The sequence below is a fragment of the Streptomyces sp. NPDC093544 genome (genome assembly GCF_040683495.1).
Classification (GTDB): Bacteria; Actinomycetota; Actinomycetes; order Streptomycetales; family Streptomycetaceae; genus Streptomyces.
The window spans coordinates 1-115,343 of record NZ_JBFBEA010000025.1 but is presented as its reverse complement, the minus strand read 5'-3'; the positions used below and the strand labels follow the sequence as shown (position 1 = coordinate 115,343).

The window sequence follows — 115,343 nt, the reverse complement described above, 5'->3', positions numbered from 1 at the left end:
AGTACCTGGAGGGCATCGACGACCTTCCCGCGATCGTCGCCGACTTCGCCCCGGGCCCGGACGCCCGCCTCGGCGTCCTCGTCGACCACCTGGTCCCCGGCACCAAGGAATCCCGCATCGCCGACTCGGTCACCAGCGACCACGCCCTGGTCGTCGGCCACCCGTACATCGACATCTGGGAGGCCGTGAAGCCGTCCTCCGTGGGCATCAAGTCCTGGCCCCGCGTCCCCCACGGCCAGGACTGGAAAACAGGCGTCTGCCGCGCCCTGGGCTGGCCCGAGAACACGGGCGCGGCCTGGCAGCACATCCTGTCCCACGTACGCTCCTACAAGGACCTGGAGCCGGAACTCCTGGGCAGGGTGGAGGAGTTGATCGACTTCGTGACGGCACAAGAGGCTTCGTAGCCCGTCCGGTGCAGGAGGTCTTTCAGCCCGTCCGGCGTTTGAGGACGAGCGCGTTCAGCGCGATACGGGGGCCTGGGGGCGGAGCCCCCAGATACGGGACGGGCAGGGGCGGAGGGGGCGAACCCCCCCACCTCAGTCCACCAGATCCCGCACCACCGCATCCGCCAGCAACCGCCCCCGCAGCGTAAGAACGGCCCGCCCGTCGTCATACGGCCCGTTCTCCAGCAGCCCCTCGGACAACGCCCGCCGCGAGGCGGACAGCCCCTCCGGCCGGAGCAGCGACAACGGACACCCCTCCCGCAACCGCAGCTCAAGAAGAATCCGCTCCACCCGCCGATCCTCCCCGGAGAGCAGCTCACGCCCCGCCCCGGGCGACCTCCCCGCCGCCAGAGCCCCGGCATACGCCCCCGGATGCTTCACGTTCCACCACCGCACCCCGCCCACGTGACTGTGGGCACCAGGCCCGGCACCCCACCAGTCGGCGCCACGCCAGTACAGCTCGTTGTGGAGACAGCGCCCGGCCTCGGAGGTGGCCCAGTTGGACACCTCGTACCAGTCGAAGCCCGCCCCCGCGAGCACCTCGTCGGCGATCAGATACCGGTCCGCGTGGACATCGTCGTCCGTCATGGGCACCTCCCCACGCCGGATCCGCCGCGCGAGCTGCGTGCCCTCCTCGACGATGAGCGCGTACGCGGAGATGTGATCGGGCCCGGCCCCGAGGGCCGCTTCCAGCGAGGCGCGCCAGTCGTCATCGGACTCCCCCGGCGTGCCGTAGATCAGGTCGAGGTTCACATGGTCGAAGCCCGCCGCGCGGGCCTCGGCGACACAGGCCTCGGGCCGCCCGGGGGTGTGCGTGCGGTCGAGCACCTTCAGCACGTGCTGCCGGGCGCTCTGCATACCGAAGGAGATCCGGTTGAAGCCGCCGGCCCGCAGGGTCGCCAGGTACGCCGGGTCCACGGACTCCGGGTTCGCCTCGGTCGTGATCTCCGCGTCGTCCGCGAGCCCGAACTCGTCACGGATCGAGGCGAGCATCCGTACGAGATCGTCGGCGGGCAGGAGAGTCGGCGTACCGCCGCCGACGAACACCGTACGGACGGGACGCGGGTCGTCGCCGAGCACCTTGCGGGCGAGGCGGACCTCGTCGATCAGCGTCTCCGCGTAGCTGTCACGGGAGGCCAGCACGCCTCCGGTGCCCCGCAGCTCGGTCGCCGTGTAGGTGTTGAAGTCGCAGTAGCCGCAGCGCGTCGCGCAGTACGGCACGTGGAGATAGAACCCGAGGGGGCGGTCGGCGGCCCCGGCCAGGGCGTGCGCGGGCAGCGCCCCGTCGTCGGGGACGGGCTCACCGTCGGGGAGTGCGGAAGGCATACCTTCCATTGTCCCGTACGCCCGCGGGAACTCCTTACGGCCCGCTGTTCCGCCTATTCCGCCTATTCCGCCTGGAGGACCAGCAGCGCCATGTCGTCCTCCGGCGCCTTGGCGCCGAACTCGTGGACCAGCCTGCGGATCCGTTCCGCGACGAGTTCGGCGCTCAGGCCGGTGCAGCTGGTCAGGGCCGCGGCGAGGCCGTCGTCGTCGTCGAACTGGCGGGGCCCGCTGCGGCGCTCGGTCACGCCGTCCGTGACGCACAGCAGGGTGTCGCCGGCGTACAGCTCGAAGGTCTCGGAGACGTAGGTCGCGTCCTCGAAGACGCCGAGGAGGGTCTGCGGACAGGCCACCTCGCGTACGTCGCCGTCGGGGCCGAGGAGCAGCGGCAGCGGATGCCCGGCGGAGGCGACGGTGCAGTGCACTCCGCCGTCGAAGGGCACCAATTCGCCGTACAGCATGGACAGGAAGCGCGTCTGCGGTCCTGGGTCGGTGCCGAGCCCGGGCCCGCCCGCCGCCACGAGCGAGCGGGCCGCCGCGTCCGCCGCCTCCGTCGCGTCGTCGAGCAGGAGCCTGTTGAGGCGGTCGAGGACGTCGGCGACCTCGTACCCCTCGCGGGCCAGCAGCCGCAGCCAGGGCCGGGCCAGTCCGATCACGACGGCGGCCTCGGGCCCCTTGCCCTGCACGTCGCCCACGACGAAGCACCAGCGCCCGTCACCGGCCGGGAACAGGTCGTAGAAGTCTCCGCTGGGCCCGCCCTTGTCGAGCGGCTCGTAGACGAGGGCGCTGCGCACCCCGGGGATCTCGGCGACGGCGCCGGGCAGCAGGCCGCGCTGGAGGACTCTGCTGATGGTGGCCTGACGCGCGTACTGGCGGGCCGCGCCGATGGCGAGGGCGATCCGCCGGCTGAGGTCCTCGACGAGTCCCGTGATCTCGTCGGGGAAACCGGCCGGCCCGGCCCGCCCGATGACGAGCGTCCCCAGCGGCCGCCCACCCGCGACCAGCCGATACGCGAGTGCCGCTCCACTCACGCCGGGCCCACCCACCACACTCCCGAGGCCGACCTCACTCCCACCCGCCTCACTCGCCTCATGCCCCCCACCTGAAGCCAGCGCCTCCCCAGGCCATGGCACAGGCACGGCCCGGGAGCGCACCGAATCAGGCAACCGGGGCGGGTCCTTCTCCAGGGCGCGGCGCAGGTCCTCGATGCGGTTCTCGCTGCCGTGCCAGACGCGGGCCAGACGGGGCCCCAGGGCGAGGCCGAGACCGCCGGCCCGGTCGGTGGCCTCGTCCTCCAGCCACACCGCGCACCAGTCGGCGAGGCGCGGCACGATCAGCTGTCCGGCGAGCGCGGCGACGAGGTCCTCGTCGAGCTGCCCGGCGAGGAGTTCGGAGGCCTCGGCGAGGAAGGAGAGGGCGCCGCGGTCGAGCCAGTCGTGGTCCTGCCGGGTGCTGCGCCTCAGCTCGGGGGCGAGTATCTCGGCCACCCGGACCCCGCGTTCCAGGGCCTGTTCACCGGCGTACACCTCTGCCCTCTCGCCGGCTTCCACGATCCTGTCGACGCCCGAGATCACCTCGCCGCCCACGCCCAGGCCGCTTCCACCCACGGGCAGCCGCGCCCAGACGGTCTTGACTCCGGTGCGGTACGTGATCCCCCAGGCGTCGGAGAGCGCCGAGACGAGCCGCAGGCCACGCCCGTACTCCGGTATGCCGTAAGGCCGTTCGACGTTGTCGTCGCGTATCGGGCGCGAGGCGTGGTGGTCGGACACCTCGATGACCAGCGGGCCCGGCGAGCCCTCGTCCGTGCTCTCGATGCCGCATGCCAGCTCAACGTCGGTGCCCGCGTGCACAACGGCGTTGGTGACGAGTTCGCTGACGACCACGACGGCGTCGTCGACGAGCCGGTCGTCGATCATCTCGGCGCCGTTCGGGGCGAGTTCGACCCACTCGGCGAGTGCGGCGCGCACGAAGTCGCGGGCAGCTCCGGGCGCGAGCGGGGTGCCGGGCAGTGAGGTGCGGACAACCGTTTCGTGACCGGCGCGGTGGTGCGCGGGCGCATCGGGCGCACGCGCCTTGGACTCCCGTTGCGTCGGAATGGCCCCCACGGTGCGGCTCCCTGAGCAGTTCGGACAATTGGCCTCAGCCGATGCGGACACAGTGACAGACTGACTGTGCCCATAAGCGCCGAGTTACCGAAGTGGGCCGCCATGGCTGAGAACAGTGGTATGCGTGTGCTCGAAGACGGTCGGATCGACGGTGAGATCGACGGTCGGATTCGGGCATCGGATCTGCGCCCGCTGCTCGCCGCGATGACCGCCGCACGCGATGGTGACTTCGGCAAGCTGCCGGAGACCGGCGACGGCGTGGTGGCCGATCTCGGCACGGTGTTCAACCAGATCATGGACCGCAGCTCCCACTTCAACTCCGAGGTGCAGCGCGTCCGCCGGGACCTGGTGCGGCACGGCCGCCTCGACGAACGCCTCTCGGCGAGCCCGGGCCAGGGCAACTGGACGACGCGGGTCAACGATGTGAACCAGTTGCTCGACGCCCTGGTCGCACCCGCCGCGAACGCGACACGCGTCCTCGACGCGGTGGCCGGCGGCGATCTGACCCAGCGGGTCGACCTGCACGACGGCAACCGTCAACTCCGGGGAGACTTGCGACGCTTGGGGCGGGCCGTCAACAAGATGGTGGACCAGCTGTCCCTGTTCACCGGCGAGGTGACCCGCGTCGCGCGCGAGGTCGGCACGGAGGGACGGCTCGGTGGCCGCGCCAAGGTGACCGGTCTGTCCGGCAGTTGGCGGGACGTGACCGAGGCGGTCAACACCATGGCGTCCCGGCTGACCGCCCAGGTCCGGGACATCGCCCTGGTGACGACGGCGGTGGCCCGCGGCGACCTGACCCGCACGGTGACCGTCGAGGCGACCGGCGAGCTGCTCGAACTGAAGCTCACCGTGAACACCATGGTCGACCAGCTCTCCGCCTTCGCCGACGAAGTGACGCGCGTCGCCCGCGAGGTCGGCACGGAAGGGCAGTTGGGCGGTCGGGCGCAGGTGCGCGGCGCGTCCGGGGTCTGGAAAGACCTCACCGACAACGTCAACTTCATGGCCTCGAACCTGACCTCGCAGGTCCGCAACATCGCTCAGGTCACCACGGCCGTGGCCAACGGCGACCTGAGCCAGAAGATCACCGTCGACGCGCAGGGCGAGATCCTCGAACTGAAGTCGACGATCAACACGATGGTCGACCAGCTCTCCGCCTTCGCCGACGAAGTGACGCGCGTCGCCCGCGAGGTCGGCACCGAGGGCAACCTCGGCGGCCGGGCGCAGGTCCGCGGGGTTTCCGGGGTCTGGAAAGACCTCACCGACAACGTCAACTTCATGGCGGACAACCTGACTTCGCAGGTCCGCAACATCGCCCTGGTGTCCACGGCGGTGGCCCAGGGCGACCTCGGCAAAAAGATCACCGTCGAGGCGAAGGGCGAGATCCTGGAGCTCAAGTCGACCATCAACACCATGGTCGACCAGCTCTCCGCCTTCGCCGACGAAGTGACGCGCGTCGCCCGCGAGGTCGGCACCGAAGGAAACCTCGGCGGCCAGGCTCAGGTGCGCGGCGTGTCCGGGGTCTGGAAAGACCTCACCGACAACGTCAACTTCATGGCCCTGAACCTGACCTCCCAGGTCCGCAACATCGCTCAGGTCACCACGGCCGTCGCGAACGGCGACCTCTCCAAGAAGATCACGGTCGACGCCCGAGGCGAGATCCTGGAGCTGAAGGACACCGTCAACACGATGGTGGAGCAGCTGCGCGCCTTCGCCGACGAGGTGACCCGGGTGGCCCGCGAGGTCGGCACGGACGGACGTCTCGGCGGTCGCGCCCAGGTCCTCGGCGTCTCCGGCGTCTGGCGCGATCTGACCGACAACGTCAACTACATGGCCGACAACCTCACTTCACAGGTCCGGAACATCGCGCAGGTCGCCACCGCCGTCGCCCAGGGCGACCTCTCCAAGAAGATCGACGTGGACGCGCGCGGCGAGATCCTGGAGCTGAAGACGACGATCAACACGATGGTCGACACCCTCTCCTCCTTCTCCTCCGAGGTCACCCGCGTCGCCCGCGAGGTCGGCTCCGAGGGCCAACTCGGCGGCCAGGCAAGGGTCGAGGGCGTGTACGGCACCTGGAAGCGCCTGACGACGAACGTGAACGAGCTGGCACTGAACCTGACCACCCAGGTCCGCGCCATCGCCGAAGTGGCCTCCGCGGTGGCCCAGGGCGACATGTCCCGCGCCATCACGGTGGAGACCAAGGGCGAGGTCACCGAGCTCAAGAAAAACATCAACCTGATGGTGGCCAACCTCCGTGAGACCACCCGCGCCAAGGACTGGCTGGAGTCGAACCTCGCCCGCCTCGCCGCGCTGATGCAGGGCCACCGCGACCTGATGGAGGTCGCCGACCTGATCCTGCGCGAGCTGACCCCACTGGTGAACGCTCAGTACGGCGCCTTCTTCCTGGCCGACCCGGAGGAGGAGACCCTGCGGACCGCCATCCCCGCCAAGGGGCTCGCCTTCATCGCCGGGTACGGCTCGGCGCAGGGCGCGACCGTCGACACGGGCGGCATGCCGGTGCACGGGCTGGTCCGGCAGGCCGCGCGAGAGAAGAAGCGGATCCTGGTCGAGGAGGCCCCGCCGGACTACATCAAGATCAACAGCGGTCTGGGCGAGGCCGCCCCCGCGAGCGTCGTCATCATCCCGATCCTCTTCGAGGACAAGCTCCTCGGCGTGATCGAACTCGCCTCGTTCTCCCGCTTCTCCGACGTCCACCTGGCCTTCTTCGACCAGTTCGTGAACACCATCGGCGTCGCGATCAACACCATCATCGCCAACTCCCGCACGGAGTCCCTGCTCGGCGAGTCCCAGCGCCTCGCCGTCCAGCTCCAGGACCGCTCCGACGAACTCCAGTCGCAACAGGCCGAGTTGCAGCGCTCGAACGCCGAACTGGAGGAGAAAGCAGCCCTGTTGGCCACCAGCTCCCGGTACAAGTCGGAGTTCCTGGCGAACATGTCGCACGAACTGCGCACCCCGCTGAACTCACTGCTGATCCTCGCCCGCCTGTTGTCGGACAACCCGGACGGCCATCTCTCCGACCAGGAAGTGCAGTTCGCGACCACGATCCACCGATCGGGCTCCGACCTGCTCCAGCTCATCAACGACATCCTCGACCTCTCGAAGATCGAGGCCGGCCGGATGGACGTACGCCCCAAGAAACTCCCCCTCATCAAACTGCTCGACTACGTCCACGCCACGTTCCGCCCGCTCACCCTCGATAGGGGGCTCGCCTTCGAGGTGGCCGTCCGCGAGGACGTACCGCGGGAGATGTGGTCGGACGAGCAGCGGCTCCAGCAGATCCTGCGCAATCTGCTCTCCAACGCGATCAAGTTCACCGCGACCGGCCGGGTCGAACTGCGCGTCGAGCGCCTCAAGGACCCGGACCACGTCCACACCCGCGAGAACAGCGACGACGTGATCGCCTTCGCCGTATCCGACACCGGCATCGGCATCGCCCCGGAGAAGCTCCCGGTGATCTTCGAGGCGTTCCAGCAGGCCGACGGCACCACCAACCGCAAGTACGGCGGCACGGGCCTCGGCCTGTCCATCAGCCGGGAGATCGCCGGACTGCTCGGCGGCCGGATCGTCGCCGAGAGCACGCCCGGCAGGGGGTCCACCTTCACGCTGTACGTCCCCGTCATCAGCCCCGGGCACGAGGCGACCGGACCCACCCACGAGGACCACGACCCGCCCGTACCCGAGCTGTCCACCGAGCCGTACGCCGCCTACGACACGGACGACACCTGGCCCACGCCCACCAAACTGGAGGCGTGGAAGTCCGGCCGGGCGGGACAAGTTCTGCCGGGGCGGCGGGTGTTGATCGTGGACGACGACATCCGCAACGTCTTCGCACTCACCCATGTACTGGGCCGCGTCGGCATGCCCGTCCTGTACGCGGAGAACGGCCGCGAGGGCATCGAGACACTGGAGCGCAACCCCGACGTCGAACTCGTCCTGATGGACATCATGATGCCGGAGATGGACGGCTACGAAACGATCTCCGCCATCCGCCGCACCCCCCGCTGGACGGACCTGCCCATCGTCGCGCTCACCGCGAAGGCGATGCCGGGAGACCGCGACAAGTCCATCGCGCAGGGCGCCGACGACTACGTACCCAAGCCGGTGGACGTAGACCAACTGCTCACCGTCGTCTGCGCACTCCTCGACCCGCGGACCAGGGCGAGCACCGGATCCACGGGCATCCCGGTTGCGCCGGAGAACCTGGGGAACCCGGAGCGCGCGAACGAGGACCGGCGGCCGGACGCCGCCACAGAGACCGCTGGACCCGTTGTACCGGGACCGAGCACATCAGGGGAGCCCGCGATCCCGCCGACGACTGAGTGAGGCACAGTCACCATGAGCGCTGAGGAAACCGACGAGCGCGCCAGCATCCTCCTGGTGGACGACATGGAGGACAATCTGATCGCCCTTGAGGCCGTCCTGGGATCCCTCAACGAGCCTCTGGTGCGCGCGCGTTCGGGCGAGGAGGCGATGAAGGCCCTGCTGCGGCAGCGGTTCGCCGTCATCCTGCTCGACATCCGGATGCCGGGCATGGACGGCTTCGAGACCGCCGCGAACATCAAGCGGCTCGACCAGACCAAGGACGTCCCCATCATCTTCCTGACCGGCACCGACGCGGACGCGGGCTACGCCTTCCGCGGGTACGCGACCGGAGCCGCCGACTATCTGACGAAACCTTTCGACCCCTGGGTACTGCGCGCCAAGGTCACCGTCTTCCTCGAACTCCACCGCAAGAACCAGCAGTTGGAACGCATGCTCGCCCGCGAACAGGAACTGTTCGCCGAACTCGCGGGCCGCCTCAAGAAGATCGAGACGTACATGTCGGCCGACAGCCCGCAGAATGTGTCCGAACTGCGCCACCAGGTACGGCGGATGGACGAGCTGCTCCGGGAGATGCGGAGGGGGCGCGGCCTGTAACTCCCCGCCCCCTCGGGTGACTTATGCCTCGCGCGACCCCGCGTACATCTCGTCGATCAGGTGCTTGTACTCGCGCTCGACAACCGGCCGCTTCAGCTTCAGGCTCGGCGTGACCTCGCCGTGCTCGACGTCGAGGTCGCGGGGCAGGAGCCGGAACTTCTTGATGGTCTGCCAGCGCTGGAGACCCTCGTTGAGCTCCTTGACGTACCCCTCGATGAGGCTGACCGTGGCGGGCGCGGCGACGACATCGGCGTACGACTTGCCCTCCAGCCCGTTCTCCTTGGCCCAGTCGAGAATTGACGGCTCGTCAAGTGCGATCAGCGCGGTGCAGAAGTTCCGGTCGGCGCCGTGGACGAGGATGTTGGAGACGTACGGGCAGACGGCCTTGAACTGGCCCTCGACCTCCGCGGGCGAGATGTACTTGCCGCCCGAGGTCTTGATGAGGTCCTTCTTGCGGTCGGTGATGCTGAGGTAGCCGTCCGGGGACAGCTCGCCGATGTCACCGGTGTGGAACCAGCCGTCGGGCTCAAGCACCTCGGCGGTCTTCTCGGGCAGCCCGTGGTAGCCCTCCATGATGCCGGGGCCGCGCAGCAGGACCTCGCCGTCGTCCGCGATGCGCACCTCGGTGCCGGGCAGCGGCTTGCCGACGGTGCCGGTGCGGTAGGCCTCACCGGGGTTCACGAAGGAGGCGGCGGAGGACTCCGTGAGGCCGTACCCCTCCAGGATGTGGATCCCGGCGCCGGCGAAGAAGTAGCCGATCTCGGGCGCGAGGGCCGCACTGCCCGACACACAGGCGCGCAGCTTGCCGCCGAAGGCCTCGCGGATCTTGGCGTAGACGAGCGCGTCGGCGACCTTGTGCTTGGCGCCGAGCGCGAAGGGGACGGAGGCGGTTCCGGTGCGGCGGAAGTTGTCCTGGCTGGCCTTCGCGTACTCGCGCGAGACCTGGGCCGCCCACTGGAAGATCTTGTACTTGGCGCCGCCACCGGCCCGCGCCTTGGCCGCGACCCCGTTGTAGACCTTCTCGAAGATGCGGGGCACGGCCGCCATGTATGTCGGCTGCACCACCGGAAGATTCTCGATGATCTTGTCCACGCGGCCGTCGACGGCGGTGACGTGCCCGATCTCGATATGACCGGACGTGAGCACCTTGCCGAAGACGTGTGCGAGCGGCAGCCACAGGTACTGCACGTCATCGGGGCCCAGCAGTCCGGTCGCGGCGATGGCCTTCGCCATGTACGACCAGTTGTCCTGCGGCAGGCGGACACCCTTGGGGCGGCCGGTGGTGCCGGAGGTGTAGATGAGCGTCGCGAGCTGGTCGGAGGTGATCGCGCCGACCTTCTCCTCGATCAGGTCGGGGTTCTTCTCCAGGTAGGCGGCGCCGCGGGTCTCCAGCTCGGCGAGGGTGAGAACCCAGTCGCTGCTCTCGACGCCCGCGGGGTCGATCACCACGACATGCGTCAGGTCGGGAAGGTCGGCGCGCTTCTCCACCACCTTGGCGAGCTGCGCCGCGTCCTCCGCGATCAGGATCTTGCTCCCGGAGTCCGAGAGGATGAACGCCGACTCCTCGGCGTTCGTCTGCGGGTACACCGTCGTCGTGGCGGCCCCCGCGCACAGGATGCCGAGGTCGGCGAGGATCCACTCGACCCGGGTGGAGGAGGCGAGCGCGACGCGCTGCTCGGGCTGCACGCCCAGTTCGATCAGACCGGCCGCCACGGCGAAGACCCGCTCGGCGGCTTGGGCCCAGTTCAGCGACTTCCACTCGTCCGGGCCCTCGCCCGAGGCGGCGGGCACCGGGTAGCGATAGGCCTCGGCGTCCGGCGTGGCCGCCACACGCTCCAGGAAGAGCGCCGCCACGGACGGCGGACGGTTCTCGATCAGGGTCTGTGTGTCGCTCACGACATCCTCCGGAGCCCGCGACAGCGCGGCTGGCTCAATGGTGCGGCTGTTGTTTAACTCGCGAGTAACTATCGAGCAGTGATCAGAGTAAAGCCCGTCCGGCCACTGCGTAAGAGTCGGCGGCCTGTCACTTCCTACAGAGCGCGACCGGGCGCATGCGCAGGGGCCCGCCGCACCGGAGTGCAACGGGCCCTTGAAAGCAACCGAAACAACGGCGTACCGCGCGGCTACTTCTTCCCCTTGCCCGAGCCGCTGTCCTCGTCACTGGAGAGCACGGCGATGAAGGCCTCTTGCGGAACCTCCACAGAGCCCACCATCTTCATCCGCTTCTTGCCTTCCTTCTGCTTCTCCAGCAGCTTCCGCTTACGGGAGATGTCACCGCCGTAGCACTTGGCGAGGACGTCCTTGCGGATGGCGCGGATGGTCTCGCGGGAGATGACCCGCGACCCGATGGCCGCCTGGATCGGCACCTCGAAGGCCTGCCGCGGGATCAGCTCGCGCAGCTTGGCGACGAGCCGCACCCCGTACGCGTACGCCGCGTCCTTGTGGGTGACCGCCGAGAAGGCGTCGACCTTGTCGCCGTGCAGCAGGATGTCGACCTTGACCAGGCTGGAGGCCTGCTCACCGGTGGGCTCGTAGTCGAGCGAGGCGTATCCGCGGGTCTTGGACTTCAACTGGTCGAAGAAGTCGAAGACGATCTCCGCGAGCGGCAGCGTGTAACGGATCTCGACCCGGTCCTCGGAGAGGTAGTCCATGCCGAGCAGGGTGCCGCGCCGGGTCTGGCACAGCTCCATGATCGAGCCGATGAACTCGGAGGGCGCGAGGATCGTCGCCCGCACGACCGGCTCGAAGACCTTGTCGATCTTCCCCTCGGGGAACTCGCTCGGATTGGTGACGACGTGCTCGCTGCCGTCCTCCATGTCGACGCGGTACACCACGTTCGGCGCCGTCGCGATGAGATCGAGCCCGAACTCGCGCTCGAGCCGCTCCCGGACCACGTCGAGGTGCAGCAGCCCGAGGAACCCGACACGGAACCCGAAGCCGAGGGCGGCGGAGGTCTCCGGCTCGTAGACGAGCGCGGCGTCGTTCAGCTGCAGCTTGTCGAGGGCCTCGCGCAGCTCGGGGTAGTCGGACCCGTCGAGCGGATACAGCCCGGAGAAGACCATGGGCTTGGGGTCCTTGTACCCGCCGAGCGCCTCGGTCGCCCCCTTGTGCAGGGTGGTGATGGTGTCACCGACCTTGGACTGCCGGACGTCCTTCACTCCGGTGATGATGTAGCCCACCTCACCGACGCCCAGCCCGTCGGCCGCGGTCATCTCGGGGGACGAGACGCCGATCTCCAACAGCTCGTGAGTCGCTCCGGTGGACATCATCCGGATCCGCTCACGCTTGTTGAGCTGCCCGTCGATGACACGCACATACGTCACGACACCGCGGTAGGAGTCATAGACGGAGTCGAAGATCATCGCGCGAGCGGGGGCGTCCACGACACCGATCGGGGCGGGGATCTCGGCGACCACCTTGTCCAGCAGCGCCTCGACGCCCAGCCCGGTCTTCGCGGAGACCCTCAGCACGTCCTCGGGGTCGCAGCCGATGAGGTTGGCGAGCTCCTCGCCGAACTTCTCCGGCTGCGCGGCCGGCAGGTCGATCTTGTTGAGTACGGGGATGATCTTGAGGTCGTTCTCCATCGCCAGGTAGAGGTTGGCGAGAGTCTGCGCCTCGATGCCCTGGGCCGCGTCGACGAGGAGCACGGTCCCCTCGCACGCGGCAAGCGACCGTGACACCTCGTACGTGAAGTCCACGTGCCCGGGGGTGTCGATCATATTGAGGATGTGGGTCTTGCCCGGGTCCTCGGACGATGCCCAGGGCAGCCGGACCGCCTGGGACTTGATCGTGATGCCACGCTCGCGCTCGATGTCCATACGGTCGAGGTACTGGGCGCGCATCTGCCGCTGGTCCACCACCCCGGTCAGCTGGAGCATGCGGTCGGCGAGCGTGGACTTGCCGTGGTCGATGTGCGCGATGATGCAGAAATTGCGGAGCAGCGCCGGGGCGGTACGGCTCGGCTCGGGCACATTGTTAGGGGTCGCGGGCACGCAGGGTCCTGTCTCTTGAGGCGCCTGTCGCCTCGGGTCGGATCGATACGTAGGCTCCATGGTCCCACGGGCGGGGAGCTGCGACCGGTTTGGGCCGGTCGCACGAGCACTGGTAGCCTGGGTAGCTGTGTCTCATGCCCTCTCTGCACGAGGCACACCCAAGGAAATCAAACGGCGTGTGAGATGTGCTGTCTCGCGTGCCTGAACCTGTAGAGGCTCATTCGTGGCGAACATCAAGTCCCAGATCAAGCGGATCAAGACCAACGAGAAGGCTCGGCTGCGCAACAAGGCCACCAAGTCTTCCCTGAAGACCGCGATCCGCAAGGCCCGCGAGGCCGCTGCCGCCGGTGACGTCGAGAAGGCCACCGAGTACACGCGCGATGCGTCGCGCGCGCTCGACAAGGCCGTCTCGAAGGGCGTCATCCACAAGAACCAGGCCGCCAACAAGAAGTCGGCGCTTGCTTCCAAGGTCGCTGCCCTCAAGGGCTGATCCAACCCGACTTAACCGCCGGAAAGGACCCAGCGGGCCCTCTCTTCCGCTCCTGCCCGGCACCCCGGACCCACGCACGACCTGCGTTCGCCACGCGGGCGTGGTTCCAACAACGTGAACCAAAGCCTCGCTTTCCCTCCCTTCCCCGGGAGGGGAGGCGGGGTTTTTGGTCTTTCCGCGCCGGGGTTCATTTTTCAGCCCGTCCGGCGCTTGAGGACGAGCCCTTCGGGCGAACGGGGGTCTGGGGGCGGAGCCCCCAGATACGGGTCGGGTAGGGGCGGAGGGGGCGAAAAACCCCAGGTCCGACACCAGCTCCGGAGCTACTACCCCTGCCGGGACCTCGCAGCCCGAGCAATCACAACAACAGCCTTCTCCAGGGCGTACTCAGGGTCATCCCCACCACCCTTGACCCCGGCGTCAGCCTCAGCAATCGCCCGCAGGGCAACAGAAACCCCATCCGGAGTCCACCCCCGCATCTGCTGCCGAACCCGGTCGATCTTCCACGGCGGCATACCGAGCTCACGAGCAAGATCAGCCGGCCGCCCACCTCGCGCGGACGACAACTTCCCGATCGCCCGCACCCCTTGCGCCAACGCGCTGGTGATCAGCACCGGCGCAACCCCGGTCGACAGCGACCACCGCAACGCCTCCAACGCCTCCGCGGCCCGCCCCTCCACGGCCCGATCGGCCACGGTGAAACTCGACGCCTCGGCTCGCCCGGTGTAGTACCGCCCGACAACGGCCTCGTCGATCGTCCCCTCAACGTCCGCGGTCAACTGCGACACCGCGGAAGCCAACTCCCGCAGATCACTCCCGATGGAGTCCACGAGCGCCTGACAGGCCTCAGGCGTGGCGGACCTCCCCAACGCCCGGAACTCGCTCCGCACGAACGCCAGCCGATCCGCCGGCTTCGTCATCTTGGGGCACGCCACCTCCCGCGCCCCCACCTTGCGCGCGGCATCGAGCAGCCCCTTGCCCTTGGCCCCACCCGCGTGCAACAGCACCAGGGTGATCTCCTCGGCGGGCGCCCCCAGATACGCCTTCACGTCCTTGACGGTGTCGGCCGACAGATCCTGCGCATTGCGTACGACCACGACCTTCCGCTCGGAGAAGAGCGACGGACTCGTCAGCTCGGCAAGCGTGCCTGGCTGCAACTGGTCCGGGCTGAGATCCCGTACATCCGTGTCGGCGTCGGCGGCCTTGGCAGCGGCCACCACCTCCTGCACGGCACGGTCGAGCAGGAGATCCTCCTGGCCCACCGCAAGCGTGACGGGGGCGAGAGGGTCGTCATTAGCAGTCTTCCTGGCCATCCCGACAAGCATCCCACGCGCCACTGACAACGCGGCGCGAATAACCGCCGGGGAGGTCGCCCTGCCAGGTGACCCCACCCCATGGCAGGACGTCCCCTGGGCGAGCGACCGCCGACCGGCCGGGGAGCCGGGGGGCCCACGGCCAGCTGGGCGGCTGGGCAGCCCCTGGGCGAGCGACCGCCGGGTGGCGGGGAGCCGGGTGGCGGGGAGCCGGGTGGCGGGGAGCCGGGTGGCGGGGAGCCGGGTGGCGGGGAGCCGGGTGGCGGGGAGCCGGGTGGCACCCCCGGTTCCCCGCCGTCCGGCGGGCGAGCGACCACCGGACGGCGGGGAACCGGGGGTGCCACGGCCGACCGTGCGCCAGGCCAACGGCCGCCGGACAGGGGTAGCCGTGGGCCCCACGACCGGGTGGCTGCCGGGCGAGCAACCACCGGACGGCGGGAAGCTGGGGGCCCCACGGCTCGGCGGCTGGCGGCTGGCGGCTGGCGGCTGGCGCAGTCTTGACGGCCCTATGGCCTGCGGCCCCATGGGCACGGGCCACCAGCCCACGTGCCCATCAGCCCATCAGCCCATCCTTGAGCAACCTGCGGCTCACGAACACCCGCAGCACCCGCAGCACCCCGGCACCCCGGCGCTCCGGCGCTCCGGCGACCCGGCGACCCGGCGACCCGGGACCACGGCACCCCGGGACCACGGCACCACGGCACCCCGGCACCCCGGCACCCCGGGCGACTCAGCACCCCGCGCCCCAGCGGAGCGCTACGGCTCCTCGCGCCACCCGTCCCACTCCGCCGCGAACTCGTCCAGTTCCTTCGGGTCGAGCCGCTCCTCGGTGTCCCGCAACACCACCAGCCACTGCGCGTCCTCGGCGTCATCCTCACCGGCCAGCGCGTCCCGCACGAGCTGCGGTTCCTCATCCAGCCTGAACCTGTCACCGAGTGCCTGCGCGGCCTCTTCGGCGGCGTCACGGTCGGGCAGTACCAGCACATGTCTCACATCACTCACGCAGACATTTTCCGCTACGTCGGACCCGATCGACGCCCGAAGCAACCGACGCCGGGGTCGGCCACCGCCCACGACGAAGCCGTCACGGCACGCCACCGCCCGCGCCCCACCCTGCGCCGACACCGCACACGAGTGCCCCTATGGGGACCGACCTGGCGAAGCGTCCTCACCCAGCGCCCGGGTGCGCTCAGCCCGTCTCCCCCGCCTCGCTCGCCTCCCCCACCTCGCTCACCTTCCGTACCTCCGGCACCTGCCCCAACTCGATCCCGAATTGGTCGCGATAGGTCGCCAACACCTCCTCGTCCGTGGCCAGTTCCGACACCTCCTTCGCCCCGTCGGCCGCCGTCGCCGTGAAGCTGCGACCGCTGAGCGTGTTCCTGCCGCCGTCCTCGGTGACCCGCGAACAGACCAGTGACCGCGCGAAATGCGACGTCGGCGAGGTGCTGTGCCACCAGACCCCGCTCACGAAGTCCTTGAGCACCCGCGGCCGTACCTCCAAGCGGTACTGCACCTTTCCGTTCCGGATGACATCGAGATCCTCCCTTTCACGCGACCCTCCGGCACCGCGCACCCCCGCGGCGTCCGGCCCCGCCTCAACGACCCGGAACGTGCCCCCGGGCTCCTCCTGCTCCCCTCGCTCCCCAAATGCCAGCGGGTAGAGGCTGAGCGCCCCGAACCCGACGTCGGTCAGCCAGTCACCCCCATCCACCGTCCGCACACGCAGCGCGAGATGGTCGTACGGGATCCCGAGCCGCCCCTCGTCGTCGTACACCCTCCCGGCCAGCAGCGTCACGTCGAAGCCCAGCGCCCCCAGCAACGCCCCGAACGCTCCGTTCAGTTCGTAGCAGAAACCACCTCTGCGTGCCCCCACCAGCTTGTCCAGCAGCCACTTCTCCTCCAGCACGATCTCCTCACCGAGGTGAATCGACAGGTTCTCGAACGGCACCGTCTCCAGATGGCGGCGATGCAGCTCACGCAGCGCATCGGAGGTGGGCCACGCGGGGTACTGAGCCCCGATCCTGCGGAGGTAGGCGTCGGCCTGTGCGGAATTCATGGATTCAGTGTCTCGCCACGCTCAGCCCTCCGCCCGCACCTACGACCGCCAGCGCCCCGTCCTCGTCGGTCCGCAGCACCACCGCACCGCCGGCCCGCAGCGCCGCGACCGTGCTGGGCGCTGGATGCCCGTACGGGTTGTCCTCGCCGCACGAGATGAGCGCGAGCCGCGGAGCCACCCTGCGTATGAGGTCCGGGTCCTGGTAGGCCGAGCCATGATGGGCAACCTTGAGTACGTCCACGGCTCCCAGCTCAGCGGCCGCGGGTGATCTCAACAGCTCTTGCTGAGCCGGGGGTTCGAGATCGCCGAGCAGCAGCATCCTCAGTCCCGCCGACCGTACGAGCAGGGTGACACTGGCATCGTTCGGGCCGTCGGGCGTGGGTGCCGAGCTCGGCGGCGGCCACAACACCTGCCAGTCAAGACCGCCCGTGCGCCGCCGCTCTCCCGACACGGCCCGTGTCACCGGGATGTGCCGTGCCGCGGCCTCCCGTCTCACGAACTCGGCCTGGTCCGGTGGCTCTTCGAGACCGGTCGTCTCGATGGCACCCACCGAACGCCCGCGCAGCACGCCCGTCAGCCCCGCCACATGATCGGCATGGAAGTGCGTGAGTACGACGAGCGGAATCCGGGTGATGCCGAGCGCGCCCAGACAGCGGTCGACCAGCACCGGGTCGGGCCCGGCGTCCACCACCACAGCGGTGCCGTCACCCGCAGCGAGCACCGTGGCGTCTCCCTGCCCCACGTCGCACACCGCCATCCGCCAGCCGGGCGGTGGCCACCCCGTGATCACCCTGGTGAGTGGCGGCGGCTGCACCACGACCAACAGGAACAGCACCCCGCAGACACCGGTCAGCCACGGATACCGCAGGAGCCGCCGGCCGACGAACACCACGGCCACAGCCACAAGGGCAAGCAGCAGCGCCCCCGTCCAACTGCCCGGCCAGTCCACTCCCCCGCCGGGCAGCGCCGCCCCGGTACGAGCGATGTCCGCGATCCACTGGACGGGCCAACTCGCGCACCACGCCAAGGCCTTGGCGACGGGCAGCGCCACCGAGGCCGTCGCCAGCGTCGCGAATCCCAGCACCGTGGCCGGCGCGACCGCGAGCTCCGCGAGCAGATTGCACGGCACCGCCACCAGACTCACCCGAGCCGACAGGACCGCGACAACCGGCGCGCACACGGCCTGTGCCGCGCCGGCGGCAGCGAGCGCCTCGGCCAGACGCGGCGGCACACGACGTCTCTGGAGCGCGGCGCTCCACCGTGGGGCCAGGGTGAGCAGCGCACCGGTCGCCAGGACGGAGAGCACAAAGCCGTAACTGCGGGACAGCCAGGGGTCGTACAGCACCAGTAGCAGGACCGCCGTGGCCAGCGCGGGGATCAGCGATCTGCGGCGCCCGGTCGCGATGGCGAGCAGCGCGATCGATCCGCAGGCCGCGGCCCGCAGCACACTCGGGTCCGGTCGGCACACGATCACGAACCCGAGCGTGAGCGCGCCGCCGAACAGCGCGGTGGCCCGTAGCGGTACACCGAGCCGTGGCGCGAGACCACGCCGCTCGGCACGCTGGGCGATGCCGGGTGGTCCGATGAACAGGGCCAGCATGATCACGAGGTTGCCCCCGCTCACAGCAAGCAAATGCGTGAGATCCGTCGCCTTGAACGCGTCGTCCAACTCCGGTGTGACCCGTGACGTGTCCCCCACGACCAGCCCCGGAAGCAGCGCCCGCGCGTCCGCATCCAGCCCGTCGGTCGCCTCCCGCAAGCCCTCGCGCAGCCCACCCGCGAACCGCTGCGGTCCGGACGGCTCCCCGACTACCTCCGGCGGCGCACTCCCCCGAACCCGCAACACCGCCGCGATCTCGTCCCCACCCGACAGGGCGGGCGCGAGCCGCGCGGCCACCCGCAACCGCGTGGACGGCAGCAGCGACAGCCAGGGCGAACGCCCAACGGACAGCCGAGGCGAGCCCCTTGCCGAGCCGGCGTCGACGATCATCAGCACCGGTGTACGCGTCACCACGTCGGTTCCGTCCGCCCTCGTCAGTCGCCGAACCTCCGCGTCGAGCAGAACTGCCGTCGGAGCCGCGTGATCTCCCCTGACGCGAGGCCGGGTGAGTCGGGGATCGGAGGTGACCTCGACCTCGACGGTCACCTGCGCGTACTGCCGTGCCAGTGCGGGAACAGGCCCCCGCCGCAGATCCGCCCCGTGCAACCCCGCGGAAGCAGCGGCCGCGGCGACACAGAGCAGCACGGCGGCAACAGACGCCCGGGGCCACATACGCGGCCCCTCTCCCCGGCGCCCGTCGGCGAACGAGCGCCCCTCTCGCCGTTCACCGAGCCGACGTACCTCCGGCCCGTTCCGGAATCGGCCTCCCTCCGGCCCCTCCCGGAACGGACCACCATCCAGCCCCTCCCGGCTTCGGTGTCTCTCCAGCCCTTCCCGGAGTCGACGTCCGTGTTGCCCGTCGCCGAACCGTCGTCCCGCGCGCCCTTCCTCGCTGTCGCTGTGCGCCCCCCTTCGTCCCGCAATCAGCAGCGCCCCACCCACGACCAGGCAGACCACCGCCACGCCCGCGACCCACCCGGCCGGTCCCCCAAGTGTCACCGCCGCCGTAACCCAGGACGCCAGCGCGGGTGGCACGAGCCGTAAGTCCGTCGGCCCTTCCTCCCGGGGATTCGAGGCTCCCAGCCGCTTGCCCGAGGCAGCATGCACGGCCCGCCGGTTCGCGGCGCCGACCTCGGGCTCACCGACACCGGCACCACCCTCAGACCCCGCACCCGCAAAGCGCACGACCCTCCGCCCCTTCACGGCCGCACCAGATTCCGCAGGTCGGCAAACCGGCGGTCCCCGATTCCGTTCACCTCACGAAGCTCGTCGACCGAGCGGAAGCCTCCGTTCTGGGTGCGGTAGTCGACGATGTGCTGGGCCAGGACGGGGCCAACGCCCGGGAGGCCGTCGAGCTGCTCCACGGTGGCGGTGTTGAGTGGGACGGGAGCGGCGGGAGCGGCACCGCCGGCGGATGCAGCGGTGCCGGCCGCGCCGGAGCCGGATCCACCCGCGAGGGCGGGCACACCGACCGCGACCTGTTCGCCGTCCACGAGGAGGCGGGCGCGGTTGAGCCCTTCGGTATTCGTGCCCGGACGCACTCCGCCCGCGGCTCGCAGCGCGTCCTCCACGCGAGAGCCGGCCGACAGGCGTTGGAGTCCAGGGCTGCGCACCTTGCCGCTGACGTCCACCACGATCACGGTCCCAGCCGCACCGACCGGGCCGGGTGACCCGGCCGAGGCGTCCGCCGCCAACTCCTGCTGCTTCGCCTGTCCGGCCGTTTCGCCGAACGGAGCCGCCGCTCGTACCACCTCTGGAGCCCGCACCGACTGGGTCCGGCCGGCCCAGAAGTGCTGCCCGGCGAAGACCGCAGCGACGACGAGCAGCACGGTGAGAGCAACCACACTCCTGCGTTCAAGCCCGCACCTCGACTGCAACCACAGCGGCATCCGCTCCCGCACAGCGGGCCCGACCCGATCCCGCCACGCCCCCGCCGCCCCATCGGAAGCGCCATCGCCACGCACGCCCGCGTCAACAGCCACACCCTCGCTTGAAGCAGCGTGGTCGTCCGCCCACCTCACACGGGAGGAATCACGACCCCCCGCCTCTCCCTCCTGGAAAGCGTCACGGTCAACCGTCCACCTCACGCGGGAAGGATCGCGATTCCCCGCTCCGCTCCCCGGAAAACCATCAGGGTCGGCTGCCCCGCTCCCCCGGAAACCATCGCGGTCACCCACCCCACCTCTCCGGAAACCACCCTCGCCCCCAACCTCCCGTACCCCGGACTCACCCCCACCCCGGTCCAGAACCCCGCTGCCGCGCCCCTCAATCCCCCACACGTCAGCGACACCCACCCCCACCGAAGTTCTCGCCCTCGGGCTGTCCCCCACATCCCGATCCGCCGCCCCCGGAGGCGCGCTCCCGTTCGCGCTCCCGTTCCCGAACTCCCGCCGCTCCCCAGCCCTTTCGGCAAAGAGCGCCTCCGCGCGCAGGCGGAGTGCCTCGGCCGAGGCCTCGCGGCGCCCGGCACGGCTTTGGGGATGGTGACGGCCATGGTGACGGCGATGACGGATGCGGCCGTCGGAGACGGGCCCGCGGCCCGGGCCGCTGGTCGGAGTGGCTGCGTGTGAACGTGATCGAAGTGCCATGCGGCGAGGATCCAGCACCTCGGCAGCTCCGCGATGATCTTGCTCAATTCCCGGGGACTACCGCCCAGTTGTGGATAACTCCATCACCCACACGAGTCACACTCGCCACAGAACACCCCACACGAGCCACACGAAGCACAAAGCACAAAGCACAAAGCACCCCACACGCACCTCTGGCCTCACCGAGGCGAGACAACCGCCCCCAGCAGCCCAGGCCCCGTGTGCGCACCGATCACCGCACCGACCTCGCTGACATGCAGATCGACGAGGCCGGGCACCCGCGCCCGTAGCCGGTCCGCGAGAGCCGAGGCCCGGTCGGGAGTGGCGAGGTGGTGGACGGCGATGTCGACCTGGGCGCTGCCCGCGCGGTCGGCGACGATCTCCTCCAGGCGGGCGATCGCCTTGGACGCCGTCCGTACCTTCTCCAGGAGTTCGATACGACCGCCGTCCAACTGCAACAGCGGCTTGACCGCGAGCGCGGAACCAAGCAGCGCCTGCGCGGCTCCGATCCGGCCGCCGCGGCGCAGATAGTCGAGGGTGTCGACGTAGAAATAAGCGGAGGTACCCGCGGCTCGCTTCTCCGCGGCCGTGACCGCCTCGTCGATCGTGCCCCCCGCCTCCGCGCACTCCGCCGCGGCCAGCGCGCAGAAGCCGAGCGCCATCGCGACCATCCCGGTGTCCACCACACGCACGGGCACCGGAGCCTCCCGCGCGGCGAGGACCGCGGCGTCGTACGTGCCCGAGAACTCGGACGCCAGATGGAGGGAGACAATGCCGGTGGCGCCCGACTCGGCGACCTTGCGGTAGGTCGCGGCGAAGACTTCGGGGCTGGGCCGTGACGTGGTGACGGAGCGCCGTTTCTGCAGTGCCTGGGCCAGGGAGCGGGCCGAGATCTCGGTGCCCTCTTCAAGGGCCCGGTCGCCGAGGACTACGGTCAAGGGCACCGCTGTGATGCCGTGGCGCTCCATCGTCCGCGGCGGCAGGTAGGCCGTTGAATCGGTGACGATCGCGACATGGCGGGACATGAGCTGGAGGTTACCTGCCGGGGCACGCGGTCGGCAGCCCGGCCCCTCCCACCTGCGGCTGGTGCGGCCGGATCAAGTCGTGCTCTCGGGGCGGGGCTTCTTCTGCCAGGGGTAGACGGGCCGCTGTCCGGGCGGGGTGATGGCAGAACGTGTCGGCTCCTCGGCCGTACGGGACTCCGGGCTGTCGGGCCAGGTCTGTCGGTCGGAGGAGGCCGCGTCCGGAGCCGGTGCCTCGGGCCAGGAAGCCGCGGGCTCCGGCTCCGTGGTCCAGTGCCGCAGTGCGCCGGCCTCGACGTCTATCTGCGCGCTCAGCGAGTCCAGATCGTCGTCCGCGAACCGGTGGGCCCGGTCGCGCGCGGCCCAGCGCAGCGAGTCCGCCGAGTGTGTGATGCGCCCGGTGCGCTCGCGCAGTCGGGGCAGCAGCGTGATGAGCGTGCGCCGGTCGGGCTCGGTCTCCAGGCGCTTGAGGTCGGCGTCCAGTTCGTGCCCGTGGACGCTGAGCCGCTCGAAGAGGCTCAGGGACTCCTTCAGGGACTCGTCCTCCGTCACGCCCGCGTGCAGCGCGTCCTGCGTGGCCCGCATCGAGGTGCGCAGCTTCAGGCGGAGCTGGGCCAGCTCGCCCAGCGGGCCCGGCTGCGCGAGGGTCTTGGCGCGCAGGGTGGTGTCCTCCACGGTTCGGCGAGCCTGCGCGATCGTGCGGTCCACACCTCGCTTGGCGGCGCCGACCACTTTCACCGTGGCATACGCGCCCAGCACCACGAACAACAGGAAGAGCAGGGCGATTACTGTGATCACGGCTTCCACCACGCTCCTCCTCCGGACAAGTCGCGGCAGCCGCCGCGGCACTCTTCAACGGTAAACGCTACGGGCAGGTTCGGAGTTCCAGAAGAACCCCGAACCTGCCCGTAGGGGACTACCCCGACAGCGGCACCCGAAGGCGTGCGGCTGCCGGGTTCCGGGCTACGCCGGAACGATGTTCACCAGCTTCGGCGCCCGCACGATCACCTTGCGGATCCCCGCGCCACCCAGCGCGGCGACGACCTTCTCGTCGGCCAGCGCCACCTTCTCCAGCTCCTCGTCGGAGATCGAAGGGGAGACCTCCAGGCGGGCCTTGACCTTGCCCTTGATCTGCACGACGCAGGTCACGGCCTCGTCCACGACGTACGCCGGGTCGGCCACGGGGAAGTCCTGGTGGACGACCGAGTCGGTGTGGCCCAGCTTGCGCCACAGTTCCTCGGCGATGTGCGGTGCCAGCGGCGCGATCAGCAGCACCAGGGGCTCGGCAACGTCGCGCGGCACGGGGCCGCCCGCCTTGGTCAGGTGGTTGTTCAGCTCGGTGACCTTGGCGATGGCGGTGTTGAAGCGCATGCCCGCCAGGTCCTGACGTACGCCGTCGATGGCCTTGTGCAGAGCGCGCAGGGTGTCCTCGTCGGCCTCGGAGTCGACGACGGTGACCTCGCCGGAGACCTCGTCCACGACGTTGCGCCACAGCCGCTGCAGCAGCCGGTACTGGCCCACCACCGCGCGCGTGTCCCACGGCCGCGACACGTCCAGCGGGCCCATCGCCATCTCGTACAGGCGCAGCGTGTCCGCCCCGTACTCGGCGCAGATCTCGTCCGGAGTGACCGCGTTCTTCAGGGACTTGCCCATCTTGCCCAGCAGTCGGGAGACCTTCTCGCCCTGGTAGAAGTACGCGCCGTCGCGCTCCTCCACCTCGGCGGCGGGCACCGCGATGCCCCTGCTGTCGCGGTACACGTAGGCCTGGATCATGCCCTGGTTGAACAGCTTGTGGAACGGTTCGGCCGAGGAGATGTGGCCCAGGTCGAACAGCACCTTCGACCAGAAGCGCGCGTACAGCAGGTGCAGTACGGCGTGTTCGGCGCCGCCCACATACAGGTCGACGCCGCCGGTCGGCTGTCCCTCGCGCGGGCCCATCCAGTACTGCTCGATGGCCGGATCGACCAGCTTCTGGTCGTTGTGCGGGTCCAGGTAGCGCAGCTCGTACCAGCAGGAACCGGCCCAGTTGGGCATGGTGTTGGTCTCGCGGCGGTAGCGCTGCGGACCACGGCCATCGCCCAGGTCCAGCGTGACGTTCACCCAGTCCTGGTTGCGCGACAGCGGGGTCTCCGGGGACGTGTTCGCGTCGTCCGGGTCGAAGGTGCGCGGCGAGTAGTCCTCGACCTCCGGCAGCTCCAGCGGCAGCATCGACTCGGGCAGCGGGTGGGCGATGCCGTCCTCGTCGTAGACGATCGGGAAGGGCTCCCCCCAGTAGCGCTGGCGGCTGAACAGCCAGTCACGCAGCCGGAAGTTGACGGTGCCCTCGCCGATGTCCCGGCGCGCCAGCCACTCGGTGATGCGCGCCTTGGCCTCGACGACGCCCAGGCCGTCCAGGGAGATCTCGTCGTTGGCGGAGTTGATGACCTTCGCGTCGTAGGACCCGAAGGCGTTCTCCCACGACGACGTGTCCGTGCCACGGCCGTCGGTCGGCTCCACGACACAGCGGATCGGCAGCTCGAAGGCGCGCGCGAACTCGAAGTCGCGCTGGTCGCCGGCCGGCACGGCCATGATCGCGCCGGTGCCGTAACCCATCAGGACATAGTCGGCGACGAAGACCGGGACCTGCTCGCCGTTGACCGGGTTGGTCGCGTACGCGCCGATGAAGACGCCGGTCTTGTCCTTGGCCTCGGCCTGCCGCTCGACGTCCGACTTGGAGGCGGCCTGCGCGCGGTACGCGGCGACGGCCTCGGCCGGGCTCGCGTGACCGCCGGTCCACACCTCGTGCGTGCCCTGGGGCCACACGTCCGGGGTGAACTTCTCGACCAGCGGGTGCTCGGGCGCCAGCACCATGTAGGTCGCGCCGAACAGGGTGTCCGGGCGCGTGGTGAAGACGGTGATGCGCTCGCCGTCGATCGGGAAGTGGACACGGGCGCCCTCGGAGCGGCCGATCCAGTTGCGCTGCTGCAGCTTGATGGCCTCGGGCCAGTCCAGTGCGTCCAGGTCGGCCAGCAGCCGGTCGGCGTACGCGGTGATGCGCATGTTCCACTGGCGCAGCTTGGCCTTGAAGACGGGGAAGTTGCCCCGCTCGGAGCGACCGTCGGCGGTGACTTCCTCGTTGGCCAGTACGGTGCCCAGGCCGGGAGACCAGTTGACGGGCGCGTCGGAGGCGTACGCCAGGCGGTACTCGCTCAGGATGTCGGCACGCTCGGCGGCAGTCAGCTCGCGCCACGCGCGCGTGGCGCCGTCAGTTGCGGGTACGGCACGCTCGCCGCTCTCGAACTGGGCGACCAGTTCGGCGATCGGGCGGGCCTTGTCCGCCTCCTCGTCGTACCAGGAGTTGAAGATCTGCAGGAAGATCCACTGGGTCCACTTGTAGTAGTCCGGGTCGATCGTGGCGAACGACCGGCGCTTGTCGTGGCCCAGGCCCAGCGCGCGCAGTTGGGACTTCATGTTGTTGATGGCAGCCTCGGTGGTGATCCGAGGGTGCTCGCCCGTCGACACGGCGTGCTGCTCCGCGGGCAGTCCGAAGGCGTCGAAGCCCAGAGTGTGCAGGACGTTGTGGCCCGTCATGCGCTGGTACCGGGCGGATACATCGGTGGCGATGTATCCCAGCGGGTGGCCGACATGCAGGCCCGTACCGGAGGGGTACGGGAACATGTCCATGATGAACTTCTTGGGCTTGGCGACCAGCTCGGGGTCGCCCGCCAGGTCACCGCTCGGGTTCGGAGCCTCGTACGTACCCTCGGCGTCCCAGAAGTCCTGCCAGCGTGCCTCGATCTCAGCGGCCAGCGCGGCCGTGTAGCGGTGCGGCGCGGTCACCTCGGAGGCGGCAGCGGTATTCGTCTCGCTCATGATCCTCAAAGCTCCATCGATCGTCTCTGCCAGCGGCTCAGGAAATGAAAAAACCCCTCGCACAGGAGGGGACGCCGCGCCGATGCCGACCACGATTCGTCAGTGGCCGGGACTGGTCAGCGCGGCTCGCTAAGCAGAAGGCGTACGGCACGCATGGCGTCAGGGTACCGCAGCCCCCACGCGGGACGCGACGAGCTTCCCAGGACCGGCTGACACTCCGTGCCACCGCACAGAATCGTCACAAAAAATTGAACCACGTTCAAATGTTACTTCGCGTAACGGAATCTAAGGGACAACACAAGGGCCTCACGACCCTTAGATAACAACGCAATAACTCAAACGTCGCACTCATAGGTATGGCTCGACTTAGAGTGCGGCTTCGGGACCGCTTCCCCGAACTGTTTGGGAGTAACCCCCATGACCCCTCGTCGCAAGAACAGCTCGCTCCCTCAACCGGGCCGATCGGCTTACGGGGCGATGACGGCTGCCGCGCTGTTGCTCATACCCATGGTCGTGCTGGTCGGAGGTGACGGCCTGCGCGACTTCCTCAACTTCGGCGCCGGCGTGCTGTCGCTGGTCGCCCTCACCTGCTCCGTGGTGTGGGGAATCGTCGCCACCGACCGGCTGTTCCTCAACGCGCGCCAGCGGCTGATCGCGCAGGCCGTGCACCGGACGACCGCGGTGTCCTCGGTCGCCTTCCTGCTGTTGCACGTCTCGGTCAAACTGGTGCTGGACCACACCACGCTGGTCGCCGCGGTGGTCCCCTTCGGGCTCGGCATCACGGGCACCAACGGACTCATCGGCTTCGGCTCCCTGGCCGGACTGCTCATGATCTTCACGGCCATCACCGGCGCGATGCGCAGCGCCTTCGCGTCCCCCGCGCCGGTCGCCGCACGCTGGCGAGCCGTGCACATGCTGGCGTACCCGGCCTGGTGCTCGGCCCTGGTACACGGCCTGTACGCGGGGCGTCCCGCGGCGACCTACGTCACCGTGCTGTACAGCCTCTGCCTGATCTTCGTGGCGGTCGCCCTGGCGTTGCGTTCGTCCTCCGGCCCCTTCAAGCGCGCCGTCGCCGAGCGGATCCTCGCGATCCTCGGAGAGAACAACCGCACCGGCACCCGGCTCGCCCGCGAGGACCTGGAGGCATCCCGTGCCGCCGCCGCGGGCTCCTCGATGCCGGGCTTCGCCCCGCGGCCGCGGCAGTCCCCGGAGGACGCGTACGCGCCCCCACAGCGCATGACGTCCCCCGCGCAGTCGTACGAAGCCCCGTACGACCCGAACACGACCACCGGAGGGAACGGCTTCGCGGCCGCCTACCGCGCCGTGCAGGGGGGCGGCACGCCCGGTGGAAACACCCCGGGCCCCGACCAGACCGGGCGCTTCCAGACGCCCATGGACATGCAGCCCACGGAGACGTTCCAGCGCGCCGACAACGGGAGCACGTCGGGCAGTTGGCCCATCCCCTCCCCGCCGCCCGTCGGTGCGGCGCCCCCCTCCGCCTACGACCCGCTCAACGACACGGGTTACAACATCCCCGTCTATGACAATTCGGCCGCAAACGTGTACGACACAAGTGATGTGTACGACACCGGTGAGTCGAACCAGGCCTACGGCACGTACAACGCCAACGACACGTACGACAGCGGTCCCACGACTGAAGTACTGCCGGGCGCCTTCGACGCTCCTGGCTCCGGTGAATCATGGAACGCCCCTTCCGGAGGCTTTAAGTGAACGAGGCCCTGCCCGACGTCCCGGAAGTCCGCGTCGTCGGACTTCCGCAGCTCACGTCGGGTTTCGACCTGGTTGAACGCCTGGACCTCCCGATGCACCTCAAAGTGCACGGGCCGCTCGAACCCATGGGCGGCGAGCAACTCGCGGGCCTCGCCGAAGCGATCTCCCTGAAGGGCCGCGGCGGCGCGGGCTTCCCCTTCGCCAAGAAACTGCGCTCCGTCGCGGAATCGGCCATCAAGAAGGGCGTCCGCCCGGTGGTCGTCGTCAACGGAAGTGAGGACGAACCCGCCTGCCGCAAGGACACGGTGCTCATCAACCGTGCCCCGCACCTCATCCTGGACGGCGCGCTGCTGGCCGCGGAGGCCATGGGCGCCCGAACCCTTGTGATCGGCGTGACCCGTGAATCCACCCAGCGGTCCATGGAGGCCGCGCTGGCCGAGCGCGGGCTGAGCAACCGGCGCGGATCGCCTCTCCGCGCGCGCGTGCAGCGCAATCCGGTACGGATGGTGACCGGAGCGGCCGCCTCACTGATCCGTTCCATCGACGGCGGCCCGGCCATCCCGCCCGGCCGCAAGGTCAGCGCGTCACAGACCGGCGTCGGCGGCGCACCCACGCTGCTGTCCAACGCCGAGACGTTCGCCCAACTGGCCATCGCCGCCCGCATCGGCCCCGACCGCTACCGCAACACCGGCCTGTACGACGAGCCCGGCACCGTCCTGCTGACTGTCTCCGGCGCCGTCGCCCGCCCCATGGTGATCGAGGTCCCGACCGGCGTCCCGCTGCGGTACGTACTCCAGCTCGCGGGTGCCCCGCCCACGCCGCAGGGCGTCCTGACCGGCGGATACCACGGCAAGTGGCTGGACGCGGCGACCGTCAACGAGGCGATCGTCTCGCGCAACTCCCTGGACGCGGTGGGCGGTGCGCTCGGCGCCGGCGCGATCCTCCCGATCACCCAGCAGACCTGCCCGCTCGGGGAGTCGCTGCGAGTGGCCCAGTGGCTCGCCGAGGAGAGCGCGGGACAGTGCGGTCCCTGCTACCTCGGTCTGCCCGCCGCGGCCCGCGGCCTCGAGGACATCCTCAACGGCGGCGGCCCGGCCGCCCTGGAGGCCGTGAAGCAGGTCGCCAAGTCCGTGAAGCGACGCGGCGCGTGCTCGCACCCGGACGGCTCCGCGATGTTCATCGAGTCGACGCTCAAGGCCTTCACCGACGACCTGGCCGCGCATGTCCTCGGAAACGGCTGCGGAAGGCCCGTGGAGGGCGTTCTGCCGCTCTTCGAGGGCGGCCAGACCCCGACGGGCATCCCGGGCGGCCAGAACCAGCTGGAGGCGGGTCCGCCCCGCCAGAAGATCTACGTCGACTGGACGCTGTGCCGCGGCCACGGCCTGTGTGCGGACATCCTCCCGGAGGTCTTCGAGCTGGGCGCCGACGGATTCCCCACCGTCGCGCAGGCGTCGGTTCCCCGGTACGCGGAGGCGAAGGCCCTGCGCGCCGTACGCCGCTGCCCCGCGCTGGCGCTGCGCCTCGAGGAGGACACCCGGTCCTCCGCTCCGGCGCGCAACAACCTGCCCGTGCTCTCCCAGGGGCGCGGCCGCCGGGCGCTCGGCAGCGGCCGCTGAACACGAAGAAGCGGGCCACCCTGATCGGGTGGCCCGCCTTCAACGTCTGTGGAGCTAAGGAGAATTGAACTCCTGACCTCCTGCATGCCATGCAGGCGCTCTACCAACTGAGCTATAGCCCCTCGCAGCCACGCGGCGAAGCCGCATATTGACCGCGTCGCACCGGTTTCCCTGGTGGCGTCGCCAACATTACACGGTCCTCCGGGTGCACCACCAAATCGTTTCCGTGCTGTGCGGACAATACGGATATGCGGGATAGTGTCGGCCTTCGTGACCGTGATCGCCGTGCCCCGTGTCCGCCGGGTGCCCGTTGCCCTGGGGGCGTGCCTGCTGTCGTTCGCGGCCTTCTGGTGCGCGCAGCGGGCCGCGCATGTGTCGATGATCGATCTGATGGTGTACCGGGCGGAGGGCGAGACGGTCCGCACGGGCGGCGACCTCTACGCACTGCGCACGACCGAGGCCCATCTGCCCACCACCTACCCGCCGTTCGCGGCGCTGCTGTTCACTCCCCTGACACTGCTGGACACGGCGAGCATGCGAACTCTGGCAACGGCCGGAAATCTGGCCCTTCTTGTGGTGTTCGTGGCCCTCTCGCTTCGGCTCGCCGGGCACGCGCGCGTGGAGAGCGTCTGGTGGGTATCGGCGGCGGCCGTGTGGTGCGAGCCGGTCTGGACGACGCTGCGGTACGGACAGATCAATCTGCTGCTCGCCGTGCTGGTGCTGTGGGATCTGTCCCGGCGGCCCGCGCACCGCTGGGCCGGGGTGGGTATCGGGATCGCGGCGGCGGTCAAACTGACACCGGCGTTGTTCGCACTGTTCCTGCTGGTCACCGGCCTTGTGGAGTACCTGAGGCGGGACTCCGGAGGACCGTGGCTACGGCACGCACGCAGGGCGGCCGCCGCGTTCACCGGGGCGACACTGCTGGCGGCGGCCGCCCTGCCGTACGACTCCTGGCGCTTCTGGACCCGCATGGTCTTCGAGGCAGGTCGCGTGGGGCTCGTCGAGGACACCGCGAACCAGTCGCTGCGCGGCGTCCTTGCCCGGCTGCTGCACACCACGGAGCCCGGGGCCTGGTGGGCCGCCACGGCGGCGGTGGCGGGCGCCCTGGGCCTCACCCTCGCCGTGGCCGCCGAACTGCGCGGGCGGCGGGCCTGGGCGGTGATCGCGTGTGCGGTGACGGCTCTGCTGATCAGCCCGGTGTCGTGGTCGCACCACTGGGTGTGGTGCGTACCGATGCTGCTGCTCCTCGCGACGACCAGCCGGCCCGCCGCCCTTTGCACGGCACCGGCCTTCTTCTCGTACGCGCTGTGGTGGGTGCCACACGGCCCCGGCAGGCTCGAACTTCACCAGACCGGCACCGAGTTGACGTTGTCGGCACTCTACGTAGCAGCCGGTTTGGCTTTCCTGGCCCTCACCGGGCTCAGGCTGTCGCGAACGACTCAGGCTGTCGCGAACGAATAGAACCGTTTGAGAGTGCAGTGCTCATCAAGGAGCCGGCCGTAGATCGGCTCACCCTCCAGTTCGCGGTACGTCTCGATCGGGTCGCCTTTTATGATCAGCGCCCGCGCGCACTCCTCGCACCAGTACTGGTAGTCGTGGTTGACCGGTTCCATGTCGCGGACAATTGGCGTACCACTGCCGCACCAATCGCATTTTCGCCTGTGCGCACCCATCGATCAGCTCCAGCTGTGGCCGCAGGCCGTGCACACGTAGGAGATCCCTCCGTTGTCACCGAGAACCTGGGCGACATGGAGCGATCCGCAGGAAGGGCAGTCAAGGAGAGTGACTTTTCTGCGCGTCTGTGCCGCTTCGAGAAGATCGTCGACCTCCTCGAGGATGCTCGCAGGCATCGCTACTCCCTCCCGTCGGGCCGCGCCCCCTTCCGGCCGTTTGATTCTGCCACGGCCGGAGCAATACGGTCAGCGACGCCTGCGTACCAGTCCGGACACAGCACCCAGCGTGGCCGTCCCGGCCAGCGCATACGTGCACACGAGGAGCGCGTCCCCAGAGGTATACGCCCCGGGGGGCCCAAGTGACTCAAGCCGGTTCAGGAAGAGTGTGCCGAACGCCGCTACACCGATCAGCTGACCGAGCTGGGTGACCGTCGCGAGCAGACCGCTGGCGTCCGCAGCGTCCTCGGCGCGCACGGTGGCCAGGGCCTTGGTGAGCGTGGGACTGAAGGCGAGCGCGAGGCCCGCACCCACCCCGGCGAACGCGACGTACAGCCAAAGGCCGCCGTCGCCCCCGTCCTCCAGCACACGTCCGACGCCGGCCACGGAGACGGCGGCGAGCGCGAACCCGGCCGGGATCAGGGCGCGTTGCCAGGATGCCGGCCAGTTGCGCCAGGTCAGACCGACCAGGCCGAAGACCACCGCGGTCGGTGCGAAGGTGAGTCCCGCGCGCAGCGCGCTGTAGCCGAGCCCGCCCTGGACGTGCAGCGTGAGCGTGAACAGGAAACCCGCGTTGACCGCCATCACGGCCAGCAGCCGGAAGACCGCGAGGCCGACGCCGGGGTGACGCAGCACCCTCGGCGCGATCAGCGGCGCCCCGCCATGCCGGGCAAGCCGGGACTCGTACAGGCAGAACAGCGTGAAGCACACCGCGGCCGCGCCCAGCGACAGCCAGGACCACAGCGGCCAGTCCTCCTCCTGCCCCAGCACGAGCGGCACGGTGAACAGCGAGACGGCGGCGGCGAGGAGGACGAGCCCCGGCAGGTCGAGGCCGCGTGACCGCTCAAGAGCCCGAGCGTCGTCCCGCGGCAGTACGCGCCTGCCGACGGCCAGGAGTACGACCCCCACGGGCACGTTGACCAGGAACACCGGCCGCCAGCCGGTGCCGAACAGATCGGCGCTGACCAGGACGCCGCCCAGAACCTGCCCGGCCGCGGCGCCGGTCGCGAGGACAGCCGCGTACGCGCCGAACGCCCGGGCCCGCGCCTCACCGGTGAAGTTGCGCTGGATCAGGCTGAGTACCTGCGGGATCATCACGGCCGACCCGGCGCCCTGGACCAGACGGAAGGCGATCAACTCGCCGGAGCCCTGGGCCAGTCCGCAGGCAAGCGAGGCGGCTGTGAAAAGTGCGAGCCCGCCCAGATAGACACGGCGGTGGCCCAGCCGGTCGCCCAGCCGCGCTCCGGTGATCAGCAGCACGGCGTACGCGATGGTGTATCCGGCGACCACCAACTGCAGGGCGGCACCGGACGCGTGGAGTTCGGAACCGATCGTGGGCACCGCCACGTTCACGATGAAGACGTCGAGCAGTGCCATGAACTGGGCCGCGAGCACGACCGCGAGCAGCCGTCCGGGGCGATTGTCAGTGCCAGGGGCTTTACTGGTCGCAGGACTTGGACCTGGTGCTGGACCTGGTCCCGAGGGGGTTGTCGTCGTCATGGCACCGAGCCTGACGACAGCCGGGTACGGGTAACGAGAGCCCGCCGATGCTGGTACTGACAGCACCTGGCAGCGGACGGGCCGAGCACGGACGATGGGTGACGGGGGATGTGACGCCGATGAACACGACACAGCGCCGCAGGGCGGAGCTGGCCGCCTTCCTGCGCGGCAGGCGGGCCAGGGTGACACCCGCGGCTCGGCTCAGAAACCTGCGGGCGGCACCGGCAGCTATCCAGAAATGACGGCAACGAAAAATCCCGCCCCCTAATGGGGACGGGATCCTTCACCACTGATCTTTGACAACTCAAAAGAGTTGATCTGTGGAGCTAAGGAGAATTGAACTCCTGACCTCCTGCATGCCATGCAGGCGCTCTACCAACTGAGCTATAGCCCCGTGTGTTCTTCCCGCCCGGCGGGGCGAACAAGAAGAACTTTAGCCTGCGACCAGCCGGAAAGTGAAATCCGGTCCCGACGGGTCCGCGGGACCGGAGACCGGCCCCCAGGGCCGCTCAGTCGTCGTCGCCGAGCACCGGCTCCGGCAGCGTGCCGGCGTTGTGCTCCAGGAGGCGCCAGCCGCGGGCGCCCTCTCCGAGGACGGACCAACAGCAGTTGGAGAGGCCGCCGAGGCTCTCCCAGTGCTGGGACTCCAGCCCGAGGAGGCGACCGATGGTGGTGCGGATCGTGCCGCCGTGGCTGACGACCACAAGGGTGCCTTCGTCGGGGAGTTTCTCGGCATGCCGCAGCACCACGGGGGCGGCGCGGTCGGCGACTTCGCTCTCCAGTTCGCCTCCACCGCGGCGCACGGGCTCACCGCGCTTCCAGGCGGCGTACTCCTCGCCGTGCCGGGCGATGATCTCGTCGTGTGACAGCCCCTGCCAGACGCCCGCGTAGGTCTCACGCAGGGCCTCGTCATGGGTGACGTCGAGGCCGGTGAGCACGGCGAGCTCGGCGGCCGTGTCGGCGGCGCGCTTGAGGTCCGAGGCGACGATCACGTCGGGCTTCAGCGAGGCGAGCAGCCGGGCGGCGCGGCGGGCCTGGCCGACGCCGATCTCGGTCAGCTCGACGTTGGTGGTGCCCTGGAAACGCCGCTCAACGTTCCAGGACGTCTGCCCGTGCCGCCAGAGGATGACGCGACGGCCCCGGCCGGGCTTCTTCCCGGCCTCGGCACCCGCGGCGCTCACCGCAGCCCTCCGAGCTCGGCGGCGTCCTCCGCATCCTGGAACTTGGCGTGCTCGGCACCCTTGCCTCGGGTCGCCTTGGCATCGGCAGGCAGGTCGATCTCCGGGCAGTCCTTCCACAGCCGCTCCAGAGCGTAGAAGACACGCTCCTCGCTGTGCTGCACATGCACCACGATGTCGACGTAGTCGAGCAGGACCCAGCGGGCCTCGCGGTCGCCCTCGCGGCGCACCGGCTTGGTGCCGAGCTCCTTGTTCAGCCGCTCCTCGATCTCGTCGACGATCGACTTGACCTGGCGGTCGTTGGGAGCGGACGCCAGCAGGAAGGCGTCGGTGATCGAGAGTACGTCGCTGACGTCGTACGCGATGATGTCGTGCGCGAGCTTGTCTGCAGCCGCCTGTGCGGCGGTCTTGATGAGCCCGATGGAGCGGTCCGTGGCGGTCACTACGCGGCTTTCCGTAGGCGGTCAGTAATGACTCAAGGGTCTCACGGACCGCCGACGACACCCCACGCGTTTCTCCGACCGGGCTCCGGACGCCCCGGGGACGGCCGTCGCCTGCCCCCGGCGGACCGTCACCCGTCCCCGGGGGCGAGGCGTCGGCCGTCCCCGGGGTCGGCGCTCCGCAGGTCGCAGCGCGCACTGCGACCTGCGACCTGCCGACTGCGACTGCGACCTGCCTACGACGACGAAGGCTCGTAGTCCTGGCCGAGGACAACGGACACGTCCGCGTTGGAGGTGACCGTCCCCTTCTTCACCGAGCTGGTGGGCAGGCCCAGGGTCTTGGCTACCTCGACCGCGTTGTCCTTCTGGGCGTCGTCCGCGTACGTGATCTGGGACACACTCTGGGTGGCGGCTGCCGTACCGGAGTCCAGGAAGGTGTAGCCGCCGTTGACGAGGACGACGCGGGCCTTCTCGGTGGTGTCCTTGTCGCCGGTGGCGTTCTTGATGCCGACGCGGACGGCGGCACCCTCCTCGGGGCTCTTGACGGTGCCTCCGAGTACGTCCTTGACCACACTGTCGGTGGCTTCCTCGCTCAGGGTGCCGTCCTGCTGCACGGGCAGCAGCGCCGTCTTGTAGTCGCCGCCCTTGGCGTCATCGGCCAGCTTCGCGAGGAAGGCGCCCAGATCCTTGTCGGTCAGCGACGGGTCGAGGATCTGCGCCAGGGACTGCACGGTGGTCGTGGCGGCCTGCGGGTCGGAGGACAGCTTGCGCAGCACGCCCTGGACGACCTGCCCGAACCGCTCCAGCTGGGCTGTCTGTGACTCGCCGGAGGCCTTGTAGGTGGCATAGGCGACGGCCATTTTGCCGCTGAGGGACTGATCCGCACCCTTCTTCACGAGGGGCGCCTCGCCCTCCTTCTCCGAATCGGGGTCCGGCACCTCGGCGTTGGTGTCGACGTCGATGCTGCCGACGAGTTCGACGAGGTTGTTGAGGTACGGGGTGTCGAGGCGCCAGGTGCCCTCGATGTCGGTGCCGAGCACCGTGTCGATGGCGTCCAGGGTCCCGGCCGAACCGTCGTCGTCAACGGACTTGGCGAGCGTGGTCGTGCTGCCGTCGTCGCCCGTCAGGGCAAGGGCGTTGGGCAACAGGACGGTGGTGCCCTGCTTGGTGGTGGTGTTGTTGACGAGCAGCATCGTGGAGGTGCCGCTGCCGCTGGTGTTGTGCAGATGGACGACGATCACGTCGCGCTTCTGGGCGGCGACGGACGTGGCGGTGCCGGACTTGTCACTTGTCGTCGACAGGCCGGGGAGCTTGCCCGCGTACCAGAGGTAGCCGACGCCGCCGGTCGCGACCAGGGCGAGCACCACGACCAGGCCGATGATCCGGCCGCGGGTACGCCGCTTGGCCTCCTCGCGGCGTTCGGTGCGGTTCTCGGTGAACTTCAGCCAGTCGATGACGTCTTCGGACTCGGCTTCCTGCTCCTCGACGAAGGCGAACTGCTCGGTGCGGTAGTCCCGGTCGGCCTGGGGTTCGCTCTGCTCCGCGGGACCCGCCTGCTGCGGGATGTACGCGGGCTGCTCGGCAACCCGGGGCTGCTGACCGGTACTTGAGGTCTGCCCCGGCTGCCCGGCTTGCCCTGCGCGGCCGACCTGACCGACCTGACCCGTCTGCTCGGCCTGCCCGTACGGGTCGTACGCCGTCGAGGTCCCCGCGGCCCCGGGTGCGCCGGCGCCGTACGGGTCGTAGGAGTCGGGCGAGTTGTAGGTGGGAACAGACGACTGCTGGCCGGTGTCATGGGACGACACCGGTTGCTGCTGACCGGTGTCATACGGCGACACAGGCGGTTGCTGGTCCGTCGCGTACGGGTCATAGCCGTAGCCCTGCGGCTGCTGCTGTCCGTAGGTGTCGTAGCCCTGCTGCTGGGGCTGCTGGGGCGACACCTGCCGGTATACAGGCTGCCCGAACTCGTCGTAGCCGACGAGCTCGTATTGGTCGCCGCCCGCGTACCCGTCGTATCGGTCGTTCACCGGTGCCCCTCTCGGCTCACTAGCCGCGGTACAGCTCACTCTTGTCGATGTAGCGCACCACACCGTCCGGCACCAGGTACCAGACAGGATCGCCCTTCGCGACCCTGGCACGGCAGTCCGTGGACGAGATGGCGAGTGCGGGGACCTCGACGAGCGAGACCCCGCCCTCGGGAAGCCCCGGATCGGTCAGGGTGTGGCCTGGCCGGGTGACCCCGATGAAGTGCGCGAGGGAGAACAGCTCTTCCGCGTACCGCCAGGTGAGGATCTGGCCGAGCGCGTCGGCGCCGGTGATGAAGAAGAGGTCCGTGTCGGGGTTGAGCGCGCGCAGGTCGCGCAAGGTGTCCGTGGTGTACGTCGGGCCACCGCGGTCGATGTCGATGCGGCTCACCGAGAACGTGGGGTTCTCCGCGGTCGCGATGACCGTCATCAGATAGCGGTCCTCGGCCGGCGTGACCTTGCGGTCGGTCTTCTGCCACGGCTGCCCGGTCGGCACGAACACCACCTCGTCGAGGTGGAACTGCGCGGCGACCTCGCTGGCCGCCACGAGGTGCCCGTGGTGGATCGGGTCAAACGTTCCGCCCATCACCCCGAGGCGCCGCTTGCCCGGATTCAAGGGGGCGTTCCCGGGGCCGATCGTCAGACGCTTCACCACGTCAGGACTCACGGCGCCAAGACTCGCCACGCCAGGACTCACGACATCAGGGTCCACCGCGCCGCCACCGACCGCGCCGCCGACGATCCCGGCGCTCGCACTGCCCTCGGCCGCGCCGCTCTCCGTGTCACTCGCCGGACCGGTAGGCATGTCCTGCTCTCCCATGCGTGCAGACCCTACCGGCCCGACCTAGGGGCCCTGATCGACAGGGGTCCCTGAAGGGCCCGGTGGGGGTCAGCGGTCCCGGTTGAAGCGCGTGGTGATCCACAGCAGCAGCAGGAGGACGAAGAGGGCGCCGCCGCCGGTGAGGTAGGGGCTGAGGCTCTCGTGGTTGCCACCGTGCTCCTCGCCCTCGGCGGCGAGCGTGACCAACTGTGCGGCGGTGCTGTGGAAGCTCATCTCGGCAGACCTATCCGGTGTGGGCGGGATAAAGACGTCGGCCCATCGTAAGCGTGGGCCTCGGCCACGATCACGCCGACTCCGCCGTTGGTGAGGCAGGGCACTCAAGCAACCACCGACCGCCGACTGCCCGACCACCGACGACCCGTCACCCACACCCACCACGACCACCGGCACCGCCACCCGCACCCGCACCCGCACCCGCCCCACCCCGCCCCCGAAGCAACGTCCCCAGCGAGGAAGACGTCAGTCAAGGAGAAAGCGAAAGCCCGGCACCAGGCGCGGCAGTGAGCACGCCGGCCGACGAGAACCTCAGTCGTCCCGCTTGTAACCGCGCAGCAGGAACCACGCCAGCAGGACGGAGCCCAGCACCATCACGACCAGCACGACACGGAGCAGATCGCCCGACCCCTGTTGGTTGGCGGCGTCGGCCGCCTCGGTCAGCCAGAAGGCCGCGGGAATGTGCTCCATGGGGATAGCTCCTTACGGTGTGCTGCCCCATCACGGTATCTCCGCCTACGCTGGAGCCCGCTTCGGGGGCACGGCACTCAGAGCATGGGGGAACACATGTCCGATGACAGCAACGAGCAGAACGGGCACGAGAACGTGCCCAGCAGGCAGCGCAGGCGCTTCGAGGGGATCTCCTCGCGGGCGTACGAGCACCCGGCGGACCGCTCGGCCCTGGTGGCCCTGCGCAAGCTCAGCGGCTTCGACACAGTCTTCAAGGCGCTCAGCGGTCTGCTTCCGGAACGCAGCCTGAGGCTGCTGTTCCTGTCCGATTCGGTGCGCGTCTCGGACGCCCAGTTCGCGCACCTCAACGACATGATTCGGGACGCCTGTTACATCCTGGACCTGGAGAAGGTCCCGCCGCTGTACGTCAACCAGGACCCACAGCCGAACGCGATGTGTATCGGCCTGGACGAGCCGATCATCGTCGTCACGACCGGCCTCGTGGAGCTGCTGGACGAGGAGGAGATGCGGGCCGTCATCGGGCATGAAGTCGGCCACGCGCTGTCCGGCCACGCCGTCTACCGCACGATCCTGCTGTTCCTGACCAATCTGGCGCTCCGGGTCGCGTGGATTCCGCTGGGCAACATCGCGATCATGGCGATCGTGACCGCGCTGCGCGAGTGGTTCCGCAAGTCGGAGCTGTCGGCGGACCGTGCCGGCCTCCTTGTCGGCCAGGATCTGCGGGCCTCGATGCGCGGCCTGATGAAGATCGCGGGCGGCAATCACCTGCACGAGATGAACGTGGACGCGTTCCTCGCGCAGGCCGAGGAGTACGAGGCGGGTGGCGACCTGCGCGACTCCGTGCTCAAGATTCTCAACGTACTGCCGCGCACCCATCCCTTCACCACGATCCGCGCCGCCGAGCTGAAGAAGTGGGCGGAGTCCCGCGACTACCAGCGAATCCTGGACGGCCACTATCCGCGGCGCAACGAGGACAAGGACACCTCGGTCGCGGACTCCTTCCGGCAGTCGGCGGCCAGCTACGCCTCCGACGTGAAGAACTCCAAGGACCCGCTGATGAAGCTGGTCGGCGACATCGCGGGCGGCGCGGGTGACATCGGCGGCCGGGTGCGGCGCGGCTTCGGCGGCTTCGCGAGCGGCGGCTCACCGAGAGACACCGGCGACTCGCCCAAGGACCCCAAGGCACCCAAGGACCAGGACGCGCCGCCGCGGACCACCGACGACCGCCCCGACGACGAACGCCCCAACGGCAGCGGCTGACCGGAGACCGGCCCAACGAAAGCTGACCGGAAACCAGCCAACGAGACACGAGAGCCCCACAGGGCACCCAAGAGCTCCCGTGGAGCTCCCAAGAGCTCGGACCCCGGCTCAGACCTTCGGCTGCGCGCTCGTCGCCAGCGATCCGCACAGCGCCGTGGCGCTGCCGGTCGCGTACGGGTCCGTACCGGCCGGGCCGCCCGCCTTCGCCGTCTGCCCCGCGAGCAGCGGGCGCAGCTGGTCGACCGAGTCCTCGGAGCAGGCGAGCGGTCCGGCCTGGACGTAGGAGACGACCAGCTCGGCCTGGTGCATGCGCAGGTCGTCGCGGTCGAAGCGGAAGTGCAGCTCGCGCCGGACGGTGAAGAGTGAGGCGTCCGCCTTCTCGTCCGAGCCCGCCGGCTTCAGTGCGTACACGAAGGTGTGGTCGGCGATGACCTCCAGGGTGCTCGAGTCGAACTCGGCGGCCTGGAGAGAGCCCTGCACGCGGATCTTGGGGTCGGCGAGCTGGACGCTCGGGTCGAAGCGGACCAGCCAGCCGGTGGGGGCGTGCCGTCCGTCGGCGGTCGGGTGGTCGAAGCTCTGGTCGAACTGGTCGAGTTGCTGCGGGTCGAGCAGGATCCGTACCGGCCGGGTGGTGGTGCCCGTGAGTACCTCAGGGTCCAGGGAGGACTCGACGAGGTAGTCCTTGACGGTGGTCAGGGCGGTGACGACCTGGCTGTCGGAGAAGTGGGCGGTGCGCCGTGAGGCGGGCAGCGTGATGCCCTCGGCGCCCACGCGGAACTGGGCGGCCGGGCTGTTCGCGTACAGATCCTCGGGGCGCGTAGCGCCGGGGACGGCGGTCTGTGGCGCGAGCGGGATCACCGTCATCCGCAGTGGCTCGGGGGGTTGGGCGACGGGGGTCTGGTACGGGTGGCGTACGCCCATGTAGATCGCGGTTCCGAAGGCGACGGCGATCAGCAGGACGAGGATCAGCGCCTGCCGGGAGAGGCCGCGACGGCGGGGCGGGCGGCGGCGTACGGCCGGGGCGTGGTCGGCGATGCGCTCCTGCGCGGAGAACTCCTGGAGGCGGGCAGCACGGACGAACGACTCGTCGAAAACGACGGATCGGTACTCGTCCTCTCCACCTGCGGCAGCACCCTCGGGTGTCCCCTCAGGTGGGTCTTCAGGCCCGCCCATACATTCAGAGTAGGTCGCAGGGGGCTCAGGTAAACGCCCTGCTACACGACAAGTTCTGACAGGTTCTCACCAGAGTCGTCCCGGCGTTAGCCCCGGGTTCGCTCTAGGTCAGCCCCCCGCTCCGCCCTCGATCCGCCCCCGGTGCGCCCTGGTGATCACATCAGGTCCACCCTCACTGATCACACCAGCTTCGTCACGGTGTGCGAGGGACCGCCGACACCGCCGGCTGGGAATAGTCGGCCGAAGCGGAAGGACTACTGCCGGTGACCTTGTCCAGGCCCTGTTCAAGGCCCGTCGAGGCGGGCGCAGGGACCTGCTCCTGGCGGTTCGAGGACGACGCTCCCCGGTAGACCGCAGTGAAAGCCAGCGCGACCATGCCGATGCCCATCACAAGGGCGAGCATCCAGGCGACGGGGCGCTGCCAGCGGGTGTGCTTGCCGTAGGCCCTGCCGTACGTGCCCGGCGCGCCGTAGCGACGCTCCAGGGCCTCGGTGTCGTCCAGGTCGTCCAGATCCGGGTCATGGCCGAATTCGCCACGGCCGTCGGGGCCGAACCCGTCCTCATAGCGCTCGTCGTCGCCGCGTGCGCCCCGGGTGTGCGCCCGGCGCGCCTCGGCCTCGGAGGCCTCCGCACGGGCCTGCGCGGCCGCCAGCAGCCGCTCCACGGCGGTCGGCTCATGGATCGCGGCTGCCCGTACGAAGTCCTCGTCGAAGACCACGGAGGCGAACTCTTCGTCCGCACCCCCGCGGTCGCGGTCGTCGTCGGGCTCCCAGCCGTCGGGAAACGGCGAGCCCCCCACGTCCTCCGGCACGATTCCAGAGTAGACCTGGGGGGTCATTTTGGGCAGACGGTATGGAAATTCATCCACCTGGCGAGACGCGTCTCACGCGCCGCGCGCCCCGCCCCCACGCCGGACGCGCCACCGGCCGCGCCCATGAACAGACCCGTCGACGCACCCGCCGAACCCGTACGCCGCCTCAGCGCCGAATGTGTCCGTCCCCCGTGACGATGTACTTCGTGCTCGTCAGCTCCGGCAGCCCCATCGGCCCCCGCGCGTGCAGCTTCTGCGTGGAAATACCGATCTCGGCGCCGAAGCCGAACTGGCCGCCATCGGTGAAGCGGGTCGACGCGTTGACCGCGACCGTCGTGGAATCGACCAACTGGGTGAAGCGGCGGGCCGCCTGCTGCGAGGTGGTGACGATGGCCTCGGTGTGGCCGGAGCTCCACAGCCGGATGTGCGTCACGGCCCGGTCGAGCGAGTCCACGACGGCCGCGGCGATGTCGTACGACAGGTACTCGGTGTCCCAGTCCTCGGCCGTGGCCTCCACGACGGTGGCCCTGGAGCCCTTGGCGTACGCGAGGACGCGCTCGTCGGCGTGCACGGTGACCCCGGCGTCCGCGAGGGCGTCCAGAGCCCGCGGCAGGAACTCAGGGGCGATGTCCTGGTGGACCAGGAGCGTCTCGGCGGAGTTGCACACGCTGGGCCGCTGCGCCTTGGAGTTGATCAGGATGGCGATCGCCATGTCGAGGTCGGCGTGCGCGTCGACGTACACATGGCAGTTGCCGGTGCCGGTCTCGATGACCGGGACGGTTGATTCCTGGACGACCGTGCGGATCAGCGAGGCGCCGCCGCGCGGGATGAGGACGTCCACCAGGCCGCGGGCGCGCATCAGCTCACGTACGGACTCGCGGCCCTCGCCGGGGACGAGCTGGATGGCGTCGGCGGGCAGCCCGGCGCCGCCGACGGCGTCGCGCAGGACGCGGACCAGGGCGGTGTTCGACTCGAACGCCGAGGACGAACCGCGCAGCAGCACGGCGTTGCCGGACTTCAGGCAGAGGGCGGCCGCGTCGACCGTCACGTTCGGGCGGGCCTCGTAGATGATCCCGACGACGCCGAGCGGGACGCGGACCTGGCGCAGGTCGATGCCGTTCGGGAGGGTCGAGCCGCGGACGACCTCGCCGACCGGGTCGGGCAGCGCCACGACGTCGCGGACGTCCGAGGCGATCGCGCGGACGCGCTCGGGCGTGAGCGTGAGCCGGTCGATGACGGTCTCGCTGGTGCCGGCTTCGCGGGCGCGCGCGATGTCCTTGGCGTTGGCGGCGACGATCTCGCTCGTACGGACCTCCAGCGCGTCCGCGATCGCGAGCAGCGCGTCGTCCTTCTCGGCACGCGGCAGGGGCGCGAGGTCGGCGGCGGCGGACTTCGCGCGGTAGGCGGCCTGGGTGACCGGAGACATCGAGTCGTACGGCGAAAGCGTGGTCATGTCGGCAGCGTAATGCTCCGAACGGGTCTGTTCAGCCCATGTCCCAAACCCCGAGACACACGGTGAAGATGACTCAAAAGGGATGAACACCGACAGGTGTGGCCGGCAGTGGTCCGTAGCCCTCCGCGATCCGCTGGTGGTAGGTCTCGCGGTCGATGACCTCCAGGCCGACGATCTCCCAGGGCGGCAGCTTGGCGGTCTGCCGGTGCTCGCCCCACAGGCGCAGCGCGACGGCCGCCGCGTCGTGCAGGTCGCGGGCCTCTTCCCAGTAGCGGATCTCGGCGTGGTCGTTGGCGTACCGGCTGGTCAGCAGAAAGGGGTGGTCGTGGGCGAGCTGTTCGAGGCCGCGCCTGACCTCCTTCAGCGGTGCCTCGTCACCCGAGACGCTCAGCGTGACGTGCCACAGCCGGGGCTGGTCAGCCGGCTTCTCGCTCTCGTACGTGTCTCCGGCCGCGACGCTCGTCAGCGCGCGCTCCTCACCCACCGCACGGGAGGCGGCACCACCGCGGGACGCCGCCGCCCCAGGGCGCACTCGTCTCACGACGGCCTCCTTTACGCAGTGGTGGTGATGAATCTCGGGGTCCCCCTGCAACAAAGTTGAGCAGGTGGGGCGCCGTCGCGTGGCGGTTTTACTGAACGTCCCCCGGCGGGGGACGGGCTTTCGGACGTTTATGGGGCAACTCCACGACAACTGCACGTGCGGGTGCACGAGGTCCCGCACGTGCGGGACCTCGAAATACCTACCGCTGGAGCAGGACGAGAGCGTCCCTGTGGACGACTTCACGTTCGTACGCGGGTCCCAGCTCGCGCGCCAGTTCTCTGGTCGAGCGTCCGATGAGCTGGGGGATCTCCTTGGCGTCGAAGTTCACGATCCCCCGCGCGACGGCCCGCCCCGTGCTGTCGCGCAGTTCGACGGGGTCACCCGCGGTGAACTCGCCCTCGACGGACGCGATACCCGCGGGCAACAGCGAGGTGCGGCGCTCGACGACCGCGCGCACGGCTCCGTCGTCCAGAGTGAGCGCGCCCTGTGGGGTCGAGGCGTGCTGGAGCCAGAGCAGCCGGTCGGCGGAGCGCCGGCCGGTGGTGTGGAAGTACGTGCCGGTGTCCCGTCCCGCGAGGGCGTCGGCGGCGTGCACGGCGCTGGTCAGCACCACCGGGATGCCCGCGCCGGTCGCGATCCTGGCCGCCTCGACCTTGGTGACCATGCCACCGGTGCCGACGCCGGCCTTGCTCGCGCTGCCGATGTCGATGCCGTCGAGATCGGCGGGCCCGTGTACTTCAGCGATCCGCGACGTACCGGGTTTGCTGGGATCGCCGTCGTACACGCCGTCCACGTCGGAGAGCAGGACGAGCAGGTCGGCTCGTACGAGATGGGCGACGAGAGCGGCGAGACGGTCGTTGTCTCCGAAGCGGATCTCGTCCGTGGCGACGGTGTCGTTCTCGTTGACGATCGGCAGGGCGCCCATCGCGAGGAGCTTGTCGAGGGTGCGGGAGGCGTTGCGGTGGTGGGCGCGGCGGCTGGTGTCGTCGGAAGTGAGGAGCACCTGTCCGACGCGGATGCCGTGGCGGGCGCAGGAGGCGGTGTAGCGGGCGACCAGGAGGCCCTGGCCGACACTGGCCGCTGCCTGCTGCCGGGCGAGGTCCGTGGGGCGGCGGCGCAGCCCGAGCGGGGCGAGCCCGGCGGCGATGGCGCCGGAGGAGACGAGGACGACTTCCCGCTCGCCGCCGCTGCGTACCTTGGCCAGTACGTCGACGAGGGCGTCGACCCGGTCCGCGTCGAGGCCGCCCGCGGCGGTGGTCAGCGACGAGGACCCCACCTTGACGACGATCCGGTGAGCCTGCGCCACGGCCTGCCTTGCCCCTGCCACCTGCGTGCATCCCCTCGCGTTCGGTCCGGCTGCCCCGCCCGGCAATTTACGCGAAGGGGACCGGGCGTCGCGCATCGGTCCACTTCCCGGACAGGGATCTTGTGCACGTTTGCTCAGCTATCAGCCCATACACGCATTTTCTCCATGTAGACATGCAGAAGGGCCCGGCTCCCGAGCGAAATTCTCGGGAGCCGAGCCCTGAAGCAGGTCAGGGGGTGACCGCGATCAGCCGTTGACCGCCGCCTCGCCGGTCTCGCCGGTCGACCCCCGGCCGGGAAGCGCGCTCGCCAGGTCCACAGTGGCGGGCGAGGCGTCCGGGGAGGAAGGGTCCGGAGCCGGGGCGCCCGGAGCCGAGACCTCCTCGGCCGAAGTGCCGGTCTCCTGGCCGAGGTTGCGCGTCTCGGCCTTCTGCGCCAGCTGCCGCACCGCGGAGTTGAACTGGTCGATCGAGGTCGGCTCGTCCGGGCCGAGCAGATACCGCTTCAGCTCCTGGCGTTCGGCGGCCTGCGCGTCGGCCGCCGGGTCACGCACCGCGGCGAGCAACTCGGTCAGTTCGGCAGCCGAGTTGGACAGAATCACGGCGGCACGCACCGCGGTGTTCTGCCGCTTGAACTCCTCGACGCCGAGCTCCGCGGAGTCCGTGACGGCGTAGGGCTTGCCGCTCGCGATGAAGTCGGAGACCACGCTGGAGATGTCGGAGACCATCGCGTCGGAGACGTTGAAGCAGTCGTACAGGCGCGGCTCGGCACCCATGATGACGCGGTGCTCCCAGGTTCCTGCCGAACGCCAGTACGCGTCGTCCCACTCGGCGCGTAGCCGGAGAACCTCGGCGTGCTTGGCCACGTCGACCATGCCGTCGCGGGTGGCCTCGGCCTCGTCGCCCGCCTCGGCGCCGCCGGTCAGTTTGGCGATACGGGCCTCGATGCCGGTCAGCTCGGCCTGGGCCGCGCTCCGGTCCGCACTGTCGGCGGCGAAGCGCGGATCGGCGCCGCGCTCGGCGGCCGCCTTGACGATCAGCGCGACGATCCGCTCGTGCGCGGTCTTGGCCTGCGCGCTGACGGTGCCGGTGAAGGGGTGCGGCTTGTAGAGGACGCGGACCGGAGGGTCGGCGGCGAGCAGTTTCTGCACGATGTTCTTGCCCGCGAGCAGGAGGGAGGTGTTGCCGGGGCTGCCGTCCCAGCCCTCCCAGGTGGGCGCGTACAGGACCGTCGGCATGCCGCCGTCGGCGGATCCCTCCGACACGCCCCGCCAGGTCTGGATCGGCGCCAGCTGCGGGCGACCGACCTCGGCGATGTCCTCGTCACGGACGCCGACGTCGGCGATGGCGTAGCGGTCGCGGCCCGCGCGGCCGGCGGTCCACACCTCGTCGTACGCCTTGCTGAACGGGTTGACACTGGCGAGTTTGTCGCTGTCGCCGTGGCCGATGAAGACGTGCTTCATGGTCGGGACGCGCAGCAGGTGGATGTTCTTGCCGACGTTCGCCGCGTACAGCGCGACGCGCACCGTGGACAGGTCCATGTTCATCAGGTGCACCCCTCCGGGCACACAGACGACCGGCACGGTGGTGGGTGCCATGAGCTCCAGGATGGCGCGTTCGCGGAGGATGATCAGCGGCCGGGTGTCCAGCTGCTCCATCGTCTCCAGCCACATGTTGACCTGGTACGCCGAGTCCTTGGAGCCCGAGAAGTAGAGCACCGTCTCCGGGCGGTACTCGCGCAACCACTTGTCGGCCGCAGCCAGGACCTTGTCCGCGTTCGGCGGGGTGCTCTTTCCGCGGACGTACGGGACCAGCACGATGACGTAGCCGACGGCCAGAACCAGCGTGATGGCGACGCCGACGAGCCCGTACACGGTCGAGTCCATCGCCGCGGCGACCAGCACGCCGACGACCGCGGCCAGGTCGAGGTGGAGCATCTTCTCGGCGGACCGGTCGAGCAGGATGTTGGGGGGCGCGTCCGGGATGCGGATGCGGGAGCCGAGATCGACGTTGCGGGTGGCGACCGGCATCTTGCGGCGCGACCGGATCAGCGTGACCAGCGCGCTGTGCGGGGCCTGGAAGCCGAAGAAGGTCAGGAAGCCCGCGATCGCCGCGTAGAAGACGATGCTGTCGGCCAGGTCCAGGCGCGCCAGGAGCAGCACCAGGAGCAGTTCCCGGATCAGGAACCTGATGGACAGACCGGCACGCACCTTGCCGAGGCGGTTGATCAGATAGCTGCCACGCCGGTGCAGATAGTGGTCCGCCAGATATGTCACGGCGGCCGTGGCCGCGAAGGCGGGGACGCTCGGCAGCAGCGCGGCGAGCATCAGGCAGGGGAAGCCCAGCATCATGAGGGCCGCCGCGGCCAGCTCGGCCGCGCTACCCACCCGGGCAACGCGAATAGCAGTGGAAATCACGGAGAAACCTGCTCTTGAGGGGTGAGTGCCGGTTTGATGTCAAATAAAGAGAGTTTGAAAATTTACGGATTCAGGCCTCTGTGAATGCGCGGAAAACGCACAACCACAGAGGCCTGAATTCTGAAGATCGATTAATTGATTATGCCACGCCGTCCTGACGGTCCAGAACACCGGCCAGCGCCGCCTCGAAACCGGAAGCCCTTCCGGCCGCGGCCGTCGGGTCCTGCTGACGGACGTCGATGACATGCCCGGTGAGCTCGGACAGCAGCACGTCGAGCGAGGTCCGCGCGACGGCCTCGGAGGAGAGCAGCGAACCCGCGGGTTCCTGGCCGAACGCCTTGGTCCGCATGGGGGTCGCGGTGCGCTCGGGGTTGATGCAGTTGACCCGGACACCGTCGCCGGCCCACTCGTCGGACAGCGCCTGGGTGAGGTTGACCATGGCGGCCTTGGTCGAGGAGTAGAGGCTGTACTCGGCACGCCCGCGGGTGTAGCTGCTGGACGTGTAGAGGAGCAGCTGGCCCTTGGTCTCGGCCAGGTACTTGTACGAGGAGCGGGCGATCTGCACCGGCGCCAGATAGTTGACCTTCAGCGCTTCCTCGATGGTCGCGTTGTCCGTCTCGGCGAGCTTGCCGATGCGCAGCACGCCCGCGGTGTTGATGACGTAGTCGATGCGCCCGGTCTCCGCGTACGCCTTGGACAGCGCGTCGTCGACCTCCTCGGGGTTCTCGACGTGCGTTCCGGTGGTCGAGCGGCCCAGCGCGTAAGCCTTGGCGCCGTAGCCCTCGGCGAGCTCGGCTATGTCCTTGCCGATGCCGTACGAACCGCCGAAGACCACGACGGTCTTGCCGGTGAGCAGCTGGCGGTAGGCGGCCTCGTCGGCCTGCTCGGGCGCGGCCGTGGAGGCGAGCTGGAAGAGCTTGTCGGCGATGAAGACGTCGACGGGCTGCGTGACCTTCATGTTGTACTCGTCGCCCGCGACGACGTGGATCGGCACGTCCGGCAGGTACTTGAGTACGACGCTGCAGTCGTCGGTGGCCTGGAAATTGGGATCGTTCGCGGCGACCTCGTAGGCCCGGCGGATGGTGGACAGCTTGAACGCCTGGGGCGTCTGGCCGCGGCGCAGCCGGGAGCGGTCCGGGATCTCGGTGATGAACTCGCCGTCCTCGCCGTGGGTGCGGGTCACGATGATCGTGTCCGCGGACGGGATGGCGACGTCGACGGCCTGGTAGCGCTCCAGGGCGGTGACACAGTCGTCTATGACGCGCTCGGACAGCAGCGGGCGTACGGCGTCGTGGAACAGGACATTCGCGTCCTCTCCCTCGGCCAGGCCCTCACCGAGGGCCGCGATGGCACGCTCGGTGGTCTCGTTCCGCGTCGAGCCGCCCTCGATGATCCTCGTCACCTTGACGAAGCCCGCCTTCGCGACGATCTTCTCGACGTCCGCCACATAGCCCGGGGCCATCAGCACGATGATGTCGTCGATCGAGTCGGCGCCCTCGAAGGTGGCCAGCGTGTGCTCGATGACCGCCTTGCCGGCGATCTTCAGCAGCTGCTTCGGAATCGACAGACCGACGCGCTGACCAGTCCCACCGGCAAGGATCACTGCGGTGGTACGGGGCTTGGCAATGTGCTCAGACACAGGCGACCTACCTTGGGGCAACAGGGAACGTTCGAATGTTCCCACTTTCGGTTACCGCCATGCAAGGCGAGCGATGTCTGCTGCATATGTGCACGCAACCGATTATTCACCTTGCATGCAGGCACCCTCCGAGAACCCGAACCGGATTGTCCGGATTTGCTGTGAGTAACTGCACACGACTCCCGTGCGTCCTTCGCACCGGCGTCGAACGCGGACGCTTCGGCTCAGGTCCGCTCCGGGCACCTGAGGACCCGGCGGGCCAGCACCCGCAGGAGTTCCCCGGATGAGGTCTGGTGAACCGTACGTGCGGGGCCCTGCGCGCGGCTACGGCGGCCGCGGCGGCAAGCGCACCGTACGGATACAGGACCGCGCCGCCGCGCACGAGCTTGGAATACGGCTCGCCCGGGCAGACCATTTCCGCGGAATTCCCCGTTGAGCTTCCGCGGCATTTCGGTCTCGGCCGGCGTGAGGAAACTGCCGACCGTCTCCGGCTCCGGCACCAGAAGACCAGCCAGGACTCGCCGATGAGGAGTTACTGAGGAAAAACCGAAAGCGCCCCGGGACTCAGGTGAGTCCCAGGGCATCGGCGTCCACAGCTCCGGCGGCATCGGGCCTAGAACGGCTCGAAGTCGTCGTACTCCTTCTCCGACTCGTCACGCTCCGCCTGCTTGTCGCGGCGGCGCTGCTCGGCGGGCCGCGGTGCTTCGAGACGGTGGTCCTCGCCGCGGCGGCCGAGCATCTCCGCGCCGGCCATCATCGTGGGCTCCCAGTCGAAGACGACCGCGTTCTCCTCGGGGCCGATGGCGACGCCGTCGCCCGAGCGGGCGCCCGCCTTCATCAGCTCCGTCTCGACGCCGAGGCGGCTGAGGCGGTCGGCGAGATAGCCGACGGCCTCGTCGTTGCTGAAGTCGGTCTGGCGGACCCAGCGTTCGGGCTTCTCGCCGCGGACGCGGTAGAGGCCGTCCTCCTCGCGGGCGACGGTGAAACCGGCGTCGTCGACCGCCTTCGGGCGGATGACGATCCGGGTCGCCTCCTCCGCCGGCTTCGCGGCGCGTCCCTGCGCGACCACGTCGGCGAGCGCGAAGGACAGCTCCTTGAGGCCCATGTGGGCTACGGCGGACACCTCGAAGACGCGGTAGCCGCGCGCCTCCAGCTCGGGCCGCACCATCTCGGCGAGGTCCTTGCCGTCCGGTACGTCGATCTTGTTGAGGACGACCATGCGCGGCCGGTCGCCGAGACCGCCGTATTGCTTCAGCTCCTCCTCGATGGTGTCGAGGTCGGAGACGGGGTCGCGCTCGGACTCCAGGGTCGCCGTGTCCAGGACGTGGACCAGCACGCTGCAGCGCTCGACGTGACGCAGGAACTCCAGACCGAGCCCCTTGCCCTGGCTGGCGCCGGGGATGAGCCCCGGCACGTCGGCGATCGTGTAGACCGTCGAACCGGCCGTCACCACACCGAGGTTGGGCACGAGGGTCGTGAAGGGATAGTCCGCGATCTTCGGCTTGGCGGCGCTCAGCACCGAGATCAGCGAGGACTTGCCCGCGCTCGGGTAGCCGACGAGCGCCACGTCCGCGACGGTCTTCAGCTCCAGGACGATGTCCTGGAGCCCACCGGGCACACCGAGCAGCGCGAAGCCGGGCGCCTTGCGGCGGGCCGAGGACAGCGCCGCGTTGCCGAGGCCACCACGGCCGCCCTCGGCGGCGACGTACGTCGTGCCCTGTCCGACCAGGTCGGCGAGCACGTTGCCCGCCTTGTCCTGGATCACCGTGCCGTCCGGCACCGGCAGGACCAGGTCCTGCCCGTCCTTTCCGGACCGGTTGCCGCCCTCGCCGGGCTTGCCGCTGGTCGCCTTGCGGTGCGGGGAGTGGTGGTAGTCGAGCAGCGTGGTCACGGACTGGTCGACGACCAGGATCACGTCACCGCCGCGCCCGCCGTTGCCGCCGTCCGGGCCTCCGAGCGGCTTGAACTTCTCCCGGTGTACGGAGGCACAGCCGTGACCTCCGCTACCCGCGGCGACATGCAGCTCGACGCGGTCCACGAAGGTGGTCATGGGATGTGCCTCCAGTTACGTACGGAAAGTCTTTTGGACGTCGTGCCCTCTCAGGGCACACACCCATTGAAAACACGCGAAAGGCGGACCCGCTTCCCGTAGAGGAAGTGAGGTCCGCCTCGCGAAAAAGTACCGGTCAGGCGACCGGAACGATGTTCACGACCTTGCGGCCACGGTGGGTACCGAACTCCACCGCACCGGCGTCAAGGGCGAACAGCGTGTCGTCCTTACCACGGCCGACGCCGTTGCCCGGGTGGAAGTGGGTGCCGCGCTGGCGGACCAGGATCTCACCGGCGTTGACGACCTGACCGCCGAAGCGCTTCACGCCGAGCCGCTGAGCATTGGAGTCGCGACCGTTCCGAGTGGACGATGCGCCCTTCTTGTGTGCCATCTCTCCTCAGTCCCTTACTTCGCAGCCGCGGGGATCTCAGTGACCTTGATCGCCGTGTACTGCTGGCGGTGGCCCTGACGACGGCGGTAACCGGTCTTGTTCTTGTACCGAAGGATGTCGATCTTGACGCCCTTGTGGTGGTCCACGATCTCGGCCTGGACCTTGATCCCGGCGAGGACCCACGGGTCGCTCGTCACGGCTTCACCGTCGACAACGAGCAGCGTAGAGAGCTCTACGGTGTCGCCAACCTTGGCGGTGGAAATCTTGTCAACCTCAACGATGTCGCCGACAGCAACCTTGTGCTGGCGACCACCGCTGCGCACGATGGCGTACACGCGGATCTCTCTTTCACTCGGAACCGGACCCCTGACGCCAGCCGCTCACACGGACCCGAGGGCCCGATGATCCGGATTCGGACGAGCGGCCTCCCCTGCTCGAAGAGCAGGAGGTGGGGTGCTCAGGGATGGGTGCGTACGGAGACAACACCGAGGGTCAAGGTTACGGGGCGCCGGTCGGGGGGTCAAACCGGGTCCTGGCAGGGCCGCGGCCCTGCATTTCAGTGACGAAGTCACTTGTAGTACCGGTGTAGCACTGGGGCCCACTCGCACACAGCACTACCCACGGCGTACGGGATCGACCCCTCCGAGAAGGGCAAGGTCGACCTCACGACGGCAATCGTCAGCGCCCCGGCCGAGCAGGTGGAACAGGCTCGGGACTGAACCAGTTGCGTGCCCCTCGGGCCGAACGCCCTCGGCCCGAGGGTCAACCGGTGTCAGCCACCCACCGCTTGGATGCCACGGCGGATGGGCGCGAACGCCGAGCGAGGGCGACGCAGATTGCGGGCCCTGACCAGGGCCGGCCAGAAGTCCGCCTTGAGCAGGTCCTCGCCCTGGACGGCGTTCTTGCGCACCAGGACTTCCTCAGGAACGTCCTGCGGGTCGTCGGTGCGGTACTCCGCGATGATCTTGTCGTAGTTGTCCTTCAGCACGGTGTTGGTCGGATCCGCCCCGAAGACCGCGACGACACCGGTCGGCTTCGTGTCGAGTTCCACCACGACCAGATCGGGGCGGAAGCGCCGTAGCACCTGCGTCACCCTGAACACGTCGCCGGTCCACATCCCGGTGTGCCGGTCGCGGGCCGCCTCGTCGACGTCGCGAGGCAGCATGTCGTCCAGCACGATCACGCTCGACCAGCGCGAGTGCCGCTCGACGTTCATGAAGTCCCGCAGCGCGAACTCGAAGAGGTGCATGCCGTCGATGAACGACAGGTCGAGCCGCGGCTCACCGCCCAGGACGTTCAGCGGATCGCGGCGGGCGAGCGCGCGGAACGGGTTGCGCCCGTTCCGCAGGTGGATCAGCGGGTCCTTCCGGTCGAAGAAGGCGTCGCTCGTAGCCTTGACCAGGTGCACATCGCAGCTGAGCTCGGACGTCACCTTGAATGCAGGATCGATGGCGACCGTGGGGACCCGAGACAGCGTCAGGCTGCGGCCGTCATTGACTCCGATCTCAAGATAGGTGCGGGGTCGATAAACTTTGTGCAGCTGGCGAAGAATTCCGTGCCGATCCACGTAGAACGCGCCTTTCACTGGCAGTTGACGAGAATCCGATCCAACGGAAGCTAGCCGGGAGTTGACCGGCGAGTAAACACCTACCTGCGGGTAACTTCAGCGCTTGTGAAGCTCCGCACGATGGGCGACGCAGTCCTCGTATCTGGGCAGCAGTCCCTGAGCCGCCGCGTCCGCCAACGTCGGCGCAGCGGCATCCTTGTCCGACAGCAGCGGCTGCACGTCCGCCGGCCATTCGATGCCCAGCTCGGGATCGAGTGGATGGATGCCGTGCTCCCGCTTGGGTGCGTAGCCCTCGGAACAGAGGTAGACGACCGTCGCGTCGTCGGTCAGCGCCAGGAAGGCGTGCCCGAGGCCCTCGGACAGGTAGACCGAGGCGTGTGTTTCGTCGTCGAGCCGGACCAGCTCCCACTGCCCGTACGTGGGGGAGCCGACCCGGATGTCGACAATGGCGTCGAGCACGGCGCCGCGTACGCACTTCACGTATTTGGCCTGGCTCGGCGGCACGTCGGCGAAGTGGATACCGCGCAGGGTGCCGCGGCGGGAGACCGAGCAGTTGGCCTGGGCCAGGGACAGGTCATGTCCGGTGCTCGCGCGGAAATCCGATCCGCCGAACCACTCGTGGAAGCTACCGCGCTCGTCCGGAAAGACGTTGGGCTCGTGGAGCCAGGCGCCTTCGATAGAGAGGGCTTTCATGATGTAGCGGGACCTCCGGGTCAGGATGCGAGAACTCGTTTGACCTTCTTGGCGACTTTCCGCCAAGTGGCCTCGTGCCGGTCCGGCTTGTCCGGCACCTTGTGCATATTTCCGCCGATGTCAAGAGCCAGCCGCCCGTCCCGGGTCCAGTAGGGGGCCGCCTGAATATGGTGGCGCTCCGACCGCTCACCGCCGCAGGACAGCAGTTCACTCACCGGGCCGCCCTCGACACGGGCCATCCGGTCGATCCCGAGCAACTGGACATTGACGTGAACGTCGTAAAGCCCCTTGGGGAGCCGACCGCCACATGCGGCGGTGTCAGGGTCGATGCGGAGAGTGCCCTCGATCTCGACAGTTCCGTCAGCGGCGACAGTCACTTTGGATTCGACTTCAGGGAACCAAGCCTGTGCCTTGTTGCGCTGTCGCAGCTGGAAATCGATGGCCGCACGGTTCTCGATGTCCTTGAAGGACCAATCGGGCCCGCCGTCGATCCCATGGACCAGGGCGAGGTCGAGGCCGTAGCCATCGCCCAGCTTCCTGACCTTCACCGTGGCACCGTCCTCGTACCGCAGCCGGGCCCGGAACGGCGCCACCAGCACGCCCTTCCGCCAGCGCACCGGTCCACTGAACTCGACCTCGCTGATGGCGTCACGGTAGCGCCGGGCCACCGTCCGCAGGTCCTCGACCCGGTCGGCCTCGAGCAGTTCGGCGCGGAACCGCCAGAGCGGCGGCAGCCCCTCACGGACGGAATCCGTGTACTCCTCGACCACTACCTTACGAGCCGCCTCGTAATGCCCCATGCTGAAGGGATCGCCGTTCAGGAAACCCTGCGTGGAAGTGTTCCGCAGGACTTCGACCCGGTAGTTACGCGTGAGGAAGGCGTCGCGCGCCGGTCCCGGGGTCGTGTTGGCCTTGACGATCTGAGCGGTCTTGGCGAGCCACGGGTAATAGTCCTCGGGCTCGGTCCGGCTCTTGCTGTTGTTACTGCCGTCGTCGCGCTTGCTCCAGTCGTAGCACACGACATCGCCGACGATCGTGATGCTCTTGGCGAGCGGATAGGCCTTCGCCAGGAACATCTGGTCCTCGAGACGACAGCGCCCTTCCTGGAAGGTGATGTCGTTGTCGAGCAGGAATTCACGCCGGAACATCTTGTGCGGAGTCAGCGTCTCGTACAGTTCGGCGAACTCCGGGCCGGTGCTTTCGATCGACTCCCGGAAAAGGCGAATAGGGCCACGCATATTGCCCTTCACCTTACCGACGACGATGTCGGAGTTGTTCTGCGTCGCCCGGTCGTACATGACCTCCAGCGCCTTCGGGCCCAAGCCGTCGTCCTGGTCGAGGAAATGTACGTACTCGCCGACTGCGTTGGCGACACCGACATTACGGGGACGCCCCGGCCAGCCCGAGTTCGGCATGGAGAGCACCCGGAAATTCTCGGTCTTGTCCGCCACCGACCGGAGCCGCTCCGCGGAATCATCCGTCGAACCGTCGTCGACGAAGATCACCTCGATCTCGTCCTGCGGCAGTGTCTGCTTCAGGATCGAGCCGATCGGCCGCTCGATGTACTCCCCCGCGTTGTAGACCGGGATGATGATGCTGACCTTCACGGTCATGAATTCCCCTCCTGGGGCTCGGCGACCAGCGCGGGCATCGCGGAGCTGAGTCCCTCGGACCAGTCACGTATCGGTTCGATGCCGGCCTGCTGCCAACGGTCGTGACCCAGCACGCTGTACGCGGGCCGGGGCGCGGGGCGGGCAAACGCCGCGCTGGTGGTCGGCCGGACCCGCGCCTCATCGGCGCCGAGCAGCCGGAAGATCTCCCGGGCGAAGCCGAACCAGCTGGTCTCGCCGCTACTGGTGCCGTGATACACACCAGCCGGAGCGGTGCCGGCCAGCGCAGCCTGGCCCAGGAGGACCAGCCGGTCGGCCAGATCCACCGTCCAGGTGGGCTGACCCCGCTGGTCGTCGACGACGTCAAGGGTGTCCTTGACGCCCTCCAGCTTGATCATCGTACGGACGAAATTACCGCCGCCCACGCCGTACAGCCATGCCGTACGGACCACGAAACCGCTGCCGGGAAGCGTCGAGAGGACCGCCTGCTCACCGACCAGCTTGGTGCGGCCGTACGCGCTGCGCGGACCCGTCGGGGCGTCCTCCGCGTACGGCTTCTCGGCGTCGCCGGGGAAGACGTAGTCCGTGGAGACGTGCAGGAGCACGGCGTCCAGCTCACGGCAGGCCTCGGCGAGGTGGCGCGCGCCGTCGCCGTTGATCCGCAGCGCGTCGTCCTCGCGGGTCTCCGCGTCGTCCACGGCCGTCCAGGCGGCGCAGTTGACCACGACGGCCGGGCGGTGCTCCGCGAGGACGGCTCGTACGGCGGTGGGGTCGGTGATGTCCAGGTCGGTGCGGGTGACCGCCACCGCCGGGATGCCGGCGTCCGCGAGCCGGGCCAGGACATCCTGCGCGAGCATCCCGCCCGCGCCGGTCACCAGCCAGTTCCGGGTGTCGCTCACAGGGCCGCCCGCTCCTTCAACGGCTCCCACCACGCCCGGTTCTCGCGGTACCACTGGACGGTCTCCGCGAGCCCCTGCTCGAAGCTCTTGCGCGGGACGTAACCCAGCTCCTCGCGGATCTTCGTGCAGTCGACCGAGTACCGCCGGTCGTGGCCCTTGCGGTCCTCGACGTACTCGACGCTGGTCTCCCAGTCGGCGCCGCACGCCTCGAGCAGCAGCCCGGTGAGTTCCTTGTTGGAGAGCTCGGTGCCGCCGCCGATGTTGTAGACCTCGCCCGCGCGGCCCTTGGTGCGGACCAGGTCGATGCCCTGGACGTGGTCGTCGATGTGCAGCCAGTCGCGGACGTTGCCGCCGTCGCCGTACAGCGGGACCTTCTTGCCGTCGAGAAGGTTGGTGACGAAGAGCGGGATGACCTTCTCGGGGAAGTGGTGGTGACCGTAGTTGTTCGAGCAGCGGGTGACGCGGACGTCCAGGCCGTGGGTGCGGTGGTAGGACAGCGCGATCAGGTCGCTGGAGGCCTTCGCCGAGGAGTAGGGCGAGTTGGGCTCCAGCGGGTGCGTCTCGGGCCAGGATCCCTCGTCGATCGAGCCGTAGACCTCGTCGGTGGAGATGTGCACGAAGGTCTTGATGCCGGCCCGGTGCGCCGCGTCGATGAGCGTGTGGGTACCGACCACGTTCGTACGGACGAACTCGGCGCCGCCGTCGATGGAACGGTCGACGTGCGACTCGGCGGCGAAGTGCACGACCTCGTCGTGCTCGGCCATCAGCTTGCCGACCAGCTCGGGGTCGCAGATGTCGCCCTGCACGAAGGCGAACCCGGGGTGCTCGCGCACCTCGTCGAGGTTGGCCGGGTTGCCCGCGTACGTCAGCTTGTCCAGGACGGTGATCGAGACATCACCGGGACCCTGCGGGCCGAGCAGCGTACGGACGTAGTGGGAGCCGATGAAACCGGCGCCGCCGGTCACCAGGATCTTGGTCGTCATGAAGAGATCTGCACCTTGCTGTGATCACCGAGCACGAGCCGGTGAGCGGCGGGATTACGGGGGGCCGGCGTGACTTCGACATCACGCCCGATCAGCGAGGCCTCGACCCGGCGCACGCCGGTGATGGAGGAGCCGCGCAGCACGATGGAGTACTCGATCTCGCTGTCCTCGATCCGGCAGTCCTCGGAGACGGAGGTGAACGGACCGATGTACGCGTCGCTCACCACTGTGCCGGCGCCGATGATCGCGGGTCCGACGATCCGGCTGCCGCTGACACGGGCACCCGCTTCGATGCGCACCCGGCCGATGATCTCACTGTCCTCGTCCACCGTGCCCGCGTTCAGCGGCTCCACGGTCTCCAGGACGGACCGGTTGACTTCCAGCATGTCGGTGACGTTGCCGGTGTCCTTCCAGTAGCCGGAGATCGTGGTGGAGCGGACGTCACGCTTCTCGTCGATCAGCCACTGGATGGCGTGCGTGATCTCCAGCTCGCCGCGCCAGGAGGGCTCGATGGAGCGGACGGCCTCGTGTATGGCCGAGGTGAACAGGTACACGCCGACGAGCGCCAGATCGCTCTTCGGCTTCTTCGGCTTCTCCTCAAGGCCCACCACCAGGCCGTCGCCGTCGAGCTCGGCGACACCGAAGGAGGTGGGGTTGGGGACCCTGGTCAGCAGGATCTGCGCGTCGGGCCGGTCGGCCCGGAACTCCTCGACCAGACCACTGATTCCACCGACGATGAAGTTGTCGCCGAGGTACATGACGAAGTCGTCGTCGCCGAGGAAGTCCTGCGCGATGAGTACGGCGTGGGCGAGGCCCAACGGCGCGTCCTGCGGAATGTAGGTGACCTTGATCCCGAACTGGGATCCGTCGCCCACCGCCTCGCGGATCTCGTCCGCGGTGTCTCCGACGACGATTCCGACCTCGCTGACGCCGGCTTCGGCGATCGCCTCCAGGCCGTAGAAGAGCACGGGCTTGTTCGCGACCGGTACCAGCTGCTTGGCCGAGGTGTGCGTGATCGGGCGGAGGCGGGTGCCCGCTCCCCCGGAGAGCACGAGAGCCTTCACGTATTGCCCCTAGATACTTTGTTCATACGGGATGGATATCCCATTTTTTCTTAGTTTGACGTCAATCTCGCTCCTCATCTTAGCCCGACCGTGCATTACTGATTCACACGTCGTTCACCTATGCGATTTGCGGATGACGGCTCGTAGGGGTGTGCACAACGCGGAACGGCGGTGGCCCGCCCGGTTCTCACCGGGCGGGCCACCGCCGTTCTTCCGCCTCGTGTCGCGCGGGAGGGAGTCGGTCAGTCCTCCGTGAGCGCCGACACCGTCGACTGTTCCTGCTGCTCGGCCGCCGCTGTCTTCTTCGACGCCACCTTCTTGGTGGTCGTCTTCTTCGCGACGGTCTTCTTCGCGACCGTCTTCTTGGCCGCGGCCTTCTTGGTGACGGCCTTCTTCGCGGTCGCCTTCTTGGCGGTCTTGCGGGCAGCCGCCTTACTGGCCGGAGCGTCCACGTCCGCGTCGGCCTCGACCGTCTCGGTCACCGTCTCCGCCGAGACCGACGGGACGACCACGACGGCCGCCTCCGCGGACGCGGTGGGCGCGGTGGCCTTGCGGACGGCGCGACGGCGCGGGCGGGCCGGGGCGCCGCTCTCGACGGGCGCCTCGGCGACCTGCTCCGCGGCGGGCTCGGGCTTCGGCTCCTCCGTGGCAGGCGCCACGACCGGCTCCGTGACCGTCACCACGGCCTCCTCCGCCGCCTTCGGCGAACCGGCCGGGGCGGACACCTTCCGGGTCGCACGACGGCGCGTACGGCCCTTGGGAGCGGCCTCGTCCTCCTGTACGGCGGCGACGGGGGCCGGAGCCTCCTCGGTCACCTGGACAGCCGGAGCCTCGACGACCGGAGCCTGCGCGGCCGGCGCCTCGACAACCGGGTCCTCGACCGCGGCCGGCTCGGCCTCGGCGGCCTCGCGGGACTTGGCCGCCCGCTCCTCACGCCGACCCCGGGGGGCTCGCTCCTCGCCCTTGGGCGCACCGGCCGGAGCCGACGCGCGCCGGGTCGCCCGGCGGCGCGGACGCCCACGGGAGGCCGCGGCCTCCGCCTCGGCGGCGCTGCTGTACAGGTCCTCGTCGGGCACGAACTCCGGCTGGGCGAACGGGACCGGCGCGGCGACCTCGGCAGCCAGCTCGGCCTCGCTCTCGACCTCGTCCAGTTCCTCGGCCTCGGCGGTCTCCGTGGTCAGGACCTCATGGTCGTGCGTGTGCTCCTGCTCGGAACCGCCCCGGCCGCGCTTCTTGCGCTTGCCGCCGCCTCCCGCAGAGGTCGGCTGCTCCATGTGCACGATGACGCCGCGGCCGTTGCAGTGGACGCAGGTCTCGGAGAAGGACTCCAGCAGGCCCTGTCCGACGCGCTTGCGCGTCATCTGGACGAGGCCCAGCGAGGTCACCTCCGCCACCTGGTGCTTCGTACGGTCGCGTCCCAGGCACTCGAGCAGGCGCCGCAGCACCAGGTCCCTGTTGGACTCCAGGACCATGTCGATGAAGTCGATGACGACGATGCCGCCCAGGTCGCGCAGCCGCAGCTGGCGCACGATCTCCTCGGCCGCTTCCAGGTTGTTCCTGGTCACGGTCTCTTCGAGGTTGCCGCCCTGACCGGTGAACTTGCCGGTGTTGACGTCGACCACGACCATCGCCTCGGTCTTGTCGATCACCAGCGAACCGCCGCTGGGCAGCCAGACCTTGCGGTCCAGCGCCTTCATCAGCTGCTCGTCGATCCGGTACGTCGCGAAGACGTCGACCTCGGAGGTCCACTTCGACAGGCGGTCGGTCAGGTCGGGAGCGACATAGGAGACGTACCCGTGGATGGTCTCCCACGCGTCTTCACCGCTGACGATGACCTTGGAGAAGTCCTCGTTGAAGATGTCGCGGACGACGCGCACGGTCATGTCCGGCTCGCCGTACAGCAGCGTCGGTGCGTTCGAGCTGCCGCCGCTCTTCGACTTCTTCTGGATGTCCTCCCACTGCCCCTGCAGCCGCTCGACGTCACGGCGCAGTTCGTCCTCGCTCGCGCCCTCGGCGGCGGTGCGCACGATGACGCCCGCGTCCTCGGGGACGATCTTCTTGAGGATGGTCTTCAGGCGCGCGCGCTCGGTGTCGGGCAGCTTGCGGCTGATGCCGGTCATCGAGCCCTCGGGCACGTAGACCAGGTAGCGGCCGGGCAGGGACACCTGACTGGTGAGGCGGGCGCCCTTGTGACCGATCGGGTCCTTCGTGACCTGCACGAGCACCGACTGACCGGACTTCAGCGCGCTCTCGATACGACGCGGCCCGTGGGCCATGCCGAGCGCCTCGAAGTTGACCTCACCGGCGTACAGCACGGCGTTGCGGCCCTTGCCGATGTCGATGAAGGCGGCCTCCATCGACGGCAGGACGTTCTGCACCTTGCCGAGGTAGACGTTGCCGACGTACGAGGTCGACTGCTCCTTGTTGACGTAGTGCTCGACGAGCACGTTGTCCTCAAGAACGCCGATCTGGGTGCGCTCGCCGCTCTGGCGGACGACCATCACACGCTCGACGGCCTCACGGCGGGCCAGGAACTCGGCCTCCGTGATGATCGGAACGCGCCGGCGGCCCTGCTCGCGCCCTTCACGGCGACGCTGCTTCTTGGCTTCGAGGCGGGTCGAGCCCTTGATGGACTGCACCTCGTCGGACGGGTGCTCGTCCCTCTTGCTGACACTGCGGGGCTCGCGGACCTTGACGACGGTGCGCTCGGGGTCGCTCCCGGTGGGCTCGGCCTCGGTACCCGAGTCCCCGGCGCGGCGACGACGGCGCCGACGGCGCCGACTGCTGCTGGAGCCGGAGCCGCCCGGCTCGTCGTGCTCGTCGCCTTCCTCGGCATCGTCCTCGGCCTGCTCGGCGGTGTCCTCGGCGTCCTGCGCGACCTGCTCGGCTGCGTAGTCGTCGTCGGACTCGCCGTCCGAATCGGCGGACTCGCCACGACGACGACGACGGCCACCACGGCGGCGACGGCGACGGGAGCCGGCGGACTCCTCGTCACCCTCATCACTGTCGACGGCGTCCTCGACGGACTCGCCGTCCTCGGGCTCCTCCACCTCGTCGGTGGTGGGCTCCGGGGCGACGGGCTCCTCCTCGACGGCCCGGCGGCGACGGCGCCGACGCGACCCCGTCTCCTCTTCGACGGCCTCGACGGCCTCGACGGCCTCAGGGGCTACGACGGCCTCGGGGGCTACGACGGCCTCGCGAGTCTGCGGAGCCACGGCGGCCCTGCGCGCACGCCGAGCCACGGGGGCCTCGACGACCTCCGCAACCTCCTCGACCTCTTCCGACGCCTCGGCGGCGGCCGCGGCGGCGGCACGCTCCGGCGTCTGGAACATCGGCTCGGTGAACACGGGCGCCTGGAACACGGCGACGGCCGGACGCGCGGACTTCCGCGCCGACTCGGCTTCCTTCGGCGCGGGCGCGGAGAAACCGACGGCGGCCTTGCGTGTGGCGCGGCGGCGGCCACGACGCGGGGCCTCGTCCTCGATCTGCGCGTCCTCGGCCTGCACGGGCTCGGCCTGCGCGGGCTCCTCGGGCTGGGTCTCGCTGGTCACGGGCGCCTCCACACGCTCGTCGCCGGTGTCGCCCTCGGGCGCACCGGCGGGTGCGGAGACGCGCCGGGTGGCGCGACGTCGGGTGGTACGTCGGGCAGTGGCTTCCTCGGCGAGGGGAGCGGCGTCCGTGTCCTCGGGCTCGACGACGGTGGTCGCCGGCTCCTCGACGGTCTCGACGGCCGGGGCTGCCTGCGCGGCCTCGGCCGCCTTGGGCGCACCGGTGGGCGCGGAGGCACGGCGGGTCGCCCGGCGACGCGGACGACCGGCGGAAGCCGCCTCCTGGGTCTCCTCGGTTTCCACTGCGGGAGCGGGGGTCTCGGCGGGAGCGGCCTCAGCCGTCACCGCGGGCACCACGGTCTCGGCCGCCTCAGCAGCCTCAGCCGTCTCCGCAGCTCCGGCGGGTGCGGACACCCGGCGGGTGGCACGACGACGGGCACGACGCGGAGCGGCGGCGTCCTCGGCCTCTTCAGCTTCGGCCTGGACGGCCACTGCTGTCTCGTCCGCCTCCTCCACGAGGTCGGCGGACGCCACGACCGGTATGGCCGGCGCGGTGGTCTCGGCCGCGGCTTCGGCGGCGCCCGTGGGCGGGCCGGCCGGGCGCGACGCTGCGCGGCGGCGGCGCCGCGGCGGCAGGGTGTCGCTGGGGGTGTCGTTGTTGTCGGAACCCTCGATGGGTTCGGTCGGTTCGAGCATGCGGGTGGATCTCCCGTCAGGCTCCCGGGCGCCGCACCTGGTCCGGCGGTGCCGGTGACGTCCGCGGCTCGCGCGATGCGCGGTGCCGCCGTCCGGGGCGCGGGCGCCGCACGGGAGCTCTCTGTGTCCTGTCTCGCCGGTTCCGTACGCCATGTGTGCGTACGGCCTGGCGAAAGTCTTGTGGTCGGTGCACTGCCCGACCCAGGTGGCTCCCGAGTACGAGGGCGGCGCTACGACATCTGTCCTTACGCGGTACCTACCGGCACCGGCGCCTTCGCGGCGGCAGATGCGGCGACCCCGGTGCGATCGGCTGGGGCTGCCGTGACTGCCTCGCGGTCGGGCGCGAGCGGGTCGGTCACCGTGCCGGTCTCTTCATCGAACAGCCCCTGCGCCAGCCTGGTCACCGAAGCGGCGACCGGCGGCGCCAGGTCGGCCACGGCGCGAAGACCGGACAGGACGTCGTCGGGTCGAACGGCAGGCGTCACGTGCCGAACAACCAGCCGCAGTATCGCACAGGCCTGGTCGCTCGACCTATCAGCCTGTGGACTGTTCGTCCCATTGCTTGATTCACTGCTTGCTTGATTGCTTGCTTGGCCGCTCGTTGTTTCGAGGCTTGCCACGGCGGAACGGGCGTCGAACGTCCGCATGCCGTTCTTGGCCTTGCGCTGCACCTCGACGACATCCGCCGCCTTGAAGGCCTCGACCGCACGCTCCGCGTCCGCAGGGTCCACGCCGTCGAGGCGCAGCTCCCAGATCGAAGCGGTGAGCCGGTCGGCCAGCCCGGACGTCCGGGCCTCGACCGCCTCGATGATGTCGAGCCCGACAGGCATCGACTCGTCGAGGAGATCACGCAGCTTGTCCGGGTCACGCGCTTCGCTGAGCGCGATCTCCAGGTACTCCGCCTCACTGCCCGTGCCGGTGGGTGCGGCATTGGCGTACGACACCTTCGGATGCGGCGTGAATCCCGCCGAGTACGCCATCGGAACCTCGGCACGGCGCAACGCACGCTCGAAGGCGCGCTGGAAGTCACGGTGGCTGGTGAACCGGAGGCGGCCGCGCTTGGTGTAGCGCAGTCGGATGCGCTGCACCGCGGGTGCGGGCGGCGGGCCTTCGGGCTGTCGCTTGCCCAGTGTCGTTCAGTCCTTCGTGAGAGCGGTCTTACTACTACCTAGAGTACGTGTCTCGTCGGCTCCCGGTTCCCGCCGGGAGCCGACGAGAGCAACGGGCGCGGGCTCACGCGGGACCGGCAGCGGCTCCCTGGGCGTCCCGAAGAGCATCCGCCGGAAGTCGGCACGGGCCTGCCGCACGGACTCCTGGGCAGCGGCGAGAGCCTGCCGTGTCGCCCGTCCCACGCTGCGCGCGGCCTCGACGGCGGGCCGCAGGACCGTGTCGCGGACGGCATGCCCGACGGGAGTCAGCACGGCCTGGTACACCCACCGCACCGGCTCCACGAAGATCCACCGGAAGAGTCGCCCGAGGAACCGCCCGACGGCGAGCGAGATGTACCCGGCTACGCGCCAGGCGTGCCCGAGCGCGGTACCGACCTCGCGCCCGATGACGGCCAGGACGCGCCCGACCGGCACGAGCACCCACCGCCACAGGGCGAGCGCGGGCAGCACCAGCAGCACACGCAGGGTCCAGTAACACGCGACCCCGATCCCGGTGAAGATCGTCCGTACGAGCCACACCAGCCCCCGCACGGTCCAGGCGATCCCCCTCCCGACGGGCGCGAGCACCCACTCGTACAGCCACACACCCGGCACGACGAACAGATACCGCACCAGCCAAGCGACAGCGGCGAACAGCCCGGTCCCGACAGCCGCGAGTACCGCCCCCACGCCCCTGCCCAGCCAGGCAATCGCATGCCCGACGGGCGTGAGCACCCGCGCATAGACCCAGCCGAGGCCGGCCCCGATACCCCGGAACACCCAGCCGATCCCGGCCCCGATCCCCCGGGCAAGCCAGGCGACCGCATGCCCGATCGGTGTCAGCACGGTCCGGTAGAGCCACACCAGCGGCACCACGACAAGGGCGTATCCGAGCCACCCGACCGCCTTCCCGACCGGCACGACGACATACCGCCACGCCGTCACCAACGGCCAGACGAACACCGCCCACGCCACCCACGCCAGCGCGCGCCCCACCGGCCGCAGCGCGTAGTCCCGCAGAAACCGGCCACCGACGACCAGCGCGTCCCACACCATCCGCACCGGCAGGACCAGCACGAGCACCACGATCCGCACCGGGATACGGATCGCGACCGCGAGGCATCCCTCGGCCTGTGTCTGTTCCTGTGGGTGCGGCGGCATTTGGAGTGACCCCCGAAACTCCGACACCTGGACGCTGGATGTTGCGACATCCAGGGGAAGTGATCCATGGTGGCAAAGCGGAAGAATTACCCCCCGGAGTTCAAGCGGGACGCACTGGACCTGGTGCACTCTTCGAAGGACCGTTCGCTCACGGACATTGCCCGGGGCCTGGGCATCCATCTCGAGACGCTGCGCAAGTGGGTCCGCGATGACAAGGCCCGTCGCGAAGCAGCGGACGGCGGAAGTGATGCCGGCATGACCGCCTCCGACACGGACGAGCTCAAACGCTTGCGGCGGGAGAACGCGCGGCTGAGGGAGGACAACGAGATCCTCCGGAAAGCCGCCGCCTATTTCGCGCGGGAGACGACACGGTGATCCGCTTCCGTTTCGTCGACGAGCACCGGAACGCCCACGGCGTGAAGCGGATGTGCGACGTCCTGGGATGGGACCGCTCCGGCTACTACGCCTGGCACGGAAACAAGGAGGCACGGCAGGAGAAGGCCGACGCGGAAGAGGACCTGGCCCGCCGCATCCGGGACATCCACACCGGTTCCCGGGGCGCCTACGGCGCTCGCAGGATCACGCAGAAACTGCACCATCAAGGCCACGTCGTGAACCACAAACGGGTCGCACGGATCATGCGGGAGCGGGAGATCACCGGGATAACACGACGGAAGTCGCGGTGCCTGACGAAGCAGGACCGCGCCGCGCCACCCGCGCCGGATCTGATTCTGCGGGACTTCACGGCTCCGATGCCGGGTCTGAGACTTGTCGGCGATATCACCTATCTGCCGACGGCTGAGGGGTGGCTGTATCTGGCGACGGTGATCGACCTGTGCACGCGGGAGGTCGTGGGCTGGGCAATGGCCGACCACATGCGTACTCAACTGGTGGCAGACGCCATCCGAATGGCCTATATCGGCGGACACACAGCTGGTAACGCAATCTTTCACACGGACCGCGGGTCGCAATATACGTCGCGCCAATTCAGGGGTGTGTTGGCCGAGTTGGATATCCGTCAGAGCGCTGGCCGGACCGGTTCATGCTTCGACAACGCAGCAGCGGAGAGCTTCTTCGCCGTCCTGAAAGCCGAGATCGGTACGACCATATGGGAGACCAGGGCCGCAGCTCGACAGGACGTTTTCCGGTGGATCGCTGAGTATTACAACCGGGAGCGACTCCACTCGACCATCGGCTACATCACGCCGCACCAGGCGAGGACCCGCTTCCACCAACGGCTGGACCTCGTGGCATAAAACGGAAGTGTCGGCACCTACGGGGTCACTTCATGACCCTGCGCAACAACGGCGTCCTCTCCGAGGACTTCGTCTACAACAGCGCCGGACAGCTCACCAAGACCCGCGGCTTTTCCTACACCTACGACGCCGCGGGCCAGATGCTCACCCGCAAGTACGCCGACGGCAACACCATCACCAACACCTACGACGCCGACGGCCGCACCTCCACCATGGCCGCCGACTCCACCACCACCAACTACGCCTACGACCCCGACGGAAACCTCACTCGCACCACGCTCCCCAACACCCTCATCGAGGACCGTGCCTACGACACTGCCGGCCGATTGACGTCCGTCGCCTCCACACAGGCCGGAGCGGTGATCACCAAGACCGCCCTCACACTGTCGGCGGCCGGGCAGCCCACCCACATCGACACCACCCGCACCGGAGTGGCCACAGGCGGCTACGACCTCACCTACGACAAGGCCGGGCGCATCACCGCCGGCTGCTTCCCCCAGCCGACGGTCAGCGGCTGCGCCGACACCCGCACCACCACCTACAGCTGCGACAAGGCGGGCAACCGCCTCACCGCGACGCTGGGCACGAGGAACACCAGCTACAGCTATGACGCCGCCGACCAACTCCTCTCGTCGACCACCGGGACCACGACCACCGACTACGGCTACGACGGCGAGGGCAACCAGACCAAGGCCGGAGCCAACACCTACACCTACGACCTAGCCGGGCAGATCTCCGCCGCCAATGTCGGCGGCATTGCCTACGCCTACCAGCACGACGCCGAGGGCAACCTGGTCACCACCAGCCAGGCCGGCGCTCTCACCAAGCGCACCGAGTGGGACCCCAACGCCCCGCTCCCGACCCTGGCCACCGAGTACGACGGCACAGGGGCGGTCCAGCAGTCCTACCGCTATGACCCGCTCGGCCAGGCTGCTTCCGCCAAGACCGGCGCCGGCAAGGTGTACACCTATACCCACGACGCTTTGGGCTCGCCCCTCGACGTCACCGGCAGCACCGGCACGGTCTTCCAGCGATGGGCCTACGACCCCTTCGGCACCCGCGTCCGCAGCACCGTGACCGGCGGTGCCCCGGAGTCCGCACCCTCCTACGCCGGCGCCTACTTCGACACGACGACCAGCTACCTCGACCTGCGGGCCCGCCAATACGACACATTTACTGGCCGCTTCACCCGCCCCGACCCGCTCACCCCTGACACGGACACGCCCTACACGCAGCCGTACGCCTACGTGGAGAACATGCCGACCAGCCGCGTCGATCCAAGTGGCCTGTGCAGCGTAACCACGCAGATGAAGGATCTGTTCTCGGGCAACTGGGGCTGGAACAACGACTGCGCGAAGGAGGACCGCGAAACCGCAACGGAGTCCCCGGCGGTCCAGTCGGCGAAGAACCTCTCCGACAACGTGACCAAGGCAGCGATCGAGGCGGCGGGCCAGGCAGGCCTCGGCTTGCTCGACGGGCTGACCCTCGGCGGGTTCAGCTACTTCAGCGGAGCCCAGATCACCTGCCCGCCGGCTTACAACCTCGGCTACTACGCGAGCATGGTGCCCTTCCCGGTCTCGGGAGGGGGCAGGGGTATTTACCTCCTCCCGAAGGCGATAAACTTGCCTTCCTGGAAAACCGTTGCGGTGGATATGATCCACGTACTTGAGAGGCATACGGCGGATGGAAAGATTTATAAGCAGAGCATGAAAAAGACAAAGTTTCCCGACTACATGTCGCCGAAAAAGATCGAATCGACGATCATAACGGCTTATCGATTTGCTGTTCCGGCGGGCCGGTCGCAGGGGTCCAGGATACTTCTCAGAGGTATGGCGGAAGGGCTGGAGATCGAAATGTGGCTGGATAAGTCAACAAAGTTGATTGAGACTGCCTACCCGGTCTGGCGATAATCGTGGAGTTTTCTCTGTTCTGCGACTTGGAGTCGCTGGAGATCTCTCGCTCCGGGACTATTTGGGGAGGTGTCTGGATCGAGGCCGCTGATGAGAAATTTCCCGAACCCGGGTGGAACGATATGCCGGTAGCGTTCACCTGTGAACTGACCAGCGCACTAGTGGCGGCCAGGGAGAGGAAATTCCTTTCCAGGCAAGTGCGCTTCTATGACGGACCATTTTGGCTGATCGTCGAAAGTTCTTCCCCTGGAGACCTTGTCGTAACACTAGGAGGATCCGATGGCAAGAAAGTGCTCAAGCCACTTCCCGTAGCAAAGGCTCTTGAGCATGTATTCCCAACGGTATTGGGGCTTCTCCATACCTGCCGTGCGCGAGGATGGGGCGAGAATCCGGACGTCGTCAGCCTCGCGCACGTTGTGGCGTCGCTGGAGTGAGGGAAAATTGGACAGTCTGAAACCGTAGCTGACGGGCCGCATAGCGGCGCATGCGCTAACGCTCGGATGAGCAGAAGTCGTTCATAATTCCGGACGTGAACCCCGAAGACCGCATTGTCGAATCGACTTCGCAAGACGCGACCTTCACATCGGCCGACGGCTGGATTCGCCAGCGGATCCTTGACCGTTTCCGCCAGCCCGATCACCATCACAACGACGACGATGCCGACCACAGCGCCAGGGCTCCGCGCAGCCTCCGAGACACCTGCGCCCCCGCCGTCTCTTCTGCGGCGGGGGCGCAGGTGACGCCCATTCCCCAGAACGAGCATGGTCATCGCCCTGGCTCCGCCACCGAGGACCACTCGCCGACGGCCCACTCGAAGGCGGCTCACTCACTGGCATGACTGCCTTCTCCGTAGCGGGCAACGCCACGCCAGGAAGCCAGAGACCCACCCCGCGAACCGAGAACAGCCACTCAGGCGACGACCAGCCCCGTACAGCCCCCTCCTGGGCTGTCAGTCCTCAAACCACTCCACCTCGGAGTGAACGGTAGAAGAGCCCCCAGACAGCGGCAGAGGCGTTCTCGGCGCCTCCCGCACGATCCCCCGCCGCTCGCTCCGAGCACCAAGCGCCCTCAGGACAGCAGCCACCTCTTCCTCGCTGCCGTCCCCGAGAGCCTCTACGACGCGCCGCAACCCCTCACTCATGTCAGTGAGCGTGTCCGCTGCCCTCAACACCCTTGACCGCCAGCGGCAGCAGCTTCTTGCCCGTGGGGCCGATCTGAATTGTCGTGTCCATGGCGGGGCACACCCCACAGTCGAAGCAAGGCGTCCACCGGCAGTCCTCGACCTCTGTCTCGTCGAGGGAGTCCTGCCAGTCCTCCCAGAGCCAGTCCTTGTCGAGGCCGGAGTCGAGGTGGTCCCAGGGGAGGACCTCCTCGTAGGTGCGCTCGCGGGTGGTGTACCAGGCGACGTCCACGCCGAAGGCGGGGAGGGTCTTCTCGGCGCAGGCCATCCAGCGGTCGTAGGAGAAGTGCTCGCGCCAGCCGTCGAAGCGGCCGCCGTCCTCGTACACCGCGCGGATCACGGCGCCGATGCGGCGGTCACCGCGGGAGAGCAGGCCCTCGACGATGCCGGGCTTGCCGTCGTGGTAGCGGAAGCCGATCGAGCGGCCGTACTTCTTGTCGCCGCGGATCTTGTCGCGGAGCTTGGTGAGGCGGGCGTCCGTCTCCTCGGCGGAGAGCTGCGGGGCCCACTGGAACGGGGTGTGGGGCTTGGGCACGAAGCCGCCGATGGACACCGTGCAGCGGATGTCGTTCTGGCCGGAGACCTTGCGGCCCTCGGCGATGACCTTCATCGCCATGTCGGCGATCTGGAGGACGTCCTCGTCCGTCTCCGTCGGCAGGCCGCACATGAAGTACAGCTTCACCTGGCGCCAGCCGTTGCCGTAGGCGGTCGACACCGTCCGGATCAGGTCCTCTTCCGAGACCATCTTGTTGATGACCTTGCGCAGGCGCTCGCTGCCGCCCTCAGGGGCGAAGGTCAGGCCCGAGCGACGCCCGTTGCGCGTCAACTCGTTCGCCAGGTCCACGTTGAAGGCGTCGACGCGGGTCGAGGGGAGCGAGAGGCCGATCTTGTCCTCCGTGTACCGGTCCGCCAGGCCCTTCGCGATGTCGCCGATCTCCGAGTGGTCCGCGGAGGAGAGGGAGAGGAGGCCCACCTCCTCGAAGCCCGTCGCCTTCAGGCCCTTCTCCACCATGTCGCCGATGCCCGTGATCGAGCGCTCGCGCACCGGGCGGGTGATCATGCCCGCCTGGCAGAACCGGCAGCCGCGTGTGCAGCCGCGGAAGATCTCCACCGACATCCGCTCGTGGACCGTCTCCGCGAGCGGGACGAGGGGCTGCTTGGGGTAGGGCCACTCGTCGAGGTCCATGACCGTGTGCTTGCTGACCCGCCACGGGACGCCCGACTTGTTCGGTACGACGCGCGCGATGCGGCCGTCGGCGAGGTACTCGACGTCGTAGAACGCCGGGATGTACACCGATCCCGTCTTCGCGAGGCGGAACAGCACCTCCTCGCGACCGCCCGGCCTGCCCTCCGCCTTCCAGGCGCGGACGATGTCCGTCATGTCGAGCACGGCCTGCTCGCCGTCGCCGATGATCACCGCGTCGATGAACTCGGCGATCGGCTCGGGGTTGAAGGCCGCATGGCCGCCGGCCAGCACGATCGGGTCGTCCAACCCCCGATCCTTCGACTCCAGCGGGATCCCCGCCAGGTCCAGCGCCGTCAGCATGTTCGTGTAGCCCAGCTCCGTGGAGAAGGACAGACCGAAAACGTCGAAGGCCTTCACCGGCCGGTGGCTGTCCACCGTGAACTGGGGGACCTTGTGCTCCCGCATCAGCTCCTCGAGGTCCGGCCACACGCTGTAGGTGCGCTCGGCGAGCACGCCCTCGCGCTCGTTCAGTACCTCGTAGAGGATCATGACGCCCTGGTTGGGCAGCCCCACCTCGTACGCGTCCGGGTACATGAGCGCCCAGCGGACGTCACAGGCGTCCCAGTCCTTGACCGTGGAGTTGAGCTCTCCGCCGACGTACTGAATCGGCTTCTGCACATGCGGGAGCAGAGCTTCGAGCTGCGGGAAGACCGATTCGGCTGGCATCTGGCGAACCTTCGTGAGCTGAGTGGGCTGACAGGGCTAGCTGGCAGGGCAGGCAAGGCAGGAGTGGTCATCCAGCCTAACGCGGCCCGAGGTACCCCCCGCACCGCCGATCCACCGGCCGCCCGGGCACAGGCGGTGATTCAGACCGCGGCCCGTTCCCCGATCGTCTCCCAGGCCTCCGGCAGCGCCGCCTCGACCGCCGCCGCCCGCTGCTCCTCCCTCCCGTACAGCACCCCGTACGTGAAGGCGCTCTCCCCCGCCGCGTACGCCTGGGCCCCGAGTTCGAGCAGCGCTTCGCGGGCCATCACGCTGTCCTGGTGGTCGCCGAGCAGACTCTGCAGGGACTTCATCGACTTGACCAGGTCGGCGGCCGGCTTACCGAGGGCGGGGGCGGCGGCCTCGGCCGCGTACCGGGTGCGCTTGGCCTTCTTGCGGGCGTCGTGCATCGCGAAGTCGCGGTCGGCGCCGGAGGGGCGTTCGAGAGCCTCCGCGATCAGGTCGGAGACCTTTTTGAAGTCCTTGCGTACGGCCTTCGCGATCACCGTCGACGGGTCGCCCGCCGCCGCCTTGAGCAGCGGCGGATCCGCGGCTAGCGCGTCGAGCGCGATCAGCAGGTCGAGGTAGCGCTCGCCGTCGAGTACGTCGATCAGCCGCTGCCGGGAGCCGCCGCGGCGGGCATCCGACCAGGTGCTCAGACGGGCGGGGACGGGCCCGGAGAGAAGGTTGCGCGGCAGGTCTTCGAGGGCCTGCGTCAGCCGTTCGGTGAGGACTTCCTGGTCGCGGTCGACGCCCAACTCGCCCGCCAGCCACTTCAGTTCGTCGCCGATCGGGTCGGTGACGGCACGGTCGAGAATCTTGCCGTACGAGCGGAACGCGCTGCGCAGCCGACGGGTGGCGACGCGCATGCTGTGCACGGAGTCGTGGAGGTCGCGCCGGACGGCGGGATCCAGCTCGACGATCGCGTCACGCTGGGTGCGGATGTACGCCAGAACGTGGTCGCCCGCACTGACGGGCTCCTTCGCCACGGCGGGCGCACCGGCCCCCACGGCAGGCGCCCCGGCCTTCTTGCCCTTCGTCCTCGGCGCCGTCTCCCCCAGCGCCTTCGCCAGCTTGGACGCCGACGAGGAGCGGGCCAGACCCGCCTTGCGGAGCTTCTTCTCGACCTTGTCGAGGAAGGCGGGGTCGCCGTCGTCCGCGAGCTCCACCTCGATCTCGGTCCACTCGGCGGTGCCCCCGCCGCCGCTGAGCCGCTCGGCGCGGACACGGTCGAGGCTGACCTCGGCGAGCAGGGCGCCGGAGTCGTCGACGAGATGGCGGACGTCACGGGCCGAGCGCAGGCGTACGAGGGGGACGAGTTCGGCGTCGCGCACCCGGGAGCGTACGAGGCCGGTCAGCGAGTGGGGCGGGTCGTCGGAGAGCGGGGCCCGGATCTCGTCGCGTACGTCTTCGGCGACGGGGAATTTGAGATGCCAGCCCGCGTCGTCGCCGCCGGTGCGGCGGCGCAGTGTGAGGGACGCGGCGGCGAGCCGCTGGTCGGCCGTGTCGTAGTAGGTGGCGTCGAGTTCGGCGACGCCCTTGTCGATGACGGACGCGACCCCTGCGACGCCCGTCAGTTCCGGCAGTCCCGCGTCACCCTCGGCTGCGGGACCTTCGTACTTTCGCTCGATCTCGCGCTTTGTGTCCGCCATGCACCGAATCTAGACGCGATCTCGGGCCGGCGGCAGACCCCGATGTGTCCGGACCCGTCATCTCGGCCACATTTGTCGTTTTCCCGGGTGTCGCCCCACGTTGTCCGGGGCGACACCCGGGCGCCCAAGTCTCAGGCGGACATCGGTCGCTGCACCCTGATCGACTGCAACAGCCCGACGGCCACCCACACCGCGAACATCGATGAGCCGCCGTACGACACAAAGGGCAGTGGCAGCCCCGCGACCGGCATGATGCCGAGGGTCATGCCGATGTTCTCGAAGGACTGGAAGGCGAACCAGGCGATGATCCCGGCGGCGACGATCGTGCCGTACAGCTCGGTCGTCTCGCGGGCAATACGGCAGGCGCGCCACAGGATGACGCCGAGGAGCAGCAGGATCAGCCCGGCGCCGACGAAGCCCAGTTCCTCGCCCGCGACGGTGAAGACGAAGTCCGTCTGCTGTTCGGGGACGAACTGGCCGGTGGTCTGTGAGCCCTTGCCGAGGCCGGTGCCGAAGAGGCCGCCCGAACCGATCGCGATACGCGCCTGGTTGGTGTTGTAGCCGACGCCGGCCGGGTCGAGCTCGGGGTTGGCGAAGGCGGCGAAGCGGTTGATCTGGTACTCGTCGAGGATCTTGAGCTGCCAGACCGCGATGGCGCCGAGCGCACCAGCGCCGAGCAGTCCGAACACCCAGCGGTTGGAGGCGCCGGAGGCGAGCAGCACGCCCAGCACGATGATGACCATGACCATGACCGAGCCGAGGTCGGGCATCAGCATGACGATCATCATCGGCACGGCGGCCAGGCCGAGCGCCTGGAGGACCGTGCGGTGGTCGGGGTAGGGCTTGTCGCCCGCGTCGACACGGGCCGCAAGGAGCATCGCCATGCCCAGGATGATCGTGATCTTCACGAACTCGGAGGGCTGGAGCGAGAAGCCACCGCCGAGCACGATCCACGCGTGGGCGCCGTTGACCGTGGCGCCGAGCGGGGTGAGCACCGCGAGGATCAGGGCGACCGAGAGGCCGTACAGGATCGGGACGGCCGTGCGCAGGGTGCGGTGGCCGAGCCAGACCGTGCCGACCATCAGGCCGAAGCCGATGCCGGTGTTCATGAGGTGCCGGATCAGGAAGTAGTACGGGTCGCCCTGGTTGATCTCGGTGCGGTTGCGGGTCGCCGAGTAGACGAGGACCGAGCCGATGACCGAGAGCGCGATGGCCGAGAAGAGTATCGGCCAGTCAAGACGCCTGGTCAGCGAGTCACGGGCGAACAGCCGCGAGAGGCTGCCGCGTTCGGGTCCGTACCCGGAGACGGAGAAGTTGTTCGCGCCGGTCATACGAGTCTCCGCCTCTTGTTCGGGGCGATGGTCATGTCAGGATCCTTCGCCTCTTCGGGCGGGCTCTGCGCCGTCGGGTGTCACGGTTCTCGGCCGAGGGCGACGAGGTCGTCGCCCCGGGCAGTTGTCCGTCCGTCCCGGTGAACGCAGCGGGCTCGGTGGCCTGCTCCTTCTTCGGGTCGTACTTCTCGATCTTCGGGGCGTCGATCGAACCGTCGGACTGGACCTTCGGCAGGCTCTTCTGCGGGGTGGGCAGCAGCGCCTTCTTGTTGTCGATCTTGCCGTCCGGGGAGACGCCGTAGAGCGCGTTGTAGATGTTGCGCACGGCGGGGCCCGAGGCACCGGAACCCGTACCACCCTGGGAGATGGTCATGATGACCGTGTAGTCCTTGGTGTACGTGGCGAACCACGAGGTCGTCTGCTTGCCGTAGACCTCGGCGGTACCCGTCTTGGCGTGCATCGGGATCTCGTCCTGCGGCCAGCCGCCGAATCGCCAGGCGGCCGTACCGGTGGTCGCGACTCCCGCGAGGGCTCCGTCTATCTCGTCGCGCGTCTTCGACGTCATCGGCAGCTTGCCGTTCGCCTTCGGCGCGATCTCCTCGACGCTCTTGCCGTCGGCGCTGACGATGGCCTTGCCGACGGTGGGCTCGTACAGGGTGCCGCCGTTGGAGATCGCTCCGTAGATCGCCGCCATCTGGATCGGGGTGACGAGGGTGTCGCCCTGTCCGATGGAGTAGTTGACGGAGTCACCGGCGCGCATCTTGTTGCCTTCGAGGCAGTTCTCGTACGCGATCTGCTCGGCGTACGTGCCGCCCTTCTTGCCGTACTTGCACCAGGCGTCCTTGTTGGCCTCCCAGTAGCTTTCCTTCCACTGGCGGTCGGGGATGCGCCCGGTGACCTCGTTCGGGAGATCGATGCCGGTCTCCGCGCCGAGGCCGAACTGGTGGGCCGTCTTGTAGAACCAGTCGTCGGGGTTCTTCTTCGGGTCGATGCCGCCGTCCTTCTTCCACTCCTCGTGCGAGAGGCGGTAGAAGACGGTGTCGCAGGAGACCTCCAGGGCCCGGCCGAGGCTGATCGGGCCGTATCCCTTGGACTCGAAGTTCTTGAAGACCTGGCCGCCGACGGAGTACGAGCTGGAGCACTCGTAGGGGCCGTCGAAGGAGTAGCCCGCATTGATGGCGGCGGCCGTCGGGACGACCTTGAAGATCGAGCCGGGGGCCGACTGGCCCTGGATCGCCCGGTTGAGCAGCGGGTAGTTGGAGTTCTTGCCGGTCAGCTGGGCGTAGTCCTTGCCGGAGATGCCGCCGACCCAGGCGTTCGGGTCGTACGTCGGGTTGGACGCCATGGCGACCACACGGCCGGTCTTGGCCTCCATCACCACGACGGCCCCGGAGTCCGCCTTGTAGTTCTCGCCGGTGTTCTTGTCGAACTCGGTGCGGGCGACCTTCATCGCCTCGTTGAGCTCGTACTCGGCGACGCTCTGCACGCGGGCGTCGATGCTGGTGACGACGTTCGAACCGGGCTGGGCGGCGTCGCTCTCGGCCTGTCCGATGACGCGGCCGAGGTTGTCGACCTCGTAGCGGGTGACGCCCGCCTTGCCGCGCAGCTCCTGGTCGTACTGGCGCTCCAGGCCCGAGCGGCCCACCTGGTCGGAGCGCAGATACGGCGAGTCGCTGTCCTCGGCCTTGGTGATCTCGTCGTCGGTGACGGGCGAGAGATAGCCCAGCACCTGCGCGGTGTTGGCTCCGCCGGGGGCGGCGTAGCGGCGTACGGCCTCGGGCTCGGCGCTGATGCCGGGGAAGTCCTCGGAGCGCTCGCGGATCTGCAGGGCCTGCTTGGCGGTGGCCTCGTCGGTGATGGGGATCGGCTGGTAGGGCGAGCCGTTCCAGCACGGCTGCGGCGTCTTGGCGTCGCAGAGGCGGACCTTCTCCATGACGTCCTGCGGCTTCATGCCGAGGACGCCTGCGAGTTTGGTGAGGACGGCCTCGCCGTCGTCCTTCATCTTCAGCAGGTCGGTGCGCGAGGCGGAGACCACGAGCCGGGTCTCGTTGTCGGCGATCGGCACACCGCGGGCGTCGAGGATCGAGCCGCGTACGGCGGGACTGACGACCTGCTGCACGTGGTTGCCGGAGGCCTCCTTGGCGTACTCGTCGCCGTTGCGGATCTGGAGATACCAGAGGCGTCCGCCGAGGGTGCCGAGGAGGGACAGTACGAGAATCTGGATGACGACGAGTCGGATCTGGACCCGTGGGGTCCGACCGGTCTCGGGGATGTTGGTCACTGCTGCTGCCTCCCCCTCTCAGTGTGCGTACGAGTCATACGAGTACACGGTGAACCTGTGTGACCGGGCCACCAACTGGTGCGCTCTCAAAGCCGCTTGACCCCCTTGATGCGTCCCGCCCTGGCGACCCGCGCCTTGGCGGCCTTCACTCTCAGTCCCCCGCGCTGGCTGCCGATGCGCAGCCCTGTGCCGGAGGACAGCCAGCCCGCGGCGACGTCGGCCGACTTGCCGCCCGAGTTGGTCTCGGCGAGCGGATCGTTCTCGGCGCGTCTGGCGAGGGCCATCAGCCCTGGGACCACGAAGGGTGCGAGCAGCAGGTCGTACAGGGCGGCGCTGAACAGCAGGCCGGTGAGGCCCACATGGCGGGCGGAGGTGTCGCCGACGAGGGCTCCGACACCGGCGTACAGCAGGGTGGATCCGATCGCGGCGGCGACGACCACGGCCATCGGTCCTGTCGCGGACTTGAGCTGGCCGTTGTCGGGTTTCACCAGCCCGGCCAGGTAGCCGATGACGCACAGCACGAGGGCGTAGCGCCCGGCGGCATGGTCGGCGGGCGGGGCGAGGTCGGCGAGGAGGCCGGCGCCGAAGCCGATGAGGGCGCCGCCGACATGGCCGTAGACCATGGCGAGGGCCAGCACGGTCAGCAGCAGCAGGTCGGGGACGGCGCCCGGGAGATGGAGTCGGGCGAGGACGCTCACCTGGATCACCAGGGCGACGACCACCAGGGTGGTGGAGAGCAGCATCCGGTTGAAACGCATGGGGCTTCGGCTCCTACTGCAGCTGGCCGTCGACGGGCACGTCCGCCGAGGGGGTGACCGTCACGGTCACCGTCGGCGTGGGCGTTGGCTTGGGTTTCGGCGGCAGTACGGCGTCGCGCGGGTCCTTGTCGGGGGTCTGGACCACGACGCCGACGATGTCGAGCTTCGTGAACGAGACGAACGGCTTGACGTAGATGGTGCGGGTCAGGTCGCCGCCGGACGGGTCGACGCGGGAGACGACGCCGACGGGTACGCCGGGCACGAACGGCTTGTCGGCCTGCGAGCCGAAGGTGACCAGCCGGTCACCCTTGTTGATCTTGGCCTTGCCGTTGAGCAGCTCGACGCGCAGCGGCTGGTCGCCCTGTCCGGAGGCGAAGCCGAGTTCGTCGGTGGCCTCCATGCGCGTGCCGACGGTGAAGTCGGGGTCGTTGGCGAGCAGCACGGTGGCGGTGTTCGGGCCGACCGTGGTGACACGCCCGACCAGTCCGTCTCCGTTGAGCACGGTCATGTCACGGGTGACGCCGTCGCTGGTGCCCACGTCGATCGTCACGGTCCAGGAGAAGCCCTGGGCCGCTCCTATGGCGATGACCTCGGCGCCCTTGATGCCGTACTGGCCGGCGCCCGCCGTCTTGAGCATCTTGTCGAGCTGTGCGAGACGGCTGCTGTTGCGGTCGTCGCTGCCGAGCTTCGCCTTCAGCGCCGCGTTGTCCTGTTCGAGCTGGGCGATGCGGTCGTGCCGGTCGCCCGAGTCGCGGACTGCCGCGACCGCGTTGCCGACGGGGTCGACCGCGGACGCCACCCCGTTCTCGATCGGGCCGAAGACCGTCGCGGCGGCCCCCCGGGCACCGTCGACCGGTGAATCCTCGCCACCGCGGATGTCCACCGTGATCAAAGCGAACGCGATGGCGATCAGCAGCACCAGGAGCAGCCGGCTCTCTCGTGTGTCCCTCACGTGCGGCGGCCGTGCCTTCCTACGTCGGAATGGTTCAGGAATGAGTTCGGGATGGGTCGTGGGCAGTCGTCGTCAGTCGTGGTCGTCGTCGTCAGTCCTGGCGAGTCGAGTTGAGTCGCGATGGATCGGGATAGGCCGGGATGCGTCAACAGGGGCGCACCCCGAGCAGAATTGCCAAGGGTGTTGAGGATCTTATGGGGGAGCTTATTCCTGAATATCAACGATCCGCCGTACGAGAAGGGTTCATCTCGTACGGCGGAATCGAAGAGTTACCTCATCTGCGCGGCTGGGCGTCCAGAACCTGCTGAAGTGCCTCGAACTCCTCGACGCACTTGCCGGCGCCGAGCGCCACGCTGTCCAGCGGGTCCTCCGCGATATGGATCGGCATGCCGGTCTCGCGGCGCAGCCGCTCGTCGAGACCGCGCAGCAGGGCTCCGCCGCCGGTCAGAACGATTCCGCGGTCCATCACGTCACCGGAGAGTTCCGGCGGGCACTTGTCCAGGGTCGTCTTCACCGCGTCGATGATCGAGTTGACCGGTTCTTCGATGGCCTTGCGCACTTCGGCCGCGGAGATGACGACGGTCTTGGGCAGCCCGGACACCAGGTCCCGGCCACGGATTTCGGTGTGTTCGTCATTGTCGAGGTCGTACGCCGAACCGATCGTGATCTTGATCTGCTCGGCACTCCGCTCACCGAGAAGGAGGGAGTACTCCTTCTTGATGTGCTGGATGATCGCGTTGTCCAGCTCGTCGCCCGCGACGCGGATGGACTGCGCGGTGACGATACCGCCGAGCGAGATGACCGCGACCTCCGTGGTGCCGCCGCCGATGTCCACCACCATGTTGCCCGTGGCCTCGTGGACCGGCAGGCCGGAACCGATGGCCGCGGCCATGGGCTCCTCGATGATGTGCACCTGGCGCGCCCCGGCCTGGGACGACGCCTCGATGACGGCACGGCGCTCGACGCCCGTGATGCCCGAGGGCACACAGACGACGACACGGGGGCGGGCGAGATAGCGCCGCTTGTGGATCTTCAGAATGAAGTAGCGGAGCATACGCTCGGTGATCTCGAAGTCGGCGATCACACCGTCCCGCAGCGGACGCACGGCAACGATGTTGCCAGGAGTCCGCCCGATCATCTTCTTCGCTTCCGCGCCGACCGCGAGAATGCCACCGGTGTTGGTGTTGATCGCGACGACGGACGGCTCGTTGAGTACGATCCCGCGACCCCTGACGTACACCAGCGTGTTGGCGGTCCCGAGGTCGACAGCCATGTCACGGCCGATGAACGACATTGAGTTCCCCATCAGGATTCGTCTGGCCTTCCCAAGTGGAGCTTTGACGGCTTTTTAGGACGGCGAGGTGGGTGCAGTGAGGTGAAGGCTTACATCGTAGACGCGCCTGCACGAACACTGCGCGAGGGTCTTCGCCATTGTCAGCAGATGAGACGCCGCCCCGCTCCTGGAGACGGGCCATCGGGGGTACGCGTTCCCCCGATCGGCACGCATATGCCACGGGACGGCCGCAAATACACGGCCGTCCCAGGTCAGACAGACGAGCGGGGCTGACGCCCCATCAGAAAGTTTCTCGAAATACTTACGGCCCAAGGCTCACGCCCCGGCGCTCGTTCAGCCGTAACGGGGGAACTCGTTCAGCCGCGGCCGGGGAAGAAGATCTTCAGCTCGCGCTCGGCGGACTCCTCGGAGTCGGAGGCGTGGATCAGATTCTCGCGGACGATCACACCGAAATCGCCGCGGATGGAGCCGGGCGCGGCGGCGATCGGGTCGGTGGGACCGGCGAGCGCGCGCACCCCCTCGATGACCCGCTCGCCCTCGACGACGAGCGCCACGACCGGCCCGGAGGCCATGAACTCCACCAGCGGCTCGTAGAAGGGCTTGCCCTTGTGCTCGCCGTAGTGCTGCTCCAGCGTGTCCTGGTCCAGCGTCCGCAGCTCCAGCGCGGTGATCTGCCAGCCGGCCTTGCGCTCGATACGGCTGATGATCTCGCCTGTCAGACCGCGACGGACGGCGTCGGGCTTGAGAAGGACGAGGGTGCGCTGGCTCACTTGATGGCTCCTTCGATCACATGGTGTGCGGGGAACCGAGGCTACAGGGCGTGTCTGGTAGGTGTTACGCCGCGTCAGGTGGTACGGGGGCACTCCGCGTCAGCTGGTACGGGGTACGCCGCGACCACTACGCCGCGTTACCCCCTGGCTGCGCCTGTGCCGGGTCCTGCGCCTGCGCCGCGAACCGGGCCTTGGCCTCGTCGATCTTCCGCCCGTAGTGGATCGACGCCCACCACAGGGCGGCGAAGATCAACCCGAGGATGAACATCGACGGCACGAAGAAACCACCGGCGATCAGCGCGATCTGCAACGCCCAGCCGAGCTGGAGGCCGCCCGGCCGGGTGATCACGCCGCAGAGCAGGATGCTCAGCGCCATCAGGATCCCGCTGACCGTCCACACCGTGGAGGTCGCCAGATCGGGATCCTTCATCGCGACCAGCGCGGCGAACCCGATGACGAAGAACTCGCCGATCAGAGTCGAAGCACAGAGCGTACGCACAGCGGTCATCCCCTCCCCAACAGCAGCCGGGCCTCGCCGACGGTAATGACGGATCCGGTGACGAGCACCCCACTGCCGGAGTACTCGCCCTCTTCCTCGGCCAGCGTGATCGCGGCCTCAAGCGCGTCGTCGAGCCGCGGCTCCACCTGCACCCGGTCGTCGCCGAAGACCTCGACGGCGATCCCGGCCAGCTCGTCCGCGTTCATCGCGCGCTGACTGGAGTTCTGCGTGACCACCACTTCGGCGAGGATCGGCTCGAAGGCCTCCAGCAGCCCTCGCACGTTCTTGTCGGAGCTGGCGCCCACGACGCCGATGAGCCGACTGAAGTCGAAGGCATCCGGGATCGCCTCGGCGGTGGCACGGGCGCCCGCCGGGTTGTGCGCCGCGTCCAGCACGATCGTCGGGGAACGTCGTACGACCTCCAGGCGGCCCGGAGAGGCGACGGTCGCGAACGCCTTGCGGACCGTGTCCAGGTCGAGCGGGTCGGGGCGCTGGGCGCCGACGCCGAAGAACGCCTCGACGGCGGCGAGCGCCAGGGCCGCGTTGTGCGCCTGGTAGGGGCCGTGCAGCGGGAGATAGATCTCGTCGTACTCGCCGCCGAGGCCGCGCAGCGTGAGGACCTGTCCGCCGACGGCGATCTGTCGGGACACGACGCCGAATTCGAGACCCTCCCGGGCCACGGTCGCGTCGACCTCCACGGCCTTCTTCAGCAGCACCTGCGACGCGTCCACCGGCTGCTGGGCCAGGATCACGGTGGCGTTCTGCTTGATGATCCCGGACTTCTCCACCGCGATCTCACCGGGCGTCTCGCCGAGCCGGTCGGTGTGGTCGAGGTCGATCGGGGTGACCACGGCGACATCGGCGTCGATGACGTTCGTGGCGTCCCAGGTGCCGCCCAGGCCCACTTCCACGACGGCGACATCGACGGGCGTGTCCGCGAACGCGGCGTACGCCATTGCCGTGAGCACCTCGAAGAAGGAGAGCCGGAACTCCTGCTGGGCGTCGACCATCTCGATGTACGGCTTGATGTCGTTGTACGTCTCGATGAACCGCTCGGCGGAGATCGACGAACCGTCCAGGCTGATGCGCTCGGTGACCGACTGGACGTGCGGGCTCGTGTAGCGGCCGGTACGGAGGTCGAAGGCACCGAGAAGGGCCTCGATCATGCGGGCCGTGGACGTCTTGCCGTTCGTCCCCGTGATGTGGATCGAGGGGTACGACCGCTGCGGGTCCCCCAGGACGTCCATCAGCGCGGAGATGCGGCTGACCGACGGCTCCATCTTCGTCTCGCCCCAGCGCGTCGCGAGCTCGGCCTCCACCTCGCGCAGCGCCTTGTCGGTCGCCGGATCGGCCGGCCGGCCGGGCACATCGGCCTCCGGCCCGCCGAAGCCCTGGGTACGCAGGGTTCGGCTGCCGGCCTCGATCACCGCGAGATCGGGGTCACGGCCGGTCTCGGCCTCGACGATCTCTTCGAAGAGACCCAACGGATCCTGCGGTTCTGACTCGCTGCTGTCGTGCGGGGGGAGCTGGCTCACGGGGCCAGTCTACGGAGGGGCTGAAGGCTCCATGGCTCGGGCAAGATTTTCAGCCCCTCCGGCGTTTGAGGAGCGGGGTCTGGGGCGGAGCCCAAGGGACGGGTAGGGGCGGAGGGGGCGAAAAACTGCCTCCCCCACCGCCCCCGGTCGGTCACGCCTCCGGCAGCCCCTCCAGCTGCGCCAGGATCCGGGCGATGTCCTCGTCCGCCTTGGCGAGCCGCGTGCGGATCTTCTCCACCACCTGGTCCGGCGCCTTGGCGAGAAACGCCTCGTTGCCGAGCTTGCCGTGCGCCTGGGCCTTCTCCTTCTCGGCAGCGGCGAGATCCTTCGCGAGCCGCTTGCGCTCCGCGGCGACGTCGATCGTCCCGGAGAGGTCGAGCGCGACCGTGGCACCGGCGACCGGCAGGGTCGCCGTGGCCGAGAAGCCCTCACCCTCGGGCTGGAGCCGCAGCAGCTGCCGGATGGCCGCCTCGTGCGGAGCGAACGCCGTGCCGTCGAGGGTCAGCCGGGCCGGGACCCGCTGACCGGGCTGCAGACCCTGCCCGTCGCGGAAGCGGCGGACCTCGACAATGACCTGCTGGAGCGTTTTGATCTCACGCTCGGCGGCCTCGTCGCGGAAGCCACTGTCCTTCGGCCAGTCCGCGACGACGACCGACTCACCACCGGTGAGGGTGGTCCAGAGCGACTCCGTCACGAAGGGGACGACCGGGTGGAGGAGGCGAAGCATCACGTCCAGGACCTCACCGAGGACCCGGCCCGAGACCTTCGCCGGCTCGCCGCCGGCCATGAACGTCGTCTTCGACAGCTCGACGTACCAGTCGAAGACCTCGTCCCACGCGAAGTGGTAGAGCGAGTCGGACAACTTCGCGAACTGGAAGTCCTCGTAGAACGCGTCGACTTCGGCGACGGTCTTGTTCAGCCGGGACAGGATCCACCGGTCGGTCGCCGACAGCTTCGACGGCTCCGGCAGCGGGCCCTCGACGGTCGCACCGTTCATCAGCGCGAAGCGCGTGGCGTTCCAGATCTTGTTGGCGAACTTCTGGGACGCCTGGACCCAGTCCTCGCCGATCGGCACATCGGTGCCGGGGTTGGCACCGCGGGCGAGGGTGAAGCGGACGGCGTCGGAGCCGTACCGGTCCATCCAGTCGAGCGGGTCGACGACGTTGCCGAAGGACTTCGACATCTTCTTGCCGCGCTCGTCGCGGACCAGGCCGGTCAGCGCGATGGTCTTGAAGGGGACCTCGCCGTCCATCGCGTACAGGCCGAACATCATCATCCGGGCAACCCAGAAGAAGATGATGTCGTGGCCGGTGAGAAGGACGTCCGTCGAGTAGAACTTCTCCAGGTCCGGGGTCTGTTCGGGCCAGCCGAGCGTGGAGAACGGCCACAGCCCTGACGAGAACCAGGTGTCGAGGACGTCGGTGTCCTGGGTCCAGCCCTCGCCGCTCGGCGGCTCCTCGTCGGGGCCGACGCAGACGACCTCGCCGTCGGGGCCGTACCAGACGGGAATCCGGTGGCCCCACCACAACTGCCGTGAGATGCACCAGTCGTGCATGTTGTCGACCCAGTCGAAGTAGCGCTTCGACATGTCGGCGGGGTGGATCGCGACCCGGCCGTCACGGACGGCGTCACCGGCGGCCTGGGCCAGCGGGCCCACCTTGACCCACCACTGCATCGACAGGCGCGGCTCGACGGTCGTGCGGCAGCGCGAGCAGTGGCCCACGGAGTGGACGTACGGACGCTTCTCGGCGACGATCCGGCCCTGCGAGCGCAGCGCGCCCACGATGGCGGAGCGGGCCTCGAAACGGTCGAGTCCCTGGAAGGGGCCGTGGACGGTGATGACCGCCCGCTCGTCCATGACGGTGATCGACTCCAGGCCGTGGCGCTGGCCGATGGCGAAGTCGTTCGGGTCGTGGGCGGGGGTGACCTTGACGGCGCCGGTGCCGAACTCGGGGTCGACGTGGGTGTCGGCGACGACAGGGATGGTGCGGTCGGTCAGCGGCAGCTTGATCCGCTTGCCGACAAGGTGCTTGTAGCGCTCGTCGTCGGGGTGAACGGCGACGGCGGTGTCACCGAGCATGGTCTCCGCGCGGGTGGTCGCGACCACGAGGGTCTCGTCGCCCTCCCCGTACTTGATCGAGACGAGCTCGCCGTCGTCCTCCTGGTACTCGACCTCGATGTCGGAGATGGCGGTCAGACATCGGGGACACCAGTTGATGATGCGCTCGGCGCGGTAGATCAACTCGTCGTCGTACAGCTTCTTGAAGATGGTCTGAACGGCCTGCGACAGCCCCTCGTCCATGGTGAACCGCTCACGCGACCAGTCCACACCGTCCCCGAGCCGGCGCATCTGCCCGAGGATCTTGCCGCCGTACTCTTCCTTCCACTGCCAGACGCGCTCGACGAACGCCTCGCGGCCGAGGTCCTGCCGCGACTTGCCCTCCTCGGCGAGCTGCTGCTCGACCTTGTTCTGCGTGGCGATACCGGCGTGGTCCATCCCCGGCAGCCACAGCGCCTCGAAGCCCTGCATGCGCTTACGACGCGTCAGCGCGTCCATGAGCGTGTGCTGGAAGGCGTGCCCCAGGTGCAGCGACCCGGTGACGTTCGGCGGCGGAATGACAATGGTGTACGCGGGCTTGTCGCTCTTCGCGTCGGCGGCGAAGTAACCCCGCTCGACCCAGCGCTCGTACAGCTTCCCCTCTACCTCGGCCGGCGCGTACTGGGTCGGCAGTTCGGAGGTGGGCGCTGGCGGCTGCTGCTGAGCGTTGTCGGTCACGGGGTCAGTTTAGAGGCGTCACGGGGGTGTCCCGAAACGCGTTTACTTCGTAACGGTGCGGCCCCCGAGGACCTGGCTCTGTGACCTGTACGCCAGGATGTCAGGAACACATAAGCATCTGGAGGGGGAACCCCAGCAATGAGCTACAACCAGCCGGGCCCGTACGACGGGCAGCCCCAGCAGCCCGGACCGTACGGTCAGCCGGGCCCCTACGGCCAGCAGCCCCAGCAGCCGCAGGCCGCCCCCCAGCCCGGCTATGGCTACCCGCAGCAGGCTCCCCCCGCGCAGCCCGGCTACGGCTACCCCCAGGGCGCCCCGCCCCAGACGCCCCCGTACGGCCAGCAGCCTCCCTACGGCCAGCCCCCGTACGGCCAGCAGCCCTACGGCGTCCCGCAGCCGCCCCCGCCGGGCGGCGGCGGCAAGAAGACGGGCCTCATCATCGGCGCGGTGGCGGTCGTGGCCGCGATCGCGGTGGGGGCGTACCTGGTCATCGGGAGCAGCAGTGGCAGCTCGGACGTCGCGGACGACGGCGCGCACAAGCTGACTACGCCGGCGACGGTGCTCAACGACGAGTACAAGAAGGGCGACGACGCCGAGGCCGGCACGCTGACCGAGAGCGACATCAAAGACGCGGAGTCGTGGGGCGTCAAGGACCCCCAGGACGTCAGCGCGGGCTATAGCGCAGGGTCGGAAACCGCGCCGAAGCAACTGATGTTCGCGGGCGTGTACGGCAGCATCGAGGACCCGGAGAAGGTCGTCGACGCGATGTTCGCCTCCATGAAGGCGGAGGCAGCGAAGGACACGGACTCCGGCAGCAAGCTCGTGGGCAGCCCCAAGGCGTTCACTCCCTCCGACTTCGATAACGGCGTCATGAAGTGCCAGTCGATCGAGTCCACCGAATCCGGCATGACCGCGAACATGCCTTTCTGCATCTGGGGTGACCACAGCACGGTCGCCTACGTGATGTCGTACGACCTGGCTGAGCTGATCGCGGGCAAGAGCAAGTCGCTGGAGGAGGCGGCCGAGTTGACCGCCAAGCTCCGCAAGGAAGTTCGCGTCAAGGCCTGACGCCATCGGCTCAACCGCGAAGGGGCCCCGGTCAGTTGACCGGGGCCCCTTCGCGTATGCGCAACTGTCGGCTACGCCGTCTTCTGCTCGCCCGGGCCGCGTCCGCGCGCATCGCGCGGGATCAGCGTCGGGTTCACGTTCGAGCGGACGACCTCCGAGGTGATGACGACGCGGGCCACGTCCTTGCGGGACGGGACCTCGTACATCACGGACATGAGGACTTCCTCCATGATGGCGCGCAGCCCGCGGGCGCCGGTCTTGCGGAGGATGGCCTGGTCGGCGATGGCTTCGAGGGCCTCGCCCTCGAAGTCCAGCTCCACACCGTCGAGTTCGAAGAGGCGCTGGTACTGCTTCACCAGCGCGTTGCGGGGCTCGACGAGGATCTGGAGGAGTGCCTCGCGGTCCAGGTTGTGGACCGAGGTGATGACCGGGAGGCGGCCGATGAACTCGGGGATCATGCCGAACTTGACCAGGTCCTCGGGCATGACGTCCTCGAACTGGTCCTTGGCTTCGAGTTCGCGCTTCGAGCGGATCGTCGCGCCGAAGCCGATCCCCTTCGCTCCCGCCCGCGACTCGATGAGCTTCTCCAGGCCCGAGAAGGCCCCGCCCACGATGAACAGGACGTTCGTCGTGTCGATCTGGATGAACTCCTGGTGCGGGTGCTTGCGTCCGCCCTGCGGCGGGACCGAGGCCGTGGTGCCTTCGAGGATCTTCAGCAGGGCCTGCTGGACGCCCTCGCCGGACACATCGCGGGTGATCGAGGGGTTCTCGCTCTTCCTCGCGACCTTGTCGATCTCATCGATGTAGATGATGCCGGTCTCGGCCTTCTTGACGTCGTAGTCCGCTGCCTGGATGAGCTTCAGCAGAATGTTCTCGACGTCCTCGCCGACGTACCCCGCCTCCGTCAGCGCCGTCGCGTCGGCGATGGCGAACGGGACGTTGAGCATGCGGGCCAGGGTCTGGGCGAGGAGTGTCTTGCCCGAACCCGTCGGGCCGAGGAGCAGGATGTTGGACTTCGCCAACTCGATGGCGTCCTCGCGGTTCTGCCCCGCGCTGTTCTCACCGGCCTGGACGCGCTTGTAGTGGTTGTACACCGCGACCGAGAGCGCCTTCTTGGCCGGCTCCTGGCCTACGACGTACCCCTCGAGGAACTCGTAGATCTCGCGAGGCTTGGGAAGTTCCTCCCAGCGCACCTCGCTCGTCTCCGCCAGTTCTTCCTCGATGATCTCGTTGCAGAGATCGATGCACTCGTCGCAGATGTACACACCAGGGCCTGCGATGAGCTTCTTGACCTGCTTCTGGCTCTTGCCACAGAACGAGCACTTGAGCAGATCGCCGCCGTCACCGATGCGTGCCACGGTGTGCTTCCCCTTCGCCTGGGAGACGCCTAGGTCCAGCGGCTCCTGGTGCTGCCTTATGTCCGACGGTACCTTGCCGAGCCCCCCGTTCGGGCCCCCCTTGGCGCGGTTCACTTTGTCGTGAACCGGGCCAAGGAGCGGCAGATGCTACAGGGATACGTCAGACGACCGCGTTGTTGTTCATCTTCCGGGTGGAGATGATCTGGTCGATCAGGCCGTACGCCAGCGCGTCCTCAGCCGTGAGGATCTTGTCGCGCTCGATGTCCTCGCGGATCTTCTCGATCGGCGTGGTCGAGTGCTTGGCCAGCATGTCTTCCAGCTGCGCACGCATCCTGAGGATCTCGTTCGCAGCGATTTCGAGGTCGGAGACCTGCCCGCGGCCGGTCTCACTGTAAGGCTGGTGGATCAGAACGCGCGCATTCGGAAGAGCCATGCGCTTGCCCGGCGTACCGGCGGCCAGCAGGATCGCGGCGGCCGAGGCGGCCTGGCCCATGCAGACCGTCTGGACGTCCGGCTTCACGAACTGCATCGTGTCGTAAATGGCCGTGAGGGCCGTGAATGAGCCACCGGGGCTGTTGATGTAGACCGAGATGTCACGGTCGGGGTCCATCGACTCCAGGCACAGCAGCTGCGCCATGACGTCGTTGGCGGAGGCGTCGTCGATCTGCACGCCGAGGAAGATCACGCGCTCCTCGAACAGCTTCGCGTACGGGTCGTACTCACGCACACCCTGCGAGGTGCGCTCGACGAAGCGCGGGATGATGTAGCGGGACTCCGCGCGAGGACCGGTGTACTCGGCCTGCGTGCGGGCGAAGAGGCCGCTGCCGGGGAAGTCGTTCACTGTGTCTCCTGAAGAGCCTGAAAAGGGCCGTGGCGGTCGGCTGAAGGCGCTGGGGCGCCTGCGCCACCCCTGGGGGCGGTGAGAGGCCCGCGCCGCCCTGAGGGGCGCTGAGGGGCTTACGCCGCCCCGGTGCCGCCGCCGCCCGGCATGGCGGACGCGGTGGGCATGATGTCGTCGATGAGGCCGTACACCTTGGCCTCGACCGGGTCGAACCAGCGGTCGCGGTCCGAGTCGCGGGTGATCTGCTCCACGGTCTGGCCGGTGTGGAACGCGGTCAGCTCCGCCATGCGCTTCTTGGTGTGCAGCAGCCGCTCGGCGTGGATCTTGATGTCCGACGCGGAGCCGGCGAGGCCGGCCGAGGGCTGGTGGATCAGGATCTCGGCGTTCGGCAGCGCGAAGCGCTTGCCGGGGGTGCCGGCGCTGAGCAGGAACTGGCCCATCGAGGCCGCCATGCCCATGGCGATCGTCACCACGTCGTTCTTGATGTACTGCATGGTGTCGTAGATCGCCATACCGGCAGTGATCGAGCCGCCGGGGCTGTTGATGTAGAGGAAAATGTCCTTCTCCGGGTCGGAGGCAAGGAGCAGCAACTGCGCGGTGATCTTGTTGGCGATGTCGTCGTCGACCGCCTGGCCGAGGAAGATGATTCGCTCGCCGAGCAGCCGGTTGTAGACCTGGTCACCGAGACCACCACCGATGAAGGGGTCGCCGGCGGCGGAAGGCATCAGATTCGTCACGTATCCACCTGCTCGTCTTACGACGGCACCGGGCCGTCTCACGTCTTCTGCTGGGGCGTGGGACCCCGGTACACACCGCCATGGGAGCGGCTGCACGCCGCCTCCGGGCGGCTTCGGGGACTCCCCTGCCCTCGTCTTCATGGACCCTAACGCGCGGGTCCCTCCGGGGAATCCCGGAGGGGGAACTGTTCGCTGTGAGCGCATGCGCGGCGCTGGCTTGAGCGGGGGTTCAGCGGGGCTTCTTATGGGTGCGGGAACTGTCCACTCGGTGCCCAGAAGGCCGCAGACGCGTCTGCCGCGGGCGGTGGATCGGCGGGTGCGGCAGGTCGTGGGTTGCTCGCGCACTTCCCCGCGCCCCTGAAAACGACGGGCCCCCGGGGGCAAGAAGTCCCCGGGGGCCCGTCGTGGCGTACTAGCGGGGCCGTCAGGCCTCTGTCTTCTCGTCGGCGCTGTCGCCGTCCGTGACCTCGGCGGCGGCCTCGGCCGCAACCTCGGTCTCGTCCTCGTCGTCCAGGTCGACGACCTCGCCGTTGGTGTCCTTGACGACGGCGGCCTCGACGACGACCGCGAGGGCCTTACCGCGGGCGACCTCGCCGACCAGCATCGGGACCTGGCCGCCTTCGACGACGGCCTGGGCGAACTGGTCGGGGGACATGCCGGAGGAGGCCGCGCGCCGCATGAGGTGCTCGGTGAGCTCCTCCTGGTTGACGTTCAGCTTCTCCTTGTTGACGAGCTCGTCAAGGACGAACTGCGTCTTGATGCCCTTGACCGCGGCTTCCTCGGTCTCGGCGTCGAACTCCTCGGCCGTCTTGCCCTGGATCTCGAGGTACTTCTCGAGGTCGAGGCCCATCTGACCGAGCTGGTGGTGCTCGAGGTTGTGCTTACGGGTGTTGATCTCGTCCGCGAGCAGCTTCTCGGGGACCGGGACCTCGACCAGCTCGAGCAGCTTCTCCAGGACACGCTCCTGGGCCTGCGTGGCCTGGTCGTACTGCTTCATGTTCTCCAGGCGCTTGCGGCTGTCGGCCTTGAGCTCCTCGAGGGTGTCGAACTCGGAGGCGAGCTGCGCGAAGTCGTCGTCCAGCTCGGGCAGTTCGCGCGCGGCGACCTGGCTGATCTTGACGGTGACCTCGGCCTCCTTGCCGGCCGCCGAGCCGCCCTTGAGCTCGGAGGTGAAGGTGGTCTCGCCACCGGCCTCCAGGCCCTTCACGGCCTCGTCGATGCCGTCGAGCAGCTCGCCGGAGCCGATGGTGTACGAGACGTCGGAGGCGATGCCGTCCTCCAGCACCTCGCCGTCGACCTTGGCCGTCAGGTCGAGGGTGACGACGTCGCCGTCCTGGGCGGCGCGCTCGACCGGGGAGGTCGAGGCGAAGCGCTCGCGCAGCTCGGTGACGGCCTTCTCGATGTCCTCGTCGCTGACCTCGACGGCGTCGACCTCGACCTCGATGCCGGCGTAGTCCGGGATCTCGATGGACGGGCGGACGTCGACCTCAGCGGTGAAGTTCAGCGTCTCGCCGTCCTTCAGCTCGGTGATGTCGACCTCGGGCTGGCCGAGGACGTTCAGCTCAGCCTCGTTGACCGCTTCGGTGTAGAACTTCGGGAGCGCGTCATTGACGGCCTCCTCCAGCACGGCGCCGCGACCGAACCGCTGGTCGATGACGCGGGCCGGGATCTTGCCCTTCCGGAACCCCTTCACCGTGACCTGCTGGTTGATCTTCTTGTACGCCGCGTCGAGGCTGTCCTTGAGCTCCTCGAAGGGCACCTCAATGCTGAGCCGAACCCGAGTCGGGTTCAGGGTCTCCACGGCGCTCTTCACGGTTCGGTCTCCTTGTGGCTGACTTCTTGGGGGTTCTGCTGCGTGCTGCTGCCGAGTCGGGCAGAGCCTTGGGCGGATTCGCGGCCCTTGAGAGACGTCGTAACAATGCAGACACACGGGCACGCAGCTTGCATAGTAACCGCAGGCGGTACACGCCCCAAAAGGTGATCTTGACGATCGTCCGACTCGGTGGCCGGCACGGTGGTCGGGGTGGCGGGATTTGAACCCACGGCCTTCCGCTCCCAAAGCGGACGCGCTACCAAGCTGCGCCACACCCCGTCTGGTGCGACACGTAAGATACATGCCCCAGGCGGGTACGGCTGCCGCATTTCGGGAGCGTGCACGGGGCACGTAATGGGATGTGCGACGTAGGGGTGCGACCCGCTACGATGCTCTCTGTGCCGCGGTCACTGACCTGCGGCGCGTCCCCTGCGGGCGTAGCTCAATGGTAGAGCCCTAGTCTTCCAAACTAGCTACGCGGGTTCGATTCCCGTCGCCCGCTCTGCGCAGTGACTTGGGGCCTGGTTCCACGGAATCGGGCCCCAAGTGCGTTCACAGACGTCGCCCCCGCATGCCATTGGGGCCCTATGACGTGCAGGCACGACTGAACCTCCGCGGCCCGACTCTCGTCGCGGGGCGCTCTTGCCGGGCGCGGCCGTCCACTCAGAACTGAATCGAGTTGATGGTCTCCGCCACCGAGTTGAGGAACCGTTGGATGTCGTCCGCCATGCCGGTGGAGGCGAGGAAGAAGCCGAAGAGCACGGCTACCACCGCCGGCCCTCCCTTGATCGATCCACCCCGTATCAACACCACCAGGACGATCCCCAACAGCAGCACCACTGACAGCGAAATGGCCACAACTGATCACACCCTACGGTCGGTCCGCTCTCCCGGCCCGGGAGTGCAACCCCACACACCCCCGCCAGAACCATCGTGCCACCAACCCGGCTCCCGTATGCCGCAGGTGACGCATCGTCGGCCACGGACACATGGGCCCCGCACCGCCGTTACGTCTGCGGCCGGGTGAACGGCGGTGCTGCGCACTGCAATTCGAAGGTACGCCCTCACGGGAAATGCAAAGTGATCGTTTCCATGTCCACACATCCTGTTCGCAGGTAATTCGAATTGTTGCCACAGGCACATCGAAGAGACCGTGGACGGGTTGATAAAGGCCAATGAAACGGACATATCTCCAGAGTCGCCCGCGTACCTTATGCGCCATTTAGTCGTCATGAATGCTGACAGAACACCCGTCTACGGTAAGTAGATCGGCATACGGGACCGCTCGCGAACGAAACTGTGTGCGTCCTCAATTCCTGGGTACCCGCAGGCAATTGCCAGGAATGCCGTCGGCAGTTTTACGAGAGCGCATGGACAACGCTAGGGTGCCTCAGATGTTCCACGCCGCCACGTCCCCCGTATGTGCAGCGAGGTCACAAATCGTCTCCCCGGATTTTCGGCCGGAGGAACTGTGACGAACTCGCTACGACCGCAAGGCCTCCACGGAGCTCCACTCCCCCCGTCGCAGCAGTCCGCGCCGGGAGTTCCGGGTCCACGCTCGTCCCGGACCGCGAAGGGGGCCGCCGGTGCCGCCGACCCGGGTGCCACATCCGCCAAACCCGCCAAGCAGCGCGACGCGTTCTTCGACAACGCCAAGTACCTGGCGATCGTGCTCGTGGCCATGGGTCACGCATGGGAGCCGGTGAAGGGCCAGAGCCGCACCCTCGAAGCGCTGTACACGGTCGTGTACGCCTTCCACATGCCGGCCTTCATCCTCATCTCCGGCTACTTCTCGCGCAGTTTCGACATGCGCGCCGACCGGCTCAAACGGCTGGTGACCGGCATCGCCGTGCCGTACGTCGTCTTCGAAGTGGCCTACTCGCTCTTCTCACGCTGGGCCGACAACGCTCCCGGCCAGTCGATCAGCCTGCTCGACCCCCTGTACCTCACCTGGTTCCTGGCCGCACTCTTCGTCTGGCGGCTGACGACACCGCTGTGGAAGCTGGTGCGGTGGCCGCTCCCGCTCGCCCTCGTCGTCGCCATGCTCGCGAGCGTGTCACCGGACATCGGTGATGATCTGGACCTCCAACGCGTGCTGCAGTTCCTGCCGTTCTTCGTCCTGGGCCTGTACATGAAGCCGGAGTACTTCCAGTTGGTGCGCCGGCGTGAGATCCGGATCCTGTCGGTACCGGTCTTCGCCGCCGCGCTGGTGGTGGGCTACTGGGCGGTCCCGCGGATGAACACGGGCTGGTTCTACCACCGTGACAGCGCACAGCAGTTGGGGTCGCCGTGGTGGGTCGGTCCCGTCATGACGCTCGCCCTGTTCGGCTGTTCGCTGCTGCTCACCGTGTGCTTCTTCTCCTGGGTGCCGCGTCGCAAGCTCTGGTTCACGGCGCTCGGTGCGGGCACGCTGTACGGCTATCTGCTGCACGGCTTCCTGGTCAAGGGCGGTGACTACTGGGGCTGGTTCGACCACGCCTGGCTGCACGAGCCGCTCGGGCAGGTCTTTGTGACGCTCGTCGCGGGCGTGGGCGTCACGCTGCTGTGCACGCCGCCCGTCCAGCGGGTCTTCCGCTTCGCGATGGAGCCCAAGATGGAGTGGGCCTTCAAGCGGGACGCGACCGAACTCGCGCGTGAGCGGGCCGGGGCGGGGCGCGCCTAGCCCCTCAGCGGGGCTTCCCCGAGGGCGAGGGCCCGGTCGGCGCTCAGGGAGCCAGACCCAGCAGCGCGCGCATCGAGGCGTACTTCTTCGTCAGCCGGGCTCTGGTGTGTTCGTCGAGGACCGCGAGGCGGGCCGGGTCGGCGTTGTGCGCCAGGTCCGAGGCCTTCACCAGGAGGGCGCCGGGGGTGGTGCGGATACGTTTCGCGTACGACTCCGGGGGCTCGCCCTCGCGTTTGGTGAGTGCCAGCACGATGGCCTTCGTGCGGTTCGTGAGAGCGGCCTCGGTCAGCCAATCCTCCGACAGCGCGTCGTCCTCGACCGCGTCGTGCAGCCAGGCCGCCGCTATCTGCTCGTCGTCGCCGCCGCGGTCGTGGACGCCCTCCGCCACGGCCTGGAGGTGCTCGGCGTAGGGGCGTCCCGCCTTGTCGGTCTGGGCGGCGTGCGCCTCACGGGCGAGGGCTTCGACTTCAGCCAGGGTCAGGAGAGTTCGCGTCACGGGAACAGTGTCGCCCCATGTGGCGCGGCGCGGGGCCGGACGGTGCGGCCGTCAAGCCCGGTTTTCGCCCCCTCCGCCCCTACCCGTCCCGTACCTGGGGGCTGCCGCCCCCAGACCCCCGCTTTCGGCCTGAACGGCCTCGTCCTCAAACGCCGGAAAGGCTGAAGACTTCTCCGGCCGGGTCGAAGGCTTCAGATGATTGCCGTAGCCGTCGTTGTTCCGCCCTCGCGGCAGATCAGGAGCAGGGCTCTGTCGTCGTTCACGTCTTTGGCCACTGCCTCGATGAGGTGCCAGGCGGCTCCGTGGAAGCCGCCGGCGACGTAGCGGTCGGCTTCGCCGGTGAGGCGGTCGATGCCTTCGACGATGTCGCGTTCGGAGGTTTCGACGAGACCGTCGGTGAAGAGCATCAGGACGTCGCCGGGGCGCAGGGAGCCCTTGACGGGGTCGAACTGGGCACCGTCGTAGACCCCGAGGAGCGGGCCTTCCGCGGCCTTCTCCTCCCAGCGGCCGCTGCCCGCGCTGAGCTGAAGGCCTGGCGGGTGTCCGGCGGAGAAGAGTTCGTAGTCGCCCGAGTCCAGGTCGAGGACGAGGTGGATCGACGTGGCGAAGCCCTCGTCCCAGTCCTGGCGGAGGAGGTAGCCGTTCGCGGCGGGGAGGAAGGCGTGCGGGGGGAGGGAACCCAGCAGTCCGCCGAAGGCTCCGGACAGGAGCAGTGCTCTTGAGCCCGCGTCCATGCCCTTGCCCGAGACGTCGGTCAGGACGACCTCCATGGTCCGGCCGCCGTTCGTACGCGCCGCCACCACGAAGTCGCCCGAGAACGACTGCCCGCCGGCCGGCCGCAGCGCCATCTCCCGGTGCCAGCCCAGTGGCAGCTGCGGCAGCTTGCTCTGCACCCGGATGCGTTCGCGCAGATCGAAGAGCATGGTGCCGCCGCGTCGCCACGGCACCCCCACCCGGCTGCGGAACTGCGCGATCAGCAGACCGAAGAAGCCGCAGGCCGCGACGACCAGGACCACACCCGGCGTGACCCTGGAGGGACCCTCCGTGTACGGGCCGAGCTGCACGGATTCCACTATCAGGGCGGTGGCGGCCGCGGCGTACAGGCCCAGCAGGCTGGCGGGGCGCAGCACCAGGCCCCCGGCCACGATCGGGAGGACCAGGGCCGCGGGCGAGCACCACACCGAGTTGAGCAGCGTGGTGGCCGCGATCAGCGGAATGGTCAGCAGCAGACCGGCCAGCGCGATCCAGTCGGAACCGTCGCCCCGGAAGTAGTCCACGGCGGATCTGCGCAGCCCGGTGCGGACCCGGTGCACCTGCTTCTTCAACCGGGCCGTGAACGTATCGGCTTCAGCGCGCCGCTCTCGTCCTGCTGCCATTAGTTCGGGACCCTATCCATCGGACCAGGTGCTTGGCACGGGAGGTCCCACTTGTCCCCCGTCCGAGCGCTCAACTTCACAGAGAAATCCACAGAAGACGTCCAGTGAACGTCCAGTAGACGTCATGGAAGACGTCACAGAAGACGTCGCACAGGTCCTCGCACAGGGCGTCCGCGACGGTGGGGAGAAATTCCCTGGCTCGTACCGCATTGCCCTGGTAGGCATGGCCTATGACGACCGACGTGCGGGTACTTCAGCAGACCGAGTGGAACGCGTGGTACGACAACCTGGTCCGCGCCTTCGGCGGAGTGCCGGAGTCGTCCGACGAGCGCGGACTGTACAACGCGCTCTCAGAGTACGACCGTTTCATCGGCGTTTGGGACGGTGACCAGGTGGTGGGCACCGCGGGCGCGTTCACCTTCCGCGTCACGGTGCCGGGCGGCGCCTCCGTACCGGCCGCGGGCATCACGATGGTGAGCGTGGCGGCCACCCACCGGCGGCGCGGGGTGCTGCGGTCCATGATGCGGCGCCAGCTGGACGACATCCGCTCGTGGGGCGAGCCGCTGGCGGTCCTGACCGCGTCGGAGCCGGTGATCTACGGCCGGTTCGGCTACGGCATCGCGACGTATCAGCTCAACGCCGAGATCGACACCAGTCGCGTACGACTGTCCGTGCCGTCCGGCACCGACGACGTACACCTGCGGTACGCGGCACCGGCCGATGTCCTCGACGCGTGCGAGGCGGTGTACGCGCGGCAGGTTCCGGGACGTCCGGGCATGCTGGCGCGGCGGCCCGGCTGGGAGCGGGTGGCGCTCCTCGACCCGGAGAGCGAGCGGGACGGCGCATCGCCACTCCAGTGCGTGGTCGCCGAGCGGGACGACGAGGTCGTGGGCTACGCCCGTTTCCGGGTCAAGCCGGAGTGGGATCCGGCCGGGCACCAGGGCACGGTCGTGTTGGAGGACCTGGAAGGTCTCGACCCGGCGGTGCAGGGCGCGCTGTGGCGGTTCCTGTTCGAGATCGACCTGACGTCCACGCTCGACACCCGCGGCCGGCCCGTCGACGAGGCCTGGCAGCACATGGTGTCCGACATCCGCCGCTGCCGTCCGCGGCTGAGGGACGCGCTGCACGTACGGCTCGTCGATGTCGGCGCCGCGCTGGAGGCACGGACGTATCAGGCGACGGTGGACCTGGTGTTCGAGGTCGAGGACGCGTTCTGCCCCTGGAACGAGGGGCGTTGGCGGCTCTCGGGTGACGCGAAGGGGGCGACCTGCGTGCGTACGGAGGACTCGGCCGATCTCGCTTTGTCCGTACGGGAGTTGGGGGCGGCCTATCTGGGCGGGGTGTCCCTGGCCTCGCTCGGGGCGGCTGGGCGGGTGCGGGAGTTGCGGCAGGGGGCGCTGGTCGAGGCCTCGGTCGGGTTCTCGTCAGCTGTCGCGCCCTGGCTGCCCCACGGATTCTAGGGCCTCAAGCTTTCTGGCAGCCCGGGCACCAGAAGAGGTTGCGGGCGGCGAGATCGGCGGTGCGGATCTCGCCGCCACAGATGTGGCAGGGCAGGTGGGCCCTGCGGTAGACGTAGACCTCGCCGCCGTGGTCGTCGACGCGGGGCGGGCGGGCCATGGCCTCGGGGGTGTGTTCCGGGCGGACCGTGTCGATGCGGTTGTTGCGGACGCCCTCGCGCATGAGGTCCACGAGGTCGGTCCAGATCGCGTCCCACTCGGCGGGAGTGATGTCCTTGCCAGTCCGGTACGGGTCGATGCCGTGCCGGAAGAGGACTTCGGCGCGGTAGACGTTGCCCACGCCCCCGATGATCTTCTGGTCCATGAGGAGGGCGGCAATTGTCGTACGGCTGCGGGCGATTCGGTGGTACGCGGCTGACGGGTCGGCGTCCGGGCGGAGGGGGTCCGGGCCCAGGCGGTCGTGTATCGCCTGCTTCTCGTCGTCGGTGATCAGGGCGCAGGTGGTGGGGCCGCGGAGGTCGACGTACGCGGTGGGGTTCGCCAGGCGGAGCCGGACGGTGTCCGTGGGTGGGGGTGCGGGGGCGCCGCCGAAGGTGACCTTGCCGAAGAGGCCGAGGTGGATGTGGATCCAGTCCTCGGCCTTGAAGCGTAGGAAGAGGTGTTTGCCGTGGGCGTCGGCGTTCTCGAACTCGGTGCCGTCCAGGAGGGCTGCGGCGTCTGCGAACTTGCCCTGGGGGCTGGTGACTCGGGTGATTCCGCCGGCGAACCTGGCCTCGTAGTCCTCGGCCAGGCGGTGGATCGTGTGCCCTTCGGGCACGGGGGCCTCCTGCGTGTGCGCTGTGGCGGGGCGCGGGATTTTTTCGCCCCCTCCGCCCCTACCCGTCCCGTACCTGGGGGCTGCGCCCCCAGACCCCCGCTATCGGCCTGAACGGCCTCGTCCTCAAACGCCGGACGGGCTGAAAGATCAGGCCTGCGGGTGGTGGGCCGGGATCGGGGGCAGGTCGCCTGTTGCCTCGTAGGCCGTGAGCATGTTGATGCGGCGGATGTGGCGTTCGCCGCCGGAGAACGGGGTGGTGAGGAAGGTCTCGACGAACTTCGTCGCTTCTTCCTGGGAGTGCATGCGGGCGCCTACGGCCACGACGTTGGCGTTGTTGTGCTGGCGGCCGAGGGAGGCGGTCTCCTCGCTCCAGGCGAGGGCGGCACGCACGCCGGCGACCTTGTTCGCGGCGATCTGCTCGCCGTTGCCGGAGCCGCCGATCACGATGCCGAGGGAGTCGGGGTCCGCCGCTGTCCGCGTCGCCGCACGGAGGCAGAAGGGCGGGTAGTCGTCCTGGGCGTCGTAGATGAGGGGACCGCAGTCGACGGGCTCGTGCCCGGCGGCCTTGAGCCACTCGACGAGGTGGTTCTTCAGTTCGAGACCGGCATGATCGGAGCCGAGATACACGCGCATGGTTCGAGTGTGACATGGCTGTTTCGGATCGGCCTCGCCGGGTGCCGTCCGTGAAAAGTGTGAGCAACACTATAGAACCTCAAGGAAACCTCAAGTAACGATCTGGAATCAAAGGTTCACGAATCTCTTTGCCTCCGATTCACTGGACCGGCTCGTACGCCCCACTTACACCGCTCGTACGGACGATCTGCTCACCCGGCGAAAAGGAATCCCCTCGATATGACCTCGCAGCCGACCCCCACGAAGGCCGCAAGCGGCCCCGGAGGCTCCGGAGAACCCGGTGGCGGCCTCCAGGCCGGACTCAAGAACCGTCATCTGTCGATGATCGCCATCGGCGGTGTCATCGGAGCCGGACTTTTCGTGGGCTCCAGCTCCGGTATCGCCACCGCCGGGCCCGGCATCCTCCTCTCGTACGCCTTGGTGGGGACGCTCGTCGTCCTTGTCATGCGGATGCTCGGCGAGATGTCCGCCGCGAATCCGACGTCCGGTTCCTTCTCCGCACACGCCGACCGCGCGCTCGGGCGCTGGGCCGGGTTCTCGATCGGCTGGCTGTACTGGTTCTTCTGGGTGGTCGTACTGGCTGTCGAGGCCACCGCCGGGGCCAAGATCCTCGAAGGGTGGATACCCGCCGTTCCCCAGTGGGGGTGGGCGCTCATCGTGATGCTCGTCCTCACCGCGACGAACCTCGTGTCCGTGGGGTCGTACGGTGAGTTCGAGTTCTGGTTCGCCGGGATCAAGGTCGTGGCGATCAGCGCGTTCGTCGTGGTCGGCGCTCTCGCCATCTTCGGCGTGCTGCCGGGTGTCGACGCCGAGAAGGCCGGACTCGGGAATCTCACCGACCACGGCGGTTTCCTGCCCAACGGGCCCGGCGCGATCCTCACCGGCGTGCTGCTGGTCGTCTTCTCCTTCATGGGCAGTGAGATCGCGACCCTCGCCGCCGGCGAGTCCGAGGACCCGCAGCGCGCCGTCACCAAGTCCACCAACAGCATCATCTGGCGCGTCGGCGTCTTCTACCTCGGCTCGATCTTCGTGGTCGTGACCCTGCTGCCGTGGAACGACCCGTCGATCAAGGAGCAGGGCTCGTACGTCGCCGCCCTCGACTCCCTCGGCATCGCGCACGCCGGTCAGATCATGAACTTCATCGTGCTGACCTCCGTACTGTCCTGCCTCAACTCCGGGCTCTACACGGCCTCCCGGATGGCGTTCTCGCTCGGACAGCGGCGGGACGCGCCGAAGGCGTTCGCCAGGACCACCTCCCGTGGTGTGCCGCTGGCCGCCATCATCGTCTCCGTCACCTTCGGCTTCGTGGCCGTCTTCTTCAACTACAAGTTCCCGGACTCGGTCTTCCTCTTCCTGGTCAACTCCTCCGGTGCGGTCGCCCTGTTCGTCTGGCTCGTCATCTGCTTCTCGCAGCTGCGGATGCGGAAGATCATCCAGCGCGAGTCGCCGGAGAAGCTCGTCGTGAAGATGTGGCTGAACCCGTATCTGACCTGGGCGACGGCCGCGCTGATCGTGTTCGTGCTCGGCTACATGCTGACCGACACGGAACACGACGGCCGGGAGACGGTCCTGTTGTCCCTGCTCGTCGCCGCGGTGGTGCTCGTGATCGCCGTGATCCGGCAGAGGAGGGGAGCCGGCGCGCCGGCAGTGCACCCTGTCGCGGACGAGCCTCATGACGACGCTCCGGTGAAGGTCGGCTGATTCGGCCGGCTCTCCCGAGGAGAGTTGGGAGGGGGCCCGCGGCGTTCGTCCTCGCCGCGGGCCCCCTCCCTTCTGTCCAGAGACCGTCTAGAGCACGGTGAAGTCCTTCTTGACCTGTGCGTAGACCTCGAGCGCCTGGTTCTCGATGTCCGGCTGGTACCAGGTGTTGACCTGGTACGACTTCCCGTCGGCCTCGAAGCCCAGCAACTGGGCGTGCCAGGGCGTCCCTTGGAGCGTGAAGAGGTACTCCCAGACGATCGCCGGCCTGCCCCGGAAGGTCGTCTCCTCCAGGCGGATCTTCTGATAGCCCTGCCCCTGGCGGGCGTTCTGCTCCGAGGTCTGCCATGTCTCCATGAGGTCGCCCTTGGCGAGGGAGGACTTGGCCGCGATCTCCTGTTTGCCGTCGGGTGAGGTGTAGTGCACCTCGGAGCCCGTCTTCAGGTCCCGCCGCCAGCCCTTGGGCGTCACCCACGCGTACCCGCCGGCCTCGCGGTGCGCGCCCGGGGGCAGGCTGGGCGGACGTGAGGTGCCCGCGACGGTGGGCGAGGCGCTGCTCGCCGAACTGGTCGGCGCCGATGACGTCGAGGAGTCCGCCTTGTTGTCGTCGGGCGGTCCGCCGGTCGCCGCGATGACCAGCCAGACGGCCACTCCCGCCGCGACCACAGCGCTCCCGGTGACCAGCCCCAGGCGGCGCCGGCTCGGGCGCGGGCCGGCGGGCACGGCGGGGCCGGGGACTTCGCCGGGGGGCATCGCCGTGGGGACGGACGCCGACGGGATCTGGGCCTCCGTCACCGCCTCCGCCGAGGGAGACGGGAAGGGGGAGGGGGTTGTGGAGCCGACCTCCGCGCGTAGTTCGGAGGGGACTTCGGTGGAGGCGTTCACGGCGCCGGAGGCGCTGAGGGTCTCCCCTGCATTGAGGGGCTCGGGCGGGGCTTCCTCGACTGCGAACGGCGGCTGCTTCGGCCGGGGCTTCCTGAAGTCGAGCGAGCTCTTCCGCGTCGGGGTGTGGTGCGCCGGTATCGCGTCCTCTATGGGTTCGGGGTCAGGCTCCGTTCGGGGTGCGGGCTCGGACTGGCGTTCCAGCGCGCACGCGGGCTCGGACTGGCGTTCCAGCTCGTCCGCGGGCTCCGGCTGCCGTACCTCGCTCATGAACTCCGCGTCCAGGAGTACGGGTGTTAGGGCCTCGGCCTGGACCGGCGGAACGGGCGGCGCGGCCGCCGGCGCTTCGTGCGGCGGCTCGGGGGCGGGGCCGGGACCGTGGCCGAGCTCTGACCCCGCCGCGTCCGGATCGGGAGCGGCTCCTCCGGCCTCGCCCAACTCGCCCGCATCGCCCGCCTCCCCCGCGGCGACTGCCTCTCGTGCCGCCCCCGGTCCCGGCTCCGGTCCCGGTCCCGGTCCCGGGAACACCAACCGTCCGAGTTCCGCCTCGAGTTCCTCCAGACCGGGCCGGGTCGACGGCTCCTTCTCCAGGAGTTCCGCCAGGATGTCCCGCAACTCGCCCGCAGACGCGGGGAGTTCAGGCTCCTCGTACAGGACGGCGTGCAGGGTGGCCAGGGTGGTGGCACGGGAGAAGGGGGAACGCCCGCCGAGTGCCGCGCAGAGGGTCGCGCCCAGGGACCACACGTCGGACGGCGGGCCCTGCGGGCGGCCGGAGATGCGTTCGGGCGCCATGTAGTCGGGGGAACCGACCAGCATCCCGGCCATGGTCAGCGCCTTCGCGTCCTGGATCGCGGCGATGCCGAAGTCGGTCAGGACGACTCGGCGACCACTCCGCTCGACAAGGACGTTGCCCGGTTTGATGTCGCGGTGCAGCACTCCCCCGGCGTGCACCTGGCGCAGCGCGACGACCAGTTCGAGCCCGATGCGGGCCGCCTCGCGTGTGCTGAGCGGCCCGTCCTCCGCCACGATCTGCTCCAGCGAGCGGCCGGCGACCAGCTCCATGACGATCCAGAGCCGCTCACCCTCGTCCACGACGTCGTAGATGCGTACGACATTGGGATGGTCGATCCGGGCCGTGGCCCTGGCCTCACGCAATGTGCGTTCCCGGCGGGTGCGCGTGTCCTCCGGGTCGAGTCCGTCTATCCGCATTTCCTTGACGGCGACCTGCCGGTCGAGCATGTCGTCGGCGGCTCGCCACACCCGCCCCATTCCCCCTTGCCCAATACTCTCGACCAGCCGATAACGCCCCGTCACCAATAACCCCGGAACACCGCCCCGCACATTCCCCGACAATCCCCGCACCCCCTCAAGACCCGTCACAATCGCCCGTCACACCAGAACCACTCAGAAACACAATGGTCACACTTCATGCCGTACCAGCATAGTGCGGAGAAATCTTGTGGTACCTCTTCAAGTACTGCGAATTCAGGCGCAGCCAAGGGGGGCGAACATGAGTTCTCATCGTACGACGATCATCGCTGGATCGCTGCTCACGGCATCTTTCTCGGCCGTGATGATCCTTTCCTACACCGCCGTCGCGGACGACCAGGGACCGGGGAGCAGTAAGGGGGGAAAGGCGGTTGACGAGGCGCCGGCGGGTGTAAAGCTGACCACGCTGCTGCCGGAGAGCATTTCCTTGGACAACAGTTCACAGAAGACGGCGATTACCGCCACCGTGAAGAACGAAGGGACCAAGGAAAGCGGCGACATCCGGCTTTTGGTGGTCGGTTTCGACGGCCTGACGGTCAAAGGCGTAAAGGGCTGTTCCGCCATCGCCGAAGGGGATCTTCCCGAGGGATCGAACAGTGGTTTCAGTTGCGCCGTCGGCAATCTCGCGGCGGGCAAGTCGAAGTCGTACGACGTCGACGCCACCTTCGATCTGAGCAAGACCGGAAAGATCTGTCTGCCGGTGCAGACGAGCGACGGAGCGAAGACGTTCTGGCAGCAGGGCCCGGTGCCGTTCGGTACGACGAACCCGTCGCCGAACGCTCCGGCCACCCCGCTGCTGCTCGGCACCGACAACACGCCGGTGGCACCCGGCGGTGACGAGCTGCCCAGGACCGGCGGCAGCAGCGAGGTCCTGCCCCTCGGCGCGGCGGGCGCGGCGCTGGTCTCGGCGGGGGCGGCGGGCCTGTGGTGGGTCCACCGGCGGCCGCAGCAGCGCTGAATCGAGGTGAGGGGTGAGGTGTGAAAGGTGAGGGGGTTGGGAGCCGGACGCGGCTCCCAACCCCCTCACCTGACATCAGCGCTGAACGTCAGCGGTCGAGGAACTTCCACGCCGTGGGCAGCACACCCATCGCCAGGGCCGCCTTCAGGGCGTCGCCGAGCAGGAACGGGGTGAGGCCTGCCGCGACCGCCGCACTGAGCGACATGTCGGCGGCGGAGGCCAGGTACGGGACGCCGATCGCGTAGATGATCGCCTCGCCCAGCAGCATCGTGCCCGCCATGCGCAGGACCGAGCGGTCGGCGCCGCGGCGGGCGAGTGCGCCCACGACGGTGGCGGCGAGCAGCATGCCGAGGATGTAGCCGAAGGACACGGTGGCGCCGGAGCCGCCGCCGGCGAACCACGGGACGCCGGCCAGGCCGAGCAGCGCGTACGTGGCGAGGGAGAAGAGGCCCCGGCTGGTGCCGAGGGCGGTGCCGACGAGGAGTGCCGCGAAGGTCTGGCCCGTCACCGGCACCGGGGAGCCCGGGACCGGGAGGGCGATCTGGGCGGCGAGGCCGGTGAGGGCGGCGCCGCCGAGGACCAGGGCGGTGTCCCTGACGCGGGAGGCGGGGAGCAGGTCGGCGAGGACCTCGCCGGGGCGTATGCCCGTGCGGGTGGTGGCGGCTTCGGTGCTCATGGGGACTCCGGCGGGGTGACGGCAGGTTCGGGACACGGTGACGCTATCCCAGGGGTGCGTGGGTGATCACCGTCAGCGGTCGACAAAGGGTGGAGCGAGGGGTTGGTCGGCTTCTCACAAAGGGGGTGGGGTACACCTGTGGGGGCGTGATGCTGGTCACTGTGGTGGGGTCGGTTTGGGCACGGGGTGAGGTGAGCCGGGACTGTGGGGTCCCGCCAAAGGCTCTTTCGCCCCCTCCGCCCCTGCCCATTCCAGTCACTTGGGGGCTCCGCCCCAAAACGCCCGCTCCTCAAACCCCCGCTCCTCAAACGCCGGAGAGCTGTCTCCAGCTCGTCCGACGCCCCCAGGAACACTGGAAGGGAGGGGCTGAGACGGACCGGAGGGGGCGAAGAAGCCCGCCCCTAGCAGGATCCGCCGGGCAACCCCTACCCTCGACCCATGGTTGCCCAGGCTGAGAACTTCGCGTCGCGTCGCTATGTCGACCTGCGCCGCCAGGGCACGGCCACCTGTCGCCGCACTGTGTAGGGCGGGACGGAGCGGATCCGGCTCGCCGAGACGAAGACGGCGCAGTGTCGGACCAGCCCCGAGGAAGTTCTCCATGCTCTCCATGCCCCGTACCGCGGCACCACCCCGGACGCCCCCTCCCGGCACTCCTCACCGAGCCGCCGACAGCGCGCGTCGCAGGACCAGCGCCAGTGTCATCCTGCGGTCCGTGCTGGAGCACGGGCCGGTCGCCCGGAGCACCGTCGCCCGACTGACCGGGCTGTCTCCGGCGTCGGTGACCGACTACTGCGCCCAGTTCGCGGGGCTCGGTCTGATCCGGGAGGCGCCCACGCCCCGGCAGTCGAAGGGCGTGGGGCGCCCGCACGTACCGGTCGACCTGGACGACGCCCGATTCGTGGTCGGCGGAGTACATGTGGCGGTGCCCTACACGACCGTCGCGTTGCTCGATCTGCGCGGCCGAGTGGTGGCTGAGCGGCGGCTGAGTCACGACGGTGGCAACGAGCCGGGCCGGGTGCTGGCGAACGCCGCCGACGGTCTCGCCGCACTGCTGGCGGACGCCCCCGGCCGTACGGCGCTGAGCGTGGGCGTCGCCGGCGGGGGCTGGGTGGACCGGGATTCCGGGACCATCGTGGAGCACCCGATGCTGGGCTGGCGTGAGGTCGCCGTAGGGGATGCGATCGGCGCGCGTACCGGGCTGCCGGTCCATGTGGACGGCCACGCGAAGGCGTTGGTCAACGGGGAGCGGCTGTTCGGGCGGGCGCGCGGCAGCCGGAGCGTGCTGCACCTGTTCGTCGGCAACGTGGTGGACGCGGCCTTCGCCACCCATGACGAGGTGCACTACGGTCCCCGCTCCCAGGCCGGGGCGATCGCCCATCTGCCGCTCGCGGGCGGCACGGAGCGGTGCGGCTGCGGCCGGACCGGCTGCCTCCAGGCCGAGTTGAGCGAGCGGACACTGTGCCGACGGGCCCGCGAGGCGGGGATCATCGCCGGCGTGAACCCGATGCACGTCGTGGCCGCGGCGGCGGACGGTAACCGGATCGCCGTACGGCTGTTGCTGGAGCGCGCCCGGATGATCGGGCGGGCCGCCGGGCTGCTGCTCGACGTGCTCAATCCGGAAACCGTCGTCGTCACCGAGGTCGGTGTCATGTACCGGGAGGACTGCCTGCGGGCGCTGCGCGAGGCGGTCGGGCGCGAACGGGCGGCGGCGGTCGTGCCGACCAGTTTCCCGGAATCCGTGCTGGCCGTGGCGGGCGGTTCGGTGGCTCTCGACGTGTTCTACCGGGATCCGCTGGGCGCGTCGCCCGAGCCGATACCGGGGCCGTCACCTGAGCCGTCACCGAAGCCGATACCAGGGCCGTCGCCGGGCCGTCACCGGGGCCGATTTAATTCAGAAACTCCGAATGTTGACAGGCCTTACGGGCGGCAAGGAGCATCCTCCTCATGAGCAGCTCGCGAGTGCAGGTTCCGCTCACCAAGTGCCGTGTCATCGACCTCATGCGGGTCGCACGCGCCATTTGTTGCTGACGCGTTGACGCACTGACGTTCCCTCGAACACCCGGGTTCCCCTGCCGCGCCTTCGGCGTGTACCTCCTCGCCCTCGCCCTCGACGTGTGCTTCCGCACCTTGGGTGTGTGCCTCCTCATGCGCTCATTCACCTTTTCCCGGCTCAGCCCTGTCCGGAATTCCGCGCGTTTTCCTGCCACTTGAATCCCCGGAGTCCTCCCATGTCACCACTGTCCTCCTCCGCGTCCGGTATCGACCGGCGGCTGTTCCTGTCCTCTCTGCTCGGCGCCGCCGCTGTCGCCGGCCTCAGCGGCTGCGCGGGCAGCAGTGCCGCCGGCAACTCCTCCAAGGGGTCACTTTCCGCCCCGCTGGCCGCCAAGGTCCCGTCCGGTACGAGCCTCAAGATCGCCTCGTATCAGGGCAGGCAGCAGACCCAGTTCAGGCTGGCCGGCCTCGACGACCTGCCCTTCACCGTCGCCGACTGGCCGAACATCGGCGCCGGTCCCGATGTCATCAACGCCTTCCGTGCCAAGTCCCTGGACGTCGGCAACAACGCGGGCATCCCGCCGATCCAGGCGCACTACCAGGGCTTCGACGCGAAGATCGTCGCGATCAACGTCACGCGCAAGCCCAACTACGCCTTCGCCACCAAACCCGGCAGCGATGTCAAGGACGTCCAGGGCTTCAAGGGCAAGAAGCTGGCCTTCTCACAGGGCCAGGCGCAGGGCGTCGTCCTGTTGCGCGCCCTGAAGGAGGCGGGGCTGGCGTACGACGATGCGGAGCTGGTGCCGCTGACCAGCAACCAGTTCCTCACCGCGCTCCAGTCCGGCCAGGTGGACATCGCTCCGCTCGGCAACGAGCAGGTGCCCGCCTATCTCAAGCAGTACGAGTCCAAGGGCGCGCACATCATCACCACCGACGTGGTGGACCTCCTCAACCTGCTGTGGGCGCCCACCTCCGTCCTCGCCGACTCCGCGAAGGCCGCCGCGATCGCCGCGTACATCCCACGCTGGGCGCAGGGCACCGTGTGGTCGTACGAGCACCCCGACGAGTGGAACGAGGAGTTCTACGTCAAGACGCAGAACCTGAACCTCGAACAGGCCCAGGCGATCACCGATCTCGCCAACAAGCCGCTGTATCCGCCGAGTTGGGACGAGGCGGTGAAGTGGGAGCAGGAGACCGCCGATCTGCTGGCCGAGGGCGGCTTCGTGAAGGCGTTCAAGGTCGGCTCGCTCTTCGACCGGCGCTTCGAGGGCATAGCGGCGAAGTCCGTACCCGCCGAGTACCGGAGTTGACCGCCATGACCACCACCACGACCAGCACAGTGACCCCCACCACCGCCACCGACGCCGCACCCGTGGAGGTCACGGGGAAACCCGCTCGCAAAAGGCGCCGCGGACTCGCTCCCGGCAAGCGGCTGCCCGCCTCCCGCGTCATCGGCCCCGCCCTGTTCTTCGCCCTCTGGGCCGCCGCTTCGGCCGCCGGACAGCTGGACCCCGGCGCGATACCGGCGCCCTGGACGGTCCTCAGCACCGCCGGTCATCTGTGGACCGATGGCACACTCCCCACGGATGTGCTCACGTCCCTGGAGCGCGCCGGATACGGGTTCGCGCTTGGCCTGACCGCCGGGGTGGTGCTGGCGCTCGCGTCCGGGCTCAGCCGGATCGGCGAGGCGCTGATCGACGGAACTGTGCAGCTCAACCGGGCCATCCCGACGCTCGGCCTGATCCCGCTGTTCATCCTCTGGCTGGGCATCGGCGAGACCTTCAAGATCGCGATCATCTCCATCGTCGTCTACATCCCGATCTATCTGAATCTGCACTCCGCCCTGTCCGGCATCGACCACCGCTATGTCGAACTCGCCGAGGTCCAGGGGCTGTCCAGGGTCGCCTTCGTCCGGCAGATCGTCATCCCCGGCGCGCTGCCCGGCTTCTTCGTCGGTCTGCGGCTCGGGGTGACCGGGTCCTGGCTGTCCCTGGTCGTCCTGGAGCAGATCAACGCCACCAACGGCCTCGGCTACATGATGTTCCAGGCCCAGAACTACGGGCAGAGCGACGTCATCCTCGTCGGTCTGCTGATCTACGGGGTCTTCGGTCTGGTCTCCGACAGCGCGGTCCGTCTCATCGAACGGAGGGTGCTGTCATGGCGACGCACGCTGAGCAACTGACATCCACTCAAAAGCAGCTCACTGTCCAACTCCGGGGACTGACACGTTCCTTCGAGGGCCGCAAGGTTCTGGACGACATCGACCTGGACCTTCCGGCGGGTCAGTTCACGGCCCTGCTCGGGCACAGCGGCTCCGGCAAGAGCACCCTGCTGCGGGCCATCGCCGGCCTCGACCACTCCGTCGTCGGCAGCGGCCAACTCACGGCGCCGGAAAGGGTGTCGGTCGTCTTCCAGGACTCCCGGCTGCTCCCCTGGCGCCGGGTCCTCGACAACGTACTGCTCGGCGCGGACGGCAAGCAGGCCGCCGGACGCGGTCGCGCCGCGCTCTCCGAGGTGGGCCTCGCGGGCCGCGAACGGGCCTGGCCGAACGAGCTGTCCGGCGGCGAGGCCCAGCGCGCCGCACTGGCCCGCTCTCTGGTCCGTGAGCCCGAACTCCTCCTTGCCGACGAGCCGTTCGGCGCCCTGGACGCGCTCACCCGGATCAAGATGCACGTCCTGCTGCGCGAGCTGTGGGAGCGCCACCGGCCCTCCGTGCTGCTCGTCACGCACGACGTGGACGAGGCGATCGTGCTCGCCGACCGGGTGCTCGTGCTCGACCAGGGGCGTATCGGCCTGGATCTGACCGTCGAGATCCCCCACCCCCGCTCGTATCGCGACCCCCTGCTCGGCGAGTACCGCGAGCGGCTGCTCGCCGCCCTGGGCGTCACGGAGGACCACAAGTGACCACCTCACCGACCGCGCGTCAGTTGCACCTGAACGCCTTCCTGATGAACACCGGGCACCACGAGGCCTCCTGGCGGCTGCCCGAGAGCGACCCGTACGCGAGCGTCGACCTCGCGCACTACGTCAACCTCGCCCGGATCGCGGAACGCGGCACCTTCGACTCGCTCTTCCTCGCCGACGGCCCGGTCCTGTTCAACAGCGTCGGCCAGCGCCCGTCCGGCACCCTCGAACCCATCACCCTGCTCACGGCCATCGCCACGGCCACTCAGCACATCGGCCTGATCGCCACCGCCTCGACCTCCTACAACTCCCCCTACAACCTGTCCCGCCGATTCGCCTCACTCGACCACCTCAGCGGCGGCCGGGCCGGCTGGAACATCGTCACCACCGCAGGCGCCGAGGCCGCCCGCAACTTCGGCCTCGACGACGAGCCCGCCCACGCAACCCGCTACGAGCGCGCCGCCGAGTTCCTCGACGTGGCGCTCAAGCTCTGGGACAGCTGGGAGGACGACCTGGTCGTCGGCGACAAGGCCACGGGTGTCTGGGGCGACGAGCGCAAGCTCCACCCGCCGCGCCACAAGGGGACGTACTTCAGTGTCGAGGGCGCCCTCAACGTCCCCCGCACACCCCAGGGTTACCCGCTCCTCGTGCAGGCGGGGTCCTCCGACGACGGCAAGCGCTTCGCGGCCCGGTACGCGGAGGCGGTGTTCACCGCGCAGCAGACCCTCAAGGACGCGCAGGACTTCTACGCCGACCTCAAGTCCCGTACAGGCGCGGCCGGCCGGGACCCGGACCACGTCAAGATCCTGCCCGGCATCGTCCCGGTCATCGGCTCGACCGAGGCCGAGGCGCGCGCACACGAGCGGGTCCTTGAGGACCACATCGTGTACGAGCACGGTCTTTACCGTCTGGAACACCTGCTGCACCTGGAGCCGGGCACGCTCGAACTCGATGCCCAATTGCCCGCCGAACTACCGCCGGAGAGCGCCATCGAGGGCGCCAAGAGCCGCTACACGCTTGTGGTCGAACTCGCGCGGCGCGAGCGACTCACCGTCCGCGAGCTGATCGGCCGACTCGGGGGCGGGCGCGGACACCTGACCTTCACCGGTACGCCCGAGCAGGTCGCCGACGCGATCGAGGACTGGTTCCGGCTCGGCGCCGCGGACGGCTTCAACATCATGCCCGCCGTACTGCCGTCCGGCCTCGAACTCTTCGTCGACCAGGTCGTGCCGATCCTGCGCACCCGCGGTCTGCTCCGCACGGAGTACGGGCCGCGACAGACCCTTCGGGAGCGGTACGGGCTTCCGCGGCCGGCCAATCAGTACGCAAGCCCCGTACTCGCCTCCCACTGAGACCGCCCGCGTCCGAACTGAAAGGACCCGCACATGTCCGGCATAGAGATCCGCAAGGTCACCGCGAAGATCGGTGCGCAGATATCCGGCGTCGACATCGCCAAGCCCCTCGACGACGAGACCATCGTCGCCGTCCGCGCCGCCCTCAACGAGCACAAGGCGCTGGTCTTCGACGCCGACGGCCTGGACGACGAGGGCCAGCAGGCCTTCGCCCGCCAGTTCGGCGACCTCACCACCGCGCACCCGACCGTGCCCGCGATCGACGGCGCCCCGAACGTGCTCCCCGTGGACAGCGAGCGGGGCCGCGCCAACCACTGGCACACCGATGTCACGTTCGTCCTCAACCCGCCCCAGGCCAGCACCCTGCGCAGCATCACCATCCCGCCGTACGGCGGCGAGACCCTCATCGCCAACTCGGCGGCCGCCTACCGCGACCTGCCCGAGCCGCTGCGTCAACTCGCCGACAACCTCTGGGCCGAGCACACCAACGACTACGACTACGCGGTGCCGGACGAGGAGGTCGACGAGGAACAGGCCGAGCAGCGCGCCCAGTTCACCTCCATCAACTTCCGCACGGCCCACCCGGTCGTCCGGGTCCACCCGCTGACCGGCGAGCGCGGGCTGTTCATCGGCGGGTTCGCGCAGCGGATCCTCGGCCTGTCGGTCGGCGAGTCCCGCAAGATCCTCGACCTCTTCCAGTCGTACGTCACCCGGCCCGAGAACATCCTGCGCTGGCGCTGGTCCCCGAACCAGCTCGTCCTCTTCGACAACCGGATCACCCAGCACTACGCCATCGACAACTACGACGGACAGCCCCGCCGTCTGCACCGCGTGACCGTCGCCGGTGACGTGCCGGTCGGCATCGAGGGCAAGGAGAGCTACTCGATCGCGGGCGACGCCTCGCACTACACCTCGGTCACGACGGTCGAGTAACCGAACGGAGCAAGCCCTCTCGAAAGGCCCTCGCATGCGTCACGCGAGGGCCTCTTTGTTGCTAGCGTGTAGTTGCACATAGATTGCAATAAGAGTTCGGAGAAGATCGACTTCATCGAGGCCTTCGGGGCATCGCCTTTGAAGCATGGCCCTTTGGAGCATGCATAGAGCGTCCTGCCCGTGATCGTCTTCTCAACCTTCACGTAGCAGGCGGATGGAAGGAAAGCCCCCGCGAGGACATGACTCGCGGGGGCTTTCCCCATCCCTGGGGTCCACCGACTGGTGGACGGCAAGTTCAACCGACTGCCTCTGTCCGTCAACTGCCCAGGCCAGCGAGGCTTTGGGCATGAACTCATTGACTGTGCGGGTGGCGCGCTGGAGCGCTCGGCACCCTTGGCGGGCCATCGTCGGATGGCTACTTTTCGTGGCGCTGTGCCTGGCGGCCGGCAGTGCCGTCGGTATCAACAGCGCGAAGACGGCGGACTACCGGGTCGGCGAGGCGGGCCGCGCGGAGGCCATGGCGGCCGAGGGACATCTCGAGCGCCGGTCCGCGGAGCAGGTGCTGATCTCCGCCCGGTCCGGTGCCCTCGACAAGGGCGTGGCCGAAGCCGCCGCGCAGGACCTCACCGCCCGGATGGAGCGGCTCCCCGAGGTCGAGAGCGTGGCCGACCCGCTGCTGTCCCAGGACGGCCGGATCCTCATGGTCGAGGTGGCCCTGAAGGGCGAGGAGCGGGACGCCAAGGACAAGGTCGACGCGCTGGTCGCGCAGACCGGGGCCGTACAACAGGCGCATCCCGACCTGCTGCTCCAGGAGACCGGAAGTCCCTCCATCAGCAAGGGAGTCGACCAGCAACGTGGCGACGACCTCGCGCTCTCGGAGGCGATCACCCTCCCCGTCACGCTGATCACGCTGCTGATCGTGTTCGGGTCGGTGACCATGGCGGGTGTGCCGCTGCTGCTGGCTCTGTCGTCGATCGCGGCGGCCGTCGGGCTCTCGATGGTGGCCTCGCACCTCTCCCCCGACACCGGGGTCGGCATGAACGTCATCCTGATGATCGGCCTCGCGGTCGGCGTCGACTACACGCTCTTCTACCTCAAGCGGGAGCGCGAGGAGCGTGCCCGCGCCGGCGGCCGGCTGAGCTCCGAGGCGCTGGTCGAGCTGGCCGCGGCGACCTCGGGCCGGGCGGTGGTGGTGTCCGGGCTTGCGGTCGTGGCCTCCACGGCGACGCTGTATCTGGCCGCGGACGTGATCTTCTCCTCGCTGGCCACCGGCACCATCGTGGTCGTCCTGGTCGCGGTGGCCAGCTCCCTGACGGCGCTTCCCGCACTGCTGGTCAAGCTCGGGAGGCGGGCCGAGCGCAAGCAGCGCCGGCGTGCCGAGCGCGGTAAGCCGGTACGGCGGTGGAGGCGGGGCGGCGACGGCAGCGACAACGGCGGCGGCCGGATCTGGACCGCGCTGCTGCGCCCCGCGAGCAAGCACCCCCTGGCCACCCTCTGCGTATCGGTCCTCGCGCTGCTCGCGCTCGTCACCCCGTTGGCCGGGCTGAAGATCACGGAGATGAGCCGAGACACGCACTCGCGCGAGATCCCCGCGATGCGGGTGTACGACCGGCTCAACGAAGCGTTCCCCGAGCAGCGCGTGACGCACCAGATCGTCGTACGCGCCGACGCCGACCGCGTCGAGGAGGTCACCGCGTCGCTGCACAAGCTTGCTCAACTCGCCGAAACGGACCAGCTGTTCACCGGCTCGGAGCGGATACGTACGTCCGCCGACCAGCGCGTCAGCGTGCTTGAGCTGAAGGTGCCGTATCTCGGCAACTCCGATGAGGCGTACGACTCCCTCGACCACCTCCGCGACGACTATCTGCCCGCCACCGTCGGCCGCGTCCAGGGCGCCGAGTTCGGTGTGAGTGGTGACGTCGCGCGCTATGCCGACTATCCGGCCCACCAGAACAGCAAACTCCCGCTGGTTCTCGGGGCGTTGCTGCTCGTGACCTTCGCGATGACCGTGTACGCGTTCAGGTCGGTGGTCCTCGGCCTGATCGGTGTCGTACTGAATCTGTTGTCCGCCTCGGCGGCGCTCGGACTGCTCGTCCTTGTGTTCCAGGGGAGTTGGGCCGAAGGGCTGCTGGACTTCCACTCCACCGGCTCGATCGGCTCGCGCGTACCGCTCTTCCTCTTCGTGATCCTCTTCGGACTCTCCATGGACTACCAGGTGTTCGTGGTGAGCCGGATCAGGGAGGCCGTGCTCGCGGGCGCGACGACGCGGCAGGCGGTGCTCGACGGGATCCGCAGCTCGGCGAGCGTGGTGACCAGCGCCGCCGTCGTGATGATGACCGTCTTCGTGAGCTTCGCCTTCCTCCACATCATCGAGATGAAGCAGATCGGCTTCGTGCTCGCGGCGGCCGTGCTGCTCGACGCCTTCATCGTCCGGATCCTGATCCTGCCGTCGGCGATGCTGCTGCTCGGGGAGGCGAGCTGGTGGCCCTCGCGGGGAATGGGGCAGGCGAGGATTCTGGAGCGGGCGGCCCCCAAGATGCCCGTGGCCGACGTACGTTGATCGTCATGACCGCTCTCACCGGGCCCTTGGCCGACACGTTCTGGGCCACCTCGCTGCGCCGCTGGAACACGGTGTGCTGGGCGCTGTTCGCCGCGATGGCTGTCGGCCTCGTGACGATGGACCCGCCCGGTGGGAGCAAGTACGGGGCGCTCGCGCTGCTCGGCTGCGTGGTGCTGAGTTACGCGGTGCTCGACCGCTTCCCGGACAATCCCGTCGTACGGCCGCACGTCTACCTCTCGGTGCTGGCGCTCGCGCTCGGCGGGCTCGCCTATCTGCGCAGCAGTTACGCGGCGCTGTTCATCGTGACGCTGCCGCACTACTGGATGTTCGGGCGTTCCCCGAGGGCCTCGATGGGGTTCCTCGGGCTTGCCACCGCCACGACGGTGACCGGGAGTTGGATCCAGCAGGGCTGGACGGCGGAGTTCTTCGGCGAAACCCTCGTGTCCACGCTGATCGTGGTCGCCGTGGGGGTGCTGCTCGGGCTGTGGGCCCACGCGGTGGTCGCGCAGAGCGCCGAACGGGCCCGGCTGATCGAGGAGTTGGAGCTGGCACAGACTCAGCTGTCCCAGGCACACCAGCGGCAGGGCGCGGCGGACGAACGGGAGCGGATGGCCCGGGACATCCACGACACGCTCGCGCAGGGCTTCGCCTCGATCATCGTGCTCGCTGAGGCGGCCCGGGCGGGGGTCGCCGACGATCCGCAGCGAAGTACCCAGCAGCTGCGGTCGATCGAGTCCACAGCACGGGAGAACCTGGCGGACGCAAGGGAGTTGGTCAGCTCCGGCGCTCAACCGGGCCACTTCGCGGCCGGTTCGGTGGCGCAGACCCTGCGCCGCACGCTGGACCGTTTCGCGGAGGACACCGGGCTCGTCGTGGACGCCGACCTGGCGGACCCCGACTGCGACCAGCAGACCCGGATCGCGCTGCTGCGCTGCACCCAGGAGTCCCTGGCCAACGTACGCAAGCACGCGCGCGCGACCACCGTCGGTGCGGTGCTGGCCCGGCAGGCGTACGGCGTGGAGCTGGAGATCACCGACGACGGGACCGGGTTCGTGGTGGAGGAGTCGACGGGCTTCGGGCTCGACGGAATGCGCAAGCGGCTGGCGGAACTGGGCGGGAGCCTCACCGTGACGAGTTCGGTGGGGGACGGGACGCGGGTCCTGGCCGTGATTCCCATGGAGGCGACGGCAGTGGAGAGCGAGGTGGCGGTGTGAGCGGCACGAGTGGCGCCAGGCAAGGGCTGCGCATCATCGTGGTGGACGACCACGCCGTGATGCGGGCGGGAGTGCTCGCCCTGCTCGCCGCCGAGGACAGCATCGAGATCGTCGGCGAGGCGGGCGACGGGCGGGCGGCGCTCGAACTGGTGGAGCGGTACGACCCCGATGTCGCACTGGTCGACCTGCGGATGCCGGTGCTCGACGGGGTGGCGACCACCGCGGAGATCGTCAGCCGCTTCTCCCGTACGCGGGTGCTGATCCTGACGACGTACGACACCGACGCCGAGATCGAGCGCGGGGTCGAAGCCGGGGCCATCGGCTACCTCCTCAAGGACACCACCCGCGAGCAGCTGGTCGACGCGATCCACGCGGCGGCGCGCGGCGAGACGGTGCTCGCACCCCGAGTGGCCGAGAAGCTGGTCGCCCGTATGCGGCAGCCCGCCCCGGTCCCGCTCACAGCCCGCGAGACGGACGTCCTGAACGCCGTGGCGGACGGCCTCACGAACGCCGACATCGGGCGCCGGCTGGTCATCGCCGAGGCCACCGTCAAGACGCACCTGCTGCGCCTGTTCGCCAAGCTCGACGTGAACGACCGGACGCGGGCGGTGGTGGTGGCGATGGAGAAGGGGTTGCTGCGGCGCCCGTAGCCGCTCTTACGCGCACGGCACGTTGAGTGAGAGAAGGGCGACCGCCCCGCCGTCGACACTTACGTCGACACGTAGTTCGGTGATCGCCGCGTTGCGCAGTTGTGGGAACACGCGGCGGTACTCGCTCAGCGGGATGGACAGGAGCGAGCACAGGGCCAGGCGGAGCAGCGTGTTGTGGGCGACGACCAGGACGCGCTCGCCCGTGTGCGCGGTGGCGATGCCGCGCAGGGCCTTCACACCGCGGGCTGTTGCCGTACGGGGGTCCTCCGCCTCCGGGAAGGGGTACGCCACCGGGTCCGTCCGGAACGCCTTCGCGCGGGCCGGGTTCTCGGCCGCGAACTCGGCGAGGGTACGGCCCTCCAGGACCCCGAAGTCGCATTCCCGCAGGGCGGGTTCGCGGTGCGGGGTGAGGCCGAGGGCTCGGCAGGTGGGCTCCGCGGTGGCGGCGGCGCGCGACACCGTCGATGTCCAGACCGCGTCGACGCTGTGTGTGGCGGACCAGCGGCCGAGGGCCTCCGCCTGGGCGCGGCCCTCGTCCGTGAGGGCGATGTCGCTCACCCCGGCGTAGCGGCTCTCGGCGTGCCAGACGGTCTGCCCGTGACGGGCGAGGAGAAGGGTCGTCGTTGACCCGGGGGGCGTGCTCATTCCCCGCAGTATCCAGGGCGTGGCGATGTGGCGTGGGGGGATCGGGAGGGTTTTCTCGCCCCCTCCGCCCCTACCCGTCCCGTTTCTGGGGGCTGCGCCCCCAGACCCCCGCTATCGGCCTGAACGGCCTCGTCCTCAAACGCCGGACGGGCTGAAACAGGGCGGAGGGGGCGAAAAAAC

General features: G+C 68.9%; 89 protein-coding genes and 4 tRNA genes (1 of these 93 running past the window's edge). 28 read left to right on the top strand and 65 right to left on the bottom strand.

The genetic code is table 11. The annotated features are described in order from the left end of the window. On the top strand, window positions 1–404 hold the end of the coding sequence (locus AB0N66_RS32565) for a DUF3097 domain-containing protein (RefSeq protein WP_365441791.1). Its footprint begins 409 nt before the window's first position; 404 of the gene's 813 nt are visible here — the last part of the coding sequence; the start codon falls outside the window, past its left edge; it ends in the stop codon at window positions 402–404. A gap of 132 nt (window positions 405–536) precedes the next feature. On the opposite strand, the gene hemW is transcribed toward AB0N66_RS32565, so the two are convergent. Continuing rightward, the gene (hemW, locus tag AB0N66_RS32560; RefSeq protein WP_365441789.1) at window positions 537–1,769 is read right to left on the bottom strand and encodes a radical SAM family heme chaperone HemW; all 1,233 of its coding nucleotides are present in this window, start codon (window positions 1,767–1,769) and stop codon (window positions 537–539) included. A gap of 62 nt (window positions 1,770–1,831) precedes the next feature. Beyond that, window positions 1,832–3,871, bottom strand: a complete 2,040-nt coding sequence (locus AB0N66_RS32555; RefSeq protein ID WP_365441787.1) for an ATP-binding SpoIIE family protein phosphatase — start codon at window positions 3,869–3,871, stop codon at window positions 1,832–1,834. Between the two features lie 102 nt (window positions 3,872–3,973). On the opposite strand from AB0N66_RS32555, the gene AB0N66_RS32550 reads away from it, so the two are divergent. Both AB0N66_RS32550 and AB0N66_RS32545 read left to right on the top strand, forming a co-directional pair. After that, a complete protein-coding gene (locus AB0N66_RS32550) occupies window positions 3,974–8,215 on the top strand; it encodes a HAMP domain-containing protein (protein WP_365441785.1) in 4,242 nt (1,413 codons plus the stop codon). Between the two features lie 12 nt (window positions 8,216–8,227). Beyond that, on the top strand, window positions 8,228–8,809 hold the full coding sequence (locus AB0N66_RS32545) for a response regulator (protein ID WP_365441783.1): 582 nt from the start codon (window positions 8,228–8,230) through the stop codon (window positions 8,807–8,809). A 21-nt stretch (window positions 8,810–8,830) separates the two neighbouring features. On the opposite strand, the gene AB0N66_RS32540 is transcribed toward AB0N66_RS32545, so the two are convergent. Next, entirely contained in the window at window positions 8,831–10,705 is a 1,875-nt protein-coding gene (locus AB0N66_RS32540; protein WP_365441781.1) for an AMP-dependent synthetase/ligase, read from the bottom strand. A 227-nt stretch (window positions 10,706–10,932) separates the two neighbouring features. Further along, window positions 10,933–12,801 (bottom strand): translation elongation factor 4, encoded by a 1,869-nt coding sequence (lepA, locus tag AB0N66_RS32535; protein ID WP_365441779.1) that lies wholly within the window; start codon window positions 12,799–12,801, stop codon window positions 10,933–10,935. Between the two features lie 223 nt (window positions 12,802–13,024). On the opposite strand from lepA, the gene rpsT reads away from it, so the two are divergent. Further along, window positions 13,025–13,291, top strand: coding sequence for a 30S ribosomal protein S20 (gene rpsT / locus AB0N66_RS32530; protein WP_365441777.1), 267 nt, complete (start codon window positions 13,025–13,027; stop codon window positions 13,289–13,291). 323 nt (window positions 13,292–13,614) lie between these two features. Here rpsT and holA read toward each other — a convergent pair whose 3' ends face one another. The 8 genes from holA to leuS form a co-directional block, all read right to left on the bottom strand. Beyond that, window positions 13,615–14,601, bottom strand: a complete 987-nt coding sequence (gene holA / locus AB0N66_RS32525; RefSeq protein WP_365441775.1) for a DNA polymerase III subunit delta — start codon at window positions 14,599–14,601, stop codon at window positions 13,615–13,617. A 756-nt stretch (window positions 14,602–15,357) separates the two neighbouring features. Next, window positions 15,358–15,603 carry a hypothetical protein gene (locus AB0N66_RS32520; RefSeq protein WP_365441774.1) on the bottom strand — a complete coding sequence of 82 codons (246 nt, stop codon included), beginning with the start codon at window positions 15,601–15,603 and terminating at the stop codon, window positions 15,358–15,360. 187 nt (window positions 15,604–15,790) lie between these two features. Then, window positions 15,791–16,657, bottom strand: a complete 867-nt coding sequence (locus tag AB0N66_RS32515) for an arylamine N-acetyltransferase (RefSeq protein ID WP_365441772.1) — start codon at window positions 16,655–16,657, stop codon at window positions 15,791–15,793. Window positions 16,658–16,661: 4 nt separating this feature from the next. Then, a complete protein-coding gene (locus AB0N66_RS32510) occupies window positions 16,662–18,929 on the bottom strand; it encodes a ComEC/Rec2 family competence protein (protein WP_365441770.1) in 2,268 nt (755 codons plus the stop codon). A 527-nt stretch (window positions 18,930–19,456) separates the two neighbouring features. Beyond that, window positions 19,457–20,503, bottom strand: a complete 1,047-nt coding sequence (locus tag AB0N66_RS32505; protein ID WP_365441823.1) for a ComEA family DNA-binding protein — start codon at window positions 20,501–20,503, stop codon at window positions 19,457–19,459. A gap of 521 nt (window positions 20,504–21,024) precedes the next feature. Continuing rightward, entirely contained in the window at window positions 21,025–21,870 is an 846-nt protein-coding gene (locus AB0N66_RS32500) for a DegV family protein (RefSeq protein ID WP_365441769.1), read from the bottom strand. Window positions 21,871–21,942: 72 nt separating this feature from the next. Continuing rightward, window positions 21,943–22,674, bottom strand: coding sequence for a hypothetical protein (locus tag AB0N66_RS32495; RefSeq protein WP_365441767.1), 732 nt, complete (start codon window positions 22,672–22,674; stop codon window positions 21,943–21,945). A 156-nt stretch (window positions 22,675–22,830) separates the two neighbouring features. Continuing rightward, entirely contained in the window at window positions 22,831–25,719 is a 2,889-nt protein-coding gene (gene leuS / locus AB0N66_RS32490; protein ID WP_365441766.1) for a leucine--tRNA ligase, read from the bottom strand. A 417-nt stretch (window positions 25,720–26,136) separates the two neighbouring features. Here leuS and AB0N66_RS32485 point away from each other — a divergent pair, with 417 nt between their 5' ends. Beyond that, entirely contained in the window at window positions 26,137–27,450 is a 1,314-nt protein-coding gene (locus AB0N66_RS32485; protein ID WP_365441764.1) for a ferric reductase-like transmembrane domain-containing protein, read from the top strand. Then, window positions 27,447–29,066: an NADH-ubiquinone oxidoreductase-F iron-sulfur binding region domain-containing protein gene (locus AB0N66_RS32480; protein WP_365441762.1), complete on the top strand. Its 1,620-nt coding sequence runs from the start codon at window positions 27,447–27,449 to the stop codon at window positions 29,064–29,066. The genes AB0N66_RS32485 and AB0N66_RS32480 overlap by 4 nt, the downstream gene beginning before the upstream one ends. Before the next feature lie 49 nt (window positions 29,067–29,115). Here AB0N66_RS32480 and AB0N66_RS32475 read toward each other — a convergent pair. Beyond that, window positions 29,116–29,188, bottom strand: a tRNA-Ala gene (locus tag AB0N66_RS32475). 148 nt (window positions 29,189–29,336) lie between these two features. On the opposite strand from AB0N66_RS32475, the gene AB0N66_RS32470 reads away from it, so the two are divergent. Next, a complete protein-coding gene (locus AB0N66_RS32470) occupies window positions 29,337–30,527 on the top strand; it encodes a glycosyltransferase 87 family protein (protein WP_365441760.1) in 1,191 nt (396 codons plus the stop codon). On the opposite strand, the gene AB0N66_RS32465 is transcribed toward AB0N66_RS32470, so the two are convergent. From AB0N66_RS32465 to AB0N66_RS32425, 9 genes are all read right to left on the bottom strand, one after another. Further along, window positions 30,506–30,739, bottom strand: coding sequence for a hypothetical protein (locus AB0N66_RS32465; protein WP_010986886.1), 234 nt, complete (start codon window positions 30,737–30,739; stop codon window positions 30,506–30,508). The genes AB0N66_RS32470 and AB0N66_RS32465 overlap by 22 nt on opposite strands. A 246-nt stretch (window positions 30,740–30,985) precedes the next feature. Next, window positions 30,986–32,350, bottom strand: coding sequence for an MFS transporter (locus AB0N66_RS32460; RefSeq protein WP_365441758.1), 1,365 nt, complete (start codon window positions 32,348–32,350; stop codon window positions 30,986–30,988). Between the two features lie 426 nt (window positions 32,351–32,776). Further along, window positions 32,777–32,849 (bottom strand) — tRNA-Ala (locus tag AB0N66_RS32455). A 115-nt stretch (window positions 32,850–32,964) separates the two neighbouring features. Beyond that, on the bottom strand, window positions 32,965–33,636 hold the full coding sequence (locus AB0N66_RS32450; protein ID WP_365441756.1) for a histidine phosphatase family protein: 672 nt from the start codon (window positions 33,634–33,636) through the stop codon (window positions 32,965–32,967). After that, window positions 33,633–34,076 carry a ribosome silencing factor gene (rsfS, locus tag AB0N66_RS32445; RefSeq protein WP_365441754.1) on the bottom strand — a complete coding sequence of 148 codons (444 nt, stop codon included), beginning with the start codon at window positions 34,074–34,076 and terminating at the stop codon, window positions 33,633–33,635. The genes AB0N66_RS32450 and rsfS overlap by 4 nt, the downstream gene beginning before the upstream one ends. A gap of 233 nt (window positions 34,077–34,309) precedes the next feature. Next, the gene (locus tag AB0N66_RS32440) at window positions 34,310–36,100 is read right to left on the bottom strand and encodes a LytR C-terminal domain-containing protein (protein ID WP_365441752.1); all 1,791 of its coding nucleotides are present in this window, start codon (window positions 36,098–36,100) and stop codon (window positions 34,310–34,312) included. Window positions 36,101–36,119: 19 nt separating this feature from the next. Further along, entirely contained in the window at window positions 36,120–36,683 is a 564-nt protein-coding gene (gene nadD / locus AB0N66_RS32435; RefSeq protein ID WP_365441821.1) for a nicotinate-nucleotide adenylyltransferase, read from the bottom strand. A 303-nt stretch (window positions 36,684–36,986) separates the two neighbouring features. Next, a complete protein-coding gene (locus tag AB0N66_RS32430) occupies window positions 36,987–37,151 on the bottom strand; it encodes a hypothetical protein (RefSeq protein ID WP_192583393.1) in 165 nt (54 codons plus the stop codon). 312 nt (window positions 37,152–37,463) lie between these two features. Continuing rightward, entirely contained in the window at window positions 37,464–37,622 is a 159-nt protein-coding gene (locus AB0N66_RS32425) for a hypothetical protein (RefSeq protein WP_365441750.1), read from the bottom strand. Window positions 37,623–37,718: 96 nt separating this feature from the next. Between AB0N66_RS32425 and AB0N66_RS32420 the strand changes: the two genes are divergently transcribed. Next, window positions 37,719–38,882: a M48 family metallopeptidase gene (locus AB0N66_RS32420; RefSeq protein WP_365441748.1), complete on the top strand. Its 1,164-nt coding sequence runs from the start codon at window positions 37,719–37,721 to the stop codon at window positions 38,880–38,882. 108 nt (window positions 38,883–38,990) lie between these two features. On the opposite strand, the gene AB0N66_RS32415 is transcribed toward AB0N66_RS32420, so the two are convergent. The 19 genes from AB0N66_RS32415 to AB0N66_RS32325 form a co-directional block, all read right to left on the bottom strand. After that, a complete protein-coding gene (locus AB0N66_RS32415; protein WP_365441747.1) occupies window positions 38,991–40,055 on the bottom strand; it encodes a hypothetical protein in 1,065 nt (354 codons plus the stop codon). Between the two features lie 193 nt (window positions 40,056–40,248). Then, complete coding sequence (locus tag AB0N66_RS32410) at window positions 40,249–40,893, bottom strand: hypothetical protein (protein ID WP_365441745.1); 645 nt, start codon at window positions 40,891–40,893, stop codon at window positions 40,249–40,251. Between the two features lie 139 nt (window positions 40,894–41,032). Continuing rightward, entirely contained in the window at window positions 41,033–42,319 is a 1,287-nt protein-coding gene (locus AB0N66_RS32405) for a glutamate-5-semialdehyde dehydrogenase (protein WP_365441743.1), read from the bottom strand. A 73-nt stretch (window positions 42,320–42,392) separates the two neighbouring features. Continuing rightward, window positions 42,393–42,851 (bottom strand): hypothetical protein, encoded by a 459-nt coding sequence (locus AB0N66_RS32400; protein ID WP_365441819.1) that lies wholly within the window; start codon window positions 42,849–42,851, stop codon window positions 42,393–42,395. A gap of 208 nt (window positions 42,852–43,059) precedes the next feature. Then, window positions 43,060–44,166, bottom strand: a complete 1,107-nt coding sequence (proB, locus tag AB0N66_RS32395) for a glutamate 5-kinase (RefSeq protein WP_365441741.1) — start codon at window positions 44,164–44,166, stop codon at window positions 43,060–43,062. A gap of 246 nt (window positions 44,167–44,412) precedes the next feature. After that, window positions 44,413–46,581: a hypothetical protein gene (locus AB0N66_RS32390; protein WP_365441739.1), complete on the bottom strand. Its 2,169-nt coding sequence runs from the start codon at window positions 46,579–46,581 to the stop codon at window positions 44,413–44,415. A gap of 139 nt (window positions 46,582–46,720) precedes the next feature. Next, window positions 46,721–48,220, bottom strand: coding sequence for a bifunctional cytidylyltransferase/SDR family oxidoreductase (locus AB0N66_RS32385; RefSeq protein ID WP_365441737.1), 1,500 nt, complete (start codon window positions 48,218–48,220; stop codon window positions 46,721–46,723). Window positions 48,221–48,833: 613 nt separating this feature from the next. Further along, entirely contained in the window at window positions 48,834–50,270 is a 1,437-nt protein-coding gene (gene obgE, locus AB0N66_RS32380; RefSeq protein WP_365441735.1) for a GTPase ObgE, read from the bottom strand. Between the two features lie 136 nt (window positions 50,271–50,406). Then, complete coding sequence (gene rpmA / locus AB0N66_RS32375) at window positions 50,407–50,661, bottom strand: 50S ribosomal protein L27 (RefSeq protein WP_028802588.1); 255 nt, start codon at window positions 50,659–50,661, stop codon at window positions 50,407–50,409. 14 nt (window positions 50,662–50,675) lie between these two features. Beyond that, window positions 50,676–50,996 (bottom strand): 50S ribosomal protein L21, encoded by a 321-nt coding sequence (gene rplU / locus AB0N66_RS32370; RefSeq protein ID WP_081221565.1) that lies wholly within the window; start codon window positions 50,994–50,996, stop codon window positions 50,676–50,678. Window positions 50,997–51,433: 437 nt separating this feature from the next. Next, window positions 51,434–52,228 (bottom strand): class I SAM-dependent methyltransferase, encoded by a 795-nt coding sequence (locus tag AB0N66_RS32365; protein ID WP_365441732.1) that lies wholly within the window; start codon window positions 52,226–52,228, stop codon window positions 51,434–51,436. A gap of 96 nt (window positions 52,229–52,324) precedes the next feature. Beyond that, complete coding sequence (gene rfbC / locus AB0N66_RS32360; RefSeq protein ID WP_365441730.1) at window positions 52,325–52,921, bottom strand: dTDP-4-dehydrorhamnose 3,5-epimerase; 597 nt, start codon at window positions 52,919–52,921, stop codon at window positions 52,325–52,327. Between the two features lie 20 nt (window positions 52,922–52,941). Continuing rightward, entirely contained in the window at window positions 52,942–54,534 is a 1,593-nt protein-coding gene (locus tag AB0N66_RS32355) for a glycosyltransferase family A protein (protein WP_365441728.1), read from the bottom strand. Continuing rightward, the gene (rfbD, locus tag AB0N66_RS32350; RefSeq protein WP_365441726.1) at window positions 54,531–55,430 is read right to left on the bottom strand and encodes a dTDP-4-dehydrorhamnose reductase; all 900 of its coding nucleotides are present in this window, start codon (window positions 55,428–55,430) and stop codon (window positions 54,531–54,533) included. Before rfbD ends, AB0N66_RS32355 begins: the two co-directional genes overlap by 4 nt. Further along, window positions 55,427–56,413, bottom strand: a complete 987-nt coding sequence (gene rfbB / locus AB0N66_RS32345; RefSeq protein ID WP_326723132.1) for a dTDP-glucose 4,6-dehydratase — start codon at window positions 56,411–56,413, stop codon at window positions 55,427–55,429. The genes rfbD and rfbB overlap by 4 nt, the downstream gene beginning before the upstream one ends. Beyond that, on the bottom strand, window positions 56,410–57,477 hold the full coding sequence (locus AB0N66_RS32340) for a glucose-1-phosphate thymidylyltransferase (RefSeq protein WP_365441724.1): 1,068 nt from the start codon (window positions 57,475–57,477) through the stop codon (window positions 56,410–56,412). The genes rfbB and AB0N66_RS32340 overlap by 4 nt, the downstream gene beginning before the upstream one ends. 242 nt (window positions 57,478–57,719) lie before the next feature. Continuing rightward, the gene (locus tag AB0N66_RS32335) at window positions 57,720–61,721 is read right to left on the bottom strand and encodes an Rne/Rng family ribonuclease (protein WP_365441722.1); all 4,002 of its coding nucleotides are present in this window, start codon (window positions 61,719–61,721) and stop codon (window positions 57,720–57,722) included. A 245-nt stretch (window positions 61,722–61,966) separates the two neighbouring features. Continuing rightward, window positions 61,967–62,809: a TIGR03936 family radical SAM-associated protein gene (locus AB0N66_RS32330; protein WP_365441720.1), complete on the bottom strand. Its 843-nt coding sequence runs from the start codon at window positions 62,807–62,809 to the stop codon at window positions 61,967–61,969. Between the two features lie 48 nt (window positions 62,810–62,857). Beyond that, window positions 62,858–64,030 carry a hypothetical protein gene (locus AB0N66_RS32325; RefSeq protein WP_365441718.1) on the bottom strand — a complete coding sequence of 391 codons (1,173 nt, stop codon included), beginning with the start codon at window positions 64,028–64,030 and terminating at the stop codon, window positions 62,858–62,860. A 66-nt stretch (window positions 64,031–64,096) separates the two neighbouring features. On the opposite strand from AB0N66_RS32325, the gene AB0N66_RS32320 reads away from it, so the two are divergent. The 5 genes from AB0N66_RS32320 (at window position 64,097) to AB0N66_RS32300 (ending at window position 68,034) form a co-directional block, all read left to right on the top strand. Further along, a complete protein-coding gene (locus tag AB0N66_RS32320; RefSeq protein ID WP_365441716.1) occupies window positions 64,097–64,405 on the top strand; it encodes a transposase in 309 nt (102 codons plus the stop codon). Continuing rightward, on the top strand, window positions 64,402–65,286 hold the full coding sequence (locus AB0N66_RS32315; protein WP_365441714.1) for an IS3 family transposase: 885 nt from the start codon (window positions 64,402–64,404) through the stop codon (window positions 65,284–65,286). Before AB0N66_RS32320 ends, AB0N66_RS32315 begins: the two co-directional genes overlap by 4 nt. 32 nt (window positions 65,287–65,318) lie before the next feature. Beyond that, complete coding sequence (locus tag AB0N66_RS32310) at window positions 65,319–67,196, top strand: RHS repeat-associated core domain-containing protein (protein ID WP_365441712.1); 1,878 nt, start codon at window positions 65,319–65,321, stop codon at window positions 67,194–67,196. A 2-nt stretch (window positions 67,197–67,198) separates the two neighbouring features. Next, a complete protein-coding gene (locus tag AB0N66_RS32305) occupies window positions 67,199–67,630 on the top strand; it encodes a hypothetical protein (RefSeq protein WP_365441710.1) in 432 nt (143 codons plus the stop codon). A 95-nt stretch (window positions 67,631–67,725) separates the two neighbouring features. Then, window positions 67,726–68,034 carry a hypothetical protein gene (locus AB0N66_RS32300; RefSeq protein WP_365441708.1) on the top strand — a complete coding sequence of 103 codons (309 nt, stop codon included), beginning with the start codon at window positions 67,726–67,728 and terminating at the stop codon, window positions 68,032–68,034. Window positions 68,035–68,338: 304 nt separating this feature from the next. On the opposite strand, the gene AB0N66_RS32295 is transcribed toward AB0N66_RS32300, so the two are convergent. From AB0N66_RS32295 to AB0N66_RS32245, 11 genes are all read right to left on the bottom strand, one after another. After that, on the bottom strand, window positions 68,339–70,288 hold the full coding sequence (locus AB0N66_RS32295; RefSeq protein WP_365441706.1) for a TIGR03960 family B12-binding radical SAM protein: 1,950 nt from the start codon (window positions 70,286–70,288) through the stop codon (window positions 68,339–68,341). Between the two features lie 140 nt (window positions 70,289–70,428). Further along, window positions 70,429–71,976 (bottom strand): CYTH and CHAD domain-containing protein, encoded by a 1,548-nt coding sequence (locus tag AB0N66_RS32290; protein ID WP_365441704.1) that lies wholly within the window; start codon window positions 71,974–71,976, stop codon window positions 70,429–70,431. A gap of 131 nt (window positions 71,977–72,107) precedes the next feature. Beyond that, on the bottom strand, window positions 72,108–73,307 hold the full coding sequence (gene rodA / locus AB0N66_RS32285) for a rod shape-determining protein RodA (protein ID WP_365441702.1): 1,200 nt from the start codon (window positions 73,305–73,307) through the stop codon (window positions 72,108–72,110). A gap of 31 nt (window positions 73,308–73,338) precedes the next feature. Then, window positions 73,339–75,588, bottom strand: coding sequence for a penicillin-binding protein 2 (gene mrdA / locus AB0N66_RS32280; protein WP_365441700.1), 2,250 nt, complete (start codon window positions 75,586–75,588; stop codon window positions 73,339–73,341). Between the two features lie 86 nt (window positions 75,589–75,674). Beyond that, window positions 75,675–76,346 carry a rod shape-determining protein MreD gene (gene mreD, locus AB0N66_RS32275; RefSeq protein WP_365441698.1) on the bottom strand — a complete coding sequence of 224 codons (672 nt, stop codon included), beginning with the start codon at window positions 76,344–76,346 and terminating at the stop codon, window positions 75,675–75,677. Between the two features lie 13 nt (window positions 76,347–76,359). Next, entirely contained in the window at window positions 76,360–77,298 is a 939-nt protein-coding gene (gene mreC, locus AB0N66_RS32270; protein WP_365441696.1) for a rod shape-determining protein MreC, read from the bottom strand. Window positions 77,299–77,572: 274 nt separating this feature from the next. Continuing rightward, entirely contained in the window at window positions 77,573–78,592 is a 1,020-nt protein-coding gene (locus tag AB0N66_RS32265; RefSeq protein WP_365441694.1) for a rod shape-determining protein, read from the bottom strand. A 356-nt stretch (window positions 78,593–78,948) separates the two neighbouring features. Further along, a complete protein-coding gene (gene ndk, locus AB0N66_RS32260; RefSeq protein ID WP_365441692.1) occupies window positions 78,949–79,362 on the bottom strand; it encodes a nucleoside-diphosphate kinase in 414 nt (137 codons plus the stop codon). 127 nt (window positions 79,363–79,489) lie between these two features. After that, window positions 79,490–79,861: a DUF4233 domain-containing protein gene (locus tag AB0N66_RS32255; protein ID WP_365441817.1), complete on the bottom strand. Its 372-nt coding sequence runs from the start codon at window positions 79,859–79,861 to the stop codon at window positions 79,490–79,492. Window positions 79,862–79,866: 5 nt separating this feature from the next. Beyond that, a complete protein-coding gene (locus AB0N66_RS32250; protein ID WP_365441690.1) occupies window positions 79,867–81,396 on the bottom strand; it encodes a folylpolyglutamate synthase/dihydrofolate synthase family protein in 1,530 nt (509 codons plus the stop codon). A gap of 151 nt (window positions 81,397–81,547) precedes the next feature. Next, window positions 81,548–84,172 carry a valine--tRNA ligase gene (locus AB0N66_RS32245; protein WP_365441688.1) on the bottom strand — a complete coding sequence of 875 codons (2,625 nt, stop codon included), beginning with the start codon at window positions 84,170–84,172 and terminating at the stop codon, window positions 81,548–81,550. 138 nt (window positions 84,173–84,310) lie between these two features. Between AB0N66_RS32245 and AB0N66_RS32240 the strand changes: the two genes are divergently transcribed. Continuing rightward, a complete protein-coding gene (locus AB0N66_RS32240; RefSeq protein ID WP_365441686.1) occupies window positions 84,311–85,240 on the top strand; it encodes a hypothetical protein in 930 nt (309 codons plus the stop codon). Window positions 85,241–85,311: 71 nt separating this feature from the next. Here the strand turns inward: AB0N66_RS32240 and clpX are convergent, their stop codons facing one another. The 5 genes from clpX to AB0N66_RS32215 form a co-directional block, all read right to left on the bottom strand. After that, the gene (gene clpX / locus AB0N66_RS32235; RefSeq protein WP_365441684.1) at window positions 85,312–86,598 is read right to left on the bottom strand and encodes an ATP-dependent Clp protease ATP-binding subunit ClpX; all 1,287 of its coding nucleotides are present in this window, start codon (window positions 86,596–86,598) and stop codon (window positions 85,312–85,314) included. A 160-nt stretch (window positions 86,599–86,758) separates the two neighbouring features. Beyond that, window positions 86,759–87,439 (bottom strand): ATP-dependent Clp protease proteolytic subunit, encoded by a 681-nt coding sequence (locus AB0N66_RS32230; protein WP_365441682.1) that lies wholly within the window; start codon window positions 87,437–87,439, stop codon window positions 86,759–86,761. Between the two features lie 116 nt (window positions 87,440–87,555). Next, complete coding sequence (locus tag AB0N66_RS32225; protein WP_365441815.1) at window positions 87,556–88,164, bottom strand: ATP-dependent Clp protease proteolytic subunit; 609 nt, start codon at window positions 88,162–88,164, stop codon at window positions 87,556–87,558. Between the two features lie 436 nt (window positions 88,165–88,600). Then, window positions 88,601–89,989 carry a trigger factor gene (gene tig / locus AB0N66_RS32220; protein ID WP_365441680.1) on the bottom strand — a complete coding sequence of 463 codons (1,389 nt, stop codon included), beginning with the start codon at window positions 89,987–89,989 and terminating at the stop codon, window positions 88,601–88,603. Between the two features lie 202 nt (window positions 89,990–90,191). Next, a tRNA-Pro gene (locus tag AB0N66_RS32215) sits at window positions 90,192–90,268 on the bottom strand. Window positions 90,269–90,420: 152 nt separating this feature from the next. Between AB0N66_RS32215 and AB0N66_RS32210 the strand changes: the two genes are divergently transcribed. After that, window positions 90,421–90,491, top strand: a tRNA-Gly gene (locus tag AB0N66_RS32210). A 161-nt stretch (window positions 90,492–90,652) separates the two neighbouring features. On the opposite strand, the gene AB0N66_RS32205 is transcribed toward AB0N66_RS32210, so the two are convergent. After that, window positions 90,653–90,847, bottom strand: coding sequence for a hypothetical protein (locus AB0N66_RS32205; RefSeq protein WP_055611884.1), 195 nt, complete (start codon window positions 90,845–90,847; stop codon window positions 90,653–90,655). Window positions 90,848–91,460: 613 nt separating this feature from the next. Between AB0N66_RS32205 and AB0N66_RS32200 the strand changes: the two genes are divergently transcribed. After that, window positions 91,461–92,651, top strand: coding sequence for an acyltransferase family protein (locus AB0N66_RS32200; protein ID WP_365441678.1), 1,191 nt, complete (start codon window positions 91,461–91,463; stop codon window positions 92,649–92,651). A gap of 43 nt (window positions 92,652–92,694) precedes the next feature. On the opposite strand, the gene AB0N66_RS32195 is transcribed toward AB0N66_RS32200, so the two are convergent. Both AB0N66_RS32195 and AB0N66_RS32190 read right to left on the bottom strand, forming a co-directional pair. Then, the gene (locus AB0N66_RS32195) at window positions 92,695–93,147 is read right to left on the bottom strand and encodes an HD domain-containing protein (protein WP_365441676.1); all 453 of its coding nucleotides are present in this window, start codon (window positions 93,145–93,147) and stop codon (window positions 92,695–92,697) included. 191 nt (window positions 93,148–93,338) lie between these two features. Continuing rightward, a complete protein-coding gene (locus AB0N66_RS32190) occupies window positions 93,339–94,523 on the bottom strand; it encodes a PP2C family protein-serine/threonine phosphatase (protein WP_365441674.1) in 1,185 nt (394 codons plus the stop codon). A gap of 230 nt (window positions 94,524–94,753) precedes the next feature. On the opposite strand from AB0N66_RS32190, the gene AB0N66_RS32185 reads away from it, so the two are divergent. Next, window positions 94,754–95,983 carry a GNAT family N-acetyltransferase gene (locus AB0N66_RS32185; RefSeq protein WP_365441672.1) on the top strand — a complete coding sequence of 410 codons (1,230 nt, stop codon included), beginning with the start codon at window positions 94,754–94,756 and terminating at the stop codon, window positions 95,981–95,983. A 4-nt stretch (window positions 95,984–95,987) separates the two neighbouring features. Here AB0N66_RS32185 and AB0N66_RS32180 read toward each other — a convergent pair whose 3' ends face one another. Then, entirely contained in the window at window positions 95,988–96,797 is an 810-nt protein-coding gene (locus AB0N66_RS32180; protein ID WP_365441670.1) for a DNA-formamidopyrimidine glycosylase family protein, read from the bottom strand. Window positions 96,798–96,944: 147 nt separating this feature from the next. Next, window positions 96,945–97,430, bottom strand: coding sequence for a ribose-5-phosphate isomerase (locus tag AB0N66_RS32175; RefSeq protein WP_365441668.1), 486 nt, complete (start codon window positions 97,428–97,430; stop codon window positions 96,945–96,947). Window positions 97,431–97,649: 219 nt separating this feature from the next. Between AB0N66_RS32175 and AB0N66_RS32170 the strand changes: the two genes are divergently transcribed. After that, window positions 97,650–99,131, top strand: coding sequence for an amino acid permease (locus AB0N66_RS32170; protein WP_365441666.1), 1,482 nt, complete (start codon window positions 97,650–97,652; stop codon window positions 99,129–99,131). A gap of 87 nt (window positions 99,132–99,218) precedes the next feature. Here AB0N66_RS32170 and AB0N66_RS32165 read toward each other — a convergent pair whose 3' ends face one another. Beyond that, entirely contained in the window at window positions 99,219–101,279 is a 2,061-nt protein-coding gene (locus AB0N66_RS32165) for a protein kinase (protein ID WP_365441664.1), read from the bottom strand. A 241-nt stretch (window positions 101,280–101,520) separates the two neighbouring features. Between AB0N66_RS32165 and AB0N66_RS32160 the strand changes: the two genes are divergently transcribed. Next, entirely contained in the window at window positions 101,521–102,237 is a 717-nt protein-coding gene (locus AB0N66_RS32160) for a hypothetical protein (RefSeq protein WP_365441662.1), read from the top strand. An 88-nt stretch (window positions 102,238–102,325) separates the two neighbouring features. On the opposite strand, the gene AB0N66_RS32155 is transcribed toward AB0N66_RS32160, so the two are convergent. Beyond that, complete coding sequence (locus tag AB0N66_RS32155) at window positions 102,326–102,913, bottom strand: biotin transporter BioY (RefSeq protein WP_365441660.1); 588 nt, start codon at window positions 102,911–102,913, stop codon at window positions 102,326–102,328. A 607-nt stretch (window positions 102,914–103,520) separates the two neighbouring features. Here AB0N66_RS32155 and AB0N66_RS32150 point away from each other — a divergent pair. From AB0N66_RS32150 to AB0N66_RS32110, 9 genes are all read left to right on the top strand, one after another. Then, the gene (locus AB0N66_RS32150) at window positions 103,521–104,861 is read left to right on the top strand and encodes an ROK family protein (protein WP_365441813.1); all 1,341 of its coding nucleotides are present in this window, start codon (window positions 103,521–103,523) and stop codon (window positions 104,859–104,861) included. Between the two features lie 280 nt (window positions 104,862–105,141). Next, window positions 105,142–106,215 carry an ABC transporter substrate-binding protein gene (locus AB0N66_RS32145; RefSeq protein WP_365441658.1) on the top strand — a complete coding sequence of 358 codons (1,074 nt, stop codon included), beginning with the start codon at window positions 105,142–105,144 and terminating at the stop codon, window positions 106,213–106,215. A 5-nt stretch (window positions 106,216–106,220) separates the two neighbouring features. Further along, complete coding sequence (locus AB0N66_RS32140) at window positions 106,221–107,087, top strand: ABC transporter permease (protein ID WP_365441656.1); 867 nt, start codon at window positions 106,221–106,223, stop codon at window positions 107,085–107,087. Continuing rightward, window positions 107,063–107,809 carry an ABC transporter ATP-binding protein gene (locus AB0N66_RS32135; protein ID WP_365441655.1) on the top strand — a complete coding sequence of 249 codons (747 nt, stop codon included), beginning with the start codon at window positions 107,063–107,065 and terminating at the stop codon, window positions 107,807–107,809. Before AB0N66_RS32140 ends, AB0N66_RS32135 begins: the two co-directional genes overlap by 25 nt. Beyond that, on the top strand, window positions 107,806–109,161 hold the full coding sequence (locus tag AB0N66_RS32130) for an LLM class flavin-dependent oxidoreductase (RefSeq protein ID WP_365441653.1): 1,356 nt from the start codon (window positions 107,806–107,808) through the stop codon (window positions 109,159–109,161). Before AB0N66_RS32135 ends, AB0N66_RS32130 begins: the two co-directional genes overlap by 4 nt. Window positions 109,162–109,194: 33 nt before the next feature. Continuing rightward, window positions 109,195–110,094: a TauD/TfdA family dioxygenase gene (locus tag AB0N66_RS32125; protein WP_365441651.1), complete on the top strand. Its 900-nt coding sequence runs from the start codon at window positions 109,195–109,197 to the stop codon at window positions 110,092–110,094. Window positions 110,095–110,440: 346 nt separating this feature from the next. Further along, window positions 110,441–112,654, top strand: a complete 2,214-nt coding sequence (locus tag AB0N66_RS32120; protein ID WP_365441649.1) for an MMPL family transporter — start codon at window positions 110,441–110,443, stop codon at window positions 112,652–112,654. A gap of 5 nt (window positions 112,655–112,659) precedes the next feature. After that, complete coding sequence (locus AB0N66_RS32115; RefSeq protein ID WP_365441647.1) at window positions 112,660–113,868, top strand: sensor histidine kinase; 1,209 nt, start codon at window positions 112,660–112,662, stop codon at window positions 113,866–113,868. Next, window positions 113,865–114,518 (top strand): response regulator transcription factor, encoded by a 654-nt coding sequence (locus AB0N66_RS32110; RefSeq protein WP_365441645.1) that lies wholly within the window; start codon window positions 113,865–113,867, stop codon window positions 114,516–114,518. Before AB0N66_RS32115 ends, AB0N66_RS32110 begins: the two co-directional genes overlap by 4 nt. Before the next feature lie 6 nt (window positions 114,519–114,524). Here the strand turns inward: AB0N66_RS32110 and AB0N66_RS32105 are convergent, their stop codons facing one another. Then, entirely contained in the window at window positions 114,525–115,163 is a 639-nt protein-coding gene (locus AB0N66_RS32105) for a histidine phosphatase family protein (protein WP_365441643.1), read from the bottom strand. Window positions 115,164–115,343: the final 180 nt, after the last annotated feature.

Bases quoted from the DNA above. Each gene is read 5' to 3' on its own strand.
- hemW (WP_365441789.1), bottom strand. From the start codon at position 1,769: ATGCCTTCCGCACTCCCCGACGGTGAGCCCGTCCCCGACGACGGGGCG.
- AB0N66_RS32550 (WP_365441785.1), top strand. From the start codon at position 3,974: ATGGCTGAGAACAGTGGTATGCGTGTGCTCGAAGACGGTCGGATCGAC.
- AB0N66_RS32545 (WP_365441783.1), top strand. From the start codon at position 8,228: ATGAGCGCTGAGGAAACCGACGAGCGCGCCAGCATCCTCCTGGTGGAC.
- holA (WP_365441775.1), bottom strand. From the start codon at position 14,601: ATGGCCAGGAAGACTGCTAATGACGACCCTCTCGCCCCCGTCACGCTT.
- AB0N66_RS32515 (WP_365441772.1), bottom strand. From the start codon at position 16,657: ATGAATTCCGCACAGGCCGACGCCTACCTCCGCAGGATCGGGGCTCAG.
- AB0N66_RS32510 (WP_365441770.1), bottom strand. From the start codon at position 18,929: ATGTGGCCCCGGGCGTCTGTTGCCGCCGTGCTGCTCTGTGTCGCCGCG.
- AB0N66_RS32500 (WP_365441769.1), bottom strand. From the start codon at position 21,870: ATGTCCCGCCATGTCGCGATCGTCACCGATTCAACGGCCTACCTGCCG.
- leuS (WP_365441766.1), bottom strand. From the start codon at position 25,719: ATGAGCGAGACGAATACCGCTGCCGCCTCCGAGGTGACCGCGCCGCAC.
- AB0N66_RS32485 (WP_365441764.1), top strand. From the start codon at position 26,137: ATGACCCCTCGTCGCAAGAACAGCTCGCTCCCTCAACCGGGCCGATCG.
- AB0N66_RS32465 (WP_010986886.1), bottom strand. From the start codon at position 30,739: ATGGGTGCGCACAGGCGAAAATGCGATTGGTGCGGCAGTGGTACGCCA.
- nadD (WP_365441821.1), bottom strand. From the start codon at position 36,683: ATGGGCGGAACGTTTGACCCGATCCACCACGGGCACCTCGTGGCGGCC.
- AB0N66_RS32430 (WP_192583393.1), bottom strand. From the start codon at position 37,151: ATGAGCTTCCACAGCACCGCCGCACAGTTGGTCACGCTCGCCGCCGAG.
- AB0N66_RS32425 (WP_365441750.1), bottom strand. From the start codon at position 37,622: ATGGAGCACATTCCCGCGGCCTTCTGGCTGACCGAGGCGGCCGACGCC.
- AB0N66_RS32420 (WP_365441748.1), top strand. From the start codon at position 37,719: ATGTCCGATGACAGCAACGAGCAGAACGGGCACGAGAACGTGCCCAGC.
- AB0N66_RS32415 (WP_365441747.1), bottom strand. From the start codon at position 40,055: ATGGGCGGGCCTGAAGACCCACCTGAGGGGACACCCGAGGGTGCTGCC.
- AB0N66_RS32410 (WP_365441745.1), bottom strand. From the start codon at position 40,893: ATGACCCCCCAGGTCTACTCTGGAATCGTGCCGGAGGACGTGGGGGGC.
- AB0N66_RS32405 (WP_365441743.1), bottom strand. From the start codon at position 42,319: ATGACCACGCTTTCGCCGTACGACTCGATGTCTCCGGTCACCCAGGCC.
- obgE (WP_365441735.1), bottom strand. From the start codon at position 50,270: ATGACCACCTTCGTGGACCGCGTCGAGCTGCATGTCGCCGCGGGTAGC.
- rpmA (WP_028802588.1), bottom strand. From the start codon at position 50,661: ATGGCACACAAGAAGGGCGCATCGTCCACTCGGAACGGTCGCGACTCC.
- rfbC (WP_365441730.1), bottom strand. From the start codon at position 52,921: ATGAAAGCCCTCTCTATCGAAGGCGCCTGGCTCCACGAGCCCAACGTC.
- AB0N66_RS32355 (WP_365441728.1), bottom strand. From the start codon at position 54,534: ATGACCGTGAAGGTCAGCATCATCATCCCGGTCTACAACGCGGGGGAG.
- rfbB (WP_326723132.1), bottom strand. From the start codon at position 56,413: ATGACGACCAAGATCCTGGTGACCGGCGGCGCCGGTTTCATCGGCTCC.
- AB0N66_RS32335 (WP_365441722.1), bottom strand. From the start codon at position 61,721: ATGCTCGAACCGACCGAACCCATCGAGGGTTCCGACAACAACGACACC.
- AB0N66_RS32325 (WP_365441718.1), bottom strand. From the start codon at position 64,030: ATGCCGCCGCACCCACAGGAACAGACACAGGCCGAGGGATGCCTCGCG.
- AB0N66_RS32320 (WP_365441716.1), top strand. From the start codon at position 64,097: ATGGTGGCAAAGCGGAAGAATTACCCCCCGGAGTTCAAGCGGGACGCA.
- AB0N66_RS32310 (WP_365441712.1), top strand. From the start codon at position 65,319: ATGACCCTGCGCAACAACGGCGTCCTCTCCGAGGACTTCGTCTACAAC.
- AB0N66_RS32295 (WP_365441706.1), bottom strand. From the start codon at position 70,288: ATGCCAGCCGAATCGGTCTTCCCGCAGCTCGAAGCTCTGCTCCCGCAT.
- AB0N66_RS32290 (WP_365441704.1), bottom strand. From the start codon at position 71,976: ATGGCGGACACAAAGCGCGAGATCGAGCGAAAGTACGAAGGTCCCGCA.
- rodA (WP_365441702.1), bottom strand. From the start codon at position 73,307: ATGACCGGCGCGAACAACTTCTCCGTCTCCGGGTACGGACCCGAACGC.
- mreD (WP_365441698.1), bottom strand. From the start codon at position 76,346: ATGCGTTTCAACCGGATGCTGCTCTCCACCACCCTGGTGGTCGTCGCC.
- AB0N66_RS32265 (WP_365441694.1), bottom strand. From the start codon at position 78,592: ATGTCGTTCATCGGCCGTGACATGGCTGTCGACCTCGGGACCGCCAAC.
- AB0N66_RS32240 (WP_365441686.1), top strand. From the start codon at position 84,311: ATGAGCTACAACCAGCCGGGCCCGTACGACGGGCAGCCCCAGCAGCCC.
- AB0N66_RS32225 (WP_365441815.1), bottom strand. From the start codon at position 88,164: ATGCCTTCCGCCGCCGGCGACCCCTTCATCGGTGGTGGTCTCGGTGAC.
- AB0N66_RS32190 (WP_365441674.1), bottom strand. From the start codon at position 94,523: ATGGCAGCAGGACGAGAGCGGCGCGCTGAAGCCGATACGTTCACGGCC.
- AB0N66_RS32185 (WP_365441672.1), top strand. From the start codon at position 94,754: ATGACGACCGACGTGCGGGTACTTCAGCAGACCGAGTGGAACGCGTGG.
- AB0N66_RS32175 (WP_365441668.1), bottom strand. From the start codon at position 97,430: ATGCGCGTGTATCTCGGCTCCGATCATGCCGGTCTCGAACTGAAGAAC.
- AB0N66_RS32170 (WP_365441666.1), top strand. From the start codon at position 97,650: ATGACCTCGCAGCCGACCCCCACGAAGGCCGCAAGCGGCCCCGGAGGC.
- AB0N66_RS32165 (WP_365441664.1), bottom strand. From the start codon at position 101,279: ATGGGGCGGGTGTGGCGAGCCGCCGACGACATGCTCGACCGGCAGGTC.
- AB0N66_RS32160 (WP_365441662.1), top strand. From the start codon at position 101,521: ATGAGTTCTCATCGTACGACGATCATCGCTGGATCGCTGCTCACGGCA.
- AB0N66_RS32155 (WP_365441660.1), bottom strand. From the start codon at position 102,913: ATGAGCACCGAAGCCGCCACCACCCGCACGGGCATACGCCCCGGCGAG.
- AB0N66_RS32150 (WP_365441813.1), top strand. From the start codon at position 103,521: ATGCCCCGTACCGCGGCACCACCCCGGACGCCCCCTCCCGGCACTCCT.
- AB0N66_RS32145 (WP_365441658.1), top strand. From the start codon at position 105,142: ATGTCACCACTGTCCTCCTCCGCGTCCGGTATCGACCGGCGGCTGTTC.
- AB0N66_RS32140 (WP_365441656.1), top strand. From the start codon at position 106,221: ATGACCACCACCACGACCAGCACAGTGACCCCCACCACCGCCACCGAC.
- AB0N66_RS32135 (WP_365441655.1), top strand. From the start codon at position 107,063: ATGGCGACGCACGCTGAGCAACTGACATCCACTCAAAAGCAGCTCACT.
- AB0N66_RS32125 (WP_365441651.1), top strand. From the start codon at position 109,195: ATGTCCGGCATAGAGATCCGCAAGGTCACCGCGAAGATCGGTGCGCAG.
- AB0N66_RS32120 (WP_365441649.1), top strand. From the start codon at position 110,441: ATGAACTCATTGACTGTGCGGGTGGCGCGCTGGAGCGCTCGGCACCCT.
- AB0N66_RS32115 (WP_365441647.1), top strand. From the start codon at position 112,660: ATGACCGCTCTCACCGGGCCCTTGGCCGACACGTTCTGGGCCACCTCG.
- AB0N66_RS32105 (WP_365441643.1), bottom strand. From the start codon at position 115,163: ATGAGCACGCCCCCCGGGTCAACGACGACCCTTCTCCTCGCCCGTCAC.